At 37.1% G+C, this 115,343-nt stretch carries 97 protein-coding genes and 2 riboswitches (1 of these 99 running past the window's edge); of the genes, 81 read left to right on the forward strand and 16 right to left on the reverse strand.

Features of this window, described 5'->3' with window-relative positions; genetic code table 11:
- The 12 genes from GKE48_RS14680 to GKE48_RS11640 form a co-directional block, all read left to right on the forward strand.
- The coding region (locus tag GKE48_RS14680; protein WP_206671575.1) for a hypothetical protein at positions 1–236 on the forward strand (236 nt) is incomplete at its 5' end.
- Between the two features lie 3 nt (positions 237–239).
- Complete coding sequence (locus GKE48_RS11590) at positions 240–758, forward strand: RNA polymerase sigma factor (RefSeq protein ID WP_055215998.1); 519 nt, start codon at positions 240–242, stop codon at positions 756–758.
- Complete coding sequence (locus GKE48_RS11595) at positions 748–1,509, forward strand: hypothetical protein (protein ID WP_154301131.1); 762 nt, start codon at positions 748–750, stop codon at positions 1,507–1,509. The genes GKE48_RS11590 and GKE48_RS11595 overlap by 11 nt, the downstream gene beginning before the upstream one ends.
- Positions 1,493–2,368: an ABC transporter ATP-binding protein gene (locus tag GKE48_RS11600; RefSeq protein WP_154301132.1), complete on the forward strand. Its 876-nt coding sequence runs from the start codon at positions 1,493–1,495 to the stop codon at positions 2,366–2,368. The genes GKE48_RS11595 and GKE48_RS11600 overlap by 17 nt, the downstream gene beginning before the upstream one ends.
- Before the next feature lies 1 nt (position 2,369).
- Entirely contained in the window at positions 2,370–3,581 is a 1,212-nt protein-coding gene (locus GKE48_RS11605) for an ABC transporter permease subunit (RefSeq protein WP_154301133.1), read from the forward strand.
- 348 nt (positions 3,582–3,929) lie between these two features.
- Positions 3,930–5,096, forward strand: a complete 1,167-nt coding sequence (locus GKE48_RS11610) for an FtsX-like permease family protein (RefSeq protein WP_154301195.1) — start codon at positions 3,930–3,932, stop codon at positions 5,094–5,096.
- A 9-nt stretch (positions 5,097–5,105) separates the two neighbouring features.
- Positions 5,106–5,762 (forward strand): ABC transporter ATP-binding protein, encoded by a 657-nt coding sequence (locus GKE48_RS11615; protein WP_041688199.1) that lies wholly within the window; start codon positions 5,106–5,108, stop codon positions 5,760–5,762.
- The gene (locus tag GKE48_RS11620) at positions 5,762–7,138 is read left to right on the forward strand and encodes an ABC transporter permease (RefSeq protein ID WP_119221065.1); all 1,377 of its coding nucleotides are present in this window, start codon (positions 5,762–5,764) and stop codon (positions 7,136–7,138) included. Before GKE48_RS11615 ends, GKE48_RS11620 begins: the two co-directional genes overlap by 1 nt.
- A 97-nt stretch (positions 7,139–7,235) precedes the next feature.
- On the forward strand, positions 7,236–7,889 hold the full coding sequence (locus GKE48_RS11625) for a response regulator transcription factor (RefSeq protein WP_055216006.1): 654 nt from the start codon (positions 7,236–7,238) through the stop codon (positions 7,887–7,889).
- On the forward strand, positions 7,886–9,205 hold the full coding sequence (locus GKE48_RS11630) for a sensor histidine kinase (protein WP_012739737.1): 1,320 nt from the start codon (positions 7,886–7,888) through the stop codon (positions 9,203–9,205). The genes GKE48_RS11625 and GKE48_RS11630 overlap by 4 nt, the downstream gene beginning before the upstream one ends.
- Positions 9,206–9,690: 485 nt before the next feature.
- Positions 9,691–11,010 carry an MATE family efflux transporter gene (locus GKE48_RS11635; protein WP_154301134.1) on the forward strand — a complete coding sequence of 440 codons (1,320 nt, stop codon included), beginning with the start codon at positions 9,691–9,693 and terminating at the stop codon, positions 11,008–11,010.
- A gap of 73 nt (positions 11,011–11,083) precedes the next feature.
- The gene (locus tag GKE48_RS11640; RefSeq protein WP_154301135.1) at positions 11,084–11,542 is read left to right on the forward strand and encodes an NUDIX hydrolase; all 459 of its coding nucleotides are present in this window, start codon (positions 11,084–11,086) and stop codon (positions 11,540–11,542) included.
- Here GKE48_RS11640 and GKE48_RS11645 read toward each other — a convergent pair.
- Positions 11,539–12,189 carry a Crp/Fnr family transcriptional regulator gene (locus GKE48_RS11645; protein WP_154301136.1) on the reverse strand — a complete coding sequence of 217 codons (651 nt, stop codon included), beginning with the start codon at positions 12,187–12,189 and terminating at the stop codon, positions 11,539–11,541. The two genes, GKE48_RS11640 and GKE48_RS11645, sit on opposite strands and share 4 nt — an antisense overlap.
- A 155-nt stretch (positions 12,190–12,344) precedes the next feature.
- Here GKE48_RS11645 and GKE48_RS11650 point away from each other — a divergent pair, with 155 nt between their 5' ends.
- Both GKE48_RS11650 and GKE48_RS11655 read left to right on the forward strand, forming a co-directional pair.
- Positions 12,345–13,082, forward strand: a complete 738-nt coding sequence (locus tag GKE48_RS11650) for an ATP-binding protein (RefSeq protein ID WP_154301137.1) — start codon at positions 12,345–12,347, stop codon at positions 13,080–13,082.
- A gap of 96 nt (positions 13,083–13,178) precedes the next feature.
- Complete coding sequence (locus GKE48_RS11655; protein ID WP_022098949.1) at positions 13,179–14,603, forward strand: uracil-xanthine permease family protein; 1,425 nt, start codon at positions 13,179–13,181, stop codon at positions 14,601–14,603.
- On the opposite strand, the gene GKE48_RS11660 is transcribed toward GKE48_RS11655, so the two are convergent.
- The 4 genes from GKE48_RS11660 to GKE48_RS11675 are packed head-to-tail and all read right to left on the reverse strand — an operon-like array spanning position 14,575 to position 18,602.
- The gene (locus tag GKE48_RS11660) at positions 14,575–15,711 is read right to left on the reverse strand and encodes an NTP transferase domain-containing protein (RefSeq protein ID WP_154301138.1); all 1,137 of its coding nucleotides are present in this window, start codon (positions 15,709–15,711) and stop codon (positions 14,575–14,577) included. The two genes, GKE48_RS11655 and GKE48_RS11660, sit on opposite strands and share 29 nt — an antisense overlap.
- Before the next feature lie 11 nt (positions 15,712–15,722).
- Positions 15,723–16,520, reverse strand: a complete 798-nt coding sequence (locus GKE48_RS11665) for an ABC transporter ATP-binding protein (protein ID WP_154301139.1) — start codon at positions 16,518–16,520, stop codon at positions 15,723–15,725.
- Positions 16,520–17,521, reverse strand: a complete 1,002-nt coding sequence (locus GKE48_RS11670) for a FecCD family ABC transporter permease (protein ID WP_154301140.1) — start codon at positions 17,519–17,521, stop codon at positions 16,520–16,522. The genes GKE48_RS11665 and GKE48_RS11670 overlap by 1 nt, the downstream gene beginning before the upstream one ends.
- Before the next feature lie 13 nt (positions 17,522–17,534).
- Positions 17,535–18,602 carry an ABC transporter substrate-binding protein gene (locus GKE48_RS11675; protein ID WP_154301141.1) on the reverse strand — a complete coding sequence of 356 codons (1,068 nt, stop codon included), beginning with the start codon at positions 18,600–18,602 and terminating at the stop codon, positions 17,535–17,537.
- Between the two features lie 659 nt (positions 18,603–19,261).
- On the opposite strand from GKE48_RS11675, the gene GKE48_RS11680 reads away from it, so the two are divergent.
- From GKE48_RS11680 to GKE48_RS14865, 7 genes are all read left to right on the forward strand, one after another.
- Positions 19,262–20,056 carry an FAD binding domain-containing protein gene (locus GKE48_RS11680; RefSeq protein ID WP_012739722.1) on the forward strand — a complete coding sequence of 265 codons (795 nt, stop codon included), beginning with the start codon at positions 19,262–19,264 and terminating at the stop codon, positions 20,054–20,056.
- Between the two features lie 25 nt (positions 20,057–20,081).
- Positions 20,082–20,549 carry a (2Fe-2S)-binding protein gene (locus GKE48_RS11685; RefSeq protein ID WP_012739721.1) on the forward strand — a complete coding sequence of 156 codons (468 nt, stop codon included), beginning with the start codon at positions 20,082–20,084 and terminating at the stop codon, positions 20,547–20,549.
- On the forward strand, positions 20,550–22,838 hold the full coding sequence (locus GKE48_RS11690) for a xanthine dehydrogenase family protein molybdopterin-binding subunit (protein WP_154301142.1): 2,289 nt from the start codon (positions 20,550–20,552) through the stop codon (positions 22,836–22,838).
- Positions 22,839–22,855: 17 nt separating this feature from the next.
- On the forward strand, positions 22,856–24,190 hold the full coding sequence (locus GKE48_RS11695) for an MATE family efflux transporter (protein ID WP_012739719.1): 1,335 nt from the start codon (positions 22,856–22,858) through the stop codon (positions 24,188–24,190).
- 91 nt (positions 24,191–24,281) lie between these two features.
- Positions 24,282–24,863, forward strand: coding sequence for a xanthine phosphoribosyltransferase (locus GKE48_RS11700; RefSeq protein WP_041688693.1), 582 nt, complete (start codon positions 24,282–24,284; stop codon positions 24,861–24,863).
- Between the two features lie 2 nt (positions 24,864–24,865).
- Entirely contained in the window at positions 24,866–26,044 is a 1,179-nt protein-coding gene (locus tag GKE48_RS11705; RefSeq protein ID WP_154301143.1) for an iron-containing alcohol dehydrogenase, read from the forward strand.
- Between the two features lie 409 nt (positions 26,045–26,453).
- On the forward strand, positions 26,454–27,464 hold the full coding sequence (locus tag GKE48_RS14865) for an RpnC/YadD family protein (RefSeq protein WP_243138502.1): 1,011 nt from the start codon (positions 26,454–26,456) through the stop codon (positions 27,462–27,464).
- Between the two features lie 5 nt (positions 27,465–27,469).
- On the opposite strand, the gene GKE48_RS11720 is transcribed toward GKE48_RS14865, so the two are convergent.
- On the reverse strand, positions 27,470–28,168 hold the full coding sequence (locus GKE48_RS11720; RefSeq protein WP_154301144.1) for a DUF6198 family protein: 699 nt from the start codon (positions 28,166–28,168) through the stop codon (positions 27,470–27,472).
- 157 nt (positions 28,169–28,325) lie between these two features.
- Here GKE48_RS11720 and GKE48_RS11725 point away from each other — a divergent pair, with 157 nt between their 5' ends.
- The 11 genes from GKE48_RS11725 (at position 28,326) to GKE48_RS15115 (ending at position 37,304) form a co-directional block, all read left to right on the forward strand.
- Positions 28,326–29,225 carry a LysR family transcriptional regulator gene (locus GKE48_RS11725; RefSeq protein ID WP_154301145.1) on the forward strand — a complete coding sequence of 300 codons (900 nt, stop codon included), beginning with the start codon at positions 28,326–28,328 and terminating at the stop codon, positions 29,223–29,225.
- A 321-nt stretch (positions 29,226–29,546) separates the two neighbouring features.
- Positions 29,547–30,233: a F0F1 ATP synthase subunit A gene (locus GKE48_RS11730; protein WP_022098940.1), complete on the forward strand. Its 687-nt coding sequence runs from the start codon at positions 29,547–29,549 to the stop codon at positions 30,231–30,233.
- Between the two features lie 46 nt (positions 30,234–30,279).
- Entirely contained in the window at positions 30,280–30,507 is a 228-nt protein-coding gene (gene atpE / locus GKE48_RS11735) for an ATP synthase F0 subunit C (protein ID WP_012739712.1), read from the forward strand.
- Positions 30,508–30,559: 52 nt separating this feature from the next.
- Entirely contained in the window at positions 30,560–31,012 is a 453-nt protein-coding gene (gene atpF / locus GKE48_RS11740) for a F0F1 ATP synthase subunit B (protein WP_012739711.1), read from the forward strand.
- Entirely contained in the window at positions 30,990–31,511 is a 522-nt protein-coding gene (gene atpH / locus GKE48_RS11745) for an ATP synthase F1 subunit delta (protein ID WP_154301146.1), read from the forward strand. The genes atpF and atpH overlap by 23 nt, the downstream gene beginning before the upstream one ends.
- Positions 31,508–33,013 (forward strand): F0F1 ATP synthase subunit alpha, encoded by a 1,506-nt coding sequence (gene atpA, locus GKE48_RS11750; RefSeq protein WP_416388682.1) that lies wholly within the window; start codon positions 31,508–31,510, stop codon positions 33,011–33,013. The genes atpH and atpA overlap by 4 nt, the downstream gene beginning before the upstream one ends.
- Positions 33,014–33,048: 35 nt before the next feature.
- Complete coding sequence (atpG, locus tag GKE48_RS11755; RefSeq protein WP_012739708.1) at positions 33,049–33,942, forward strand: ATP synthase F1 subunit gamma; 894 nt, start codon at positions 33,049–33,051, stop codon at positions 33,940–33,942.
- A 20-nt stretch (positions 33,943–33,962) separates the two neighbouring features.
- Positions 33,963–35,354, forward strand: coding sequence for a F0F1 ATP synthase subunit beta (atpD, locus tag GKE48_RS11760; RefSeq protein ID WP_022098936.1), 1,392 nt, complete (start codon positions 33,963–33,965; stop codon positions 35,352–35,354).
- A gap of 24 nt (positions 35,355–35,378) precedes the next feature.
- Complete coding sequence (gene atpC / locus GKE48_RS11765; protein ID WP_012739706.1) at positions 35,379–35,792, forward strand: ATP synthase F1 subunit epsilon; 414 nt, start codon at positions 35,379–35,381, stop codon at positions 35,790–35,792.
- Positions 35,793–36,271: 479 nt separating this feature from the next.
- A complete protein-coding gene (locus tag GKE48_RS11770; RefSeq protein ID WP_055216025.1) occupies positions 36,272–37,105 on the forward strand; it encodes a formate/nitrite transporter family protein in 834 nt (277 codons plus the stop codon).
- Between the two features lie 97 nt (positions 37,106–37,202).
- Entirely contained in the window at positions 37,203–37,304 is a 102-nt protein-coding gene (locus tag GKE48_RS15115; RefSeq protein ID WP_081458300.1) for a type II toxin-antitoxin system YoeB family toxin, read from the forward strand.
- A gap of 756 nt (positions 37,305–38,060) precedes the next feature.
- Here GKE48_RS15115 and GKE48_RS14600 read toward each other — a convergent pair.
- A complete protein-coding gene (locus GKE48_RS14600; protein WP_118148744.1) occupies positions 38,061–38,282 on the reverse strand; it encodes a hypothetical protein in 222 nt (73 codons plus the stop codon).
- A gap of 365 nt (positions 38,283–38,647) precedes the next feature.
- Positions 38,648–40,066 (reverse strand): alanine/glycine:cation symporter family protein, encoded by a 1,419-nt coding sequence (locus GKE48_RS11780; protein WP_022098932.1) that lies wholly within the window; start codon positions 40,064–40,066, stop codon positions 38,648–38,650.
- A gap of 216 nt (positions 40,067–40,282) precedes the next feature.
- A riboswitch (glycine riboswitch) is annotated at positions 40,283–40,367 on the forward strand.
- A gap of 3 nt (positions 40,368–40,370) precedes the next feature.
- Positions 40,371–40,478: riboswitch (glycine riboswitch) on the forward strand.
- A 133-nt stretch (positions 40,479–40,611) separates the two neighbouring features.
- Here GKE48_RS11780 and GKE48_RS11785 point away from each other — a divergent pair.
- Entirely contained in the window at positions 40,612–42,282 is a 1,671-nt protein-coding gene (locus GKE48_RS11785) for a formate--tetrahydrofolate ligase (protein WP_055216027.1), read from the forward strand.
- A 467-nt stretch (positions 42,283–42,749) separates the two neighbouring features.
- On the opposite strand, the gene GKE48_RS11790 is transcribed toward GKE48_RS11785, so the two are convergent.
- Genes GKE48_RS11790 through GKE48_RS11800 form a run of 3 tightly spaced genes read right to left on the reverse strand, consistent with a single transcriptional unit; the run spans position 42,750 to position 47,005 of the window.
- Positions 42,750–44,495, reverse strand: a complete 1,746-nt coding sequence (locus GKE48_RS11790) for a YhgE/Pip domain-containing protein (protein WP_055216029.1) — start codon at positions 44,493–44,495, stop codon at positions 42,750–42,752.
- Positions 44,492–44,842, reverse strand: a complete 351-nt coding sequence (locus GKE48_RS11795; RefSeq protein WP_012739699.1) for a hypothetical protein — start codon at positions 44,840–44,842, stop codon at positions 44,492–44,494. The genes GKE48_RS11790 and GKE48_RS11795 overlap by 4 nt, the downstream gene beginning before the upstream one ends.
- Positions 44,843–44,857: 15 nt before the next feature.
- The gene (locus GKE48_RS11800; RefSeq protein ID WP_154301147.1) at positions 44,858–47,005 is read right to left on the reverse strand and encodes a YhgE/Pip family protein; all 2,148 of its coding nucleotides are present in this window, start codon (positions 47,003–47,005) and stop codon (positions 44,858–44,860) included.
- Between the two features lie 124 nt (positions 47,006–47,129).
- Here GKE48_RS11800 and GKE48_RS11805 point away from each other — a divergent pair, with 124 nt between their 5' ends.
- The 3 genes from GKE48_RS11805 to GKE48_RS11815 all read left to right on the forward strand — a co-directional run bounded on the left by GKE48_RS11805 (position 47,130) and on the right by GKE48_RS11815 (position 50,828).
- Positions 47,130–48,953: a glycosyltransferase family 8 protein gene (locus tag GKE48_RS11805; RefSeq protein WP_154301148.1), complete on the forward strand. Its 1,824-nt coding sequence runs from the start codon at positions 47,130–47,132 to the stop codon at positions 48,951–48,953.
- A 17-nt stretch (positions 48,954–48,970) separates the two neighbouring features.
- Complete coding sequence (locus GKE48_RS11810; RefSeq protein WP_154301149.1) at positions 48,971–49,795, forward strand: lysophospholipid acyltransferase family protein; 825 nt, start codon at positions 48,971–48,973, stop codon at positions 49,793–49,795.
- Between the two features lie 73 nt (positions 49,796–49,868).
- Complete coding sequence (locus GKE48_RS11815) at positions 49,869–50,828, forward strand: ketopantoate reductase family protein (protein WP_154301150.1); 960 nt, start codon at positions 49,869–49,871, stop codon at positions 50,826–50,828.
- A gap of 56 nt (positions 50,829–50,884) precedes the next feature.
- On the opposite strand, the gene GKE48_RS11820 is transcribed toward GKE48_RS11815, so the two are convergent.
- Positions 50,885–51,382, reverse strand: a complete 498-nt coding sequence (locus GKE48_RS11820) for a hypothetical protein (protein WP_022098925.1) — start codon at positions 51,380–51,382, stop codon at positions 50,885–50,887.
- Between the two features lie 138 nt (positions 51,383–51,520).
- On the opposite strand from GKE48_RS11820, the gene GKE48_RS11825 reads away from it, so the two are divergent.
- The 22 genes from GKE48_RS11825 to GKE48_RS14970 all read left to right on the forward strand — a co-directional run bounded on the left by GKE48_RS11825 (position 51,521) and on the right by GKE48_RS14970 (position 86,867).
- Positions 51,521–52,255, forward strand: coding sequence for a M15 family metallopeptidase (locus GKE48_RS11825; RefSeq protein ID WP_206671576.1), 735 nt, complete (start codon positions 51,521–51,523; stop codon positions 52,253–52,255).
- Between the two features lie 80 nt (positions 52,256–52,335).
- Complete coding sequence (locus tag GKE48_RS11830; protein WP_154301151.1) at positions 52,336–55,665, forward strand: PD-(D/E)XK nuclease family protein; 3,330 nt, start codon at positions 52,336–52,338, stop codon at positions 55,663–55,665.
- Positions 55,625–59,278: a helicase-exonuclease AddAB subunit AddA gene (addA, locus tag GKE48_RS11835; protein ID WP_173016933.1), complete on the forward strand. Its 3,654-nt coding sequence runs from the start codon at positions 55,625–55,627 to the stop codon at positions 59,276–59,278. Before GKE48_RS11830 ends, addA begins: the two co-directional genes overlap by 41 nt.
- 136 nt (positions 59,279–59,414) lie before the next feature.
- Complete coding sequence (locus tag GKE48_RS11840) at positions 59,415–63,023, forward strand: pectate lyase family protein (protein ID WP_154301153.1); 3,609 nt, start codon at positions 59,415–59,417, stop codon at positions 63,021–63,023.
- 227 nt (positions 63,024–63,250) lie between these two features.
- Positions 63,251–64,030: a glucose-1-phosphate cytidylyltransferase gene (rfbF, locus tag GKE48_RS11845; protein ID WP_154301154.1), complete on the forward strand. Its 780-nt coding sequence runs from the start codon at positions 63,251–63,253 to the stop codon at positions 64,028–64,030.
- Positions 64,031–64,045: 15 nt separating this feature from the next.
- Entirely contained in the window at positions 64,046–65,092 is a 1,047-nt protein-coding gene (gene rfbG, locus GKE48_RS11850) for a CDP-glucose 4,6-dehydratase (protein ID WP_154301155.1), read from the forward strand.
- Between the two features lie 42 nt (positions 65,093–65,134).
- A complete protein-coding gene (gene rfbH / locus GKE48_RS11855) occupies positions 65,135–66,469 on the forward strand; it encodes a lipopolysaccharide biosynthesis protein RfbH (protein WP_154301156.1) in 1,335 nt (444 codons plus the stop codon).
- 28 nt (positions 66,470–66,497) lie between these two features.
- Positions 66,498–67,091: an LbetaH domain-containing protein gene (locus tag GKE48_RS11860; protein ID WP_118149291.1), complete on the forward strand. Its 594-nt coding sequence runs from the start codon at positions 66,498–66,500 to the stop codon at positions 67,089–67,091.
- A gap of 11 nt (positions 67,092–67,102) precedes the next feature.
- Entirely contained in the window at positions 67,103–68,131 is a 1,029-nt protein-coding gene (locus GKE48_RS11865; protein ID WP_118010199.1) for a glycosyltransferase family 8 protein, read from the forward strand.
- Between the two features lie 22 nt (positions 68,132–68,153).
- Positions 68,154–69,158: a glycosyltransferase family 2 protein gene (locus GKE48_RS11870; protein ID WP_118010200.1), complete on the forward strand. Its 1,005-nt coding sequence runs from the start codon at positions 68,154–68,156 to the stop codon at positions 69,156–69,158.
- A gap of 391 nt (positions 69,159–69,549) precedes the next feature.
- On the forward strand, positions 69,550–70,410 hold the full coding sequence (locus tag GKE48_RS11875; protein WP_173016934.1) for an O-antigen ligase family protein: 861 nt from the start codon (positions 69,550–69,552) through the stop codon (positions 70,408–70,410).
- 12 nt (positions 70,411–70,422) lie between these two features.
- A complete protein-coding gene (locus GKE48_RS11880; protein WP_154301158.1) occupies positions 70,423–71,430 on the forward strand; it encodes a polysialyltransferase family glycosyltransferase in 1,008 nt (335 codons plus the stop codon).
- The gene (locus GKE48_RS11885; RefSeq protein WP_154301159.1) at positions 71,427–72,878 is read left to right on the forward strand and encodes a lipopolysaccharide biosynthesis protein; all 1,452 of its coding nucleotides are present in this window, start codon (positions 71,427–71,429) and stop codon (positions 72,876–72,878) included. Before GKE48_RS11880 ends, GKE48_RS11885 begins: the two co-directional genes overlap by 4 nt.
- A gap of 4 nt (positions 72,879–72,882) precedes the next feature.
- Positions 72,883–73,635 (forward strand): 3-deoxy-manno-octulosonate cytidylyltransferase, encoded by a 753-nt coding sequence (kdsB, locus tag GKE48_RS11890; protein ID WP_118010203.1) that lies wholly within the window; start codon positions 72,883–72,885, stop codon positions 73,633–73,635.
- A gap of 9 nt (positions 73,636–73,644) precedes the next feature.
- Positions 73,645–75,954, forward strand: coding sequence for an aldolase/citrate lyase family protein (locus GKE48_RS14605; protein ID WP_118371376.1), 2,310 nt, complete (start codon positions 73,645–73,647; stop codon positions 75,952–75,954).
- A gap of 238 nt (positions 75,955–76,192) precedes the next feature.
- A complete protein-coding gene (locus tag GKE48_RS11900; protein WP_154301160.1) occupies positions 76,193–80,008 on the forward strand; it encodes a pectate lyase family protein in 3,816 nt (1,271 codons plus the stop codon).
- 227 nt (positions 80,009–80,235) lie between these two features.
- On the forward strand, positions 80,236–81,015 hold the full coding sequence (gene rfbF / locus GKE48_RS11905; RefSeq protein ID WP_154301154.1) for a glucose-1-phosphate cytidylyltransferase: 780 nt from the start codon (positions 80,236–80,238) through the stop codon (positions 81,013–81,015).
- Between the two features lie 15 nt (positions 81,016–81,030).
- Entirely contained in the window at positions 81,031–82,077 is a 1,047-nt protein-coding gene (gene rfbG, locus GKE48_RS11910; protein ID WP_154301155.1) for a CDP-glucose 4,6-dehydratase, read from the forward strand.
- 42 nt (positions 82,078–82,119) lie between these two features.
- Positions 82,120–83,457: a lipopolysaccharide biosynthesis protein RfbH gene (gene rfbH, locus GKE48_RS11915; RefSeq protein ID WP_055217003.1), complete on the forward strand. Its 1,338-nt coding sequence runs from the start codon at positions 82,120–82,122 to the stop codon at positions 83,455–83,457.
- Positions 83,458–83,484: 27 nt separating this feature from the next.
- Positions 83,485–85,323: a thiamine pyrophosphate-binding protein gene (locus tag GKE48_RS11920; protein WP_154301161.1), complete on the forward strand. Its 1,839-nt coding sequence runs from the start codon at positions 83,485–83,487 to the stop codon at positions 85,321–85,323.
- A 19-nt stretch (positions 85,324–85,342) separates the two neighbouring features.
- Positions 85,343–86,269 carry an NAD-dependent epimerase/dehydratase family protein gene (locus tag GKE48_RS11925; protein ID WP_154301162.1) on the forward strand — a complete coding sequence of 309 codons (927 nt, stop codon included), beginning with the start codon at positions 85,343–85,345 and terminating at the stop codon, positions 86,267–86,269.
- Positions 86,270–86,738: 469 nt separating this feature from the next.
- On the forward strand, positions 86,739–86,867 hold the full coding sequence (locus tag GKE48_RS14970; RefSeq protein ID WP_278321514.1) for a hypothetical protein: 129 nt from the start codon (positions 86,739–86,741) through the stop codon (positions 86,865–86,867).
- Positions 86,868–86,930: 63 nt separating this feature from the next.
- Here GKE48_RS14970 and GKE48_RS11930 read toward each other — a convergent pair whose 3' ends face one another.
- The 3 genes from GKE48_RS11930 to GKE48_RS11935 all read right to left on the reverse strand — a co-directional run bounded on the left by GKE48_RS11930 (position 86,931) and on the right by GKE48_RS11935 (position 88,215).
- Complete coding sequence (locus tag GKE48_RS11930) at positions 86,931–87,659, reverse strand: tyrosine-type recombinase/integrase (RefSeq protein WP_173016935.1); 729 nt, start codon at positions 87,657–87,659, stop codon at positions 86,931–86,933.
- Between the two features lie 13 nt (positions 87,660–87,672).
- Positions 87,673–87,813 (reverse strand): hypothetical protein, encoded by a 141-nt coding sequence (locus GKE48_RS14610; protein ID WP_173016936.1) that lies wholly within the window; start codon positions 87,811–87,813, stop codon positions 87,673–87,675.
- Positions 87,814–87,897: 84 nt separating this feature from the next.
- Complete coding sequence (locus GKE48_RS11935) at positions 87,898–88,215, reverse strand: transcription termination/antitermination NusG family protein (RefSeq protein WP_154301164.1); 318 nt, start codon at positions 88,213–88,215, stop codon at positions 87,898–87,900.
- Between the two features lie 358 nt (positions 88,216–88,573).
- Between GKE48_RS11935 and GKE48_RS11940 the strand changes: the two genes are divergently transcribed.
- From GKE48_RS11940 to GKE48_RS11955, 4 genes are all read left to right on the forward strand, one after another.
- Positions 88,574–88,837 carry a hypothetical protein gene (locus tag GKE48_RS11940; RefSeq protein ID WP_156327369.1) on the forward strand — a complete coding sequence of 88 codons (264 nt, stop codon included), beginning with the start codon at positions 88,574–88,576 and terminating at the stop codon, positions 88,835–88,837.
- A 121-nt stretch (positions 88,838–88,958) separates the two neighbouring features.
- Positions 88,959–90,551, forward strand: a complete 1,593-nt coding sequence (locus GKE48_RS11945) for a peptide chain release factor 3 (protein ID WP_022097122.1) — start codon at positions 88,959–88,961, stop codon at positions 90,549–90,551.
- A 33-nt stretch (positions 90,552–90,584) separates the two neighbouring features.
- Positions 90,585–92,645 (forward strand): dockerin type I domain-containing protein, encoded by a 2,061-nt coding sequence (locus tag GKE48_RS11950; RefSeq protein ID WP_154301165.1) that lies wholly within the window; start codon positions 90,585–90,587, stop codon positions 92,643–92,645.
- A 17-nt stretch (positions 92,646–92,662) separates the two neighbouring features.
- Positions 92,663–94,252 (forward strand): cadherin-like beta sandwich domain-containing protein, encoded by a 1,590-nt coding sequence (locus tag GKE48_RS11955; RefSeq protein WP_154301166.1) that lies wholly within the window; start codon positions 92,663–92,665, stop codon positions 94,250–94,252.
- 60 nt (positions 94,253–94,312) lie between these two features.
- On the opposite strand, the gene GKE48_RS11960 is transcribed toward GKE48_RS11955, so the two are convergent.
- Complete coding sequence (locus GKE48_RS11960; RefSeq protein ID WP_154301167.1) at positions 94,313–95,368, reverse strand: glycosyltransferase family 2 protein; 1,056 nt, start codon at positions 95,366–95,368, stop codon at positions 94,313–94,315.
- A 119-nt stretch (positions 95,369–95,487) separates the two neighbouring features.
- On the opposite strand from GKE48_RS11960, the gene GKE48_RS11965 reads away from it, so the two are divergent.
- From GKE48_RS11965 to GKE48_RS12055, 19 genes are all read left to right on the forward strand, one after another.
- A complete protein-coding gene (locus GKE48_RS11965; RefSeq protein ID WP_022097515.1) occupies positions 95,488–96,270 on the forward strand; it encodes a DUF8091 domain-containing protein in 783 nt (260 codons plus the stop codon).
- 11 nt (positions 96,271–96,281) lie between these two features.
- Positions 96,282–98,744, forward strand: coding sequence for an ATP-dependent DNA helicase (locus GKE48_RS11970; RefSeq protein ID WP_243138503.1), 2,463 nt, complete (start codon positions 96,282–96,284; stop codon positions 98,742–98,744).
- A 123-nt stretch (positions 98,745–98,867) separates the two neighbouring features.
- Positions 98,868–99,797: a hypothetical protein gene (locus GKE48_RS11975; RefSeq protein WP_154301168.1), complete on the forward strand. Its 930-nt coding sequence runs from the start codon at positions 98,868–98,870 to the stop codon at positions 99,795–99,797.
- A 66-nt stretch (positions 99,798–99,863) separates the two neighbouring features.
- Positions 99,864–101,285 (forward strand): DUF342 domain-containing protein, encoded by a 1,422-nt coding sequence (locus tag GKE48_RS11980; RefSeq protein WP_055288122.1) that lies wholly within the window; start codon positions 99,864–99,866, stop codon positions 101,283–101,285.
- A 21-nt stretch (positions 101,286–101,306) separates the two neighbouring features.
- Positions 101,307–102,239 (forward strand): M14 family metallopeptidase, encoded by a 933-nt coding sequence (locus tag GKE48_RS11985; protein WP_154301169.1) that lies wholly within the window; start codon positions 101,307–101,309, stop codon positions 102,237–102,239.
- On the forward strand, positions 102,239–103,174 hold the full coding sequence (locus GKE48_RS11990; RefSeq protein WP_012738815.1) for a M14 family metallopeptidase: 936 nt from the start codon (positions 102,239–102,241) through the stop codon (positions 103,172–103,174). The genes GKE48_RS11985 and GKE48_RS11990 overlap by 1 nt, the downstream gene beginning before the upstream one ends.
- Positions 103,175–103,250: 76 nt before the next feature.
- On the forward strand, positions 103,251–107,003 hold the full coding sequence (locus GKE48_RS11995) for a phosphoribosylformylglycinamidine synthase (protein ID WP_154301170.1): 3,753 nt from the start codon (positions 103,251–103,253) through the stop codon (positions 107,001–107,003).
- Between the two features lie 219 nt (positions 107,004–107,222).
- Entirely contained in the window at positions 107,223–108,200 is a 978-nt protein-coding gene (locus GKE48_RS12000; RefSeq protein ID WP_154301171.1) for an Rpn family recombination-promoting nuclease/putative transposase, read from the forward strand.
- Between the two features lie 90 nt (positions 108,201–108,290).
- On the forward strand, positions 108,291–108,737 hold the full coding sequence (locus tag GKE48_RS12005) for a PH domain-containing protein (RefSeq protein ID WP_022097508.1): 447 nt from the start codon (positions 108,291–108,293) through the stop codon (positions 108,735–108,737).
- Positions 108,738–108,893: 156 nt separating this feature from the next.
- Positions 108,894–109,190 (forward strand): DUF2325 domain-containing protein, encoded by a 297-nt coding sequence (locus GKE48_RS12010; protein ID WP_012738818.1) that lies wholly within the window; start codon positions 108,894–108,896, stop codon positions 109,188–109,190.
- A 40-nt stretch (positions 109,191–109,230) separates the two neighbouring features.
- Positions 109,231–109,800 carry a DUF3793 family protein gene (locus GKE48_RS12015; RefSeq protein WP_012738819.1) on the forward strand — a complete coding sequence of 190 codons (570 nt, stop codon included), beginning with the start codon at positions 109,231–109,233 and terminating at the stop codon, positions 109,798–109,800.
- Between the two features lie 32 nt (positions 109,801–109,832).
- A complete protein-coding gene (locus GKE48_RS12020; protein ID WP_055216771.1) occupies positions 109,833–110,255 on the forward strand; it encodes a flavodoxin in 423 nt (140 codons plus the stop codon).
- A 198-nt stretch (positions 110,256–110,453) separates the two neighbouring features.
- Complete coding sequence (locus GKE48_RS12025) at positions 110,454–110,663, forward strand: FeoA family protein (protein ID WP_022097505.1); 210 nt, start codon at positions 110,454–110,456, stop codon at positions 110,661–110,663.
- Between the two features lie 53 nt (positions 110,664–110,716).
- On the forward strand, positions 110,717–110,935 hold the full coding sequence (locus GKE48_RS12030) for a FeoA family protein (RefSeq protein WP_012738822.1): 219 nt from the start codon (positions 110,717–110,719) through the stop codon (positions 110,933–110,935).
- 102 nt (positions 110,936–111,037) lie between these two features.
- Positions 111,038–113,542 carry a ferrous iron transporter B gene (feoB, locus tag GKE48_RS12035; protein WP_055288125.1) on the forward strand — a complete coding sequence of 835 codons (2,505 nt, stop codon included), beginning with the start codon at positions 111,038–111,040 and terminating at the stop codon, positions 113,540–113,542.
- 32 nt (positions 113,543–113,574) lie between these two features.
- Positions 113,575–113,712, forward strand: a complete 138-nt coding sequence (locus tag GKE48_RS12040; protein WP_041688474.1) for a FeoB-associated Cys-rich membrane protein — start codon at positions 113,575–113,577, stop codon at positions 113,710–113,712.
- Positions 113,713–113,725: 13 nt separating this feature from the next.
- A complete protein-coding gene (locus tag GKE48_RS12045; protein WP_012738825.1) occupies positions 113,726–114,154 on the forward strand; it encodes a Fur family transcriptional regulator in 429 nt (142 codons plus the stop codon).
- Between the two features lie 166 nt (positions 114,155–114,320).
- Positions 114,321–114,596: a DUF6110 family protein gene (locus tag GKE48_RS12050; RefSeq protein ID WP_022097503.1), complete on the forward strand. Its 276-nt coding sequence runs from the start codon at positions 114,321–114,323 to the stop codon at positions 114,594–114,596.
- Positions 114,597–114,602: 6 nt separating this feature from the next.
- Positions 114,603–115,343, forward strand: partial view of a heavy metal translocating P-type ATPase gene (locus GKE48_RS12055; RefSeq protein ID WP_154301172.1) — the 5' portion only. The gene runs 1,335 nt beyond the window's last position; the window shows 741 of its 2,076 coding nt (coding positions 1–741); its start codon is at positions 114,603–114,605; its stop codon lies beyond the right edge, outside the window.

The raw sequence follows: 115,343 nt of genomic DNA on the forward strand, positions 1-115,343 counted from the left end.
TATTCTTATTGATTTTAAGAGTAGGCGGCTTTTTTGCGTTCTCTGGTACTGTTTACATAGCCACCTTGACAAAGTGGATAAATCTATGCAAAAGGGATAAGGCTTTAGCACATTTTGAAAGAGGGTATCGCAGTGGCTATGATGGGCAAAAAAGAAAAAATGAGGAATCTTTTAATCATTTTAAGTGCATAACCCGTTATTATATATATACAGATATTCAATGGAAAGGAGTCTGATGCGTGTTGAGTGATGACGAATTAGTGGAACAGATTCTACTTGGAAATGAAAATGTAGCAGAAGAATTGATAAAACGCTATTATACATCTATTTTACGTTACTGTAGGTGGCATTGCTCTAATCTGGAAAAAGCAGAAGACCTGACTCAGGAAACATTTTTGAAGTTGTTTAAGAATTTATCCGGATATAAAGGGAAAAAGAAATTTAAGGCTTATCTATACACGATTGCAAATCATTTATGTATTGATGAAAGTAGGAAGGTTGAGTTTTATCCATTAGAAGATGAAGAAAATATAGTGCATGAGTATAACGACATAGTTCGGCTAGAGGATAGGGCAGAGATAAGCTATTTTTTGAATTTTTTATCATCAGAACAAAGGGAAGCAGTCATTCTACGCTTTGGAGAACAACTTAGTTTTGGAGAGATTGCAAAAGTGATGGGATGCAATATGCGAACAGCACAAAGCAGGGTTCGTAATGCTTTAAAAATTATGAGAAAGGAGCAGGAAAATGAAAGATAAAAATTTGAAGGGCTATTTACAGCAATCTTTAGGAGAGGAAGTACAACCTAAAAGATTAGAGGAAACGATTAAGCTTTGCACTGAAATTGTACGAGAACAGGAAGTGACTAGGGCAGAACCGAGGACAGGTTTCTTTCACTATCTTTCAGATGTATTTCGCTTTGAAGGTATTCCAATATTTGGTTTGCAGGCAGTAACGTTATTTATAGTTTGTTTAACAATTGCCAGCATTGCAGACGTGCCAAAGAATATACCAATTTTTATGCCGCTGTTTGTATTGGCTATCATGCCAGCAATTTTTAAAAGCCAATATTATGGAATGAGCGAGATTGAAGCGGTAACAAGAGCTTCTGGTGCCCAAATCACGTTAGCAAAGCTGGTTTTGGCTGGGGCTGCTAATTTGGTGTGTATAACAATTCTTTTGTGTATGGAAGTTTATTTGCAAAATTCTTATAAAGAGATTGGACAGATGATTCTATACTGCCTGGTTCCGTACTTAGTGTGTATAGTTGCGTTGCTACGTTTGATCCGTTTGCAAAAGAAACAGAGTTTACAGATATGTGCGATTGTAATGCTGGGTTCCTGCATTTGTTGGGGGATGTCAGCAAGAATATTGCCATGGTTATATGAAACATCAGCAGTGGGGGTGTGGATTGTTACATTTTTGATTTTTGCTATGTTCTTTATAAATGAAATTCATTATATTGCAGAGATGAGAAAGGAAGGAAAAATGTATGGAATTGTCGCTTGATCGTTTAACAAAACAGTATGGCAGGAAAATAGCGGTAGATTGTGTTAGTGCAACCTTAAAGCCGGGAGTATATGGTCTTTTGGGGGCTAACGGTGCAGGTAAAACAACATTGATGCGTTTGCTATGTGCTGTTTTGGAGTCAACCTCAGGGGAGGTATTGCTGGATGGAAAAGAAGTAACTTCGATGGGGGCAGATTACCGGAATGTGTTGGGTTATTTACCACAGGATTTTGGATATTATCCAAATTATACTGCGATGGAGTTCTTAATGTATATTGCAGCACTGAAAGGAATACCGAAGAATGTTGCAAAAAAACGTGTGACTGAATTGTTGGAAGTAGTTGATTTAAGCCATGTGGCAAACAAAAAAGTAAAAACTTTTTCCGGTGGTATGAAACAAAGAGTAGGAATTGCACAGGCGTTACTTAATAATCCGAAAATTTTGATTTTGGATGAGCCGACTGCGGGACTTGATCCGAAAGAGCGTGTCCGTTTTCGTAATCTGCTCTCAGAGTATGCAGGCGATAAAATTGTAATTCTTTCCACACATATTGTATCGGATATAGAAGCAATAGCAGATGAAGTGCTATTGATGAAAAAAGGAAAATTAGTATTGCAGGGTACGGTTCCTGAGTTGATTCACAAGGCAAATGGTAAGGTTTGGGAGCTTTCTGTTTCTCCACAAGAAGCTAGACAATGGCAGACAAAAGCAACGGTTGCTAATTTACGGCACGAAGGAAAAGAAATTATATTGCGTATTATTTCAGACAATATTCCTAGTGAGCGAGCGGTTTCTTGTGAAGCTACACTGGAAGATCTTTATTTATTTTATTTTCCCACAGAGGAAGGAGTGAAATAGAATGGAACTATTTTGGTTAGAGCATAAAAAGTTATGGCGAAAGAAAATTGTTAAAATATGTGTGTTGTTGTGTTTTGTTTATTATGTAATTTTTGGAAGCATACTTTCGTTTCAATGGTTCGGTTTTGGCAGCTCAGATGACTATACAAGTGCTTTTGGCAATAATTTTGATGGATATACAGTAATAAAGGATAGTCAGGGATATGCACTTTCATTTGGTGGAGAATTGACGGATGAAACCTTGCAGCAAATAGTAAGTGATTATCAGCAAATGGAAGCTGACGGTATGGAGGAAGAACTGGAAAAGACAGACTGGCAGATAGTTAATAGTTGGCTCGCAACATTGTATCCGGAGCTTCGAGATACCAGTAATTATAAAACGATGATAAGCTATGTTGATCCGGATAAGTTAACAGGTTTCTATGAAAGAAGACAGCAGGTGCTTGATGAGTTTTTGGATGTCAGTGGTCAGGTAGGAGCTGAAAAAGAGTTTTTACATCAGATAGAGAGAAAGGTAGAAAAACCATTTCATTATGAGTGGGTAGAAGGATGGTCAACGCTTCTTGGTAGTACGGTTGCGGATCTGGGAGTTGTGATGGCTTTGTTTCTCGGTATTGTTTTATCCTCTTTATTTGCTGGCGAATGGCATGATAATACAAGTGCATTAGTATTGACGACTCGAAATGGTTGGGGGAAAATCGCTCTTGCCAAAATTCTTACTGGTTTAGCGTTTACAGTGGAGTTATTTGCATTACTTGCTGTTTCAAGTGTTATATCACAGTTGTTTTTTATGGGAACTGCTGGATGGGATATGCCGATTCAGAATATCAAGCTGATTGCTGTTGCACCTATGAATATGCTGCAGGCAGAAATTTATGAATATGCTTTTGTACTGCTTGGAGCAATAGGTTTTGCCGGAATTGTTATGTTTATATCAGCGGCTGTAAAAAATAATGTACTTACCTTACTGCTTAGTCTGGCTGTTGTATATGGACCAATGATGATTGCAGAATATCTTCCTTATGGAATGCAAAAAGCATTGGATTTAATACCATTGGTAGGAAGTTCAACAGATATTTTCAGAACTAATACTTTTCGTATTTTTGGCAAGCTTATCTGGTCACCATATCTACTTATTACAATTCCTGTCTTGATTGGTATTCTAAGTATGCCATTCGCTATAAAGAGCTGGTCAAGAAGGATGAAGGCATAAATAACAGATTGACGGAGATACCACCAAATTACAGACTGGCTTCCTGTATAATTCAAAGTGTAGGAAAAATAAAAAATTATATTTCATCAACGTTTCATAAAAGGTGTGTAGAATGATATTAAAAGTAGCTATAAAATGCTATTGTGAAAAAAATAAAGGAGAAATAATTTATGAAAAAATGCTTGTCCAGTAGATGCAATTAGTTATGGAGTAAGAAAATAGAAAGGAGTAGTTAGGAAAGTGATAAAAAATGCTATAGCATATATTACAAGAAAGAGAAATAGAACTTTAATAATTTTTATCATATTAACTATAGTTCTTTCTTGCTTGTATTCTTGTTTAACAATAATGAAATCAAGCGATGAAATAGAAAAGGCTTTATATGAAAGTTCTAATTCTTCAATATCAATAACAAGAAAAGATGGTAACTATTTTAATGTTAATGAATTTAAAGATATTGAAAAATTAAAAGAAATTGAAGAAATAATAATGCAATATGATGGATTAGCAAAGCTAAAAGATGCTAAAGTAGTTAGCGGAGAACAAAGAATAAATAGAGAAGATTTATCTGACGAATTTAAGAATGTTGTTTCACTCGAAGCTACAAATAATACTAAAAGAAATATTTTATTTAGTAGTGGAGTATTTACAATTAAAGAAGGTAAAAATATAGGAGAAAATGATAAGGATTCAATTATTGTTCATGAAGAATTTGCTAAACAAAACAATCTAAAATTAGGTGATGAAGTTGATCTTGAATTACTAGATATTGAAAAAAGTGGAAAAATAAAAAGTCATAAATTTAAAATTATAGGAATCTTTTCTGGTAAAAAACATGAAACATATACAGGGCTATCTTCTGATTTTAGCGAAAATATGGTGTTTGTAGATTATTCAACAAGTCAAGAGATATTAAATAAATCAGAAAATAATAAAATCGCAAATAAAATTTTAATGTATTCTGGTAGTGCAGAATCTACAGACTTAGCCTTAAACAAATTAAAAGAGCTTAAAATTGATGAGTCAAAGTATTTTGTTGAAAAAGATTCTAATGCGTTTGAAGAGTCTTTGGAGTCAGTGAGTGGAATAAAACACATAATAAAAATAATGACTTATTCTATTATGTTAGGTGGGATGGTTGTTCTTTCATTAATCTTGATTCTATGGTTAAGAGAAAGAATTTATGAAATAGGTATATTTTTATCTATTGGAACACCTAAGATACATATTATAATGCAATTTATATTCGAGTTAATATTCATATCGCTACCAAGTATAATATCTTCCTTATTTTTAGGAAATGTATTACTAAAAGTAATTGCAGGTGGAATCGTTAACTCAGAGGACTCAATGATTTCTGGTGGAAGTTTAATAAATGATAGTTTTATGTTAAATATTACAACACTTGGACAAAGTTATTTAATATTAATAAGTATTATTGTTTTATCAGTTGTATTTGCTTCTTCATTAATATTAATCAAGAAGCCTAAAGAAATATTATCAAAAATAAGTTAGGAGAAAATGATGGAAATATTAGAAATAAAGAATGTATCATATAGTTATGCCAATTCTAAAGAAAAAGTTTTGTCAGGAGTAAATCAAAAATTTGAACTTGGGAAGTTTTATGCGATAGTAGGAAAGTCAGGAGCAGGAAAATCTACACTTCTTTCCTTACTTGCTGGACTCGATAAACCTCAAACAGGACAAATATTGTTTAAGAATGAAGATATACAAAAGAAAGGATATAGTAATCATAGAAAAAATAATATATCTTTAGTATTTCAAAACTATAATTTAATAGATTATTTATCGCCGATTGAAAATATTAGATTAGTGAATAAATCAGCAGATGAAAGTATCTTGTTTGAACTAGGCTTAGATAAAAAACAAATAAAAAGAAATGTTATGAAATTATCTGGTGGACAGCAGCAAAGAGTAGCTATTGCCAGAGCATTGGTATCAGATGCTCCAATAATACTGGCTGATGAGCCTACTGGTAATCTGGATAGTGTTACTGCCGGAGAAATAATTAATATATTAAAGACATTAGCTAAAGAAAGGAATAAATGTGTAATAGTTGTAACACATAGTAAGGAAGCAGCAGATTCTGCGGATATCATTTTAGAGCTAAGTGGTAAGAAGTTAAAAAAAGTAAATAAAATGAATTTGGAGGTTGAATAATGATAAAAAATGCATTTGCTTATATAACTAGAAAAAGCTTAAAATCAATAATTATTATGTTAGTTATTTTGGCTATGTCAACTTTAAGTCTTATAAGTTTATCTATTAAAGATGCTACGGACAGAGCCTCAAAAGAAACATTTGCTAATATAACAAATAGTTTTTCTATGGAGATAAATAGACAAGTAAATCCAGGAACACCTAGAGGTGGAGGAAATGTAAAAGGTGAAGATATTAAAAAGATAGCTCAAACAGATAGTATAGACTCCTATGTAAAAAGAATAAACAGTGTTGCAGATTTAGTTGATTATGATATTATTGAAACTAAAGAGACTCTTGCGAATCAATCGCCTAAAAGAGCGAAGAATTTTAAAAGAACAGTGATGTTAACCGGAGTTAACGACTCATCAAAAGAAACAAAATTTGTATCAGAAGCATATAAATTAGTAGAAGGAAAGCATTTAGAAAATGAAGATAAAAATAAAATCTTAATGCATAAAGATTTAGCTGAAAAAAATAATCTTAAAGTTGGAGATAAGATAAAAATAAAATCTAATTTATTTGATGCTGATAATGAGAAAGGTGCAAATGAAACAGTAGAAGTAGAAATTAAAGGTCTATTCGATGGGCATAATAGCGGTGGAGTAAGTGCAGCACAGGAACTATACGAAAATACATTAATCACTGATGTTCATACAGCTGCTAAAGTTTATGGTAATACAGAAGATACAGCTGTATACCAGGATGCAACATTCTTTGTAAAAGGTGATAAGAATCTTGATAGTGTAATAAAAGAGATTGAGAAATTAGATATAAATTGGAGAGAATATAATTTGATTAAAAGTTCATCAAATTATCCTGCATTACAACAATCTATATCAGGTATCTACTCAATTTCAAATAAATTATTTGCTGGCTCATTAATATTTGCAGGGGTTGTAGTTTCATTATTATTATTATTATGGATGAATGCCAGAAAGAAGGAAATAGCAGTATTACTATCATTAGGTATATCAAAATTAGAAATTTTTGGTCAATTCCTGATTGAGATGGTATTTATATCAATCCCCGCATATGTTGGCTCTTATTTCTTAGCTAGGTATACAGCTGAAAAGCTTGGGAATAATATATTGAATAAGGTTACTGGTGATATAGCTAAACAAATTGCCAGACAATCTGCATCTAGCCAATTAGGTGGTGGGGCAGAAGCTGAAGGATTTAACAAGACATTATCAAGTTTAGATATAAATGTATTACCTAAATTCATATTTTATGTAGTTATATTTATGAGTTTAGTACTTCTTGTATCTTTGATTATTTCTTCATTCAATATATTAAGAAGGAATCCAAAAGAATTATTAATTGACAATAAATAAAATTTTTGGTGCTTTTTAGCACCAAAAATTTTTTTGCTTTTAAATATCCAATAATATGCTGTACAATATAAGCGAATAGGCTTAAGTGGAGGTATACATGAAAATATTAATTGTTGAAGATGATAATATGATAAGAGAGGGATTAAGTGAATATCTTTCAGAATTTGGATATACTGTTATTCAAGCTAAAGATGGAAGAGAAGCCTTGTCAGAATTTAATAGCGATATAAATTTGGTTATCTTAGACATACAGATACCTTTTATAAATGGTTTAGAAGTATTGAAAGAAATTAGAAAGAAAAGCAATTTACCAATTCTAATCCTGACTGCATTTAGTGATGAAGAATATAAAATTGATGCGTTTACTAATCTGGCAGATGGATATATAGAAAAGCCATTTTCATTGCCTGTCTTAAAGGCTAGAATAGATTCTTTAATTAAGAAGAATTATGGACATTTAGAGAAGTTTGAATATAAGGATCTATCGGTTAATTTTAATAGCTATACAGCTAAAATAAATGGTGAAGAAATAGATGTAAATGCAAAAGAACTAGAAGTATTAAAATGTTTATTGGATAATAATGGACAAGTGTTAACAAGAATGCAAATTATTGATTATGTATGGAAAGATAGCGAAGAAACTCCTTATGATCGAGTAATAGATGTATATATAAAAGAACTTAGAAAAAAATTACAATTAGACTGTATAACTACTATAAGAAATGTAGGATATAAATTGGAGAGAAAATGAAAAAATTAAAGATATTTCCCAAAATGTTCATACAAATATTTTCTGTTCTTGGAATAATAATTATATTAGTTCATTCATTAGTTTTTTTTATCTTTCCTAAAACATATTTGGAGACGAGAAAAGAAAAGATTTATAATATTGCAAATGAAATTTCTAGTAATATGAATGGAAAAGAAATAAAATATATAGAACAAACTTTGGAACTTTATTCTAAGAGTAGTGAAATAAAAGCATTTATAAAAGAAGAAAATAATAAGAATGAAATACAAATCAAAGATAATATAAATGTTAATTTAGAAAGTGATAGTAATTCTCTGATAATTGAAGAAAGAGAAATAAAGCTTAATGATGGTAAAAAAATAAATCTACAATTTGTTTCTACAGCTGATATGCAAAGAGATGCGAAAGATTTAAGCCTTAAATTTTTACCATATTCATTATTAATATCAATTTTATTTTCTGCTATTATTTCTTTAATTTATGCAAAATCAATAAAAAATAATTTACAAGAAATAAAAATTGTTACTGATAAAATGATGAAACTGGATAAAAAAACGCGTTTAAAAGTTAGCTCTAATGATGAGGTTGGAGAATTAAAACAACAAATTAATGATTTGTATTCTACTTTATTAAGAACAATTGACGATTTGGAATTTAAAAATAAAGAAATTTTAAAATTAGAAAAGTTAAAATATGACTTTTTTAAAGGCGCATCCCATGAACTTAAAACTCCTCTTGCTAGTCTTAAAATAATACTGGAAAACATGAAATACAATATTGGAAAATATAAAGAAAGAGATATTTATATTAATGAATGTATTGAAATCGTTGATAGTTTAACAAAAAATATTTCTCAAATATTATCAGTTCATTCTATAGAAAATTTGAATAATGATGAAGAATATTTGAAAATAAATGATACATTAGAAGACATATTAAAAAAGTATGAAATATTAGCAAATCAAAAGAAAATAACTGTCAATAATTATATATTAGATGAGAATATTTATATAGGAAAAACAGCTTTAAAGATTATTCTATCTAATTTGATTAGTAATGCGGTAAAATATACTGATGTAAATGGGGTAATTAATATTGGGATAGTTAATGATTGGTTATATATAGAGAATACATACGGTAACAATAAAATTTCGAATATGGATAAAATATTTGATGTTAAATTTGATTTAAATAAGGAAAATAGTAATGGATTAGGTTTATATATTGTAAGTAATATTCTGAATAATTACAATATGGAATATAAAGCATTGCAGGATGAAGAATTTTTTATCTTTAAAATTAAAATATTTTCTTAAACAAGATATAATTCTGCAATAGTTTCTGTTTTTTTTTATGCCCATTTTTACGGAAGGAGGTATCGACCGTTGCTAACAGAATTATGGGTATTACTGTCGAGATTGGCGCAATTTTAGCAATATTTCCTGAGCGGGGGCAGAAAGTGCCCCCACTTTCACTATTTGGGGGCGAAAAGCGCCCCACATATAATAAACAAAGGGTTCAAGGGAAAAGTCCCTTGCTAGAACAGCATTTGGATGTAGACATCTCTAATGCGTATCTAGCCGTCAACCTAAGAAGTATCAAGGCAGCCAAAACAGCAGATTAATCATGCAACATTTCCTACTGGTTAATCACCATGTCATTTTCATTTTGTGTTATAATGTGTTATCAGATTTTTTGCCCTTGTATTTGCCCTTATCAGAGTTCGTAAACACTGGTGGGACGATTCATGCGGAAACTGAATTTGATAATATATATTACATTAGTATTTTAAGGAGAATGTATGGAAGGTGAAAGAAAAACATTGACACAGCTATCTGTGCCAATATGCCTGGAAACTTTATTTTATATGCTTTCAGGTATGGTTGATACACTGATGTTATCATCAGTAAGTGATCAGGCTGTGGGGGCTGTTGGAACAGCAAATACATATATAGGTGTTTTTATTATCATGTTCGGGGTAATATCATCCGGTATGGTAGCAGTTATGTCACAAAATATTGGAGCTGGAAAACCTGGAATTGCATATCAGGCCAGACAGCTTGGACTTGTATTTAATGCACTGACAGGTATCCTGATGTCTTTTATTCTTGCTGCTTTTTCTGGGTGGATACTTAAGATAGTGAGTATTGCCCCTGCTTTACTTGAGCCGGCTGAAACATACCTTAAAATTGTTGGAGGTGCAAGTTTTTTAAATGCGCTTATTCCAATTTTTTCGAGTTATTTAAGAGTGTTTGGTTATACAAAACATTCCTTAATAGGCACAGTTGTTGGTAATGTAATTAATATTATATTGAATTCGGTATTCTTGTTTGTGTTTAACTGGGGAGTAATGGGAGTTGCTGCTGCAACAGTTTTTTCAAAGGTTGTGAATCTTATTATTGTAGCAGCAATGGGAGCTGTACTTATAAAAGCAAAGCAAAGTCCTGAGCGCGCACAACCACGAAAGATACTTGCACAGATTGTTAAAATCGGTTTTCCTTCGGCATTCGAAACAGCACTTTATAATGTGGCAATGACATTTATAGTATGTTTTATGAACCATATGGATACGGATGGAATGAATGTTACAGCTCGTTCGTATGCTATGCAGATAGCCAATTTTTCATATTGTGTGGGAGCTGCGCTTGCACAGGCAAATGCCATTATGACGGGCTGGAGAATCGGGGCAAAGAAGTATGAGGAATGTGACAGGGGTACGCGAAAAGCTGTGATATATGGTCTTGTAACAGCAACGTGCTTTTCTGTGACATTTGCAATTACCGGACGTTTTATCGTTCATATATTTACGAATGATATACAGATGATTGATCTTGTAGTAAAACTGTTGGTAGTAGATATATTTCTTGAATTTGGAAGAGTGACAAATCTTGTATATGGCCAGGCATTAAAAACAAGTGGAGATGCTATTTTCCCTGTTATAATGGGTGCAATATTTATGTATCTGTTTGCAGTTGGTGGAACATATTTTCTTGGAATACATATGGGGCTGCTTGCGGTAGGGGCATATATTGCCATGGCAGGTGACGAGTGTGCGAGAGCAGTTGGAATGGTGCTTAGATGGAAAAGTGGAAAATGGAAAAGTAAGAGTCTTGTAGAATAGAAGAGAATATGTCTTTTCGTGTGGAGAGGCAGTTAGAGGATAAATTGGAATTTACTGTTGAAAGGATTAAACAATGCCAGGTTACATAATGGATTTAAGAAAGCTTGTAGGACACAGGACACTGATGCAGTGCGCCGCAAGCATAATAATAGTGAATGAAAAGAACCAGATTCTTTTAGGAAAGCGTACAGATAATCACAAATGGGGATATGCCGGGGGTTCTATTGAACTTGACGAGAGAGTGGAGGATTGTGCAAGAAGAGAGCTGTTTGAGGAGACAGGTCTTATTGCAGATGAGATAGAATTTTTTATGGTGAATTCCGGTCCGGAGGTGCATTACGTGTATCCTAATGGAGATGAAGTGTCTAATATTGAGATTATATATGTGTGCAGAAAATACCATGGAGAATTAAAGAGACAGGAAGAAGAAATTGAAGAACTGAAGTTTTTTAATATTGCCGAGGTTGAACTGGATAACATTTCACCACCGATAAGACCAGTGGTGAAACGGTTTATAGAACAGAATTCTTAGCAAATGCTGTGCAGATGAAATGCATTTTTTCTGAATTCAATAAGCCCTTCATCACGCATTTTTCCAAGTTCCTTGGAAAGTGCTGAACGGTCAACGTTAAGATAATCGGCAAGCTGCTGGCGGTCGAATGGAATTACGAATTCCTGACTGCCAGCTTTTCTTGACTCATTGGACAGATATATAAGAAGCCTTTCTCGGATTGTCTTAGGTGATGTGCAGAATATCCGGTTAGACAGGGTGAGATTCTTCTGAATGGAAATGTGCAGCAGATTGTTAAGGATTGTATCTTTGCAGTGTGTATTTTCAGATTGTGAATTCATCAATTTATCCATATCAAGAAAAAGAATCACACTTGTTTCAGATGCAACCGCATCTACCATGAGCGGTTCGCCAGTCAGAGCATATGTTTCAGCAAATACATGTCCCGGAGTAATATTGCTCATAATAGCTTTGTTGCCCCACAAATCTATATATTCAATAGTTACCTGACCAGATGCAACAATTCCAATTTCGTGAACGCTGTCTGTTACATGATATATAAACGAATTTTTGCGGAATTTTCTGGCACGCAGAAATCCGGCTGCGGTCATCTCTGATATTTCTGATTCGGTGATATCTTTAAATATTGGTGATTTGATAATTGCCATAAGTTCTCCTTATACTGCCCCGGTAAAATCCAATTTTCTGACTTAAAATACATTTTTAATAAATTATCAAAAATGTGGTTAAAACAACATATTTATTATGCTCATTATATTATTCTTTAATCACGAAATCAATGAGAACACAGGAGGATTAAGTGATGATAAGAAGAGTTATTCATATTGATGAGGATAAATGTAATGGGTGCGGAGCATGCGTGACAGCATGTCATGAGGGGGCAATCGGATTGGTTGATGGAAAGGCAAGACTTATGAGAGACGATTACTGTGATGGTCTTGGTGATTGCCTGCCACAGTGTCCTACAGGGGCAATTTCATTTGTAGAAAGAGAAGCGGCAGCATATGATGAAGCTGCGGTTCTTGCCAATAAAGCTGCAAAGGAGCAGGCTGCAGCGAAACCACATTTTTCAGGATGCCCTGGAAGCATGATGAGACAGTTTAACAGAAATTCACAGGTAAATGCGAAGACAGAAGATTCAGCAGCAGGATACACAGTATCCCCGGTTGCACCAGAATCCCAGCTTGCACAATGGCCATGTCAGATTAAGCTTGTGCCGGTTAATGCACCATACTTTGACGGAGCAAAGCTTTTAATCGCGGCGGATTGTACAGCATATGCATATGCCAATATGCATCAGGATTTCATGAAGGGAAGGATTACTATTATCGGCTGTCCGAAGCTTGATGATGTTGATTACAGTGAAAAGCTTACACAGATAATAAGTAACAATAATATTCAGAGTGTTACTATTGTTCGAATGGAAGTTCCATGCTGCGGAGGACTTGAATATGCTGCAAGGACAGCATTACAGAACAGTGGAAAATTCATTCCATGGCAGGTTGTGACGATTTCAACTGATGGGAAAATATTAGATTAAAAAATATTAGAAATAACACTAAAATATTGCCAACACATGAATTTTGAATTATAGTATTAGTGCTTTATAAAATTCTTATAAATATTTGGAGGACTTATGAAAAAAATAAAAGCGCTTATGCCGGAAGCATATGATTTTAATGGAAAGCTTCCGCTAAAACAGGCAATACCGCTTGGACTTCAGCATGTAATGGCAATGTTTGTAGGTAATCTTACACCGCTGCTTATTATTACAGGTGCATGTGGAATTGGGGCAGGAAGTGAATATGCATCTATCCAGGTTGCACTTTTACAGAACGCAATGATTATTGCAGGTATTGTAACACTTATTCAGTTGTTTTCAATCGGACCTGTTGGTGGAAAGGTACCTATTATTATGGGTACAAGCTCTGGATTTATCGGAGTATTCAGCAGTGTTACCAAGATTATGGGTGGCGGAATATTAGCTTATGGTGCAATTATGGGAGCATCTATTATAGGTGGTCTTTTTGAGACTGTACTTGGAGCATTTATTAAACCATTAAGAAAATTCTTCCCATCAGTAGTAACAGGAACAGTAGTTCTTTCCATAGGATTGTCGCTTATCTCAGTAGGTATCAATTCATTTGGTGGTGGAAGCTCTGCTAAGGATTTTGGTTCATTGGAAAATCTTTTCTTAGCATTTGTTGTGCTTGTAGTTATATTATTTGTTAAGCACTGGACTAAGGGATATCTTAGTTCATCTGCAATTCTTGTTGGAATTATTGTGGGTTATATTGTAGCAATTATTATGGGACTGGTTCTTCCACATACAGCAGTTACAGCTGATGGAGTTGAGTATACTAAATCATGGGTACTTAACTGGAACAAGGTAGCAGAGGCTAAATGGATTGCAATTCCAAAGTTTATGCCAGTTAAGCCTGTGTTTGATTTAAGAGCAATACTTCCTGTACTTGTAATGTTTGTTGTAACAGCAGTAGAGACTGTTGGTGATATTTCAGGCGTTATGGAAGGTGGAATGGGAAGAGAGGCAACAGATAAGGAGCTTTCTGGAGGCGTAATGTGTGATGGTCTTGGTTCAACACTTGCAGCAATGTTCGGTGTGCTTCCTAATACATCATTCAGCCAGAATGTAGGACTTGTTGCAATGACTAAGGTTGTTAACAGAGTTGCACTTGCATCAGGTGCGGTATTCCTTATATTATGCGGACTTATACCTAAGCTTGGAGCACTTATATCAATCATGCCACAGTCAGTACTTGGTGGTGCAGCAGTTATGATGTTCTCATCAATCATAGTAAGTGGTATCCAGCTTATTACTAAAGAGCCGCTTGATGCAAGAAGACTTTCAATTGTTTCAGTTGCACTTGGTGTAGGTTACGGAATGGGTGTAAGCCCTGCAATTCTTGAACATACACCACAGGCAGTACAGCTTATGTTTGGTGAGTCAGGTATTGTACCTGCAGCATTTGTGGCAATATTACTTAATGTGATACTTCCTAAGAGCAAACCGGCTAATGAAGAAACTTCAAAAGACGAGTAATATCGTCTGGAGTATCGATATCATATAGTTCATATTCATCCCGTACAGGAACTAATACAACCTGTGCGGGATATTTTTTTGTTAAGAACCCGCCGCCTTTTTTCTCAGGAAGGTTTAGAAGCTCATCGTAATATTTTGCAGGAAATATACATGGAGAACCAGCATTTTCATTGTAGGAAAGTCTGCATATCTTATCATCATAATAAAGAAATGTAAGACACAGAAGCTGCAGGCTTGTCCTTGTAATAAGCGGCTGGTCTGATGGCAGGAAAAGGATTCCCTGAGGCTGCAGATTACCTGAAGAAGCGTTATCTGATAGAATTCTGGTAACTCCAAGCTGGACCATTTCATTTCTGTATGGCATGTCATGTCGGAGAAAATGTATATTTTTATCTTCACATATACGGACAACTTCATCATGCCGTGTTACTGCAAGTGTCTCACCAAAGCCGGCAAAATGGCTTATAGATACTGCATTTTCAAAAAGAGAGCGTCCATTAAAGTCTGTAATCAGCTTATTAGAGCCAAAACGTTTTGACATACCGGAAGCCATAATAATGCAAGAAAGCGTTTCAAATGTGCTGTCAATATCAATAACAAGAACATCTTTCCTGTTACAGATTCTGTTTAGAAATTCTGTGGATTGTTTTCTGATTACAGCTAAAACATGTGAATTATCAAGCAGTTTTTCAACAGCCTTCTGAAATGGGATGCAAGAGCTTTCAAGATAACCAAGCTCATCAATAACAAATAACCTTTCAGGAGTTGTATCAAGATGTGTATCAATGGCAGGAATTGCGCAATTAATAAATCCATCTTCAATAATTGTCATATTATTGCCTTTAGATGCAGGATTAATTCCAGATGTCCGGGGTACACCAATTACGAATTCTTTATTGTCAGCAACCAGATTAGATTTAATGACAACCTGTGGCGTATCCGTTCTATGACTCTGTAACAGATTGAAAGAATCGGACATATATTTTAACATATTATTAACAAGATGAGATTTTCCACTGCCGCGGCTGCCTGTTATAAAAATGTGTTTTCTGCCGGTCATCCTGAAAAATGTAATTACGGCTTCTGCGTCCAAATAACAATTATTCATAAATCCCCCTATTACAAAGCAAGAACTATTCTGTGTACATTTCCCTTGGCATCAGTACATTCAGTAACATTGATATTATCATATATAAGAGACATTTTTTCATTGATTTCTGAAAGACTGGCTGCATGTACATCAATATCTGAAACAATTTTTCCATCTTTCATAAGAAGAATCCTGTCGCAGTACTCAAGTGCAAGTTCTGGACTGTGTATACACATGAGAGCACATTTGTTATCAGAAATAATATTCCGGATATGTTTCATAAGCATATGACGGTTAGAAAAATCAAGCGCACTGTCGGGCTCATCAAGAAGCAGAAGCGCCGAATCTTCTATAAGTGTGCGTGCAAGTATGCATAACTGCTTCTGGCCTTCGCTTAATGTGAGAAAGTCTGTATCATATAATCCGGAAAGGCCAACAGAATCGATAGCTTTATCAGCACGATATTTCATGTCGGAGTTATACGATTCAAGCATGTGAAGCTGTGGATTAAAGCCAAGCAGACAGACATCTCTTACAGTCATACTTACGCTTATTCCGGTTCTTTGTGGAATGTAGCTTATCATGCCGGCTCTTTTCCTGACAGACATACTTTCAAGCTGAAGCTCGCCAAGCATGCATTTTCCACTATGTTTAACAAGATTCATGACAGCTCTTATAAGTGAGGTTTTCCCGCAGCCGTTATTACCGATAATTGCTGTAAGCTGTCCAGGCTGAATGTCAAAGCTTACATTATGGACAGCACATTTGCTTCCATAATATACTGATACATCTGAAACATATAATTCAGAATTGAATAAATCGGACATTATGCAACCTCCTTTTTGTTAGCTTTGATAAGCAGGATTATAAGCAGCGGTGCACCAAGGAGTGATGTAAATATGCTTACAGGGAGTTCCGATGAGGATACACTTCTTGCAAATATATCAGCAAGTGTCATGATGATGGCACCAGCCAGTCCGCTTGATATGTATGTGTATCTGTCATTGCGTCTTGTGAGTAATCTGGCAATGTGAGGTGCAATAAGTCCAATAAAGCTGATAAGTCCGGTTACACATATAATTGATGATACGATTAATGTTGCAATCATTAATATGATAAAACGGAGAACTGTGACATTGACACCGAGAGCGGCAGCTTCATCCTCATTTATCGAGAGAATGAGAATCTGTCTGTATAATAAAGTCATGATTATAAAGCCTGCACATGTTACAAAGAAAGGAATAGCAAGGCTGTCCTTTGAAACACCGTTAAGGCTTCCCATGATCCAGTATTCAATAGAAGCAAGCTGTTTTTCAGGATCTGCAGCAAGTTTGAGAAACATAAGAATTGTCTGTGCTACAGAATGAATGGCAATACCAGCAAGTACAATTGTGTAACTGTTTCTGCCGGGAACAAGATAAGCCACAAGTAATGTGATTATAAGAGCAATTATTCCTCCGGCAAATGCGGATATTGATACAACAGGGGTTAAAGACGAAACCGCAACTATAGCAAAAGCTGCGCCGGCACTTGCACCGGAAGAAACACCGACAACATCAGGTGATGCCAGTGGATTTTTAAATATCATCTGATATACATAACCAGATATTGAAAGTCCAAAGCCTCCGATAATGCCCATAATAGCACGTGGAAGTCTTAGTCTTTTAAAGACCATAATTGACATAGTGTCTCCTGACAGCAGTCCTTTTAATGTGAGTGGATACTGTCCGGTAAGAACTGACCATGTAAACACTGCTATAAGAAGCAGTGCCCACATGACAGATAATAGTATAATTTTGTTCCTGTAATTATTAATATTCTTGAACATAAATCATCCTTAATTATTTTGCAGGTGTAAATCCATAAAAGCTTTCATAGAATTTAGTTACACAAGTTTCATAGAAATCTTTAGTTACCTTTTCTGGGTGAAGAACAGAAGCAATGTATATACTTCCAAGGAAGCTTCCAGGAACTGGAGAATCCCATGCTTCGATATCGTTAGGAAGCTTTACTACATTTTTGTTCTTAACAGCATTGCAGCTGGCAAGATTAGCATCGCTTAAGATGTCATCAACTGAGTAAGTTGCATCAGCAGCGATAACGATGTAATCAGGGTTCCATGCAAGAATCTGCTCGTAAGAAACATTTGCCCAGTAAGTATCTGTAAGTTCAGAAGCAACATTTTTACCACCTGCGTTAGTAAGCAGAGTATTCTGATACATCTTGCTTCCGGCAGTTGAGAGAACAGAGCTGTTACCTGCAAGGTATACAGATGGTGTATTTTCGCCAGAAACATTAGTCTTGTTATCAGCTAAAAATGTCTTGATTGAATTATTAAGTGCTTCAGCACGTCCTGCATTGTTAGTAATCTTTCCAACAAGAGTTATGCATTCCTCTAAAAGTGACTGGTCTTCTGGATTCACAACAATAGCCTTGATTCCAAGACTTTCAAGAGTATCAGCTGTTTTCTTTAATTTCATTGGAAGAAATACAACATCAGGTGCAGCAGCTACACATGCTTCAGTGTTAAATTCCTTGGCTGTTCCCATGTTAGGAAGGCTTACGATTGCAGGAGCTGCAAGCTTGTAAATATTTCTTGTGTTAGCCTTTGCTTCAATTCCAACGAGTTTATCCTGTAATCCAAGTGCAAGAAGAAGGCTTGTTGAAATGTAGTAAGATGATGCAATCTTTTCTGGAGCCTTTTCAAATGTTACGGTTCTACCAGCCTGGTCAGTAACAGTAAGAGGATAGCTTACGCCAATCTCATTAAACTGTGACATTACGTCAAATGCTGAAGTAGTAGCTTCTTCTGTGCCCTTATCAGAAGTTGTAGAATTGCCGCATGCTGCTAATGAAAAAAGCATGAGCATTGATAAAAAGAGGGCGGTAAATCTTTTAAAATTCTTCATGTTAAAAATCCTTTCTGTGAATTGGTTTGTGGAGGTTTGTTAGAACGGACGCCACGAAAATTGTTGAGTTCAACGCAGGACACGCTTTCGCTGCTTGTCGCTCGCAGCGGTACTAAGTTCGCGGGAATTTGTTGTCACTTCGTGCCAACTATTCCCGCTTACTAAGTACCGGCGGCTCCAAAGCATCCTGCGTTGGACTCAACAATTTTTCGTGGCTGTTGTTCTAAATATCTCAAAAAACAATTCTCATAAATTATATTAGCAAATGAATTTTATCAGATTGACAAGGGTTTTACAAGCCGTTATATTTATATAAGGAAAGAGAATGAGATTTTTTATCGATTTCTTGGTGAGTAAAGAATTTAGTAGTGAAGGTCGACAGACAGGTTGTGGCGGGCACAGACCCGATGCCAGCAGGCGAGGGCTCGATTTGCAGTGTGCTGTGTGGGAGTTATGCCGCCATATGCTTAAAGGTGTGTGCAGAAAATCTCGTTCAAGCGTAGCGCGTTTGATTTTCTGCACACTAATAGGCTTTGCAGATGGCGGCAGCTACTCCCACTAAGCTAAGCTGCCATGAGAGCCATCACCTGCAGGTAACGGGTCTGCGCCCGCCACAACCGTCCGTTGTTCATATCACTAATAAATAGATTGGAGTTTTTATGCTTACTATACAGAATTATAAGAAAGTAGAAAGCCTTGAAGAAGCCTATGAGCTTAATCAGAAGAAAGCTAACCGTATTGTCGGCGGCATGATGTGGATGCGTATGGGCGACAACAGAATGAATACAGCTATTGATATGTCAGGGCTTGGACTTGATAAGATTGAAGAATCAGATGAAGAATTTAAGATTGGCTGTATGACAACTTTAAGACAGTTAGAAGTTCATGAGAGTTTTAATGAATATACAGATGGCTGTGCTAAGGAGGCTTTAAGGCATATTGTAGGTGTGCAGTTCAGAAATCTTGCAACAGTTGGTGGAAGTATATATGGAAGATATGGATTTTCTGATGTGCTTACGCTTTTAATCGGACTGGATTCTTATGTAGAACTATACAAGGGAGGCATTGTTCCATTAACTGAGTATGCTGACCGTGATTATGACAGGGACATTGTTGTTAATATTATTGTTAAGAAAAGACCGGTGAATATGTTTTATGAAGCAGTGAGAATAACAGAAACAGATCTGCCGGTGCTTACATGTGCAGGAGTAAAGTTTAAAGATACTGGAGTCTGCAATATCTGCATAGGTGCAAGGCCGGGAAGAGCAATTGTTGTTAAAGATACAGAAGGAATACTTGCAGGCGGTATTAACGAGAAGTCGGTAGAAGAATTCAGTACATTTGTTAAGAAAAATGTGCCTACAGCGGGCAATATGAGAGGAAGTGCTGAGTATAGAAGTCATCTTTCAGGCGTTCTTGCAGGCAGGGCACTTCAGAATATTAACAGAGATTAATTGGTGATTACGGATTGGAGAATATATGTTAGTTGATATTAAGTTGAATGGAAAATCTGTTAAAGCAGATATTACGGCAGACATGACACTCTATGAATTCGTGAGAGAGCATGGCTGTTACAGCGTAAAATGTGGCTGTGAAACATCTAACTGTGGCTTATGTACAGTATTTCTTAATGATAAGCCTGTCCTTTCATGTTCAGTTCTTGCAGCAAGAGCAGACAAATGCAGTGTTACAACACTCGAAGGATTACAGGAGGAGGCGTCTGAATTTGTCACATTTATAGCAGATCAGGGAGCAGAGCAGTGCGGATTCTGTAATCCGGGATTTGTTATGAATGCATTGGCACTTTTCAGAGAGAATCCTTATCCTGATGAAGAGGAGATAAAGGAGTTCCTTTCAGGAAATCTGTGCAGATGTTCAGGTTATGAGGGACAGTTAAGAGGAATTATGAATTTCCTTGAGGCAAAGAAAGCAAAGGAGGCTGAATAAATGAAGTCGGTTAATAAAGCTATCAGAAAGAAAGATGCGATGGAACTGCTTCTTGGAAAGCCGGTGTATACAGATGATATTGCACCTAAGGACTGCCTTGTTGTAAAGCTTCTGCGCTCACCATATGCCAACGCATTTGTAAAGAATATTAATACTGATATTGCGATGAAGGTGCCGGGAATAGAAGCAATATTTACATATAAAGATGTTGACCAGAATATGAAAAGATTCACATGTGCAGGTCAGACATATCCTGAGCCAAGTCCTTATGACAGGCTTATTCTTGATAAGCATGTAAGATTCATAGGCGATCCGGTTGCCATTGTTGCAGGTGCTGATGAACGCTGTGTTGATAAGGCAATGAAGCTTATTAAGACAGAATATGAAGTACTTGAACCATTGCTTGATTTCACTAAGGCAAAGGATAATGAGATTCTTGTACATCCAGAGGATAACTGGGAGGCATTATGTCCGGTTGGAGCTGATAATAAAAGAAATCTGTGCGCGCATGATGAGAGCGGCAACGGAGATATCGATAAAGTGTTAGATGAGTGTGATATTGTGATTGACAGGACATATCATACTAAGGCATGCCAGCAGAGCATGATGGAGACTTTCAGAACTTTCTGTACAATAGATACTTATGGAAGACTTCATGTCGTAAGTTCTACACAGATAGTATTCCATTGCAGGAGAATTATCTCACATGCACTTGGAATATCGCCATCTAAGATAAGAGTTACCAAGCCAAGAATCGGAGGCGGATTTGGAGCAAAGCAGACATCTGTGTCAGAGATATATCCTGCATTTGTTACATGGAAGACCAAGAAACCGTCTAAGATTATATTTTCAAGGGAAGAAACACAGTCAGCTTCATCACCAAGACATGAGATGCAGATGCATGTAAGACTTGGTGCAACTAAGGATGGTATTGTAAAAGGAATTGATTTATACACATTATCTAATACAGGCGCATATGGCGAGCATGGTCCTACAACAGTAGGACTTTCTGGACACAAGTCAATTCCATTATATGGAAAGGCAGAGGCGTTCCGTTTTGTAAGTGATGTTGTATATACTAATATAATGTCAGCGGGTGCTTACAGAGGTTATGGTGCGACACAGGGACTTTTTGCAGTTGAGTCGGCTGTAAATGAACTGGCAGACAGACTTCATATGGACCCGTTTGAAATCAGATTTAAGAACATAGTAAAAGAGGGCGATGTAATGCCTGCTTACTATGGACAGGTTAATACAAGCTGTGCACTTGACAGATGTCTTGCAAAGGTCAAAGAGATGATTAAATGGGATGAGAAATATCCTATGAGAAAGATTTCTGATACTAAGGCACGTTTTGTCGGAATGGGCATGGCAATGCAGGGCTCAGGTATATCAGGAGTTGATGTCGGCAGTGCGACACTAAAGCTTAATGATGAAGGTGTATATACTATGAACATCGGAGCTGCTGATATGGGAACAGGCTGTGATACAATACTTGCACAGATTGCAGCAGAGGTTCTTGAATGCAGCACAGACGATATAAGTGTATTTGGTGCAGATACTGACATATCACCTTATGATTCAGGTTCATACGCATCAAGTACAACGTATGTAACAGGTAAGGCTGTTGAAAAATGTGCATTAGAGCTTAGAGACAGAATCGAAAAGCTTGGTGCTAAGATGTTAGGCTGCGAGAAATGTGATGTCACATTTGACGGAAAGAAAGTAATATGCGAATCAGGTGAGAACAAGGATAAATGTGTAACCCTGGCCGATATATCAACAGCATCCATGTGTGGTAATGATATAGCACTTTCAGTTACCAATACACATACATCACCTATTTCACCACCACCATTCATGGTTGGAGCAGCGGAGGTCGAGGTTGACCTTCTCACAGGAGAGAGCCGTGTTGTTGAGTATGACGCATGTGTTGATTGTGGAACACCTGTTAATCCTAACCTTGCAAGAGTACAGGCAGAGGGCGGTATATTACAGGGAATTGGAATGACAATGTCAGAGAATATCACATATTCAGATAAAGGCAAGCTGTATGAGAACTCATTTTTACAGTATAAGATTCCGTCAAGAATGGATATCGGACATATTAATGTTGAGTTTGAGAGCAGTTACGAGAATGCAGGTCCTTTTGGTGCTAAATCAATCGGAGAGGTTGTAATTAATACACCGCTTCCTGCAATTACAGATGCATTAAGCCATGCGGCAGGAAAGAGATTTTACGAGCTTCCTATAACTCCTGGCCAGATTGCAATGGCAAGACAGAAGTGATTATTTTGAGGAAATGAATGAAAGAAGAGATTAAATTATCAGATCATTTTGGATATAGGAAACTCATGAGATTCACAATGCCATCAATTGTTATGCTGATATTTACATCTATATATGGCGTTGTTGATGGCTTGTTTGTTTCTAACTTTGTAGGTAAAACTTCATTTGCAGCAGTTAATCTGATTATGCCGGTGCTTATGATTCTTGGCTGCGTCGGATTTATGTTTGGAACAGGTGGTGGCGCACTTATTGCAATGTCACTTGGAGAGGGAAAGAAAGAGAAGGCAAGCCACATATTCTCGTTTATAGTGGCATTTTCAGCAATATGCGGTATTGTATTAGGACTTCTTGGTATTATATTGATAAGACCTGTTGCCATGATGCTTGGTGCAGAAGGAAAGCTTCTTAGTGACTGTGTATTATATGGAAGAATTATTCTTGCGGCATTACCTTTTTATATATTGCAGTTTGAGTTTCAGTGTCTGTTTGCAACAGCGGGAAAGCCTAAGCTTGGTCTGTATGTGACTGTGGCAGCAGGTGTTACCAATATGGCGCTTGATGCACTTTTTGTTGCAGGATTCAGATGGGGGCTTGTCGGTGCGGCACTTGCAACTTCGATGAGTGAGCTTGTTGGAGGTGCAATTCCGGTTGTGTATTTTATGAAAAAGAACACAAGCCTTTTAAGATTAACAAAGTTCAGATTTGATATCAGAATACTTGGTAAAGCAGCATCTAACGGTGCGTCTGAATTCATGAATAATGTGTCAGCGTCTTTAGTAAGTATGCTTTACAATATGCAGTTGATGAAATATGCCGGAGAAAATGGAATTGCAGCTTATGGTGTTGTTATGTATGTCAATTTCATATTTCAGGCAATATTCATGGGATACTCAGTAGGAAGTGCACCTATTGTCGGATTTAATTATGGCTCTGGTAATAAAAAAGAATTAAAGAGTATTCTTGGAAAAGGTATAAGAATTATCGTTGTTGGAGCATTTACAATGTTTGTGCTGGGACAGGTTCTTGCAAGACCGCTTGCGCAGGTGTTTGTCGGGTATGATAAGGAATTATTCGACATAACTGTTGCAGGTTTCATGATTTTTTCATGTTCGTTTCTGTTTTCAGGCTTCCCGATATTAGGTTCGTCATTCTTCACAGCACTTAGTGATGGCCTTACATCAGCATTGATATCGTTTCTTAGGACCCTTGTATTTCAGGTGACAGCAGTGCTTATTCTGCCTGTGTTTTTCAAGCTTACAGGTGTGTGGATGTCAGTAGTTGTGGCAGAATTTCTTGCTATGATTGCAACCATAATTTTCCTTGTTGCGAAGAAGAAAAAATATGGGTATTAAGTACTAAAAGCGATTGACCGCAATGCTTAGTGATGATAGAATTATTTCTTATAATATGACAGATAATTTACTTACGAAAGGAATCATTACTATGAATTTTCTTGAAGAAAGAATTATGAAGGACGGAGTTGTCAAGGAAGGCAACATCTTGAAAGTTGACAGTTTTCTTAATCATCAGATGGATGTTAAACTTTTCAAGCAGATGGGCGAAGAATTTAAGAGAAGATTTGCCGGAAAGAATATTAATAAGATTATAACAATTGAGGCTTCAGGAATCGGTATTGCATGTATAGTTGCAGAATGCTTTGATGTACCGGTTGTATTTGCAAAGAAGTCACAGAGCGTCAATATTGACGGTGATGTGTACTCTGCCGAAGTTGAATCATTTACACATAAGTGCAAGAATCAGGTGCTTATATCTAAGAAGTTTGTAGGTCCGGAGGATCATGTGCTTATTATTGACGATTTCCTTGCTAATGGTTGTGCACTTCAGGGACTTATCTCTATTGTCAATCAGGCAGGTGGAACTGTTGAAGGTATTGGTATCGCAGTTGAGAAGGGATTTCAGCAGGGCGGACAGATTATCCGTAATCTTGGATACCAGCTGGAATCTCTGGCTATTGTTGATGGAATGAATGCTGCAGATGGCAGTATTAATTTCAGAGAGGAGTAATCATGAATGAATATCAGTTTTTTTCACCAGTAGATGTCGTATTTGGATGCGGAAGTCTTTCTAAGCTTCATACTCTTAAGATGCCAGGAAAGAAAGCACTTCTTGTTATAAGCAATGGAAAGTCTGCAAGGATGAATGGTTCACTTGACAGAACAATAAATGAACTTAAACAGGCTGATGTTTCATATGTGCTTTATAACGGAATAGGAGCTAATCCGCTGAAGTCAGCAGTTGAAGAAGGCGCAAGAATTGGTCGCGAGAACGGAGTTGACTTTGTTATTGCTTTAGGTGGCGGTTCAGTTATGGACGCGGCTAAGAATATGGCAATGTTCATTCCACAGCCATCAGATAATCTGTGGGATTATGCTAACAGCCCATCAGGTGGAAAGATGACACCTCCTAATGAGATTCTTCCATGGATTGCAATTACTACATCAGCAGGAACAGGCTCAGAGGTTGATACTATCGGAGTAATTTCTAATCCTGATACTAATGAAAAGATTGGTATTGGTGGAATGGCGGGGATGTTTGCAAAGTATGCAATTGTTGACCCTGAGCTTATGAAAACAGTTCCACCGAAATTCACTGCATATCAGGGATTTGATGCACTTTTCCATTCATTGGAAGGGTATATAAGCAACAAACATAATATTATGGGAGATATGATTCAGCGTGCCGCGATTGAAAATATCGGACATTATCTTGCAAGAGCAGTTAAGGATGGCAATGATATTGAGGCAAGAGAACATGTTGCATACGCTAATACAATGTCTGGCTATTCAATGGTTGTAACATCATGTATATCAGAACATTCTATGGAGCATGCAATGAGTGCATATCACCCTGAGCTTCCTCATGGAGCAGGACTTATCATGCTGTCTAAGGAGTACTTCACATTCTGGATTAATAAGCATGTATGTGATGAACGCTTCATTGATATGGCACATTTTCTTGGAATGAAAGATGCGTCTAAACCGGAAGATTTCATCACAGCACTTCTTGAATTACAGAAGGCATGTGGAGTTGATGACCTTAAGATGTCTGATTACGGAATAAAGAAGGAAGAAGCAATGACACTTGCCAAGAACGCAAGGGCAACAATGATGAGATTGTTCGTAAGAGACCCTCAGGAAACTACTGATGAAGAGATTGCGGGTATATACGAGAGAGCATATAGATAATATTTATTGATTATAGGTATAATATTCACATGATGAATGTTGTACCTTTTTTAATAAAAGTGATATATTTCTAATGTTTAGATAATATATATTGACATATATAATTATATATGATATTAATATATTTAAAGAATAAAATCTTTTCTAAAGTAACTTGGTGTTGATTGTTTCAATAATCAACACCAGTTGCTTATCAAAGCTGAATATTCATAGATTAACATCTATCTATGAAAGTTCATTTATGAAAAACATTTATGGACATTCATTCAGCAAAATCCACATAAAACATAATTGAATAATGCAGGCTTGTTTTAGATATCTGTAGATGCTAATATACTTATATAGACAAATACAATATTAGTATATGTGCGTGGATATCAGCCTGCGAAAGAGACGAGGAGGATATTCTATGGCAGAGAAGAAAGACAATGTAACATCTAAATTTAAGGACAATGTATTCTGTATGCTATACAGGGATAAGAAAAATCTTTTAGAGCTGTATAATGCACTTAACAATTCAGCTTACACGAATGTTGACGATTTGCAGGTTACAACATTAAATGGAGGTTCGTACATGAAGTATAAGAATGACGCTTCATTTTTACTGTGTATGAGCCTGTATATGTTTGAACAGCAGTCGAGTAAGAATCCTAATATGCCGTTAAGATTTTTGCACTATGTGTCGGATGTGTTCAGAGAGCTGTTCAGTAATTCCATGCTTCACAGGAGAAGTATGATTAAGATTCCTGTTCCACATTTTGTGACATTCTACAATGGTCTGGAAAAATGGATTGAAGATGAGGATGAAATCAGGCTGTCAGATATGTATGAGATTCCGACAGATAATCCGGAGCTGGAGCTTAAGGTGCGTGTTATCAACATTAATAAAGATGTACATATCCTTAATAAGTGCAAAACGCTGCGTGATTACATGACATTTGTTAATAAAGTAAGATTCAAGATGGGAGTTGAAGGGGACGATGTCAGGATTGCAGTAACAGAGGCAATTGACGAATGTATAGATGAGGATATACTTGTCGATTTTTTTGAACAGCATAGGGAGGAGGTCGTCGAAGTGAGTATATATGATTATGATGAGGAAGATGTCAGAAGGACATTATTTGAAGAAGCAAAGGAAATGGCTAAAGAAGAATTAAAAGAAACAGTTATAGAAGAATTAAAACGAGAAGCAAAAGAAGAATTGACCCAAGAAGTATTTGCAGAGGGTGAACAGAGCGGAGAACAATTAAAGATAGTTAATCAGATTATAAAAAAGGTAAAGAAGTCAAAAACTCTGGAGACAATAGCCTCAGAACTAGAGGAAGAAGAGGCAGATATAAAGCCAATATACGAAGCAGTAGTTTCATCTGCCCCAGATTATGATATTAATGTAATTAAAGATAGATTAGACAATATGTGAGGAAGTTATTTCTTCATAAATGAAACAAAATCAAATTTCTTATCAAGCCATCTGCCGACAAGGCCGATGGCTTTTCCCATTGTAAATGCAGCAACAACAGTACCGATGCCAAGACCTTTAACATGACCTAATATCAGGCCGGTAAGACATGCAGTTACGGCAAGGCATATAACATCGAAAGAAATCTTGATGCGTGAATATGCAACGCCAGTTATGTCAGCAAGTTCACGAGGGAACAGGTCGGTAGGGATAATTGGAAGCTTACATCTGTTAGAAAGAGCTATGCCGAGACTTATCAGGCAGTAGCTTATAATAAAGTACACAATTCTGAATCCGATTGCAGTTGGGAGCATTGGAACCCACAGATTGTGCATGTCGATGCATTCACCAAATATGAATCCGACAACGAATGAAAACAGATATGATGGTACGAACTTCTTTCGCAGAATCATAAGGCTGAGTACAAGAAGTCCCTGGAACATATATGTAAATGTACCAAGAGTAATCTTAGGGAAGACTTCGGAAAAAGCATATGGAACGCTTGAGATTGCAGATATTCCAGTTCCTGAGTAAAGCATAAGCACAACTCCAAGGCTGTTGATTATAACAGCAAAGGCAAGAACAAGCTCACCTCTAAGCGTAGTCTTAACATTTTCAGAAACAGAACCAGCATTTAAATCTATTGCACTATCAATTGAACTCATAAGGAATCCCCTTTCTTTTTAATAAAGAACATAATCACAGTCTCTAAGTGTAGTTTCATTATTGATTAATAACAAATGAATAATTTTAATGAAATTATAGATTTTGTCTATAGAACTGTTTATAATTAAGATAATAAATGTGCATAGGAGGCTGTCTATGAATATATATAATCTGAGATATTTCGTTACACTTGCAAGAATCCGCCAGTACACGAAGGCGGCAGAGGAATTATGCATTACACAGCCGAGTCTTAGTCATGCAATTTCACAGATGGAAAAGGAACTTGGTGTTAAACTCTTTGAAAAAAACGGACATAAGATAACTCTGACTCAATTCGGAGAGGAGTTTTTTTCTTATGCAGAAAAGACTCTTGATGTGTTAGATGATGGAATCGCTTCTATTAAAAGAAGTGCAATGGGAAATGGAACGATAAGATTAGGACTTGTAAGACCATTGGGAATAAGCTATGTCCCTCGGATGGCGGCAGCATTTATAAAGAAGAATCCGAAGCTTGATATAGATTTTACGTTTCACACAGATGTTACGGGCAGGCTGCTTGACGATATGCAGCTTGGAAAGTATGATTTGTTGTTCTGTTCCAAGCCATCAGAAGAATATCATTTTACGGCTGAGCCCGTTATGAAGCAGAGACTGGTGCTTATTACTCCCAAAGGACATCCGCTGGCTAAGAAAAGGAAAAGGAGCATTAATCTTGCAGAGACAGCCGGGTATTCATATGTATGTTTTGACAAGAACTCTGGAATAAGAAGCATATTTGATGAAATGTTGAAAAGATCGGACATAACAGTAAAGGTTGCATATGAAACTGAGGAAGATCAGGTTATTGCCGGGCTGGTTGCTAATGGATTCGGAATAGCGGTAGTTCCATATATGGATATATTGGAAAAGATGTCTGTAGAAATATTTGAAATCGAGTCACCTGAATATGAGAGAAGCTTTTATATGGTTAATGATAATAGTACATACATGTCTCCTGCTGTAGAGACGTTCAGGAACTTTGTTATAGAGAATACAAGTGTTTTAACGGCTTTGTAGAGATTAATATAATTAATGAATAACCGGTTATATCTTAATTAAATGACAAATTTGTAGAAAAATTAACAGATTTTATTGATACATTTTTGACAAATTTTAATGAAATTATTAAATAAAAATAAAGTTTGCCAGAATTCAATGTAAAAAATAACAAAAATGAACGCTGGTCATAAATAATTTTTTGTTAAAAATGTACGATTATTAAAGGAGAAAATAGTGTCAAACCTAGGCAGAATCTAGGCTTGACATTATTTTTTTTGTGGAATAAAATCCGTGAACAGAAAAGAAATATGTTTCATATTTAGAAAGGAGGTCGTGCAGATGGATGCTTTGGTAGAAGGGCTTATGGAAGAACTTAATTGCGAGACAGTGTTCACTATACCTTTGTTTGGTGGAATCCCAGTATATGAATCCGTTGTTGTTACATGGATTATCATGGCTGTTGTGTTTCTGTTGTGTATTCTGCTAAGCCGAAATCTAAGTGTGGAAAACCCCAGTCGCAGACAGGTAGTTGTAGAAACAGCAATAAAGGGGCTCAATGATTTCTTCACTGAGACGGTAGGAGAAAAAGGAAAGGCATACATTCCATATCTGTCAGCAATTGCTATTTACATAGGAATTGCGAACCTGATAGGACTGCTTGGTTTCAAGCCGCCAACTAAGGATATGAATGTTACAGCAACACTGGCATTGATGAGTATTGTGCTTATTGAGGTCGCAGGAATCAGAGCCAGAGGAACTAAAGGCTGGCTTAAGAGTTTTGCAGAGCCAATGCCTATAATACTTCCTATTAATATTCTGGAAGTATTTATCAAGCCCTTATCACTTTGCATGCGATTATTCGGTAATGTTTTAGGTTCATTTGTAATCATGGAATTATTAAAGATGGTAGTTCCAGCAGTTTTACCGGCAGTATTCAGTTGTTACTTCGATATATTCGATGGACTGATACAGGCGTATGTTTTCGTATTCTTAACTGGTCTTTTTATAAAAGAGGCTACAGAGTAAGAGTATATGTAACAAGAATAAATGTTTTAAAAAGGAGATTATTATTATGTCAACAATTTTAGTAGCAATCGGAGCAGGTATAGCAGTATTAACAGGTATCGGTGCTGGTCTTGGTATCGGTAAGGCAACAAGCAGTGCAGTAGACGCTATCGCAAGACAGCCAGAGGCAGAAAGCAAGATTAGTAAGTCACTTCTTTTAGGTTGTGCCCTTGCAGAGGCAACAGCTATTTATGGTTTCGTTATCGCCCTTCTTATAATTCTTTTCTTAGGCTAATAACATTTATGGGAAAGATAACTAAGACAAGATAGAAAGGAAGGCGAAGCTAGTGTTAAGTATAGATCCATGGAATATATTATGGACAGTAGTCAATCTGCTCGTCTTATATCTGGTGTTTAAGAAGTTCCTGTTTAAGCCTGTTATGAAAGTAATCAATGCAAGAGAAGATATGATTAAGCAGCAGTTTGATGATGCTAAGAAGAGTCAGGAAGAAGCAGATGCATTAAAGGCTTCATATGACGAAAAGCTTGAAAGTGCGAAGACTGAAGCTGATGAGATTATTGTAAATGCTAGAAACAGAGCACAGGAAGAGCATGAGGCAGCTTTGGAAAAGACCAGAAAAGAAACAGAAGTAATGCTTGAAAAGGCAAAGGCTGATATAGCTACAGAGAAAGAGAAAGCAACGGAAGCTGCACAGGCAGATATTGCAAGACTCGCTCTCATAGCTGCAAGAAAAATCGTAAAGACAGGTGATGCTCATGACGCAGGCAGCAGTAAATAATGCAATAGTTTTACACCGGTTGTCTGTGAGCAGAGAGGATGTAAGAAGGGCTGATGAGTTATACAGCAAAACTTCAGAACTTCAGAAAATTCTCACGAATCCTGAAATACCTCTTGCAAAGAAATACGACATCATTGATAAAGTGTTTGCACTTGATGATACCAAGGAGCTTATGAAGAATTTCATTAAAGAAATGTGTAAGCTTGGTTATTGTGATGAGATGAGAGACATATTTGATTCATATTACAGAATTGATGATGAAGCAAACCACATTTTAAAAGCAGAGCTTATAAGTGCAGATAGCAGTGATGCAGAGGAAAATGCAAAGCAGGCACAGGATTTCTTAAAGAGCAGATATCCGGATTATACAATTGAACTGACAAAGACAGTGGATGCAGATCTCTTAGGCGGATATGTTATAAGAGCGCATCACAAGGAATACGACAGAAGTTTTGAAGGACGTTTTTGTCAGCTTGAAAGAAAATTAACTGGGAGGTGACCCCTGTGGGCGCAATTAGTGCAACAGATATTATCTCCATTATCCAGAGTGAGATTGAGAATTTCAATTGGGATGAAGCAAGCCGTGAGACCGGTAATGTAATATGGGTCGGTGATGGAATTGCTACAGTATACGGTATTGACCATGCAATGTATGGTGAAATCGTAGTATTTGATAATGGAGTAAAAGGAATGGTTCAGGATATCCGTGAGAATGAGATAGGTGTTATCTTGTTCGGCAGGGATACAGGAATCAAAGAAGGAACTAAGGTTGTAAGAACCAAGAAAAAAGCCGGAATTCCGGTAGGCAGCGCATTTGTAGGAAGAGTAATCAATGCACTTGGCGAGCCTATTGATGGAAAAGGCGATATTAAAGAAGAAGATTACAGACCAATTGAGGAAGATGCTCCTGGTATCGTAGACCGTAAGTCTGTAAGCACACCAATGGAAACAGGAATACTTTCAATTGATTCAATGTTCCCAATTGGCCGTGGACAGCGAGAACTTATCATTGGTGACCGTCAGACTGGTAAGACATCAATTGCCACAGATACAATTATTAACCAGAAAGGTAAAGGTGTTATCTGTGTGTATGTTGCAATCGGACAGAAGGCATCTACAGTTGCCAAGGTTGTATCAACACTTACTAAGCATGGTGCAATGGATTATTCAATTGTTGTATCTTCAACAGCAAGTGATCCTGCATCACTTCAGTATATAGCTCCATATGCAGGTACTGCAATGGCAGAGCATTTCATGCATCAGGGAAAAGATGTTCTTATTGTATATGATGATTTGAGCAAACATGCGGTAGCGTATAGAGCACTTTCCCTTCTGCTTGAAAGATCACCTGGACGAGAGGCTTATCCTGGAGATGTATTCTATCTTCATTCAAGACTTCTTGAAAGATCAAGCCGTTTAAGTGATGCGTTAGGTGGAGGCTCAATAACAGCACTCCCTATAATAGAGACACAGGCTGGTGATGTATCAGCATATATTCCAACAAATGTTATCTCTATCACAGATGGTCAGATATTCCTTGAAACTAACCTGTTTAATTCAGGTATGAGACCAGCCGTTAATGTAGGTCTTTCGGTTTCACGAGTTGGTGGTGCAGCCCAGACTAAGGCAATGAAGAAGGCATCAGGAAGCATAAGAATTGACCTTGCACAGTACAGAGAGATGGAAGTATTTACACAGTTTGCATCAGATCTTGATGATGCAACTAAGGCACAGTTACAGCACGGAAAAGCCCTTATGGAGCTTTTAAAGCAGCCACTCTGCCATCCACTTTCAATGCATGAGCAGGTTATGACACTTGTTATGGCTAACAACGGCGTATTTGATGAGATACCTACTAAGGAAGTTAAGAAACACCAGACAGAATTACTTGAATTCATAGATCTCAAGCATCCTGAAATAGGAAAGCAGATTGAAGATAAGAAAGAGATTAATGATGAGCTGGTTAAGAATATTCTGGAAGCAGTAAAAGAATTTGCATAATGCATGTGTGCTAAAAGAAAGGTAAGCGTATAGATATGGCAAACACAAAGGAAATTCAGGATCGAATAAAAAGTATCAATGATACATTAAAGATTACTAATGCCATGTATATGATTTCTTCTTCCAAGCTTAAGAAATCTAAGAAAATGCTTTCAGACACGGAACCATACTTTTTCACTCTGCAGTCAGAAATGAGCCGAATCTTAAGACATATACCTGATATAAGCAGTATATATTTTAAGACAAATGAGGATAAAGACGCAGCGGATAAAAAGGTAGGCTACATAGTTATTACTGCTGATAAGGGACTTGCAGGTTCATATAACCATAATGTTTTAAAGATTGCGCAGGAGCAGCTTGAAAAGAATCCTAATCATTCATTATTCGTATTAGGAGAACTTGGACGACATTATTTTGAACAGCGCGGTATTGAGATTGAGAAGCAGTTCCACTATACAGTTCAGAATCCTACTCTTAACAGAGCAAGAAATATTTCAGAAGAAATAATAGAACTGTACAGAAAAGGTGAACTTGATGAGGTGTATATCATATACACAAGTATGATTAATGCTATTCAGGAGGAAACACAGATTGAACAGCTTCTTCCTCTTAAGAAGGCAGATTTCAATATCCAGATACCGGTTGATTTCAAAAGAGAGGAACTTGCATTAAAACCTTCCCCAGAAGTAGTTATGGACAGAATTGTTCCTGATTATATAGTTGGTTTCGTATACGGAGCTTTGGTAGAGTCATTCTCCTGCGAACAGAATGCCCGTATGATGGCGATGGAGGCTGCATCAAAGAGTGCAAAGGATATGCTGCACGATCTTGATATACAGTATAACAGAGCCAGACAGGCTTCAATCACACAGGAAATAACTGAGGTTATCGCTGGTGCGAAGTCGCAGAAGAAGAAACGAAAGAAATAATGCGACGGATAGGAGATAATATGAGTAATAAAGGAAAGATTATACAGGTAATGGGACCTGTTGTCGATGTAGCGTTCGAAGATGAGAACCTTCCGGCAATCAGGGACGCACTTGAAGTTAATAATGGTGATAAAAAATGTGTAATGGAAGTTGCACAGCATATCGGTAACGACACAGTCCGCTGTATTATGCTTGCTTCCAGTGAAGGTCTTTGCAGAGACATGGAAGTAACAGCTACAGGCAGTGGCATTAAGACTCCTGTTGGAGAGAAAACTCTTGGCCGTCTCTTTAATGTATTAGGAGAGGCTATTGATGGTGGAGAGCAGCCAGACACAGAGGAGAAGTGGGAAATCCACAGAGAACCTCCAACATTTGAAGAACAGAATCCTGCAGAAGAGATTCTTGAGACAGGTATCAAGGTAATTGACCTTTTGGCACCTTATGCAAAGGGTGGTAAGATTGGTCTGTTTGGTGGTGCCGGAGTTGGTAAGACAGTTCTTATTCAGGAACTTATCAGCAATATTGCAACAGAGCATGGTGGATATTCAATATTCACAGGTGTAGGAGAAAGATCAAGAGAAGGTAACGACCTCTGGACAGAAATGAAAGAGTCGGGCGTTCTTGAAAAAACTGCCCTGGTGTTTGGTCAGATGAATGAACCACCTGGAGCACGTATGCGTGTTGCTGAGACAGGACTTACAATGGCTGAATATTTCCGTGATGAGAAGCATCAGAATGTGCTTTTATTCATTGATAATATATTCCGTTTTACACAGGCTGGTTCAGAGGTTTCAGCACTTCTTGGACGTATGCCTTCAGCCGTAGGTTATCAGCCAACACTTGCAACTGAGATGGGTGAATTACAGGAGAGAATTGCTTCTACAAAGAATGGTTCTGTAACATCAGTACAGGCAGTATATGTACCTGCCGATGACCTTACTGACCCTGCACCTGCAACAACATTTGCACATCTTGATGCAACTACAGTTCTTTCAAGAAAGATAGTTGAACAGGGCATCTACCCGGCAGTAGACCCTCTTGATTCTACATCAAGAATTCTTGAGCCGGACATTGTAGGTGAGGAGCATTATGAGGTAGCAAGAAAGGTTCAGGAAATCCTCCAGAAGTACAAGGAATTACAGGATATCATTGCTATTCTTGGTATGGAAGAGCTTGCAGATGAAGATAAGGTTACAGTATTCAGAGCAAGAAAGATTCAGAAATTCTTATCACAGCCATTCCATGTTGCTGAGAACTTCACAGGTATTCCTGGTGTATATGTTCCATTAAAGGAGACTATAAGAGGTTTCAAGGCAATTATTGATGGTGAGATGGACGAATATCCTGAGAACGCATTTTTCAATGTAGGAACTATAGATGATGTTATTAAAAAGGCTGAGAAGATGCAGTAACATCCTGCCAGAAAGGAAAAACTAATGGCTACAAGTTCATTTTATTTAAAAGTAATATCAGCTAACCGGGTGTTTTTCGCTGGCAAATGCCGTTCTCTGATTGTGCCTGAGTTCGATGGACAGAAGGAAATTCTTGCCCATCATGAAGATATGGTTATTGCAATTGATGAAGGTCAGATGAAGTTCCAGCCAGAGGGCAGCGACGAGTGGATTCATGCTGTTGTTGGAATGGGATTTGTTGAAATCGTCAACAACCGTGTAACTCTTCTTGTTGAGACAGCAGAAAAGCCTGAGGAAATCGATGTAAGAAGAGCAGAGGAAGCTAAGCAGAGGGCTGAGGAGAGACTTCGCCAGAAGCAGAGTATCCATGAGTATTATCACTCAAGAGCAGCACTTGCAAGAGCTATGGCAAGACTTAAGGCAACATCTGGAAAGTAGAATTTATGATACATATGTGGGTTTGCACCTGCCAGAATGCTTGTGAATAGCATTCTGGCAGGTGCTTTTTGTCGTGCAGGGATAATGGTTAGCCATGGCGTGGTGGATTGGACGTTAAAGTAGAGGGAAGGCGCGTTGAAGTCCAAAAGAGAAGCCAAAGCGCGGCGAATTGGACGTTGAAGCGGTGGGAAGGCGTGTTGAAGTCCAAAAGGGAAGCCGAGCCGCGGCAGATCGGATGTTGAAGCGGCGGGAAGGCGTGTTAAAGTCCAAAAGGGAAGAGTCAGTCTGACGATTTGGACCTTAGAGAGGTGTGATGCACAGAGAAAGTCCAAAAGGGGTGCCGAAGCATGTAGAATTGTTCTTTATAAGATACTTGTAAATAAATATTCAGCTTGCTATAATATGCAAGCGTATTTTGTATACACAGTTAAAACAAAACGATTGAAGTGTAGGAATACACAATCAGGGAGGAACTAAAGATGTTATCTATGAAAGAAGCGATAGAGAATTATGTGGAAGGTTGTGTTGGGAAGGTTGACTGTCCAGCATACAAGCTTTTTATGAAAGCCATACTTGCAGGAATGATGATTGCATTTGGCGCAGCCGGAAGCAGTGTGGCAGCACATGATATCGTCAATGTAGGAATTGCACGTCTGGTTGCAGGAGTTGTATTCCCAATGGGACTTATGATGGTTGTTATGACAGGTGCTGAGCTTTTCACGGGAGACTGTCTGGCAATTATGGCAACTGTACAGAAGAAACATACAGCACTTAAGCTTATACGAATGCTTGTTGTAGTATATCTGGGAAATCTTCTTGGCTCGTTAATGCTTACATGTATTGATTATGTAAGTGGGCAGTATAATTATTCATCGGGAATACTTGGTGCATATACAATTAAAGTAGCACTTGGAAAATGTAATCTTGATTTTACAACAGCGCTTGCATCGGGAATATTATGTAACATACTTGTGTGTGCAGCAGTTATGCTTGCGGCACGTGCAAAGGATGTAACCGGAAAACTGTTATGTTGTTTTTTTATAATACTGCTTTTTGTTGTAAGCGGTTATGAGCATTGTGTTGCTAATATGTATTATGTACCTGCAGGAATGATAGCAAAACTTAATCCGTTATATGTGAAAGATGCTATGGAGCAATATGGTTATACAGCACAGCAGCTTAGTACATTGAATATACCGAATTTTATATTTAATAATCTTATTCCTGTTACAATAGGTAATATTGTGGGAGGAATGGCATTCTTCGGAATACCGTTGATGTATATTAATGGTGTTGGTGGAAAGAAGGCGTGATACATATCTTAAAGTATATGGATACGGATTGATGATTTAGAAGAAAATATATTATTACCTATGATTATTCCTTTAGAAACCATTAAAGCATAGGAAGATGTGCAGTAGAAGAATCACAGACGAACACAGACTTACGTATAATATGGACATGAACCAAAATCTGATAATATATTCCTGCAAGTTCCATTATGAAGATTAGCACCTGAAACATGGTGCTTTTTTCTTTACACAAAAATCACATGGTTTCAGAGAATATTATATCGGGGGATAAAAATGTTATCATCTACTACGAAAAAATATGAACATAAATGATGGGGCAAAATAGTGTATCGTCCAACTAGGTGATACATTTGCATCTGACAGCAACATGGTCGCAGAATATAGAGCAGAACCTATAAGAAGATATTATTTCTATTGATTATAGGCAGAAATATTAGGATTTCTGCTCATAAAGCGCAGATTTCATTGTAAATACCTATAAATGATGGAAAACCACATTATCTATAGGCAATCTTTAGCTTTCTGGCAAGGATAATGTCTGATTCGAGAGAAGAATGTATAGAAAATACCTATAAGCTGTCAGAATATACGACTACCTATAGGTATCATGACAAAAAAATCAGACAAGACACTTCTTCATCAATAATAATATGCCTATAAATCTTGAAATATAGATATTCTTATAGGAAATGTTTAACAACATTATAGTGGATTTATCCAATATATACTACTAAATCAGAGCCTTGAACGTTATTCAGTAACAGATTTCTTGGCAGAACAGCAAGTCTTAACCCGACATATGTCAATACGGATTTAATATCTTATGTTTCAGTTGGCATTGCGTGTGCAATAATATTGCAACTCATATATATAAAGCTGAAGCGTAGAGCATAAGAAAACACCTCTTAATCAGCAATATACATTCTGATTAAGAGGTGTTTTTCTTCGTCCATTATTAGTAAGTATACTCATGGCGAGGGCGATAATAAAATGCTTGAAGCTGACTGTTACGGTTATAGGTAACTGTATAACAATCGGCTGGTGCATCAGCATAAGTCTCAGGATTAACTCTGATAGTTATTGTCTGTCTGTGAGACTGTCCACTGTTACCGTGTTCTGCACTGGTATTATCCTGTCCTACCCCTTTGAGATTACTGATAGTCTGGACTGGGTACACTTTTGAATTGCGAATAACTCCATTTGCTGCAATAATCCCTCCTTGGACCTTATTTCAAAATGTTACTTCTACATTATATATCGGTCAAACGTGTTATATTATTACATTGAATTTCTTTATAAAAATGTATGATAGAGGAAGATAATATGCATGATGATGGAGATGTTTATATGGGAGAATACAAGCCCCCTTTTGCTATAAAACTCATGAAATGTGATGGATATATTAAAATGGGCTCATAAAATGTGATTACAGCGGGGAAATTCCCTCATAGTACTATAACAGAATAAAGATATATACAAAATGCCCCATTCCGGATTAATCCGGAGTGGGGCTTATTATACGCATAAGCAGTTAATGCTTAATTAATCAATTTCTTTTTTCTTAATTCTGTCAAGATAATCTTTAGTTTCTTTAGCAACCACACCGTTTAAAGCAACGAGTGCAATAAGGTTAGGAATAGCCATCAGACCGTTAAATATATCTGCAATTGTCCATACAGCAGATACTGTCATATAAGGACCAATGAATACGCAGAGGATATATATCCATCTGTATGCCTTGATGCATTTCTTCTTACCATTAGTAAGGTATTCAAGGCAGCGCTCAGAATAATAATCCCAGCCAAGAATAGTTGTAAATGCAAAGAATACGAGGCATAACATAAGAATAAATGAAGCAACTCCATCAGGGAATGGAAGTCCTAACTGGAATGCTTTAGTTGTTACTGCAACACCTTCAAGTCCCATATCGTAAGCTCCTGTAAGAACAATTGCAATACCTGTAATTGAACAGATGATAATAGTATCAATAAAAGTAGCTGTCATAGATACAAGACCCTGACGTACAGGTTCATTGGTACGAGCAGCGGCAGCGGCAATAGGTGCACTACCAAGACCGGCCTCATTAGAGAAGATACCTCTTGCAATACCCTTCTGCATAGCTACAACCATGGCACCAAGGGCACCACCAGCAGCGGCCTTAAGACCAAATGCACTCTGCACAATTGTAAGGATGGCAGCAGGAACATCTGTAATATTAAATAAAATAATAAGAATACCTGCTAAAAAATATGTTGCAGCCATGAAAGGAACAATAACCTGAGCAACTTTAGAAATTCTCTGGATTCCACCAATAAGAACAAGAGCAACACAGAAAGTAAGGATAAGACAGCTTATAACTACAGTCCATGAATATGTTCTTCCAAATAATGAAACAGTCCATGCGTTGTTAGAATCAAAGAAATTATTAACAGCAGAAGAGATTCCATTCACCTGTGTAAATGTACCAATTCCTAAAAGACCAACGCCTATACCAAAGAAAGCAAATATCTTGGCAAGCCATTTCCACTTAGGTCCCATACCATGTTCAATGTAGTTAAAAGGACCACCAACAACATGACCGTCTTCGTCAACCTGTCTGAACTTAACTGCTAAGAGACACTCTGCGTACTTGGTAGCAGTACCAACTAAGGCAGCAAGCCACATCCAGAATAATGCACCAGGACCGCCTGAGACAATAGCAGTAGCAACACCTACGATATTACCTGTACCGATTGTTGCTGAAAGTGCTGTACATAGTGCTGCGAAACTGCTCACTTCACCATGCTTTCCATCAGTTTCGTCTTTGAAAATGTACTTAAAAGCACGTCCAAGATTAGTAAACTGAACACCCTTAAGTCTGATAGTAAGAAACAGACCAACTGAAAGTATAAGGACAATGAGTGGAATTCCCCAGACATATGCGTCAATAGTAACGAGAATAGTATTGATTTTACTAAACATATTATGTATTCTCCCTTTTTATAAAAAATTAAGATAAATTTTATCATAAAACAACATTTTTTTCAATTGAATACTGTTATTTCCTAATATAATAAATAATTTTGTTAAATGTTGCTTATTGACAAACTCTGTCAATTTATATATTATTGTTGAAAACGAAGGCGTTTTGCAGATAAAGCAAGACGCTTTTTTCCTTATTATTAAGGTAATATCCGGAAGATATAATCGGGAGAGACTGTGTAAAAATGCAGCGCCGAAGGTGACAGCGAAAACTCTCAGGCAAAAGGACCGGTTATGGACGGAACTCTGGAGAGCTGTAATTATCAGCACCGAAGAAGCAATTTCTAAGCATAGAGATGAGAAATATTGAGGCTGATTTGCTTGGGGAGAATCTTTCAGGTTTTTAACAGAGGCATAGGTGTATTAAAGTGCGCCTGTAGCCTCTTGTTTTTATGTAAAGATATATTAGGAAGGGAACTTCTTAGGAATTTTGATAAGGCAGGATTGCAAGGCACGAAAAGGCTAAAGCAAAGGAGAGAAACATTATGAAGACAGATATTGAAATTGCACAGGAAGCAGTAATGGAGCCAATTAAGAATGTTGCAGCCAGATGCGGCATAAGCGAGGATGATCTTGAATTATACGGAAAGTATAAGGCTAAGATATCAGATGAGTACATCAACAGTGTCAAAGACAATGAAGATGGAAAGTTAATTCTTGTTACAGCCATAAATCCAACTCCGGCAGGAGAGGGAAAGACAACAATTACTGTAGGGCTTGGAGAAGCATTTGGAAAGCTTGGCAAGAAGGCAGTTATAGCACTTCGTGAGCCATCACTTGGTCCATGTTTCGGTATCAAAGGTGGAGCAGCAGGTGGTGGATATGCACAGGTTGTTCCTATGGAAGAATTGAATCTGCATTTTACAGGCGATTTCCATGCAATCACATCAGCTAACAACTTATGTGCAGCACTTCTTGATAACCATATACAGCAGGGCAACGAACTTGGAATTGACCCAAGATGTGTTACATGGAAAAGATGTATGGATATGAACGACCGTGTTCTTAGAAATATAGTTGTTGGTCTTGGTTCTAAGGTTGACGGAACTGTAAGAGAAGATCATTTTGTTATCACAGTTGCGTCAGAGATTATGGCAGTATTATGTCTTGCAACAGATATGAAGGATTTAAAAGAAAGACTCGGCAAGATGGTAGTTGCTTACAATTATCAGGGACAGCCTGTTACAGCATCAGATATCAAGGCAGTAGGTTCAATGGCAGCTTTGTTAAAGGATGCATTAAAGCCTAACCTTATCCAGACACTTGAGCATACTCCAGCATTAGTACATGGTGGACCATTTGCTAATATCGCACATGGCTGTAATTCAGTAAGAGCAACTAAGACTGCACTCAAGATGGCAGATTATGTAATCACAGAGGCAGGATTTGGTGCAGATTTAGGAGCAGAAAAATTCTTCGATATAAAGTGCCGTAAGTCAGACTTAAAGCCAGATGCAGTTGTATTAGTAGCAACAGTAAGAGCACTTAAGTACAACGGCGGAGTACCTAAGACAGAATTATCAGCAGAGAATCTTGACGCATTAAAGAAGGGAATCGTAAACCTTGAAAAGCATATTGAGAATCTTCAGAAATATGGTGTACCTGTAGTTGTTACACTTAATGCGTTTGTATCAGATACACAGGCAGAATTAGATTATATACAGAAGTTCTGTGAAGATAAAGGCTGTGAATTCGCCCTTGCCAAAGTATGGGAAAAGGGTGGAGAAGGCGGAATTGAGCTTGCAGAAAAGGTTCTTAAGACACTTGAGACAAAGAAGAGCAATTTCCATTGTCTGTATGAGACAGACCAGCCGGTTAAAGCAAAGATTGAGACAATTGCCAAAGAAATATATGGCGCAGGAAGTGTTAATTATTCGGCAGCAGCTAATAAGCAGATTGCACAGCTTGAACAGTTAGGATTTGGTAATCTTCCAATCTGTATGGCTAAGACACAGTATTCGCTTTCAGACGATCCAACATTACTTGGCCGTCCGGAAGGATTTGAGATGAATGTAAGAGAAGCATATGTATCAGCCGGTGCAGGCTTCATAGTAGTGCTTACAGGTTCAGTAATGACAATGCCAGGACTTTCAAAATCACCAGCGGCATATAATATAGATGTTAATGATGATGGGGTAATAACTGGGTTATTCTAGAAAAGTGACTCCCGGGAGTGGGAGGCAGGTGGTTGTGTAGTGTATTTTCAAACGCGCTCTCGCTCGGACGAAAACGCAACGGTACTAAGATTTTGGGAGGTTTGTCGCCTTTGGCGACTCCCTCGCAAAATCAAGTGCCGGCGTTTCCGTACGGTTTGAAATTACACTACACAAACCACCTGCCTCCGAACTTCCGGGAGTTTTTCTATATAGGAGATGAGAATGTCTCTCCTGCCCCAAACCTTGCCAAAGGAGGGGGCGGGGAAGGTGTCCGGTAAAGAAAAGCCCAGCCGTGTATATATCTAAAATCAAAACCGTATGAAGACGCCGGCACTTGATTTATAAAGGCAGCCGCCATAGGCGGCAAACCTTTATAAATCTTAGTACCGCTGCGTCTGAGTCCGAGCGGAAGCGGGTTTTGATTTTAGATATATACACGGCTGGGCGTGCTTTAGGGGAGCAACTTCCTACAACATAACTCCCGACTTCTCCTTACTTCTCTCAATCATATGATTCAGCTTCTCAAATGGTTTCTGTAAGAACAATCCGATAATCAGCGAAACAACTATATATATTGAAAGAAATGCGAGATTCTTAATGTAATCATATCTGTACATTCCTGCTATACATTCTCTTAATGCATCCATTGAATATGGGAAGAGCAGGAATCGGTATATTATCTGGTAGGCGTTAGGAAGTACTTCTATAGGGAATGTACCGCCTGAGCCGGCAACCTGTATAACGAGCAGGACAATTCCAAGTGCTTCACCGATATTTCCAAATGCAACAGTAAGGCTGTACATAAAGAAGGTGAATACGAAGCTTGAGAATGCACATGCAACCCAGTAAAGGAATGGGTGGTAACACTGGATTCCTATGTAGAGAAGATTTCCAAGTGTTATAAGCAGTGCCTGAAGCTGTCCTACTGCAAAGAATATAAAATACCTTCCGAAGAATTTTTCATATCTCTTTGCATCTGCTGGAATGTCCGGAGCAGGATGCACAGGTGTGTGCATAATAGCAACAAGTATAAGTCCACCAAACCACAGTGCAAGTATTGTGTAGAATGGTGAAGCGCTTGTTCCATAGCTTTTAACAGCATATACCTGCTCTGTTGTTATATTTACAGGTGCAGAGAGAAAATCTCCCAAAGTATTGGCATCTGCATTTAACATCTCTGATAATAAACCATATGTATCCTGTTCAGTGATTGTGTTTAATGTATTAATTGCATTATCAAGCTTTGTCTCAAGGTCACTGAGAAGCTCTTTAGTCTGAGTGAGTGAGCCCGATGTAAGCTTAATTGCAGCAGACAGGTCTGCAACATCCATGTTCATGTCAGAATAAAGCTCTGTTAATGAACTCATAATGCTTTGAATCTGGGACATCTGGTTTGAAAGAGCAGATGATAATTCATTTAAAGATTCAGCGGAATTACCATTTACAAGTGCCTGTAAGGTTATTAACTGCTGCTGCTGTAACTGTAATTGTGTATAAACTTGCGGTGCAGCACTGTTTGAACTGCTGCTTATTGATGATGTAAGGTCAGTAATTGCAAGCATTGAGTTAAGAATTACATCGTATGTTGAAAGTGTAGTCCTTGCGGATGTAAGTCTGTTAATAACTGCATCCATAAGAGAACCGGTTTCTTTATCTGCATCTTTGATAACTGAGTCGCCAGTTCCGGCAATCGTAGATACGATTGTATCTATAAATGTCTGGTTTACCTGCTGCTGAACTGCTGTTTTAGCCTTGTCTGTTATCTTAGGTGCAATAGCGTTTGCTTTCTGGTTACAGTAATATTTTAACTGAGGATGTTCCATGGAATCACTTAAGAAGCTTATAAGATTCTTGGAAAAATTCTCTGGAACAACGAGGGCTGCATAATACTGACCGCTGTATACGCCTTCGATTGCTTCATCAGACGAAGTGACAAACTGCCAACCGATAGTGTTATTAGTTTTAAGTGCATCAATTATGTTGTCACCGACATTAAGCTCCGTTCCTTCAAGAGAAGTACCTTTGTCAACAGATACAACGGCAACTTTAATCCTGCTTGTGGAAGCCTGTCCATATGGATCCCAGTTTGACAGGATATTAAACCATGAATACAATGCAGGAATAACGGTAAGACCGATAATTACGCATAGTGCAATTACATTTGTTTTTATGTGGCGAAGGTCAGCCCGTATAATCTTAAATATATTTTTCATAACTGTACCTCACTTAAAAATGCTTTGATACTGTCTGTAAGAGAAGTATCAGCCTGTTTTTCCTTAATCTCAATATTGAGCTCATTGAGCTTTCTTGCGAGCTTGTCATCAATATAATCAATAACTATAAGATAAGCACAGAATATAAAAAGTGAGATTACCCAAAGAAGCAGATAAACAACCTTAGCTGTATCCATGGTAAACATAAGCACCATGAATACTAAAGGAATTATCATCATACATCTTAAGCAGACCTTTTTCTTGTGCTGGTTCTTAGCGTGCATATTTTCTGCAAATGCTGTGATTTCCGCAATAACAACATCTATATTAAAATCATCATTTTGCATAAATTCATTTCTCCTTTACATAAAATGTGTTTCTTTCATACGGCGTTCGAAGAACTCGCGTACTTCAAGAAGTGACTTTCTGATTCCAAGTCCCAGAATAAGGGAAATAACAGCATAAGCGCATAATTTCACAAGAAATACAGCGTAATCACACTGATATAATCCGCTTATTGCCTCCCTCATGGCATTGATTGCATAAGGGAATGGGAAGTAAAGGTACACATTCTGGAAGAATTCAGGAAGAAGTTCTATTGGATAAGTTCCGCCTGAACCGGCAATCTGTAACACAATCATAACTACAGCAATAGCTTTTCCCAAATCACCAAATGTAAGAACAAGTGTATATATAAATAATGTAAATACAAAGCTTGTTATAGCGGCTGCAAGCCACAGCATGAATGGGTGGGTGCAGTCAATTTTTAAAATGTACAAATCACCAAGAACAACTACAAGAGCCTGAAGCTGTCCCATTGCAAGGAAGAGTAATGCACGGCCTATATATTTCTGATGTTCTGTGGCATCCTTGAATTCATCATCCTCATAGTCAACCTTTACTTTCATAAGGGCAACTAAAACAATTCCTCCAACCCAGAGAGCAAGTGTTGTATAGAAAGGTGTAACACTTGTTCCATAGTTAGTCTGCATATAGACGTAGATTTCTTCTACCTGTACAGGTTCTGACAGGAATGACGCTATTGACTGTGCGTCTGAGTTGATGAAATCCATTACCAGTTTATATGTAGAAGATGAACTTATATCTCCTACTGAACCAGATATGGCATCAAGCCTTTTATTGAGAGAATCAAGTAATGTTTTTGTGCTTTCTAGAGTTGTATTAATATTTACTGATATATCACTTACTCCAAGAAGCATCTGCGAGATTCCATTAATATTGTCTCCGGCACTGCTTATATTAGCTGCAAGGCTGCTTACGGCATTCTTAATGGAAGCCTTAAGAAGGTTAACATTAGTTCTTATTACAGTCTGCATAATTGTCTGGCTCTTCTGGAGCTCTGTGCGGCACTGTTCAACAACAGACTTGATTAACTGGTATTTTGCCTGAAGTGTTTCAGGTGAATCAGTAAGAATATCGGCACACTGCTGAACAAGGTTGTATGCGATATTCTCCATAGCGTTAACAGAAGCTAGAGCTGACTTTAGGGCGGTGATAACTGCTGGGTCAATGCCATCTACTTTGCTGAGGGAATCAATAGCATCTTCAAGAGCCTTATTCTGGTCTATAAGTTCCTTTAACTGTTTGTTGGCTTTACTAAGCTCAACGCCAGCCTGTCCGACATCAGTTATTGAAAGCTGTACAGCTTTATCAAGAGAATCAAGTGCGCTGTCAGTTAATTCATTCATAGCTTTAAGCTGCGCATCAATCTGGTTTGCAATATCATCTGTGACATTATCAAGAGATTTATTGGCAATATCAGCAACATCAGTTGTTCCGGTAAGAACATCTTTAATCTGTGGAAGAACCTCCTGAAGTTTTGCAAGATTATCTGCCAGGTCTGAATTACTCTTAATAAACATGTCAATCATGGTATCGTAAGAATTAATATTGGCAGATACACTCTGTAAATCCTTAACTGTCTTTTCAATAATTGAAGGATCATTTTCAGCTATTTCGTTAAGTCCCTGCATAATAGTCTTAACACACACATCAATGAATTCGGAATTGATAGTGTTCTGAAGAGTGCTTTTTCCTGTATCTGTAATCTTGGAAGCAACAGCATTTTTCTTGGAATTCTCATAATATGTAACTGTTGGTGGATTAAGACCATTGTCAAGGAAGTCATACAGGCTTCGTGAAAAGTCCTCACCAACAACGATAACGGCATAGTACTTCCCGGCATTCAGTTTATTCATGGCTTCATCTTTAGTTTCCGGAAAACGCCAGCCTAATTTATCATTCGAATGAAGCTGTTCAACAATCTGTTCTCCCATATTGATAGTGGAATCATCAGATTCAGAGTAGCCTTCATCTTCAGAAACAATAGCAATCTGGACAGACGCAGTGTTTGCGTAAGGATCCCAGTTGGAATATATGTTAAACCATGCGTAAAGCGATGGAATAAGGCACAGACCAAGCGCAATGGCTAAAGCCAGAATATTCCTGCTAAGACCTTTCAAATCTTTTTTGAAAATCTTAAATATCATAACATTCCTCAATTCTTTAATTATCGTTTAAAACTTATATGTATTTTACTTAAGAAACTGGGGAAAATCAATACAGAGAGGATAAATCAGACATATTTAATAAATTAAGAAAGGATACGGATTTATGAACATATTGTATTGTGGTGATAAACCAATGCAGAAGGGGATTCTTTTATCTTCAATGTCTCTTATTAAAAATGTGGATGAACCGTTAAATATATATATTCTCACGGTTGATTACAGGGAAAAAGGTATTAATTACAAGCCGGTTGATAAAGCATTTGCAAAATATCTGAAAGAAAAATTGAATAAATCGGACATTAAAGTAAATATCTTTCTTGTTGATGTTACAAGATATTTTGTTGAGGAGTTGCCGGAGGCAAATATGCAGAGCAGATTTACTGCGTGCTGTATGCTGCGCCTTTTTGCTGATAAGACAGATATTAAGGATAGAGTTCTTTATCTGGATACTGATGTGTTGTGCAGAAAAGATTTTAGGGATTTTTATTATCAGAATATGGATGGCATAGAGATTGCGGGAGTTTCTGATTATTATGGCAGATGGCTTTTCGGTGATGGTTACATTAATTCCGGAGTAATGCTTATGAATATGAGGATGATAAGACAGAACGGGCTTCTGGAAAAATGTCGTGAACAGTGCATAAGAAAGGAAATGTTTATGCCTGACCAGACGGCTGTTAATACATTTGCAACAAGAGTTAATCTGTGCGGACGAAAGTTTAATGACCAGAGGAGGCTGCATGACAACACTGTTTTTCAGCATTTTACAACTACCTTCCGGGTGTTTCCGGTGATAAGGACTGTTTCAGTCAAGCCGTGGGAGATTGATAAAATGCATAATATACTTGGGCTTCATGAATATGATGAGCTTCTGGATTCTTATAACAGGGAGCATGAAGAGTACATGGCAGTTTCACGTATTCCTGTGTTTTTCTCGATTAATGAACAGTACGCACCATATCTGGCAGTGTGCCTTAAATCGCTGGCTGTACATGTGGCTTGTGATGAGCGTTACCGAATTATTGTTATGTGCGATAATGTGAAGAATATTACGATGATTCAGCTTCGTAATGTGATAAAGGATTATGAAAACATAGATATTGAATTCGTTGATATAAGAAAGAAAATGTACGAATATTCTGAAAGCTTTGGACAGACAGTTACTGACAGACAGGAAAACAGGCTTTATTCAGGCGAGTTTACACTGACGATATATTTCAGGTTATTTATTGCAGAGCTTTTTCCAGAGCTTAATAAAGCTGTGTATATTGACTCTGATACCGTAATAAATGATGACATTGCAAAGCTTTATTCAGTTGATATGGGAGATGCAATGTTTGGTGCAGTAAGAGATACATTTGCAGGAAAGAATACAATACTGGCTCATTACATTGAAAATGTAGTGGGAATAGAGCGGGATGAATATGTCAATTCAGGAGTGCTTCTTATGAACCTTGATAAGATAAGACAGGCTCATCTGGCAGACAGATTCTTAAAGCTTATGGCTGAATATCACTTTGACAGTGTTGCACCTGATCAGGATTATATTAATGCTATGTGTGCAAAAGAAATATATTTTCTTGATAAGGAATGGAATGTTATGCCTAACAAGGGCGGGGAGTATATAGCAAGACCGAAGCTGATACATTATAACCTGTTTGACAAGCCGTGGCATTACAGCGAGATTCCGTATGAGGAGTATTTCTGGCAGTATGCGGCGGAGTCGGGATTTTATCCGTTGCTGATTAAACAGCGCAAGCAGTATGGGGATAATGAAAAGAAAGCTGACCGTGAGAATTTAAAGAAGCTTCTTGCAAGGGCTGAGAATATTGCGGACGGTGATGGGGTTAAGTTTTCTGATGTTGTGGGAAGCAGATTTGTTGTGGATAGTGGTTTCGTGAAGGATAGCAGTGATGCTGCAAAATAAATTATGTCGGAGGAGATATGATTGGTGATAGGGAGCAGGTCTATGAAAATATTAGGACGGCTGTAAGCCTTAATCAGTTGAATTCAAAGGTTGAGCCGGGAGACCCTAAGCTGTTACGCGAAGATAAAGAAGCATTACTAAGACATTATATTGATTACCGCACAGCATATGGTTTTTGTGTAAAGAAATATATTGCAGAAGCTATATTTCATGCCGGGACTTCTGCGGTGGGGCTTATAACACAAGTTGACGGACTTGAGAATCTTTCTGGAATCAGAGGTCCTGCGATTGTAACATGCAATCATTTCAGCCCGTTAGACCCTGCAATTGTCAGGTTTGCAATGAGAAAAGCTGGCTTCAGAAGAATAAGTATTGTTAATCAAGATTCTAACCTTGCAATGAAAGGTTTTGTCGGGTATATGCAAAAATATGCCGACACAATGCCCGTAAGCAGCCTGAAATGGTTTATGGAGACTGAGTTTCCTAATCAGATTGAGAATGCATTTGATAAAAACAAACTTGTGCTTATATATCCTGAGCAGGAAATGTGGTTTAATTATCGGAAGCCCCGTCCATGCAAAAGAGGTGCATATCTGTATGCGGTAAAGTTTAATGTTCCGGTGATTTCGCTGTTTGTTGAACAGCAGGTTAAAAGTACACATTTGCACACATTCAGGGTACATGTCCTGCCAGTAATATATCCGGACAGACAGCTTGATGAAAGGACAGCAAGTTTAAGAATGCAGCACACAGACTATGAGCAGAAATGTGCTGCATATGTCGTGGCATATGGAAAGAAGCTGACTTACGATTTTGAAGAGGGCGATATTGTAGGAAGATAAAAGCATTTGACGCGGAAAGAATTGAAGTGTATATATATTTGAAGAAATTACAAAGATTGAGAGGAAAATGTATATGAAGATACATTCAGTGGCAGTACTTGGAGCAGGAGCAGTCGGCTCTTATGTTATATGGGGACTTTCAGAAAAGAAGGATATAAGTTTAAGCGTTATTGCAAAGGGTGAAAGAGCGGAAAGACTTAAAGCAGAAGGCTGTCTGATTAATGGAAAGACATACCACCCGGAGGTATTGACCCCAGAGGAAGCAAAAGGTGTTGACCTTCTTGTTGTATCATTAAAATACGGCGCACTTGCAGGTGCATTAGATGATATTAGGGAAGCCGTCGGTGAGAATACAATTGTCATGAGTCTTATGAATGGTGTTGACAGTGAAGAGATAATATCTACCAAGATAGATAAATCACATATCATTTATTCACTTATAAAGGTGGCGTCACACCGCGAAGGTAAGGAATATGTGTTCAATCCTGAGACTACAATAGGCATTATATATGGAGAGGAAACTGCACCATTTGAGAGTAAGAGAGTTGCGGCAATAAGAGATTTATTTGATGGAACAGGACTTAATTACAGAGTGACTGAACATATCAAAGAAGAGATATGGAGCAAGTATAGACTTAATATCTGTAACAATCTTCCACAGGCTATTATTGGAGCAGGTGTTGGCTGTTATACTGACAGTGAGCATATGAAAGCAATCAGCGAAGGATTACGTAAGGAGGTTGAAGCAGTAGCTCTTGCCAAAGGCATTGATATGAGCAGGTGTGCAGATAACTCAAGCCGAGGAAGCGCTGTTCCGCCAACAGCAAGATATTCAACACTGCAGGATATTGACGCTGGCAGACACACAGAGATAGATATGTTCTCCGGCGCAATGATGCGCATGGGGAAAGAACTTGGAATTGATACACCATATAATGAATATACATATCACATCATCAAGGCACTTGAAGAGAAGAATGATGGCATGTTTGATTATGATGAGAATAGTGAGGCTGTGACTTATTCTAAGTAGTGGCAGACGGATTTAGCAGGCATGTGGGGTACAATACAGAAAATATAAGATATTAATCATGGCGCAGCCTTTTTAAGGGCTGCGCTTATTGCTTCTATAAAGACGGAATATGTATATCTGTTGGCTGAATCATAGGTTATGTTGGTTGTGCCGGCTTCCATGACTTTAGCAGCAACTTCATCAAATGAAGTTGTGAGCTTAGGGTACATAGTTGTGATTGATTCAGAAAGATTAACAAGCTCAATGCTGTTAATGTTAGAGGAATCAACTGTGACCTGGATATCAACGGGGTTGCCGTCTAACAGAATAGAGGCGGTATATACTCCGGGGCAGAATTTAGGAGCGTCGGCATTATCAAGGGGTGTCTCAATATTAGAAGAAGCAGAAGCATTTACAGTGCTGCTCTTAGGTTTAGTGGTATTCCTGGAATTATCAGAACTATTGCTGCCAAGACGGATAACAGCGAATATAATAAAAGCTATTATAATAGCAGCGATAACCGCTCCAATAAGGAGCTTTTTAAATGGAATAACAACAATTTTAGTCTGACTCATCACAAAGAAACCTGCCCTTCATATTCATTATTACAAAATATATGGTATGGAGTGGGAGATTATGATTAAAATGTGGTATATTAAATACAAATGTATTGGATAGTGTAAAATGGTAGGTTTATGAAGAGGTGAATGATTATGAACAGTAAATTTATCAAAACATTTGCAGTAATAGTGATTATAGCGGCAGGCATGACAGCGTGTGGACAAAAGAAAAATGTTACAACAGATGATGTATCAGAAAAAGAGATGGCGAACATACAGGAGACTGCAGCACAGGAAGTGACAGCACAGGAAATTATAACACAGGAGATTACAATCGAAAAAGAACCGGAAGATGACGAATATGTTCTTGTAAATAAATACATACCAGATATATATGTCGAATTGATGTATGCAACAGACAATAACTTTACAGGTGTCAGAATATATGGTTTCACAGACGCATACCTTCGATACGGAACAGTTAAGAAGCTTGCAAATGTGCAGAAAGAACTGAAAGAACAGGGGTACAGCTTAAAGATTTGGGATGCATACAGACCGTTTGAGGCACAGCAGAAATTATGGGAAGTATATCCGGACCCTAACTATGTGGCAAATCCGGCTGACGGAATGAAAAAGCATAATCTTGGAGGAACAGTAGATATAACTATGGTTGCTGCAGATGGAAGCATTATACCAATGCCTACAGAATTTGATGATTTCTCTCTAAAAGCAGACAGGAATTATTCAGATATAGACAATGAAGAAGCTGTGAACAATGTTATGATTCTTCAGAATGCTATGGAAAATAACGGATTTACAGGCTATCAGGGAGAATGGTGGGACTATTCAGATACGGTGGAATATGAAGCGGTTGATTTCGAACCATGATGAGGCATGATATGAAAAGGTGCATTATGGTAAAGCAAATGATGGTAAAGTCTATTATAGAAAGATTAGGGGAGTAACACATGTCATTACAATTAATTCTGGGAAGCTCAGGTGCGGGTAAATCGCACTATCTGTATACGCATATAATTGAAGAGTCAATGAAGAATCCTGACAGGAATTATATAGTTGTTGTGCCGGAGCAGTACACTATGGCAATTCAGAAAAGACTGGTGTCCATGCATCCAAGAAAAGGAATACTTAATATAGATGTTGTGAGCTTTGAAAGGCTTGCGTATAAAGTATTTGAGGAAGTGGGGGAGGATAATCTTGAAGTCCTTGATGATACAGGAAAGAATCTGATTATTAAAAGAGTTTTAGAGCAGAACAAGGACAGATTAAAATATTTTGGAAGTAATCTGTCTAATACAGGATTTGTGTCAGAGATGAAGTCTGTTATATCGGAAATGCTTCAGTATGATATCAAGCCGGATGTTATGCAGGATGCGGCAGGTGCAGCATACAGTGATTCAGAGGGAAGTGCAGCACTTCAGTATAAGCTTGATGATATAGTACTTGTATATAACGCATTTGCAGAGTACATAGACAAGAATTATATAACTAAAGAAGAAATACTGGATAAATTATGCAGCAAGGTTACAGAGTCAGAGAGAATAAAGAATTGCGAGATAGTATTTGACGGATTCACAGGCTTTACTCCGGTTCAGTACAATTTAATGACAATTCTTTTATTAATGTGTCCCAAGATATATGTTTCCCTGACAATTGATGCATCTGAGCGTGAAAATTCAGTAAGAGGCAGGGAAGAACTTTTTTTCATGAGTAAGGACTGCGTATCAAAGCTTTATAAGATATGCGATGAAGAACATGTGAAAGTCCTTGAACCTGTGTATATTGCAGGAAAAGTAGTACCGGGAAAGAATGTAATTGTAAATGTTAATTCAAGATTTAAGAATTCAGAAGAACTGGATTTCCTGGAACAGAATCTTTTCAGAAACAATTCGGGAAGATTTAATAAGAAGACTGACAATATCGTTATATATGAGGGAGCTGTTGCCAAGGAAGAATTAACATTTGCAGCAGGAGAAATAATAAGACTTACAAGACTGTGTGGATACAGATATAACGAGATTGCGATAGTTACTGCGGACATGGATGGCTACGGCAAACTGGCGGCTAATATATTAAAGCAGAACGATATACCATATTTCTTAGATTACAAGCGCCATGTGACGGACAATCCATTTATTGCGGCAATTAACGGTGCACTTGGAATAATAGAGAATAATTACAGCTATGACAGCATATTAGGATTCCTAAGAACCGGAATGAGCGGAATGGAGCGCGAAGATATTGATCTGTTAGACAATTACTGTGTTGCAGTTGGAATCAGAGGCAGGGGAAAATGGCATGAACCATGGATAAGAAAGTTCAGGGGAACAGTCAATAATACTGACCTTGAGAAGCTTAATTCACTAAGAACAATGATAACGGATATGTTGGATCCATTGGAAGAAGTGCTTAAGTCAAAGGAATCTAATGTTGCAGATATGGTAAAGGCTCTTTACGAATTCCTTGTGCGTGAAGATATGGAGCAGAAGGTAAGTGTGCTTAATGACAGCGAGTACACTGGTGATGAATATGCGCAGTTATATAAGAAAGTTATAGAAGTATTAGATAAAATGTATGCCCTTCTTGGAAGCGAGAAGGTTGGTATTAAAGAATTTAACAAGATACTTGCGTCAGGATTTCAGGAGATCAAGATAGGACTTATTCCGCAGACCAACGACTGCGTTGTTATCGGAGATATAGAAAGAACCCGTCTTGACAATATCAAGGTCATGTTCTTTGTCGGAATCAATGACGGCAATGTACCTAAGAAAGCTGATTCAAGAAGCGTTCTGTCAGAAAGCGACAGGGAGTATCTTGAGGATAAGGGAATAGTTATGTCAGCTTCCGTGAGGGAGAAAGCATTTACACAGAGATTCTATCTGTATCTTATTATGACAAAGAGTGCGGAGAAGCTTTACATGTCATATGCGGTAAAAAACAGCGAGGGTGCGGCGCTGATGCCTTCATATATTATAAGAAGCATGAGAAAAATGTTTTCACATTGCCTTAAGTTATCTTACAAAGACACGGCACAGCAGAATTCATATGTGACAATACCGCGGGCGGCTAACAGCTTTGATAATACTGAAATTGCTGCAAATGTAGATGAGGATATTATTGATTCACTTACTGGCGGCAGGCTTGTCGGAAGCGTCACATCTTTTGAGAACTTTGCAGAGTGTCCGCTGAGGTATTACTTAAGATATGGAGTTGATTTGAAGGAAAGGGAAGAATTCACATTTTCACCAGTAAACTTTGGCGTCGTACTGCATGCGGTTATCCGTGAGGTGTGCGACGAAATCAAGAAAAACGGTGAGTCGTACTATCTGATATCAGAGGAGAAGCGCCGCGAGATGGTAAAAAGAAGTGTCGCTGCAATTACTGACATATACCAGAACAGTATCCTTAAGGATTCAAGCCGTAATTCATTCATGATTAAGCGGATGGAAGACCTTGCAGACCGCACTGTATGGGCGATGGGTGAACAGTTAAAATGTGGTGATTTCGTGCCATTTGTATTCGAGCATAAGTTCAATATGGAAGTCGGGGACGGAGACAGAAAGCAGCTTATGAGCGGAACAATTGACCGCGTTGACATATGCGAAAACGGCACAGATGTATATGTAAGAATTATCGATTACAAGACAGGAAAGAAGGATTTCAACATAGTAAAGACCTACTACGGAATTGATATCCAGCTTATGGTCTACATGGAAGCGGCAATGAAGCTTGTGGCGAAGATGCGTCCGGGTAAAAATGTGATTCCTGCCGGAGTGTTCTACTACAACATAAGTGACCCGATTGTATCTGCGACAACAGAGAGTGCAGAAGAGATAGAGGATAAGATTAAGGGTGAACTGCGTCTTAAAGGAATGGTTAATTCGGATAAGGATATTGCCGAGAAGATGGACAATACCGAGGGTACATCACTTAATATTCCAGTTAGCAGAAAGGCTGACGGCGGATTTGACTCACGAAGAAGCAAGGTGATGAATACAGAGCAGTTTAATATACTTGGAAGATTCGTTGATGTAAGAGCCATTGATACTGCGGACAGAATTGCAGGTGGTGATATCAGGAGAAGTCCTTATAAAGATGGACAGTTTTCAAGCTGTGACAGATGTCCTTATGGGGCAGTGTGTGGATTTTCAGTGGATTTGCCAGGCTGCAATTATAGAAAATTAAAGAAATTCGATGATGAAGTATTATGGAATAATATAAAGGAAGGGGTTGATGAGAATGGAAAGAAAATGGACACCGGCGCAGAAGAGCGCGATTGATACAAGAGACTGTAATGTGCTTGTTTCGGCGGCTGCCGGTTCAGGAAAGACTGCTGTTCTGGTTGAGCGAATCATTTCCATGATTACAGACCCTGACAAGAATATAGATATAGACAGGCTGGTTGTTGTTACATTTACAAAGGCGGCAGCAGCCCAGATGAAAGACAAGATAAGAAAAGCACTTGATTCAATGCTTGACGAGAATCCGAGGGATGTGAACCTTTTAAGACAGATAACACTGCTTAACAACGCACAGATAACAACTATAGACAGTTTCTGTCTATGGATAATCAGAAATCATTTTCCAGAGGTTAATCTGGACCCGGGGTTCAGGATAATGGACGAGGGTGAGAAGAAGCTTATTGAAAATGATGTGTTGGAAGATGTGCTTGAGGAATTCTATGCCGAAGCAGATGAAGAATTCTTTAATCTTGTTGATGCATTTGGCATGGGACGGGACGATTCAGGGCTTGTGAGCATTATAGATAAAATATACCGTTTTTCAAGAAGCAATCCGTGGATTGATGAGTGGTTTGACGAGTGCATGTTAGTTTATGATGATGAGACTTACGATAATCCTGCAATTAAGGAGCTGTATGATTCAATTAAAAATGCACTTCTTGATTACCGTGATAAATACAACAGATTAGTAGATATCTGTTCTGAGCCGGCAGGACCTGCAGCATATACAGGTGCTTTGCAGTCTGACCTGCTTGGAATTAATGAGATGATTAATTCACAGGATTTTGGAGAGCTTGGCAGAAGGATAAGAATATTTTCATTTGAAGCTCTGTCAAGAAAGAAGGATGCAGGAGCAGACCCGGATATTAAGGAATATGTTAAGGGGCAGCGAAAGTTGTTTAAAGATTACATAGGACGGCTTAATGATAAGATATTCTTGAAAGATGATGAGGGAATATTTGCAGACATGCAGGGGGCAGGCATCCAGATACGGACTTTACTTAAAGTGGCAAAGGTGTATGCCAAGCGTGTTTCAGAGGTGAAGCGAGAGAAGGGCATAATTGATTTTAATGACATGGAACATCTTGCTCTTTCAATACTTGTAAAGAAAGAAGATGGAAAGCTTGTATACACAGAGACTGCCGACAAGCTTGCGAACAGATTTGAAGAGATACTGATAGACGAGTATCAGGATTCCAATCAGCTGCAGGAGGTTATTCTTAATGCGGTGTCAAAGACGAGACTGTCCGGTGAGAATAACAATATATACATGGTTGGAGATGTAAAGCAGAGCATATACAAGTTCCGTCTTGCCTGCCCGGAGCTTTTCATAGAGAAGTACGATACATACGGCGAGACTGGCGATAATGTTAGAATTGAATTACAGAAGAATTTCCGAAGCCGGGAAAATGTACTTGAGTGTGCCAATGATGTGTTCAGTCATATCATGAATAAGAATTTTTCAGGAATCGGGTATGACGAATCTGTAAGGCTTAATGCGGGGTTTCCATATCCTGAATACAGTGACAGTAATTATGGTGATGAAGCCAACAAGAGTACAGATGTAATTCTTATATCTTCAGAGAATGAAGAAGAAGCTACGACAAGAGAGCTTGAGGCAGACAGGCTTGCAAAACTGATTGAGGGAATAGTTGCTTCTGGTGTAAATGTGTATGATTCAGATGAGAATATATACAGACCGGCAGAATACAGGGATATAGTAATTCTTACAAGGTCAGTTACAGGTTGGGCAGATACATTTGCAGATGCCCTGATGGACAGGGGGATACCGGCGTATACAGATTCGTCAACAGGATATTTCAGCGTGCGTGAGATACAGGTAATCTTAAGTATGCTTACAATAGTAGATAATCCGGTTCAGGAGATAAGCCTTGCGGCGGCAATGATGTCTTACTTTGGAGGATTTACGGCAGCGGAGCTTGGAATGGTGAGAAAGCTTGGCAGGGAGCATGCAGATAAGAATACACATAACAACCTGTATGAACATTTGAAAGCAGTTGCAGTGCTTGGCGGAGCAGATAAGATACAGGAGACGGATGTTAAGCAGCTGTCCGGCAAATGTGCGTTATTCCTTGCAAAGCTCACAGAATACCGAGACAAGAGCAGTGTTGAGTCACTATATGATCTGTGTTGGGAGATGATATATGATTCAGGCTACTACGATTATGTGGGAACAATGCCTGCCGGAACGCAGAGACAGGCTAACTTAAATGTCCTGCTGGAAAGAGCAGCGGGATATGGAAAGTCAAGTTATTCAGGTCTGTTTAATTTCTTAAGATATATTGAAAGACTTAAGAAGTTTGACGAAGATTTTGCAGAGGGGGCTGCCAGCCTTGACAATGAGAATCTTGTAAGAATTATGAGTATTCATAAGAGTAAAGGCCTTGAATTTCCTATTGTAATACTTGCAGGAGCGCATAAAAGCATTAACTTTATGGACGCAACAGCACCGGTGCTTGTAGACCAGAACTTAGGAATTGCAGTTGATTATGTTGACCTTGAAAGAAGAACGAAGACACCTACTATTATTAAAGGTGCTATGGCAAGAAGAATTGTAAGAGAGTCGATAGCAGAGGAAGAGAGACTTCTCTATGTAGCAATGACAAGAGCAAGGGAAAAACTCATAATTACTGGAGTTGTAAAAGATGCAGACAAGACACTTGATAAATACAGGGGAAGGGCTGAGCAACTTGCAGCAGATGGAATGTTGTCTTTCGCAGACAGTGAGAATATAAAGAACTATCTTGATATGATAATGCCAGTGTGTCTTATGGATTCAGATAAATTGAAAGGCAGCTTTAAAGTGATGGTTGATGCCGGAGAGGATTCTTGGGCTGATGTGGATGAATCCGAGGAGATGGCTGGTGAAGCGAATGCTGTTAGAATCGGGGGACTGGCTGATGAAATTATGGAAGCTGTGTCTTATCCCTTATTAGAGGAGCTTCCGGAGTATGTTCCTGATGATAACGCAGCCGGAAGGATGAAGCTGACGGTTTCGCAGCTTAAGTCTATGCAGGCGGATGATGATTCAGAGGAAAATGCTTACATGGATGAATCTGTGAAGTCAGCACTTAAAAAGGAAGAATGTGATGAGACAAACAGCATAATTCCAAAGTTCATAAGCGGTGATGAAGTGCAGCTTGCTGCTAATGAGCGTGGTAGCGCATATCACAGGGTTATGGAATGTCTTGATTATTCAGTGAGTGTGAACCTTGATGGAGTTAAAGCAGATATTAACAGAATGTTAGAAACCGGCAAGATAAATGAATTACAAGTGAAAAGTGTCAATCCGTGGGATATATATACATTTGTACAATCAGAAACAGGCAGGAGAGTTGCAAATGCGGTGAACTGTGGCAGTGTCAGAAGAGAACAGCCTTTTGTATTTGAGTACGAAGGACAGCTTATACAGGGTATAATTGACTTGTGTTTTGAAGAGGACGGAGAACTTGTGATTGTTGATTATAAGACTGACAGGGTTATGAAGGGCAAAGCGGGGGAAAAAGAGCTTGTCAAAAGATACGCAATCCAGCTTGATTACTATGCAAAAGCGCTGGAACAGCTTACCGGAAAAACTGTAAAAGAAAAAATTGTATATTCATTTACTTTAGGAAAAGAAATAATGTGTTAAAATTACGAAAAATTTTCTCTAACATGTAAAATGCGGTTGAAAATATTGTACAATAATGGTAATATAAACATGATTTGTGAATAAAACATATCAAATTTGCACAAAAATGTGCATAAAATGGAAAAGGAGAGGAAAAATGAAAAAGCAAGTAAAAAAGTTTATGAGTGCATTACTTGCATGTGTAATGGTGGCAGTGTCAGTTATAGTATTTGACATGAATCCAGTACATGCAGCTTCTGGCGCAATAACAGAAGCATCAGGCTGGCTTGAGACAGCATATGTTAAATGGACACCTGTAACAGGAGCTACAGGTTACAATGTATATGTTAAGTCTGCAAGTGCCTCAGATTCAGCTTATGTCCAGTTGGACGATGAGCTTATCAGAAAGTATCCATCTTACATGAGAGCGGATGCTGTAGGATTAAAAGCAGGCGATTATGTTATGAAGATTGTTCCGCTGAACAATGGCAAGGAGAATACATCAGCTGCTATCGTTTCAGATAAGCTTACTGTAAATGCACATGACAGAAGCGGATTTACATTTTCAAGTAATTCACCGGTAAAGAATGGCGTTGGTGCATATAACAACGATGGTACATTAAAGTCTAATGCATCTGTTCTTTATGTTACAGAAGCTAATAAGAATACAGTTAAGATGAAGATTGGTAACACAGAATATACAGGTGTAGCAGCTATTACACAGGCAATTAAGGCTAAGAATAACTGCCAGCCAGTTGCTATCCGTATTATAGGTCAGGTTACATTAAGCGGACTTGCCTGCAAAGATGTATCATCAGCATATGCAATTGGTGTTAAGGGAGCAGCTAACGTAACATTTGAGGGTATTGGTGATGATGCTACTTTATATGAAGCAGGTGTGGCTGTATTCCAGTCAACAGGCATAGAAGTAAGAAACCTTGGTCTTATGAACTGGGGCGGTGGAGGCGACGGAGATGGTATATCTCTTAAGCAGTCACGTGGTGTATGGGTACATAACAACGATGTGTTCTATGGTAATGCTGGTTCAGATGGTGACCAGGCTAAGGGCGATGGCTCTATGGATTTAAAGGATAATTCTCAGTATGTGACAGTATCTTACAATCATTTCTGGGATTCAGGAAAGATGTCACTTTGTGGCATGAAGTCAGAGTCAGGTGAGAACTGGATTACATATCACCATAACTGGTTTGACCATTCTGATTCAAGACATCCTCGTATCAGAACAATGTCAGTTCATGTATATAATAACTACTATGATGGTAATTCTAAATATGGTGTAGGCGCTGCAAAGGATAGTGAGGCATTCGTAGAGGCTAACTATTTCAGAAACTGTAATTATCCAATGCTCAGTTCAATGCAGGGAAGTGATGTTCTGGCAGGTGGAATATTCTCAGGAGAGAATGGTGGTGTCATCAAGGCATACAACAACTATATGGAAGGTCAGAAGTCTGTTATATATGCTAATTCGGATGCTGGTACAACAACTGCAAGTGCAACTGATTTCGATGCATATCTTGCAACATCAAGAAGTGAAACAGTACCTTCAACTTATAAGGCAAAGCAGGGTGGAAAGACATATTCTAATTTTGATACTAAGGTTGATTTAGGCGTTGATACTGCTGATATTGATGCACCTGCAGATGTTCCTTCAATTGTAACTAAGTATGCAGGACGTATTATGGGCGGAGATTTCAAGTGGACATTTGATAATAGTGTTGATGATACAAGCTATTCACTCAACAGGCCATTAAAGGATAAGCTTAATGCATACAAGACATCTCTTGTATCAGTAGGTGGTGGAAGCGTATCTGGCACTTCACATACACATACATATGGTGAGTGGGTAGTTGTTACACCTGCAACAGAGACAGAAGAAGGTCTTAAGAGCCGCACATGTACAGGATGTGGTTATAATGAAACAGCAGTTATTCCAGCTATTGGAAAAGATACACCTGTTACACCTGACACACCGGTATCAGGAGATGCAAAGGTACATAACTTTACAGAATCAGGAACAACAAGTGACTTCTATAGTATTACAGGAAGCATAGCAACAAATAAAGGTACAGCAACATACAACGGTCTTACACTTACAAAATGCCTTAAGATGGAGTCATCAACAAGTATTAAGTTCACAGCACCATCCGCTGGAAAGCTTACACTTGTATTTGGCGGAACAACGGCAGCTTCTGGTAAGGGCGTAAAAGTTAATGGAACAAGCAAAAAAGTTGGTTCTGATGGTACATTAACAGTAGATGTTGCTAAGGGTGCTGTAACTGTAACAAAGGGAGATTCAATCAATCTTTTCTATATGATATATACACCATCTGGAACATCAGAGACAACACATACACATAAGTATGAGTCAAAGATAACAAAGCAGGCAACATGTACAGAGGCAGGAGTGCTTACATATACATGTACATCTACAACAGGAACATGTGACAAGAAGACATACACAGAAACAATCCCAGCAAAGGGACACAGCTTCAGTACAGAGTGGACAGTAGATGTTGAAGCAACAGAGACAACACCAGGAAGCAAGAGCCACCATTGTACAGTATGTGATGCGAAGACAGATGTAACAGAGATACCTGCAACAGGAGTTGTTGAAAAGAAGAATGGTCTTAGTAAGGCAGAAGATGGAAATTATTATTATTATGTAGATGATGTGGTAGATACAAGCTTTACAGGATTTGCAGACTGTGACAATGAAAGAATGTATGTAAAGAATGGTAAAGTTGACACAACATATACAAGTGTAGAACAGGATGGAGCAGACTGGGTATATGTAGAAAATGGAAAGATAAGATATGACTATACAGGAATCAGACAGAACTCAAACGGCTGGTGGAGGATAGAGGACGGAAAAGTTAATTTTAACTTCACAGGATTAGCAGATAATGAGAATGGAAGATTTTATATCCAGAACGGAAAAGTTAATTTTGAATATACGAATTTAATTCAGGATGGAGCAGACTGGGTATATGTAAAGAATGGTCATGTAAAAAATGATTACACAGGATTTGCAGAAAATGAAAATGGAAGATTTTATCTTGAAAATGGAAAGGTAAATTTCGAATATACAACTGTATTTCAGGATGGAGCAGACTGGGTATATGTAGAGAAAGGTCATGTAAATACTAATTATACAGGAATCAGACAGAATGCAAATGGCTGGTGGAGAATAAAAGACGGAAAAGTAGATTTTAGTTATACAGGACTGGCAGATAACGAAAATGGAAGATTCTACATAGAGAACGGAAAAGTTAATTTTAAATATACGAATTTAATTCAGGATGGAGCAGACTGGGTATATGTAAAGAATGGTCATGTGCAAAGCAATTACACAGGGTTTGCGACAAATGAAAACGGAAGATTTTATCTCGAAAATGGAAAGGTAAATTTCGGATATACAAATGTAATTCAGGATGGCTCAGACTGGGTATATGTAAAAGGTGGTTATATAAGATATGACTATACAGGAATCAGACAGAATGCAAATGGCTGGTGGAGAATAGAGAACGGAAAAGTTAACTTTAAATACAATGGCGTTGCAAGCAATGAAAATGGAATGTTTTATCTTGAAAATGGTTTAGTAAAATTTAATTATACTGGAACATATATTCAGAATGGAATAAAGTATAATATTGTTAACGGTGTTGTAAAAGGAAAAGAAAATGTGTTAACAGTGATGAGAATGCCAAATTCTGTATTAACTAATAGTATAAAAATGGTAATATAATATATCATGTTGTGATTATCGTATAAGCACAAAAAATATCCATATGTTTAAAATTGAATAAGAAATTAAAATAAGCAATAGTCAGTTTGCGATGGCTATTGCTTATTTTTTATGTATAAAAAGTTGACGAAAATAGTCGATAATGTTAAAATGACGAATGGTAAATTGTAACATAAGATTAATTGTGAAATTATAATCTGATATTTGAGAGAAAGAGAGTATTATCAATGAAAGTTGTTTTACTGGCTGGAGGTTTCGGAACAAGAATAAGTGAAGAAAGTCAGTTTAAGCCAAAGCCAATGATAGAGATAGGAGGAAAGCCAATTCTCTGGCATATTATGAAGAAATATGCTTATTATGGTTTTGATGAGTTTATTATATGTGCAGGATATAAGCAGTATGTAATTAAAGAATGGTTTGCGGATTATTTCCTTCACAACAGTGATATTACGTTTGACTTCACAAAGGGTTCTAACGATATGATTATTCACGAGCAGCATTGTGAGCCATGGAAGGTTACAGTAGTTGATACAGGTCTTAATACAATGACTGGAGGACGAATCAAGCGTATCCAGAAATATGTAGGGGACGAGCCATTCCTTATGACATATGGAGACGGTGTCTGTGATGTAGACATGAACAAGCTTGTTGAGTTCCATAAGGAGCATGGCAAGATTGCTACTCTTACAGCCGTAATGCTTGAACAGCAGAAGGGTGTACTTGATATCGGAGGAGACAACGCTGTTAAGTCATTCAGAGAGAAGAGCCATACAGACGGTGCACCTATCAATGCAGGTTATATGGTGCTTAATCCTGAAATATTTGACTATATTGATGGTGATGACACTGTATTTGAGAGAGAACCACTAGAAAGACTTGCAAAGGAAGGTCAGTTAATGTCCTATATGCATAAGGGCTTCTGGCAGTGCATGGATACCAAGAGAGAGATGGATATGCTCGAGAAGTATCTTGCAACTGGAACAGCTCCTTGGAAGAAATGGGACTAAGCCGGGAGGATTAAGATGGATTTAAGTTTTTATAAAGGAAAGAAGGTTCTTGTTACAGGACATACAGGATTCAAAGGCTCATGGCTTTGCAGAATCCTTTTTAAAGCAGGAGCAGAAGTGACAGGTTATTCACTTGTTCCACCTACTGAGCCTAACCTTTTTTCAATGATAGATGTAGAGGATAAGATGAATTCTGTAATAGGTGATATAAGAGATCTTGAGCATCTTAAGAAGGTGTTTGAAGAGACACAGCCTGAGATAGTGCTTCATCTTGCAGCACAGCCTATCGTAAGGGAATCATACAAAGACCCTGTATATACTTATGAAACTAATGTTATGGGAACAGTTAATATCTGTGAATGTGTAAGACTTAACCCGTGTGTAAAATCATTTTTAAATGTAACAACAGACAAGGTTTACCATAATAATGAGTGGGCATGGGGATACAGAGAGAATGAGCCTCTTGACGGATATGACCCATACTCTAACAGCAAATCATGTTCAGAGCTTGTAACACACAGCTATATCAATTCATTTTTCAATGATATGGAGGTTGCAGTTTCAACAGCAAGAGCCGGTAATGTTATAGGCGGAGGAGATTTCGCCAATGACAGAATTGTTCCTGACTGTGTAAGAGCTGCAGTTAAGAAGGAAGATATAATTGTGCGTAATCCACATTCAACAAGACCATACCAGCATGTACTTGAGCCGCTTGCAGCTTATCTTATGATTGCAAAGGAGCAGTACAGTGATAAGAAGTATGCAGGCTTCTATAATGTAGGACCAGATGAGAGCGACTGCATTACAACAGGGACACTTGTTAATACATTCTGTAACAAGTGGGGAGAAGGTCTTTCATGGATTAACCAATATGACGGAGGACCTCATGAAGCCAATTTCTTAAAGTTAGACTGCTCAAAGTTAAAGACAACATTTGGCTGGAAGCCTAGATGGAACTTTGATACAGCAATTGAGAAGAGTGTTGAATGGTCAAAGGTATATGCAGCAGGCGGAGATGTTGTTGCATGTATGGATAAAGAGATAGAAGAGTTCTTTGCATAACAGGCAGGGAAGGAATTAATAAAGTAAGAAAGAGAATAAGATATGTTTGATAATAAGAATGAATTAGAAGCAAGACAGGAGATTCTTGGTATTGTAGATGAGTACTGCAAGAAGTACCATAACCAGAAACAGTATAAGGAAGGCGACAGAATATCATATGCCAGCAGAGTATATGACAGCAAGGAAATGATGAATCTTGTTGATTCAGCACTTGAATTCTGGCTTACAGCAGGCCGTTATACAGATGAATTTGAGAAGAAGCTTGGAGAATATCTCGGAGTAAAGTATGTATCAGTAGTAAACTCTGGTTCATCTGCCAACCTCAATGCATTTATGGCACTTACATCACCACTTCTCGGAGACAGAAGAATCAGGAGAGGTGATGAGATTATCACAGTAGCAGCAGGTTTCCCTACAACAATAACACCGGCTATCCAGTATGGTGCAGTACCTGTATTTGTTGATGTTACTATTCCACAGTACAACATTGATGTTACAAAGCTTGAGGATGCACTTTCAGACAAGACTAAGGCTGTTATGATTGCACATACACTTGGTAATCCATTTGACCTTTCAGCAGTAAAGGCATTTTGTGACAAGCACAATCTCTGGCTTGTAGAAGATAACTGTGACGCACTTGGTTCTAAGTACACAATCAATGGAGAAGAGAAGTTCACAGGAACTATCGGTGATATCGGAACAAGCAGTTTCTATCCACCACACCATATGACAATGGGTGAAGGAGGAGCAGTATATACTAATAATGCACTTCTTAATAAGTGTATCCGTTCATTCAGAGACTGGGGACGTGACTGTGTATGCCCATCAGGAAAGGACAACCTCTGTGGACACAGATTTGACAAGCAGTATGGAGAACTTCCATTAGGATATGACCACAAGTATGTATATTCACATTTTGGATATAATCTTAAAGCAACAGATATGCAGGCAGCGGTAGGCTGTGCACAGCTTGAGAAGTTCCCATCATTTGTTGAGAGAAGAAGACATAACTTTGACAGATTAAGAGCAGCACTTGCAGATATAGAGGATAAGGTAATTCTTCCTGTACCATGTGAGAACTCAAGACCAAGCTGGTTCGGATTCCTTATAACAGTAAAGGAAGGAATTGACAGAAAGGCAGTAGTTGAGTATGTAGAGAGCCATGGAGTACAGACAAGAAATCTTTTTGCGGGAAATCTTATAAAACACCCATGCTTTGATGAGATGAGAGCAACAGGAGAAGGCTACAGAGTAGTAGGCGGACTTGATACAACAGACAGAATTATGAGAGATACATTCTGGGTAGGAGTATATCCAGGAATGACAGATGAGATGATTGATTATATGGCTAAGACTATTAAGGAAGCTGTTAGATAATATTTTAATAAAGAACTGAGTGAGTATAATGATAGAATCAAAAAAGGAAATGAAACAGTGGATTGAACTTGAAAGAAAGATATGGATAAAAAGAAATTATCCATCAGGAGTAAAGAAAAAGGTCTTTCGGAAGGAGCTTTTATTTCAATCAGTATTAAGACATGCAGAATATTATTCAAATGTTAAAGGTGCATCTAAAATTATAGGCATTTACTGGAAAATATTATTTAAGATAATGAGTTCAAGACATAATGTCATGATACCACTAAATGTATTTGGAAAGGGGCTGTTAATTGCTCATTTGCAGAATATAGTGGTTTCATCAAATTCTACTGTTGGACGAAATTGCTGTTTATTTCATGGAACAACTATTGGAATATCATTAGGAAAAGATGATAATGGAAAGTGTCCAGTGATTGGTGATGGTGTAACAATATGCGCAGGAGCAGGTGTTTTTGGTGATATACAAATTGCAGATGATGTAATGATAGCTTCTAATGCTGTTGTAGTTAAAAATATTGAAACTTGTGGAGCTGTTGTAGGTGGAGTGCCAGCAAAGATTATTGGTATGAATTCAGGCTGGAATATGAACCAATTTGTTAAAGGCATAGAAGAGGAATAAGGAGACTACCAATGAATATTGTTTATTATAGTAGCGATTTATTTTCGGAGATGTGTGGAGTTGCTATACAATCTTTATGTGAAAACAATAAGGATGCCGATGATATAAATATATATGTAGTTGAAGATAACATATCGGATGAAAATAAAAAAAGATTAAATAATATTGTACAACATTTTTCAAGAAAGATTTTTTTTATAAAGAAACCAGAACAGAAAGATTTGTATCCAGAAGTAAAGTATGATTTGGGACATACATATGCAAGAATGGCTTTGGCAGAGATATTACCTTCAAATGTTGACAGGGTATTAAGCCTGGATAGTGACACACTTGTATTGGATTCTATACAGGAAATGTACAATACAGCTTTTGAAAAAGATCAGATTGTTGCAGGTGTATATGATTGTGTAGGCACGGCAATACAAAAAAGAGTTTTACAGGCGTCAGATTCGATGAAATATTGCAATGCGGGTGTATTATTGATTGATTTGAAAAAATGGAGAGAAAAAAACATAGGTCAGAAACTTGTAGATAAAATATTACAGGGTATAGAGAATAATGAAACAATGTTTTTTTTAGAACAGGATATATTGAATATAGTTTTAGATGGACATATTAAGTTGTTAGAACCACAATATAATATGCTTACATCTATATACATATTTGGTTATGATGAAATTATAAAAATGAAAAAGCCAGTCGAATATTATACCAAAAATCAAATTATAAGGGCAAAGAAAAAGCCGGCAATAATTCATGCAACTACATGTTTTTATGTGAGGAAACGTATGTGGATAGAGAAGAGTGACAGTCCATATGCTGTTTTATATGCACAATATCGAAAAGAAACAGAGTGGAATCACATGGAATTTTGTAAAGACACAAGAGGCTTGAAAAAGAAATTATATGGTGGAATATGGCATATAATGCCTAGAAAGGCGGCTGTATGTATAGCTGCTTTTATGATTAATTGTGTAAGACCAACATATGCTAAAATTACTGTAAAAATGAATTTGCCTACAATAGCCAAACAATCATAAGGAAAGAGATAAGATAGTTAAAATGAAAAATCAGCCAGTATTAACAATTGCAATTCCAATATATAATGGAGAAAGAACAATTAAGAATATGTTGGACATTTTGATGCCACAATGTAATGAAAAAATAGAGGTTTTAGTGTCTGATAATTGTTCAACAGATAGCACTCCTAATATTATAAAAGAATATCAGAATAAATGGGGAAATATAAGTTATTGGTGCAATGAAACAAATTTAAAAACTGATAGAAATTGCATAAAATGTCTTCAAAAAGCTAAGGGAAAGTATACCTGGCTAATGTCAGATGATGATATTATAATGGAGAATGCAGTTGATAAAATTCTTAAATTTATTGAAAACGGTGATGATATGGGATTAATATATGTTACTACAAGAGATTTTAGGAATAAATATATTGATTCTGAATCATGTCAAAAGCATGAACCTGAAGCAATGAATGATATCTGTACAAAAGATAAAAAATTATTTATGAAATATGCAGGTTATTATTGGGGTTTTTTAGCTTCGTTTATATGTAATACGGATAATTTTAAAAAAATAGAAAATCCAGAACAGTATGCGGATACATATTGGTTGCAATCATATATACATGCATTGTGCGCCAAAGGGGAAGATACTAAACTTGGGATTGTAAAAGGTCCATGTGTTGGCGCTGGTATATATGTTAATACGCCTAATTTTGATTCTGCTTTAATTAATGGAGTTTATTATAAAAAAATGATTGATTTTATGATAAATGAGATTGGTTTTGACAAGAAACAATTGAATCAAATGTATAAAAATCGAACATGCCATCTTTTTATTCATGATATTCTTAAGGAAAAAGCTTCTGGAATACATAAAATGAATTATAAAACCATGTATTTATGCACTCGAAAATATGTGAAAGCATGGGTGATGGTGTATCCATGTATGTTTGTTCCTAGCTTTATTTGTTCAAAATTGATGAAAAAATATAGAAAAAGACTTAGAATAAAAGATGATATAAGAATTAACAGACCAGAATAGGTAATTAATGATATGATTTGTTTTTAAAAGGAGCTAGTTAATGATAAATGAAAATAATAAAAGGCTGATAAATATAATGCTCATTATATGCGTAATCCCGTTTTTAGTTCCAAGAGGGATTATGGAAACTGGTGGTAATCTTTTAAATAGCATATTATATTATTTTAGATTATTTGTTATATTTTTTCTATTAATATGTTGCATCTTATATAAGATAAGATTTTGCATGATTACATGGTTATCCATTTTGTTTTACTTTTTGAATATAGTGATATGTATAATTAGACATACTGACACTTCTGCAGATATTTCGAATTTTATTTATGTGTTTGGTATGGTTTTGATTATGGAGTTTGCTTTATATAATGATATATCATGTTTTATAAAGAATATGGCAATAATTATTGGAATAATAATTGTTGCTAATTTTATCACGATTGTTATGCACCCAGGTGGATTATATACAGACAGTAGAGGATGGAAGGCAAATTGGGTAATGGGTTATTATAATTCACATATTTTTACATATTTACCATGGCTGGCATTCTCATATATGTATATATATAAACTAAGAGGCAAATTGTCTGTCATGGGAATTGGTCTGTTTGTATTTACAATATGTGGAATTTATATGGCTGGTTCGAAAACATCTTTAGTGGCATTAGGTATTGCTTTTATTATAATGGTTTTTTCATTAAAGGCTTTTAAACTTAATCTGCCAAATGTATTTGTGTTTTTTATTATTTCTTTTGTTATTAGTTACTTGATAATATTTATGAATTTTCAGGAGAATTTTTCGGCTATATTATATAAATATTTAAATAGAGATTCATCTTTTACAGGAAGAACTATAATATGGGCTTTGGCACTCAAATCAATATCGCGTCATCCTATATTAGGAAATGGAAATGTTAGTTACAATTTAACAACCTGGACTACTACACAGGCACATAATACATACCTGAATATAATGGTTCAACAGGGATTATTGGGACTTATGTTATTTGGAATTATTGTTTTTATTGTTAGTCATAAATTAAAGCAATATAAAGAACATCCGTATACAAAGGTATTAACCATAATACTTGTTGCGTATTTTGTTGATTTTATAACAGAAATGTATCAGATGCCGCATTTATTATTTTGTGTGATATTTTTGGCATACAATATTGATAAAATCGTTGATTTAATGCCAGTTAAATTTGATAAAGATTCTAAAACAATTAAAAAGAAAATAAAAATCAAAATATAGAAGGTAAATAAAATGAAAGTATATTGCTGCTTTAGCTTATATAATTTATATATTGCGGTTGCAAAAGCAATGGTACAAAATGAGAAAATTGATTTGGTGATAGGTTCTCAGATGCCAGATTACAAAAATAAGATTGAAACCATAAAGTCATTGGATTTTATAAATGATATATATGTGTTTGATAGTGTAGACTACAAAAATATTAAATATAAAAATATATTTGATAAGATAGTAAATCAAAAAAATTACGAGAATAAATATATTAACACTAAATTAAAAATAGATTGGACTAAGTATAAGGATAATATTTTTCTGTTTAATGATTTTGAAATTTTAGGCTGGTATTTTGTAAATAATCAAATCAGATATCATTTAATTGAGGACGGATTGAATTTCTTTAAATACTTTAATAAATATTATCAAGTGAATAAAGTGGATTATGATATAAATAGTTTAAAAGTCAGATTGAAAAATAAATTGAATATAGGACACAGAGCTTTTGGAACAAATCAATATGTAATTGATATTGAAGTAAATGATAAAAATGGTCTGGCAATTGATAGGGAAAATATAATAGAAATACCACGAAAAGGAATTAATGACAAACTGACATTACAGCAAAAGAAACTAATATATGGTATATTCTGTAAACAAAAAATAATAAATAATAATTGTAATAAAACACTTTTGCTGTGTACCCAGCCATTATCAGAAGATGGACAGCTACAAAATCTGGAACAGCAAATGCAAATATATGAAGATATAATAAAAGAGTATACTGGAATGGGGTACACCATAACAATAAAGCCTCATCCTAGGGATAAAGCAGATTATAGTAATTTATGTGAGAAATATAACTGCTTATACATAGATAAGTACATACCTACAGAGGTTTTAAATTATGATGACAGTGTATTTTATGATTTAGCTTTATCAATTACTACGACGGCTATAGAAACATTGGAATTTGTTAGAGAAAGAAAATATCTTGGTTTTGAATTTCTTGAAAGGTATAAATGATGTTAGAAAAAACAAAAAAAATATATAATAAAATGTCTATTGCTTCCAAGGCAGCATTGTGGTTTACGATATGTGGATTTGTGCAAAAGGGCATTAGTTTTATAACAGTTCCAATTTTTACAAGATTACTCACAACTGAGCAATATGGAGTAGTAAGTATTTTTTACTCATGGGAAAGTATTTTTATTATTTTTTGTACACTAAATTTGTTTAGTGGTGTATTTAATAATGGAATGATTAAATATGAAAATGACAGAGATGGATTCTTATCTTCAATGCAAGGTCTTGTAAGTACACTTACATTGTGTATGTTATTATTGTATTTGCTATTTTTTAAAAAATTATCATTATGGATTGAAATCAGCAGAGTTCTGATTATAGTAATGTTTATGGAGATTTTAGCAAATTCAGCTTTTTCGTTTTGGTCTGCTAAACAGAGATTTGAGTTTAAATACAGGAATATGGTTATTTTAACTTTGGTTGTTTCTGTTTTAAGCCCTTTAGTAGCGGCAGTTTCTGTTATAAATACTCCAGATAAATTTGGTGCTGATGTTAGAATAATTAGCTCTGCTTGTATTGTAATTGTTTTTTATGGAATTATATATATAATTAACTATATAAAAGGTAAAAATTTTTTTTCAAAAAAGTATTGGATATATGCATTAAAATTTAATATACCATTAGTTCCACATTATTTGTCTACTTTGATTTTGTCTCAGTCAGACAGAATTATGATTAGTAAAATGATAGGAATGGCTGAGGCAGGTATATACGGGTTATCGCATAATTTAGCTATGATATTAAATATATTGACAACATCAATTAATAACGCGTTCGCACCTTGGATATATCAAAGATTAAAAGAAGAGAAATATAGAGATATTTCATCTGTGTGTAATAAGCTTTTTTTGTTTGTTGCAGTAGCATTGGCTTTTATGATGGCATTTTCACCGGAGGTAATTAGTATTTTAGCACCTAGTGAATACTATGATGCTGTATATGTTATTCCTCCGTTAGCAATAAGTTTATATTTTATGTTTATGTACCAGATATTTGCTAATGTAGAATTTTATTTTGAAAAAAATAAATTTATAATGTTGGCATCTATTTTTAGCGCAGGTTTTAATGTTTTTTTAAATTATATTTTTATAAAAAAATTAGGATATATAGCTGCTGGATATACAACATTAGTATGTTATGTTATATTAGGAATATCACATTACATATTTTCTGATAAAGTTGCAAAAAAATGTATTAAGGATAACATACATTTATTTGATATAAAAATAGTAATCGGAATATCATGTATTTTAATGGTTTTTGGATTGATTATGTTACTTTTATATAAAAATTTGCTTTTAAGATATGGCTTAATATTAATAATGTGTATGATTTTCTTTATTAAAAGAAAAGATATATATAAATTTATTGTATCAATTAGGAGGTAAAACAATGAAAATAATAGGAGTAATACCGGCACGATATAAAAGCTCAAGATTTCCAGGTAAACCGTTAGCTGATATTTGTGGAAAACCTATGATATGGTGGGTTTATCAGCAGTGTAAAAAGGTGAAGGATTTTTCAGAAGTATATGTTGCAACTGATGATGACAAAATATATGAGGAATGTCAGGCATTAGGAATTCAGGTAATCATGACATCTGATAAACATAAAACTGGTACTGATAGAATTGGTGAAGTAGCAGAAAAGATACCAGCGGATTTGATTGTTAATATACAGGGAGATGAACCATTGTTAGAGCCAGATACTATAAGGGCTGCAATAGAACCATTTTATACAAATCCGGATTTGCAGGTTTCAAATTTAATGACTAAAATAAATGACCCGGTGGATGTTGTGAATTTCACAGTACCGAAGGTAATAACAAATAAAGAGAATATAGGAATATATTTAACAAGATCTACAGCACCGTATCCAAAAGGAAGTATTGAATATAACTATTATAAACAGGTTTGTGTATATGGATTCAAGCCTGAAGCATTAAAGTTTTATTGCGAATATGGGAAAAAATATGGAAAGGCTAAAATTGAGAAAATAGAAGATATAGAGATTCTTAGATTTATAGAGAATGGTTATAAAGTACAGTACATAGAAGTTGATTCTGATACTGTAGCAGTAGATACACCGAATGATTTAGAGAGAGTCAGAGAAATTGTTGCGAACAGATTAAACAATAAAAAATAAGAGATAATTATGTTAAATGAATTTAAAAGCAAATTAGAAAATGGTGAATTTGTTTATGGTGTTTTTGTGAAAACATCTGATCCTATGTTTAATGAGATTATAGGAATATCTGGTTATGATTATGTGATTTTAGATACAGAACATGGTCCTACAGATATAGAAAATCAACAAAATAATATAAGAGCATGTGAATTAAGGGGAATACTTCCAATTGTCAGAGTTCCATATATAGATGATAATGTCATTGGAAAAGCATTAGATATAGGGGCAATGGGAATACAAATTTCACAGATAAGATGTGCTGAGGATGTCAAAAAAGTTATAAAATATGCTAAATTTTATCCAGAGGGAGAAAGAGGCGTATGCCGTTTTGTCAGAGCAGCAGATTATTCATCTTTAAACAGAAATGCCTTTTTTAAAAAAGAAAATGAAAAAATTATTATAATTCAATTAGAAGGCAAAGAGGCAATTGATAATTTAGATGAAATTTTAGAAGTTGATGGCTATGATATTATATTTATTGGACCATATGATTTATCTCAGTCATTAGGAGTTCCAGGACAGATTAGTCATCCTAAGGTTTTGGCGGCTATGGTAGACATTGTAGAAAAAGCTAAAGCAAAGAATAAAGTGATAGGAACTTTTACAGATGACTATAGTATGGTTGAAAAATGGAAAAGCCTGGGCGTTCAGTATATTAGCTATTCAACAGATTCTGGTATTTTCTCTGATGCATCTAAAAATATTTTGCGGAATTTGAAGTCTGTTGGTATTAAAAGCAGACATGGTAAGGTCCTGGATTGCACATTAAATGAGTACTATGTAGTCAATAAAAGAAAATTTAATGATTCTGTGAATGATAAAATTATATCAAAATTATATGATTCGGGCGTTGATTTTATTGAATATGGTTATTTGGTTGATAATAATAATGAAAATTCTAATTCGCAATTTTTGAGTATCAATTCAATAAATGAAAAGTTTCCTTCAGAAATCAAGCTAAAATTAATAGCTTCTATTAATTATGGACAGTACGATGTAAATAATTTGGAACAATATAGCTTTGGTAACATTAAAAATATTAAATATACATTCAAGAAAAAAGATATTAAAGCTTCGTTACATGAGTGTAAAATGATGAAGGAAAAAGGATATAATGTTATGATGTATCCTTTAGCTATTTCTGAATATTCTGATTCTGAGTTGATATATCTTATGAATATGTGTAATGAATTAGAAGTCTATTCTTTGCATATTGTTGATAGTTTTGGTTCAATGAAAAGCAAAAATGTTATCAAGTATATTAGTATGATGAAACAATATTTAGATGAAAGTATTATAATAGGATTTCATTCTTATAATAATATGCAGTTATCATTTTCGAATGCAACAATTTTATTAGAACAAGTTGACAGGGAAGTTATATTAGATTGCTCGGTTCATGGTATAGGTATAGGAGCTGGTAATTTAAATACAGAAATTATTTTGGAATATCTTAATGAAAATTATCAGGGACAATATAATGATAGAAATATATTGGAAATAAATGATCAATTTATAGAAAATATATATGCTGATAAGCCATGGGGGTATTCTTTACCTAATTATTTAGCAGCTAAGCATCAGTGCAATACGGATTATGCATATTATCTGAGCCAAAAAAATAATCTTACTATTGATGAGATTGATGATATTTTTGATATGTTAGATAATGAAAAGAAAGTTGATTTTGATAAAGAATATATTGAACAATTATATTTATCGTATTTCGAATCAAAAGACAGCATAATAGATGATTTTAACAAGGTTAAAAACATATTTAAAGGCAAAAATGTTATTATGATATGTCCTGGTAAAACATCTGAAACACATTATAATAAATTAGCATCATTAAATCTGGAAGATTATGTGCTTGTATCAATAAATTTTGAATATAAATTGCATCCCGTGGATTATTTATTTGTGGGAAATAGTCGTCGAATGAAAGAGATTAGAAAAGATTTGTATAAAAAAGTTATTGCATCATCTAATGTTCCATCAGGTAATGTATTTGCAAAAATTAATTATTCGTCTTTATTAAATAAGACAGAATATGTAAAAGATAATTCAGGTTTGATGTTTCTTAAGCTTTTATCTATGTGTGATGTTAACAGTGTTAAGATTATAGGAATGGATGGCTATTTACATAAGCACGATGATAATTATATTTCTGATGATTTAATGTTTGTTTTAGAAGAAGATATAGCAGAACAGATTAATCTAGGAGTAAAATTAGAAATAAAAAAATTAAAAAAAGAATTATCTATTGAAATAATATAATGTTTTGCTAAAAAGGGGCTGTCGCTTTAACGATTGAAAATCGTTGAGGTATGAAAGCCCCTTTTTAGTTGTAGGTAATATAAATATCTCTATGTAGGAATTTTATTAAAATATGAATTTTTTGTGAATGAAGCTTGAACAATTTGTGCAAAAATGGTAATATTGATTTAAATTTTGAATTTTGATTATTCATAATTCACAATTGTATGCATATTTGGAAAAAGGAGAGGAAAATGTCATGCAAAGAATCAGAAAAGTTTTTGCAAAAGTTGTTGCTGGATTATTAGTCGTAAGTAATCTTGCAATAGTAGCACCAAGTATGACTTATGCAGCATCTGCATCAGGTTTTACTACTTATGGTGGATGGAATGAAATGATGTATGCAACTATCAAAGGTGTTAAGGATGCCGATGTTACTGCAGTATCATATTCAGGTCCAGTTAGTGGTTCTCTTACAGGAGAGGACTTTGAGTATCTTGTCAGAGATACAGCTGACGGAGCAAGAGTTGATGTAATGGGGTTAAAGCCAGGTACATATACTCTTAATGTTACTACTAAGACAGGTACATATACACAGTCAGGAATTGAGGTTAATGCACAGGATAGATCGGGATATGCGCATTACAATTATACTGATGGTGTAGGTGCTTATAATGATGATGGTACATTAAAGGATAACGCAATTGTTCTTTATGTAACAGATGAAAACAAGAATACAGTTACACTTTCTTATGGTGGAGTAACAGTTTCAGGCATTGGTAATATTCTTAACTCAGTCGGTAAGGCATGTGGTGAAGCAGGTCATGAGACAGAGTGTAAGAAGGTATCGAAAGGAAAGACATATTACGGCAAGGGTAATACTAATCAGGGTATTCTCCAGTTACTTGCTGAGAATAATATACCATTAGTAATTCGTATGGTCGGAGCAGTATCAGAATCTGGTCTTTATAAGACAGGAACATGGGCAGCAGCTAATGCAGGCCTTATTGATGGCCTTACAGATTATGATTCTAATGATTATGGCGGAAGTGTTGGCGACAACGGTCATATGGCACGTATGAAGTCAGCAAAGGATGTAACAATTGAAGGTGTTGGTACAGATGCAGCTATGGATGGATGGGGAATTCATTTTATGTCTGAGACATCAACAACAGCAGCTGGATTAGGAAAGAACTTTGAGGTTCGTAATCTTACATTTATGAATCAGCCAGAAGATGCTATTGGTATGGAAGGTGTTCAGGAAGGCTCTGTTATAACAGCTCCAGTTGAAAGATGCTGGATCCACAACAATGAGTTTTACAGCCCTTCTATAACAGGACCTGCAGAATCAGATAAGGCTGAAGGTGATGGATCATGTGATTTCAAGCGTGGTGAATATTTAACAGTTTCATATAACTACTTTGAAGGATGTCATAAGACTAACCTTGTTGGTTCATCAGATACATCGTTACAGTATAATCTTACATATCATCATAATATCTGGAAGGGATGTAAAGCAAGACAGCCTCTTGGACGCCAGGCTAATATGCATTTCTACAATAACCAGTTTATAGGAACAACAGATTATGCAATGAATACAAGAGCCAATGCTTACATATATTCAGAGTACAATTTGTTTTTTATGACAAAGAATCCTATGGATGTAAGATCAGGAGCAATTAAAAGCTATAATGATTCATTTTCGTCTTGTATTGGAGCAATGACAGGAACAGTTGTTACAGATAAGTCAACTAAGGTTACATCTGGCAACAAGTATGAGAATTTTGATACAGATGCAGCACTTTCATATATTCCTAGTGGAACTTATCAGTTACAGACAAGTGTTACAGATGCAGCCAAGGTTCTTAAGGCATACAATGGCTGCATGCCAGAGAAAGTTAAGAAAACAGAGAATGTTACTGCTTCAGAGTGTTCATTGTTATCATATTGTGCACCTGGTGTAACACCAATTAATATATCTGATTATCCATATACAGCAGAGCCAGGAAAGCTTAGCAAGACTGTATATGCATTCACGGTAGGTGGAACAGTAGATGTTACTGTATCATTTGCATCAGAAGATTTAACTACAACAGGTTGTCTTGTTAATGAGACTGGTGAGTGCTTCCAGGTAGGAAGTGGTACTGTTACAGGTCTTCCGGCTGGAACGTATATGGTTATGCCATATAATGTTCAGTCAGGTGGTAATGGAGTTAATCCGGCAGCAGGTACATTTAAGGATATGACTATTAATTCAATTACAATTAATGCGGCTGATCCTAATGCACATTATCATCATTATGTATCAGAGGTAACTAAGCAGGCTACATGTGCAGAAGAAGGCGTTATTACATATACATGTACAGCAACTAATGGAACTTGTGATAAGAAGACTTATACAGAGGTGATTCCAAAGACAGCTCATACATATGGCGAATGGAAAGTAGTTAAAGAAGCAACAGAGACGGAAGAAGGACTTAAGAGTCATTCTTGTACAGTATGCGGGGCTGAAGAAACAGCATCTATTCCAAAGAAGGGTTCAACAGGTGGAACAGAGACACCAGAAGTACCAACAGGAGATTCTAAGGTACATAATTTTACAACATCAGGTGCAAATAGTTCATTCTTTGTAATTTCTGGTAATCTTGCATCAAACAAGGGAACAGTAACGTATAATGGACTTACACTTACACAGTGCCTTAAGATGGAGTCATCAACAAGCATTAAGTTTACAGCATCATCAAAGGGAACACTTACACTTGTATTTGGAGAAAGTGGTAAGAATGTAAAGATTAACGGAAAAAAGAATGCATCAGATTCTAATTGCATAGTAACAGTTGATGTTGCAGCTGGAAGTGTAGAGATAACAAAGGGAGATACAATGAATCTTTTCTATATAATTTACACACCAGAGAAGACAATACCAACACCAGATCCAGTTGAAAAGAAGAATGGCCTTAGTAAGGCGGAAGATGGAAATTACTATTATTATGCAGATGATGTGGTAGATACAAGCTTTACAGGATTTGCAGACTGTGACAATGAAAGAATGTATGTAAAGAATGGTAAAGTTGACACAACATATACAAGTGTAGAACAGGATGGAGCAGACTGGGTATATGTAGAAAATGGAAAGATAAGATATGACTATACAGGAATCAGACAGAACTCAAACGGCTGGTGGAGGATAGAGGACGGAAAAGTTAATTTTAACTTCACAGGATTAGCAGATAATGAGAATGGAAGATTTTATATCCAGAACGGAAAAGTTAATTTTGAATATACGAATTTAATTCAGGATGGAGCAGACTGGGTATATGTAAAGAATGGTCATGTAAAAAATGATTACACAGGATTTGCAGAAAATGAAAATGGAAGATTTTATCTTGAAAATGGAAAGGTAAATTTCGAATATACAAATGTAATTCAGGATGGAGCAGACTGGGTATATGTAGAGAAAGGTCATGTAAATACTAATTATACAGGAATCAGACAGAATGCAAATGGCTGGTGGAGAATAAAAGACGGAAAAGTAGATTTTAGTTATACAGGACTGGCAGATAACGAAAATGGAAGATTCTACATAGAGAACGGAAAAGTTAATTTTAAATATACGAATTTAATTCAGGATGGAGCAGACTGGGTATATGTAAAGAATGGTCATGTGCAAAGCAATTACACAGGGTTTGCGACAAATGAAAACGGAAGATTTTATCTCGAAAATGGAAAGGTAAATTTCGGATATACAAATGTAATTCAGGATGGCTCAGACTGGGTATATGTAAAAGGTGGTTATATAAGATATGACTATACAGGAATCAGACAGAATGCAAATGGCTGGTGGAGAATAGAGAACGGAAAAGTTAACTTTAAATACAATGGCGTTGCAAGCAATGAAAATGGAATGTTTTATCTTGAAAATGGTTTAGTAAAATTTAATTATACTGGAACATATATTCAGAATGGAATAAAGTATAATATTGTTAACGGTGTTGTAAAAGGAAAAGAAAATGTGTTAACAGTGATGAGAATGCCAAATTCTGTATTAACTAATAGTATAAAAATGGTAATATAATATATCATGTTGTGATTATCGTATAAGCACAAAAAATATCCATATGTTTAAAATTGAATAAGAAATTAAAATAAGCAATAGTCAGTTTGCGATGGCTATTGCTTATTTTTTATGTATAAAAAGTTGACGAAAATAGTCGATAATGTTAAAATGACGAATGGTAAATTGTAACATAAGATTAATTGTGAAATTATAATCTGATATTTGAGAGAAAGAGAGTATTATCAATGAAAGTTGTTTTACTGGCTGGAGGTTTCGGAACAAGAATAAGTGAAGAAAGTCAGTTTAAGCCAAAGCCAATGATAGAGATAGGAGGAAAGCCAATTCTCTGGCATATTATGAAGAAATATGCTTATTATGGTTTTGATGAGTTTATTATATGTGCAGGATATAAGCAGTATGTAATTAAAGAATGGTTTGCGGATTATTTCCTTCACAACAGTGATATTACGTTTGACTTCACAAAGGGTTCTAACGATATGATTATTCACGAGCAGCATTGTGAGCCATGGAAGGTTACAGTAGTTGATACAGGTCTTAATACAATGACTGGAGGACGAATCAAGCGTATCCAGAAATATGTAGGGGACGAGCCATTCCTTATGACATATGGAGACGGTGTCTGTGATGTAGACATGAACAAGCTTGTTGAGTTCCATAAGGAGCATGGCAAGATTGCTACTCTTACAGCCGTAATGCTTGAACAGCAGAAGGGTGTACTTGATATCGGAGGAGACAACGCTGTTAAGTCATTCAGAGAGAAGAGCCATACAGACGGTGCACCTATCAATGCAGGTTATATGGTGCTTAATCCTGAAATATTTGACTATATTGATGGTGATGACACTGTATTTGAGAGAGAACCACTAGAAAGACTTGCAAAGGAAGGTCAGTTAATGTCCTATATGCATAAGGGCTTCTGGCAGTGCATGGATACCAAGAGAGAGATGGATATGCTCGAGAAGTATCTTGCAACTGGAACAGCTCCTTGGAAGAAATGGGACTAAGCCGGGAGGATTAAGATGGATTTAAGTTTTTATAAAGGAAAGAAGGTTCTTGTTACAGGACATACAGGATTCAAAGGCTCATGGCTTTGCAGAATCCTTTTTAAAGCAGGAGCAGAAGTGACAGGTTATTCACTTGTTCCACCTACTGAGCCTAACCTTTTTTCAATGATAGATGTAGAGGATAAGATGAATTCTGTAATAGGTGATATAAGAGATCTTGAGCATCTTAAGAAGGTGTTTGAAGAGACACAGCCTGAGATAGTGCTTCATCTTGCAGCACAGCCTATCGTAAGGGAATCATACAAAGACCCTGTATATACTTATGAAACTAATGTTATGGGAACAGTTAATATCTGTGAATGTGTAAGACTTAACCCGTGTGTAAAATCATTTTTAAATGTAACAACAGACAAGGTTTACCATAATAATGAGTGGGCATGGGGATACAGAGAGAATGAGCCTCTTGACGGATATGACCCATACTCTAACAGCAAATCATGTTCAGAGCTTGTAACACACAGCTATATCAATTCATTTTTCAATGATATGGAGGTTGCAGTTTCAACAGCAAGAGCCGGTAATGTTATAGGCGGAGGAGATTTCGCCAATGACAGAATTGTTCCTGACTGTGTAAGAGCTGCAGTTAAGAAGGAAGATATAATTGTGCGTAATCCACATTCAACAAGACCATACCAGCATGTACTTGAGCCGCTTGCAGCTTATCTTATGATTGCAAAGGAGCAGTACAGTGATAAGAAGTATGCAGGCTTCTATAATGTAGGACCAGATGAGAGCGACTGCATTACAACAGGGACACTTGTTAATACATTCTGTAACAAGTGGGGAGAAGGTCTTTCATGGATTAACCAATATGACGGAGGACCTCATGAAGCCAATTTCTTAAAGTTAGACTGCTCAAAGTTAAAGACAACATTTGGCTGGAAGCCTAGATGGAACTTTGATACAGCAATTGAGAAGAGTGTTGAATGGTCAAAGGTATATGCAGCAGGCGGAGATGTTGTTGCATGTATGGATAAAGAGATAGAAGAGTTCTTTGCATAACAGGCAGGGAAGGAATTAATAAAGTAAGAAAGAGAATAAGATATGTTTGATAATAAGAATGAATTAGAAGCAAGACAGGAGATTCTTGGTATTGTAGATGAGTACTGCAAGAAGTACCATAACCAGAAACAGTATAAGGAAGGCGACAGAATATCATATGCCAGCAGAGTATATGACAGCAAGGAAATGATGAATCTTGTTGATTCAGCACTTGAATTCTGGCTTACAGCAGGCCGTTATACAGATGAATTTGAGAAGAAGCTTGGAGAATATCTCGGAGTAAAGTATGTATCAGTAGTAAACTCTGGTTCATCTGCCAACCTCAATGCATTTATGGCACTTACATCACCACTTCTCGGAGACAGAAGAATCAGGAGAGGTGATGAGATTATCACAGTAGCAGCAGGTTTCCCTACAACAATAACACCGGCTATCCAGTATGGTGCAGTACCTGTATTTGTTGATGTTACTATTCCACAGTACAACATTGATGTTACAAAGCTTGAGGATGCACTTTCAGACAAGACTAAGGCTGTTATGATTGCACATACACTTGGTAATCCATTTGACCTTTCAGCAGTAAAGGCATTTTGTGACAAGCACAATCTCTGGCTTGTAGAAGATAACTGTGACGCACTTGGTTCTAAGTACACAATCAATGGAGAAGAGAAGTTCACAGGAACTATCGGTGATATCGGAACAAGCAGTTTCTATCCACCACACCATATGACAATGGGTGAAGGAGGAGCAGTATATACTAATAATGCACTTCTTAATAAGTGTATCCGTTCATTCAGAGACTGGGGACGTGACTGTGTATGCCCATCAGGAAAGGACAACCTCTGTGGACACAGATTTGACAAGCAGTATGGAGAACTTCCATTAGGATATGACCACAAGTATGTATATTCACATTTTGGATATAATCTTAAAGCAACAGATATGCAGGCAGCGGTAGGCTGTGCACAGCTTGAGAAGTTCCCATCATTTGTTGAGAGAAGAAGACATAACTTTGACAGATTAAGAGCAGCACTTGCAGATATAGAGGATGAGGTAATTCTTCCTGTACCATGTGAGAACTCAAGACCAAGCTGGTTCGGATTCCTTATAACAGTAAAGGAAGGAATTGACAGAAAGGCAGTAGTTGAGTATGTAGAGAGCCACGGAGTACAGACAAGAAATCTTTTTGCAGGAAATCTTATAAAGCACCCATGCTTTGATGAGATGAGAGCAACAGGAGAAGGCTACAGAGTAGTAGGCGGACTTGATACAACAGACAGAATTATGAGAGATACATTCTGGGTAGGAGTATATCCAGGAATGACAGATGAGATGATTGATTATATGGCTAAGACTATTAAGGAAGCTGTTAATCAGTAATTAACCGGTATATGTGGAGGGCAGTTTATGAGAATTCGTTTAGCAGATTATGTTGCCAATTTCCTTGTGGAACATGGCGTTACAGATGTATTTTCTGTAGTTGGAGGTGGTGCAATGCATCTTAACGATGCATTGGGACATAATGAAAAGCTTAAGGTAACATACAATCATCATGAGCAGGCGTGTGCCATAGCTGCCGAAGCGTATGCAAGAATTGATAACAGAATTGCCGCTGTATGTGTTACAACTGGACCAGGAGGGACCAATGCACTTACGGGTGTAGTAGGAGGGTGGCTTGATTCTATCCCTATGTTTATTATAAGTGGACAGGTTCGTTACGACACAACCTCAAGATATGCACTTCAGTTTACAGAGACACCGCTTCGTGCAATGGGAGATCAGGAATACGATATAGTTAAGTCTGTGTCTAATATGACAAAGTATGCAACTATGATAGAAGACCCTAAGGATATCCGTTATGCACTTGAAAAGGCATGGCATCTGGCAACAACAGGCAGACCGGGTCCAGTATGGATTGATATTCCTGTTAATTTTCAGGGCGGATATATTGAGACTGATGAGCTTGAAGGATATAATCCGGCAGAGGATGATGCAAAGCTTCCGCCACAGGTAAGTGAAGATGTTGTAAGAACTGTACTTGAAAAGATTAAGAATGCCAAAAGACCAGTATTCCATGCAGGTTATGGAATAAGACTTTCAGGTGCTTATGATGTGTTCAGATCAGTTTCAGAAAAGCTTAATATGCCTATCGTTACATACTGGAATGCAGTGGATCTAATAGAAGATGATAATCCTCTGTATTGTGGAAGAGCAGGTAATATGGGCGACAGACCAGGTAACTGGGCTATTCAGAATGCCGATTTAATACTTGCTGTAGGTACAAGAATATCTATCAGACAGACTGGATATAACTGGAAAACATGGGCAAGAGCAGCAGAGGTCATAATGGTTGATGTTGATAAGGCTGAGTTAAAGAAGCCTACTATCCATGTTGAGATGCCAGTATGGGCTGATGCTAAGGATTTCCTCACAAAGCTTGATAAGCAGGCGGCAGCTATTGCACCTGTATCAGCAGGTGGTGAATGGCTCGCAACAACACAGAGATGGAAGAAGGAATATCCGGCAGTACAGCCAAGACAGTGGGAGGAGAATGGAAGCACTGCAAATGTATATGCATTTGTAAGATATTTAAGCAGCAGACTTCCAGAAAACAGTCTTACAGCAGTGTCTAATGGCGCATGCTGTGTTGTAGGTAATCAGGCATATGTAATCCAGAAGGGAAGCCGTATGGCTAATAACAGTGCCATAGCAAGCATGGGATATGGACTTCCTGCAGCTATTGGAACATGTATAGGTGGCAGCAGAAGAAATACAATATGTCTTGAAGGTGACGGAAGTATAATGATGAACCTTCAGGAACTACAGACAATACTTACTAATAAGCTTCCAATCAAGATATTCCTTATCAACAATAACGGATATCATTCAATAAGACTTACACAGAATAATCTGTTTAAGGAGCATTGCAAGATTGGAATCGGACCGGAATCAGGAGATTTATCATTCCCTGAGTTCAAGAAGATTGCAGAGGCTTTCGGATATAAATACTACAGTGCTTCATCTAATGAAGAGATGAAGAAGACTGTAGATGAGGTGTTAAAGGAAGACGGACCTGTATTCTGTGAGATATTTACAGATACTAAGCAGGTATGGGAGCCTAAGAGCAGTACCAAGAGATTAGAGGATGGTACACTTGTAAGCCCTCCACTGGAGGATCTTGCACCGTTTCTTCCAAGAGAAGAATTAAAGAAACAGATGTTTATTCCATTAATGGACGAAGAGTAGTAAAACAGCAGGAGGCACAATGCAGGCGGCAGTTGTTACAGGATGTACAGGAGCGGTAGGCTTAGGTCTTATAGATGCTCTTATGAAAAATAATGTTAAGGTTATAGCAGTTGTAAGAAAGGATTCAAAGCGTTCTTGCAGAATTAAGGAATCGGATTCACTTAAGAAGGTTGAATGTGACCTTAGTGAGCTTGATAAACTGCCAAAGCTTGTGCAGGAGACAGGAGTTAAGCCGGATGTATTCTATCACTTTGGGTGGGATGGAACATTTGGCGACTGCCGCAATGATATGTATATACAGAATATGAATGTGAAGTATGCACTGGATGCTGTAAATGCAGCTGCTGTTATGGGCTGCAGTGCATTCATAGGTGCCGGGTCACAGGCGGAATATGGAAGAGTTGAAGGAAAGCTTAATTCGCAGGTTCCTGCATTTCCAGAGAATGGCTATGGAATGGCAAAGCTGTGTGCAGGACAGATGACAAGAATCCAGTGTGAAAAGTTGGGGATCAGACATATATGGACAAGAATACTTAGTGTATATGGTCCATATGACGGAAGTGCGACGATGGTTATGTCTACAATAGGAAAGCTGTTAATAGGAGAGAAGCCATCATGTACAAAGGGAGAGCAGATGTGGGATTATCTGTACTCCAAGGACGCGGGGAAGGCATTTTATTTACTAGGAGAAAAAGGTATTAATGGCAAGGTTTACTGTATTGGTGGGGGAGAGGCAAGACCGCTTAAGGATTATATCGAGGATATAAGAAATGCGGTTAATCCGGAAGCAGAGATTGGTTTTGGAGAAGTTGCCTATGGTCCACGCCAGGTTATGTACTTGTGTGCAGATATACAGGATTTAGTTAAAGATACAGGATTTGCACCGGATTATAAGTTTTCAGAGGGAATTGCAGAGACAGTAGAATGGTGCAAGAAGGAGATTTGAATGAATGTAGTTTATTATAGTAGTGATTTCTTTTCTGAGATGTGAGGAGTATAAATAGAATCATTATGTGAAAACAATGTTCAAGTATAAGAGATTGATATATATTGTAGAAGATAATATATCAGAACAAAATAAATATAGATTGTTAGATATATTAAATAGATTTCATTGAAATTCATGTGTTACATAATGAATATGAGGCTGTTTTCCGATTAAGCGACGGAAAGTTATATAAAGATGGTAATAAAAAATGGTCAACATCAATGATTTAAGAAATTGAAGAATGGTATAAAGATAACAGAGATGAATTGATAGAGGCTTGGAAAAATTTACATGGCTTGTGACTGTAATTATTGTAGAAATATTTGACAAGGAGAATATAGATGGAGCATCATAGAATAGATTCGTATCCAATACCTAATGATACAAAGTTGATTTATATAATGAACCATAACTAGCAGATAAATCATTGCTTGATTATCCTGAATATAAAGACTGTGAGAATGAACAGGATAATATACGCATATTTGTGCCGATTGATTTGAATGATAAAGCCATATTAAGAAGAAACCATTGCAAGACTGGAACTGATACCTGACAGAGGTACAGAGTTTTTTACATTTGAGTTGATTGATAGATTAAGAGAAGAGTATGAAGTAGATTAGTATTTTATACTATAATATTTCTTCCCAAGCTGCTGCTTCAGATTCTGCGGATAAACTTTATCCGGATTAATCCCAGCATCAACAGCCAGTTTCTTAATCAATCTCCATATATTAGATCTTTCAAGAGGGGTGCCTTTTCTAGTACAGAAAATCACCCCATTTATTATTGCTTCATGGTCTATATATTCATATAAGCCATACAATAAATCATTTGGAATTCTGATGTTATATTCTTTGCTGTTACGTATAACAGTAATTTTTCCCATTTCTAAAGAGTGTGTAGTAAGGTATTGCAATTCGTTTAATCTTATATCTGTATTTCCAAGGACTTGAATTAACATAGCTATTCTATAATCGTTATTGTTTATAGCGGTTTTAAGGAGTTGGTTATATTCATCAACTGTAAGTAAGTTAGAATCTGTTGATTCGGTCTTAGATTTCTTAAGATTAACGCAGTGAATATCATTTCTTCCTATAAAATTACAAAATGTGTTTATACATGATATAATAGTATTTATGCTGCTTATACTGTAATCAGCATTTTTAAGAATCTCGATATATTTATCTGCAGTATCCTGAGATATTTGGTAACTGTTATCAGAAAGAAAGATTTGAAATCTTCGTATATCCCGCATATATTTATCAAGAGTTATTCTGCTCTTATTTTTATTTATAAGAAATTCTTCGAATTCATTAATATCTGTATTAGTGATTTTATTATTCATGGGAAATCTCCAGTTATTGTAATTTGATTTTTGCATATTCCTGTGCAGTGATTTTATCTATTATTTCTAGTCCGACACGAACACGCTTAGGTTGATGCCACAGATATACTTCTATATCAGCAATTCTCTTATGTCTGTCAATTCTATTAACCATATCAGACCTTCCGCTAAGAGGCCCCTTATTTATCATTAATTGGTTATCTACAATATATCCATATGACACAGCAATATAGTTATACTAGTCCATAAGTTGACGAAGATATTGTTCTTCTTCCTTGTTAAGGGCATTGAAATCCCCACCTATGCGGACAGGAGAAACTACATTAGGTATACGCCAGAGAAGTTTTTCAAGAGTCTTGGAATCTGAATCGCTCTCTATAAATATGTATCCTGCAAATAGAATGTCATCGTCAAGATGCCAGGAACCTTCATATTTCTTGGCATGTTGCCAGATAGGAGAGAATACTTTTGCGGCTATATCTTCTGGAATGGTTTTGCGGCATTTATCAACGGCATCTAGCTCTCTGCCGACAGTTGTGTGTGCTATGTACCACATAGGGTATACCTCGATTCTTCAATCTATATTGTATTTCATAAATAACATTATGTTGTAAAAATGCTTTGGATATGGTAGCTTATTTATATAGTTAATGCAAGAGTGTAGAGATTGATTCATAGATGAAGAAAGCTTCAAGGATTGTATAGGTACATGTTGTTTTTGAGAAAAGGAGTAGCAGCCTTATTGGTGATGCTGATAAAACATTATATTTTCATGTAAGCAAGATCATATTTGATGCTGGAATCAAGATAAAACAATTACCATGCGCACTAAACCCCATTGCATAATCCCCAAACATGTTATATAATATAATGACATATGAGATTATATTGCTACGAAGAGCCAATAGGAGGATATGATGACAAGAACATACGCTGTTAAGTATAAGAGTAAATCAAAGATGTTAACAACACCTGAGCAGGTTGCCAAGACTGAGGAAGATATCAAGGCATTAGCACTTGTTAAGGATGCAGTTATTAAGGAAGACGGACAGGTTGTTACTGTTGAGGTTGAGAATGAGGAAGATTTCGAACCGGTTATGGACAGAGTAGTCAACATTTTCAGAAGAATTGATGACAAGTCTGAGGTTTCATACAAGTTCGGTCTTAACCGTGAATAATTCGAAGACTATTGATTAGAGTAAGCCTGTGAAGCCGTAGACTGCGTCACAGGCTTATATTATGTGTATGCCGGAATGGGTATGAATTGTTTATGTATTATGTTTATAAAGGAGTAAAACAGTGAGTTTAGAAAGTGAAATTAAGAAAAGAAGGACATTTGCCATTATCTCTCACCCGGATGCTGGTAAGACAACATTAACAGAGAAGTTCCTGCTTTATGGAGGAGCTATTAACCTTGCAGGTTCTGTAAAGGGGAAGAAGACTGCCAAGCATGCGGTTTCTGACTGGATGGAGATTGAGAAGGAAAGAGGTATTTCGGTAACTTCTTCAGTTCTTCAGTTTAACTACGAAGGCTACTGTATTAATATCCTTGATACTCCGGGACATGAGGATTTCTCCGAGGATACTTATAGAACTCTTATGGCAGCAGATTCTGCGGTCATGGTTATTGACGCTTCTAAGGGTGTTGAGAAACAGACTATCAAGCTTTTCAAGGTATGTGTTATGAGACACATTCCTATATTTACATTTATCAATAAGATGGATAGAGAGGCTAATGACCCATTTGAGCTTCTTGATGAGATTGAGAGTGTACTTGGAATTGCTACATGCCCAATTAACTGGCCTATCGGCTGCGGTAAGGAATTCAAGGGCGTATATGACCGTAAAGAGAAAAATGTTTCTTTATTTAAGGCAGCCATGAATGGTCAGAAGGAAGTTGATACTGAGATTGTTGACGCATCAGATGAGGCTGTTCTTAAGGACAGAATTGGTGATGCTTTCTACGACAAGCTTCAGGAAGATATCGAACTGTTAGACGGAGCAAGTGCAGAGTTTGACCAGGAAATGGTAAGTGCTGGTGACCTTACACCGGTATTCTTCGGTTCAGCACTTACTAACTTTGGTGTACAGACTTTCCTTGAGCATTTCTTATCAATGACAACTTCTCCGCTTCCAAGAAAGTCTGACCAGGGAGTTATTGATCCATTTACTGAGGAATTCTCAGCATTTGTATTCAAGATTCAGGCTAATATGAATAAAGCACACAGGGATAGAATTGCTTTCATGAGAATATGTTCAGGTAAGTTTGAAGCCGGAATGGAAGCTAACCATGTACAGGGTGGCAAGAAGATAAGACTCAGCCAGCCTCAGCAGATGATGGCGGAGGAGAGGCATATTGTTGATGAGGCATATGCAGGAGATATTATCGGTGTATTTGATCCGGGAATATTCTCTATCGGTGATACTATCTGCAAATCTAACAAGAAATTTGCATTTGAGGGTATACCTACATTTGCACCAGAACATTTTGCAAGAGTAAGACAGATTGATACTATGAAGAGAAAACAGTTCATTAAGGGTATCAACCAGATTGCACAGGAAGGTGCGATTCAGATATTCCAGGAGTTCAATACAGGAATGGAAGAGATTATCGTGGGCGTTGTTGGTGTCCTTCAGTTTGAAGTTCTCGAATACCGTCTTAAGAATGAATACGGTGTTGATATCAGACTTGAGCCGCTTCCATACGAGCATATCCGCTGGATTGAGAATCCTGAGGAAATTGATGTGAACAGAATTGTTGGTACATCAGATATGAAGAAGATAAAAGACCTTAAGGGCAATCCGCTTCTGGTATTTGCCAATAGCTGGTCTGTTAATATGGTACTTGAGAGAAATGAGGGCTTAAAGCTTTCAGAATTTGGAAGAAACTAGTTAATACGATACGTTCAGGAGTCAGGTGATTACATGAAATCAGGATACAAATGTAGTGCAAAAAGAATAGCCGCAATTGGTGTCATGTTATGTATGCTTGTGCTGACATGCCTTACGGTTACTTCTGTGCTTAATACTAAGGCGGAAGAGTCCATTGGTCAGGGACATGTTAATTATGATGTTACAGATCTTCGTATAAGGACATCACCAGTCAGTGGTTCAGTCATTACCAAGGTTGATGGTGGCTTTAAGTTTGATATATACGAAGAGGTCGACACAAGTTCAGGATTATGGTATGGAATAGGATTCTATCTTAACGGTGATTATTACAGAGGTTACGTTACTTCTGAATATGTAACTGTTGATAAGAGAAATGATTATGAGCCGGATGCGGATTTCGAGGAGTACCTTGATTCGCAGGGGTTCCCGGATAGTTATAAGGAAGGGTTAAGACAGCTTCATGCGCAGTATCCTAACTGGGTGTTTGTGGCGGACCATAATGGGACTGACTGGAACACAATGGTTGAGAAGCAGAATGTGAAAACCAGAAGCCTTGTTCATAAGGATAATATAAGTTCATGGAAATCTACAGCAGATGGTTGCTATAACTGGGAAACCGGTGAGTGGTATTCTTTTGATAGTGGTGGATATGTACAGGCTTCAAGTGAGTTGGTACAGTATGTACTTGATCCAAGAAATTTCCTTGATGATACATATATATTTATGTTTGAGGCACTGTCATATGATTCATCTGTTCAGAATATGAGTGGAGTTGAGAGTATAATAAGTGGTTCATTCATGGATGGCTCAAGTCATGATCTTGACGGTTATACTTATCCTTCGCTTTTAATGAAAGCAGGAGAAATGTCTCAGGTTAGCCCATATCATCTTGCTACGAGAATAATTCAGGAACAGGGATATAATGGAACGGGAAGACAGATATCAGGAAATGTAAGCGGATATGTAGGCTATTATAATTATTACAGTCAGAATGCATATGCGTCAGGTGGTTATACTGCTGTACAGAATGGATTAAGATATGCAAAGGGATCTGATTCTAGTACATTAAGACCTTGGAATACAAGATATAAAGCGGTAGTAGGTGGAGCAATTAATCTTGGTAAATGGTACATAAATAAAGGTCAGGATACTATATATTATGAAAAGTTTGATGTGGTTAATTATTCGCATCAGTATATGACTAATGTTTTTGCACCAAGATCAGAGGCAAAGACAAGCAAGAGAGCATATAGTGAAACAACACTTAATAACACATCATTTAAGTTTATAATTCCTGTATATGATAATATGCCAGATGAGGTATGTGCAATTCCTACAGGAGATGGAAGTCCTAATAACAGACTTAAGGATCTGTATGTTGATGGATATTCATTAACACCATCATTTTCATTATACACGACATCATATGATCTGATTGTTGATAATGATGTTACAAGTGTATATGTATCAGGTGATAAGTTAGCTGATAGTGCTGAAGTAGAAGGCTTTGGAGAGTACTCATTATCTGTAGGTAACAACAGAATAGTTGTTACTGTTACAGCAGAGAATGGAGAAAATCAGGACTATGTAATCAATATCGTAAGAAAAGAAGCTGATCCAATACCAGATCCTGATCCGGTTCCAGACCCTGATCCATCAGAAGAGAATGGCTTTGATACAAGCTATGATATAGATGAAGAAGGAAGATTTATATCAGGATTTGAGGTTGAAAGCACAGCTGATGATGTTATAAGCAGTATTTCATTCAAGAATGGATGTTATGGAAAGATATATGGCTCAGATTCAGCAGAGAAAACATCTGAAATAATAGCAACCGGAGACAGATTTGTTGTATATACTTCAGATGGAGATGAGTATGCATCATACGCAGTTGTTATATACGGAGATGCTAACGGAGATGGTAAGATAACAAGTATTGATATGTTATATATTAAGAGACATGTTCTTGATATTAGAATTCTTACAAGTGCTTATTATAAAGCCGCTGATGCTAATCATGATGGTACAGTCAGCAGTATAGATATGTTGTATGTTAAGAGACATGTTCTTGATATCAGATATATTGTACAGTAATTATATTGGAGAATACTATGAATAACATAAAAAGAATAACTGCATTAGTAATGGCAATGTTGATGGGCATATTAATGTTTTCTGGTCTGACTAATGTAAAAGCAGCACAGACAGCACATGTTTCTATAAGTTCTGCCAGTGCCAATGTTGGTGATGAGGTAACAATAACAATAACAGCATCATCTGATGTAAAGATAGAACTGTGTGATATATGGATAGACTATGATGCAAGTATATTACAGTATGTAAATGGATTTAATACTGAAGGTGGTGGAACAGGTAGATTGTTATCGTCTGATGAAACTTCCTTTAAAGTTGTATTCAAAGCCATTAATCCAGGAACAGCAACGATTTCAGTTAATAAATCAACATCATACACAGGTTCGGCAGATGAAGATTTTATGTCATTAACAACATCTTCGGGAACTGTCACTGTAAAAGCTCCAGCCAGCTACTCATCAGACAACACGCTTAAGTCCCTGCAGATAAGTCCGGGAACGCTTTCACCAGCATTTTCACCAGACAGGACAACTTACAATGCAACTGTTGATGCTGATGTCACAGAGCTTGTTGTAAGTGCTGTAGCTAATGATAATGCTGCTAAGGTAAGCATAAGTGGCAGAAGAATGGACCCGGGAAGTAATACAACAACAATTACTGTTACTGCGAAAGATGGTTCAGTTAATAAATATATAATATATACAACAAGACTTGAGGATGGTCAGGAAGCAACAACAGAGGCTGAGTCAAAGACAGAAGCTGTTACAGAAGATGCATCACAGGCGGTTAATAATGATGGAACTGTGACGATAGATGGCAGGAAGTATTCTGTTGTAAAGGATTATTCAGGAATCACAATTCCAGATGGATATCAGGAGATTGACTATGATTATAATGGTCAGAAGATAAATGCGGTTAAAGGCATAAAGACAGGTCTTATCCTTATGTATCTTGAAAGTGAAGATGGAAAAGGCGGGTTCTACATCTATGATGAGACTGCGAAAACATTTTCACCATACAATACTGTTGCAGAACCAGAGATAACATATGTTGTTCTGCCTATAACGAACTCGTTAGAGAAGCCGGCAGGTTATGCACTTACAAGGTTTACCATGAATGGTAAAGAAGTGCAGGTACTTATGGACGCTGACAGACAGTACTGCCTGTTCTATGGAGTAAGTTCTCTTGGAGAGAAGGGATGGTTCAGATACAGGGTAAGTGATGGCTCGATTCAGGCGTATTCTGTTGTGAAATCTGACACTGCTAATGCTGATGTTAAGGCTGATAATGGAAAAACATCAGGAAACAGCAGATTCTGGCTGATGATAGTATTAATACTTGGACTGATAATAGCGGTATTTATAGTGATTACTATTGTTCTTTGCTCTAAGCTTGCGAAAGTGAAGAAGGTGTTTAACATGGCGTCAAAGGATGGTGTTGACCTTGATGAATACACTGAAAAAGTAATTGAAGGGTACGAATCAGACGAAGATGACAGCTACGCGGAACTTGATACATCAACTGACACAGTCTCTTATGGAGATGATAAGTCAGGTAAGAATGATGTAGAAGAGTTGAAGCTCTTTGATGTTGATGATGATAAGTAAATAATTAAAAAGCCTTAGTGAAAATGTGATGCTCAGATTACATTTTCCTAAGGCTTTTTCTTATTCTTCCGGAAGCTTCCAATTTTCTGCCTGACTATAATAGTCGGCTGACATTTCGTTATATTGGGCAGCCTCGTATGGGTCGTCTGTTGCTGCGGCAAGTTCTTCATAACATTTACCAAGCAAAGATAAAGGCTTGTTTCCGCTGCTTGCCACATCAAGTATGCTCTCTGTCTCAAATGCAGCATTATACAGCCACAGCACAGCTTCCTCATAGTCTGTCTGGTTCATGTAAAATGTTCCTAGAATCAGACACATTTCAGCAGGAGGATTGTCGGCAACTGCTTTTAAAGTGGTCTTAAAGAATGCGTCAGTGTCACCGTCTGCCATATATATCTTAGCAAGAATACAGTTGATTTCTTTCATTAAATCATTGCTTCTGCCTTCTTTTGATAGAATATTTTCAAATATATTCCTGAAAGCAATAAAGTCGGAATCTTCACCGGATATAAGAAGTTCTTTACACAGCATGGTAACTACATAATCTTCAATGTGGATACCTTTTTCAAATGCTTTGAAATATGTTGAAAAATCTCTTTTACTATGGTCGCCCGACTGCATGTGAAGAATTTCAATGTCACTGTCATATACGATTGGCGTGAGCCGTACTGTTTCATGTATTGGTGAAATCCATGTGAATGGACGGAGCCTTTTGAAAAGCTTCGGGCGGAGTTCTTTGTGTGCATTGTATACAGAATTATATTCTGATGCATTGACATAATACATCTGAACAATGTCTATCTCTGGAAGAAGCATATGTTTCAATTCTCTTAATGCGTAGTTGTTAGTATCATCAAGCACTTCGTCTGCGTCAGCACTGAATATGTAGTCACATTCAGCTTTGGAAAATGCGAAATTTCTTGCGGCTGAAAAATCATTTATCCATTCAAAATCATATATTTTATCGGTGTAGTGAGCGGCAATTTCTTTGGTATTGTCAGTTGAGCCTGTGTCTACAATAATCAATTCATCATAAGTTCCTGCGTATGAATCAAGACACCTTGCAAGAATGTCCTGCTCATTTTTTACAATCATGCACATGCTTATTGATATCATGTTTTTCTCCTGTTCTTAATTGGATTTATATAGGTTATATCGGTAAATGCCTTGATTTTTTTAGGTATTCGTAAGATACTTGTTATCAATGATAACATATATCTGATACGAGGTACACAATGTCAAAAAAGAAATCTGCAGCAGAACCAGTTGAATATATAGACAGTCAGGCTTTTGACGCGGCGAAAGAGAAGATAATCGGTAAGAGCCATAATGACAAGGGGATAGGTACTTTGTCGGAAAAGACACTGCATGCAGTATTAAAAATGTATTATGAACCTGATGAGGATAATCATGAGGTTGCAATAGACGGTTATTTTGCAGATATATATAATGAGCATGGGATAATTGAGATTCAGACAAGGCAGCTTAACAAGTTAAGGGATAAGTTGTCAGTGTTCCTGAATGAATATCAGGTGAGGGTTGTATATCCGATGCCGTATGAAAAGTATTTAAGCTGGATTGAGCCGGAAACAGGGGATATTACTTCCAGAAGAAAGTCTCCAAAGCGATGCTCTGTGTATGACGCGATGTTTGAACTGTATAAGATTAAAGCATTTTTAAAGAATCAGAATCTTAAGGTTACATTGCTGCTGATTGATATGGAAGAATATAAGCTTCTTAATGGCTGGAGTTACGATAAGAAGCGCGGAAGTGTGCGTTATGACCGCATTCCTGTTGGAATAAGAAAGATAATTGAACTGGACTGTCCACAGGATTATATGCAGTTTGTACCAGAGGGACTTGAGAGGAACTTTACTTCAGCGGATTTTGCAAATGCAGCGCATATTGACAGGCAGACTGCTGCCAGTGTACTTGCAATGCTTAATTACATGGAACAGGTTAAAAGAGTCGGAAAGACAGGCAATGCCTATATATACGATATTGAAGAACATTATTGAATGGAGATAGTATGTACTCTGTAAATGGAAACTGCTTTCGAATATCTGTAAGAAATCTTGTGGAATTCATGTGTGCAGAAGGTGATATTGACAACAGGAATACAGGCAGCAATGATGTGAAAATCATGCAGGAGGGGGCAAGGATTCACAGGAAAATCCAGCATAGCATGGGAACTATGTATCATGCAGAAGTGCCTTTAAAGATTGAGATACCGCTTGTATCTGACTTAGGGATTGAGTATGTACTACAGGTTGAAGGCAGGGCTGACGGTATTATTGCAGATATTAATTATGACGAGGATGGCAATAAAGAGCCGGAGAGCGATGCAATAATTGATGAGATAAAGACTATGCAGACAGATGTTTCTCTGCTGAAAGAACCGGTCTATGTGCATAAAGCCCAGGCACTGGTATATGGTTATATATATGCAAGCCAGAAGAAGCTGTCAAAGATTGGAATCCAGATGACTTACGTTACTCCTGAGCCTGAGACAATCAACAAGTTTCTGGAAGAATATACATTTGAAAGAATTGAAGAGTGGTTTAATAAGCTGATTACAGGCTTTAAGAGATGGACTGATTATACATTTGATGAGAGGCATAAAAGGACGGAATCAATCAGAGAACTTAAGTTTCCTTATGAATACAGGGAGGGGCAGAAGAATCTGTGCGTGAGTGTATACAGGGCTATTGAAGATAATACCAATCTATATATTCAGGCACCTACAGGTGTCGGAAAGACGTTGTCTACTGTGTTCCCGGCTGTGCAGGCGTTAGGACAGCAGATGTCAGACAAGATATTTTACCTGACGTCAAAGACAATAACGAGAACTGTTGCGGAGGATACTTATGCTATATTAAGAGATAACGGGCTTCATATGAGAACTGTTACTCTTACAGCAAAGGACAAAATATGTCCACTTGATGAGCGCAACTGCAACCCCGTGGCATGTCCTTATGCCAAGGGGCATTTTGACAGGATTAATGATGCTGTGTACGACATAATAACGAGCCAGATGGTTATCGGAAGAGATAATGTCATGGAATATGCCAACAGACATAATGTCTGCCCGTTTGAGATGTCGCTTGATGTTTCGTACTGGTGTGATGGAATTATATGTGATTATAATTATGTATTTGACCCGGATGCGTCGCTTAAGCGGTATTTTGGCAATGGTGCGAAGGGTGATTATGTGTTTCTTGTGGATGAAGCACATAACCTTGTGGACAGAGCAAGAGAAATGTACAGTGCAGTGTTGAAAAAAGAAGATTTTCTTGCAGCTAAGAAGCTTGTCAAAGAGATGGACAAACGGCTTGCAGGCGCACTTGACAGATGTAACAAGCAGTTGCTCGAATATAAAAGACAGTGCGATACATTCATGGTTGTGAGTGGTCTTGGAACATTTCCAGCCAGCCTTGAGCGTGTCATGGGACTTATGCAGAAGTTTATGGAAAGGTATAAGGGTGAGCCTGTGACTAACGAGCTGCTCGAGTTTTTCTTTGCAGTGAGACATTTTCTTAATATGTATGACTGTGCTGATGAAAAATATGTCTATTATAATGAGCATGATAATGATGGAAACTTTCTTGTACATCTGTACTGTGTTGACCCGTCTGGCAACATAAGTGAGAGACTTTCACAGGGCAGAAGCACGGTATTCTTCTCAGCAACGCTGCTTCCGGTCAATTATTTTAAGGAAATGCTTTCAGGTGATGTATCAGAAAGAGCGGTGTATGCACACTCTTCTTTTGAACCTGATAATAAGAGAATTGTCGTGGCTACTGATGTGACAAGCCGTTATACAAGAAGAAACGCAAGGGAATATGCCAAGGTACATGATTATATTATGCATATGATTTCTGGCAGAAGCGGCAGATATATGGTGTTCTTTCCGTCATATTCTTACATGGAGAGTGTTCTTGAGTGCTTCAGGTGGAAAAGTGGTGTTAATGTGACCGAATGTGGTGGAGAAGATACATTTTTACCAGAAAGCTGTGTGAATGTGCTTGTGCAGGGAAGGTTTATGAAGGAGGCTGACAAGGAAAATTTCTTATCAGCATTTTACAAGGAACTTCCAGAAGGGGCTTCGCTTGCGGGCTTCTGTGTGCTTGGAGGAATATTTTCCGAAGGAATTGACTTAAAGGATGAGAGCCTTATCGGAGCTGTCATTGTCGGAACTGGGATTCCGATGGTGTGCAGGGAGCGCAACATTTTAAGGGATTATTTTGATGAGTTTGGCAAAAATGGATATTCTTATGCTTATGTTATTCCGGGAATGAATAAGGTGCTTCAGGCAGCAGGAAGGGTTATAAGGACGGATACAGATAAGGGAGTTATTGCACTTCTGGATGACAGATTTATGACTGGTGAATATGAGCGTATGTATCCTAGGGAGTGGAACAGGATATTTCCAGTCAGTCTGGGTAATGCTTATAAATGTATTAAGGATTTCTGGACGGAACAGGATATATAGGGCATTGATAAAAAATGTACAATGTTAGAACTTGTAGTCGGACTGTATGTGTGATAGAATTTAGACAGATATTATTAAGGTCCGGATATATGATGATTTGTTTTGATTATGGGAGATGGGCTTATGCAGAACGTGGAAGAGATTAATAAGAATATAGAAAACAAAACTGTAGACAAGCAGGTCTGGCAGTCTCTGGGATTTGATGAATTACAGACTATTGAGATTATCAGAGGAATTGAGAATGGCGTTGATGTGAGTGTGTATTGCAAAGAGGAATTTAACGCTGCCCAGATGAAAGCATTAAGACTTGGTCTGGAAGAAAAACTTGATGTAAGCAGATTTGCAGATGCACAGTATGATTATATGCAGATGGAAGAACTGAAGCAGGCTGTGCGTAGCGGAATGAATATGGATGATATATGTAATCCTAAGTTCAGTCATTCTGTTATGAGAGAGATAAGGCTTGCATCAGAGCTTAATTATGATCTGACCAGGTATGCAAAGCTTGGTTATTCAGGAGAGGTATTAAGACAGATAAGACTTGCAAAAAAAGAAGATATTGACCTTACATTTTTTGTTGAGGATAATTATGATGAATATCAGCTCAATGAGATAAGGCTGGGAATACACAATTGTGTCGATATAACTAAGTATCTGCTTCATGAATACAATGGAAAACAGATGGAACAGATCAGACTTGGACTTGAGGAAGGGATTGATGTTACTCCATATAACATGGTTGGATTTTCATCAGGACAGATGAAGCAGATAAGACTTGGGCTTGAAGAAGGAATAGATGTTTCTGAATATGCAGATCCGTTTATTGATGCGGTAAGCATGAAAGAGGCAAGACACAGAATTTCTGATAAATGGAATGACGAGAAGCCTGCACTTAATGAATTGCAGTCACAGGAAATTCTTATGGGACTTACAAGCGGTGTAGATGTTTCTTTATATGCTGATCCAAGATATACCTTTAAAGAGATGGAGAAGATAAGACTTGCACTTGAGAGGGGAAGTAATCTGGATGGGCTGCTTAAGTATGGATGTTAAGATGCAGCTATTACAGTACAGTGTTTTGATAATGAATGGATAAGACCTTCGGAAAGGGGGAACAGCATGAGCAATACAGAAATAGTTAATGAAACAGCTGATATAGATGATATCGAGTTACATGAGGTTTATGTATATATTGCAGATGATAATATGAGCGCATCAGTCAGGCTTGGCAAATGTGATGAAGGATATACATATGATGAAGTCATGAATAAGCTATCGCTTAATGGAATTAAGACGGGAATAGATGAAGAAAAAATTCGATGGATGATTTTACAAAAAATATATGACCAGCCTGTTGAAGTTGCTTTTGGTAAACCGGTAGAGGCAGGAAAAGATGGATATTATGAGTTTTTCTTTGATACAGATGCAATTAATAATAACAGACCTACAGTAAGAGAAGATGGTTCTATTGATTACTTTAACCAGAAGAGATTTGAAAAGGTTAATGAGGGTGATCTGCTGGCAAGATATCATGAGCCGACTAAAGGGGAGTTTGGCTTTGATGTATGTGGAAAGCTGCTTGTTCCTAAGCAGGGTAAACCAAAGCCAAGACTGCATGGTAAGGGCTTTAAGACATCTGATGATGGTAAAGAAACTTATGCTGCAATATCTGGAAAGATTGAATACTGTAACTATGATTTAAGTGTTGTTAATGTATATGAGGTTAATGGTAATCTAGATATGAGCATGGGGAATATTGACTTTAACGGGGATGTTAATATTACAGGCAGTGTGAGAAGTGGTGTAACAGTTCATGCCATGGGAAGTATATATGTTGGAGGCTTCGTTGAGGGAGCAACACTTATTGCTGGGAAAGATATTGTATTAAAGGATGGTGTTAATACTAAGAATTCAGGAAAAATCGAGGCAGGGGGAAATATATCAGGCAGATTTTTTGAGAATACAGAGGTTATTGCCAAAGGAGACTTACAGTGTAATTATATTCTTAACTGCAGGGTGCTTACATATGGCAGGATATTTGTTGAGGGACCCATAGGTTCTATTATAGGTGGTGATGTAACTGGTGTTATGGGAATCAGTACTACATCATGTGGACATGAAAGCAATGTAAAGACTTTGTTGAGAGTTGGTTCGACCAAAGAAATCAGAAAAGAATATGCAGAACTTATTATGGAACTTAAGGAAGTAGACGGACAGATTGAAACTTTTGAAATGGCTAATAAGAAGTTTGAGATGATTAAACAGAACATGCCTGAAAAGTATGATAGTAAAATGGCATTGAGAGTTACCCAGTCAAAGATTGTAAAGATGGCTCAGAAAGCCAAGCTTGAAGAAAAGAGCAAGGCATTATACAATCTTATAAGAGATTCAGAGAGAGCAGTTGTTAAAGTAAAGAATCATATATATCCGGGAAGCAGGATATATATGGATGATAAGACTTACATGCCAAGTTCTGTATTTTCACATATTATTGTTAAGAAGACACCAAGCACGATTATTCTTAGGGATTATGATGAATAAGTATATTACAGGGAGAGTATTATGATAGAAGAAGTTGTTTCGGTGGAATTGCCGGTGCATGAAAGGCTGGTAGTAAGAAAGAACAGACTTATGAATGAAGAAAACGGCATAGATATGCCAAGGATTTCTATAGTTACAGGCACTCATGGGGATGAACTTGACGGACAGTATATCTGCTATGAGGTTATCAGAAGGATTGAAAGAGAGAAGAATAAGCTTAAAGGAATTGTAGATATTTATCCAGATATTAATCCTCTTGGACTTGATACAGGTTCAAGAGGAATTCCTATGTTTGACCTTGATATGAACAGGGTTTTCCCTGGTGATAATAATGGAGCGATGGCTGAATATGTGGCAGCAGGTATTATTGAAGATATTATTGGAAGCGATCTGTGTATTGATATCCATTCAAGCAATATATTTGTAAATGAGATGCCACAGGTAAGAATTAATGATGATACGCAGGAAAAGCTTCTTCCTTATGCGAAGATGATGAATGCACAATTTGTGTGGATATATTCGTCTATTACTGTGCTTGATGCAACTCTTGCCTATAGTCTTAATCATCTTGGTGTGCCTACTCTTGTTACGGAGATGGGTGTTGGAAACAGAATTACGCCAATGTATTGCAGGGATATTGTTGATGGTATATTTAACCTTATGTCTCATATGGGGATATGGGATGATGAGCCGAAAGAAGTGAATGAACCTATTATCTCTACAGAGGGTGAGGTTACATTTCTTACTGCTAAGGAAAGCGGAATATTCGTATCAGCAGTTGATTCTATGGGAAGGATTGGAATTGGAACGCATATAGGAGATATTATCGAACCTATTGAGGGAAGAATAATCCAGAGAATTGAATCGCCTACAGATGGAATTATATTTACATTAAGAGAGAATCCGGTAGTACATAAGGGGGCTCTTATAGCAAGAGTTTATGGTGGCAGATAATGAAGAAAGAGATTATTTATTCGTTAAAGGGTATATATAGAGAAGATTATCAGATAGAAGGCTACAGATTCGGCGGTGGTGAGAAGTCGGCATGTATTGTTGGTGCATTAAGAGGAAATGAGATACAGCAGCTGTATATATGTTCGCAGCTTGTCAAGGCACTTAAAGAGCTTGAGGCTCATGGTGCAATATCGCACAATCATGAGATTCTTGTTATCCCATCTGTTAACAGATTTTCCATGAATGTTGGAAAGAGATTCTGGCCTACAGATAATTCTGATATAAACAGAGCTTTTCCTGGGGATGTTAATGGAGATACAACCAAGCAGATAGCAGGAACACTTTTTGACAGAATTAAGGGTTACAGTTATGGCATACATTTTGCGAGCTTTTATATGCCGGGTGATTTTATTCCTCATGTAAAGATGATGGATACAGGATTTCAGAGTGCGAGTCTTGCCAATCTGTTCGGACTTCAGTACGTTGTTATTAGAAAGCCTAAGCCAATGGATACAGTGACACTTAATTATAACTGGCAGATGAATGGTACTAATGCATTTTCAATATATACTAACAGCACAGATATGATTGATGAGAAATCTGCAAGACAAGCAGTGTCATCTGTTCTCAGGTTTTTAACCAGAATGGGTATTCTTAAGTACAACAATCACAGTGGATATATTGCAAGTGTTATCAATGAGTTTGATCTTATGGCAGTCAAGACTTATGATGCAGGATTTTACAAGAGACTTAAAGAGCCGGGTGATCCTGTATATCATGGTGAGCTTATAGCACAGATTCTTGACCCATGTGAGGGTACTGTTAAGAGTGAGATAATATCACAGACAGACGGTATTGTTTTCTTCGCACATACAGGACCAACTGTAATGGGTAATCAGGTTGTTTACAAGATAATAAGAAGAATGCATGAATAGTTGTTTGAAAATATGTTTTATTGTGATACAATGGTTAAATATTAATAATTAATATAACTAATCTCAGGAGGAAGATATGAGCGGCGTAAAGAGAGTTTTTGTCGAGAAAAAGAAACCATTTGCAGTTAATGCGAAAGAATTACTTGAGGAGATAGGAGGATATCTTGGAATAAAGACTATTACAGATGTAAGAGTTCTTATCCGATATGATATTGAGAATCTTTCAGAAGAAACATATAAGAAAGCACTTACTACTGTTTTTTCTGAGCCACCGGTAGATGATGTTTATGAGGGAACATTTCCAGCGGGAAAGGACGATTTCGTGTTCTCTGTAGAGTATCTTCCAGGACAGTTCGACCAGAGAGCTGATTCTGCAGAACAGTGTGTTAAGTTCTTTAATGAGAATGAGACACCTGTTATCAAGACTGCTGTAACTTATGTATTGACAGGAACTGTTACTGATGAGGAGAAGAACAGGATTAAGGAACACTGCATTAACCCTGTTGATTCAAGACAGGCAGCAGAGGATATTCCAGAAACTTTAGTTACTGAGTTCAAGACTCCTGCTGATGTTATTTATTTTGACGGATTCAAGGATATGCCAGAGGATAAGTTAAAGGAATTATATGATTCTTTAGGACTTGCCATGACATTTAAGGATTTTAAGTTCATTCAGGAGCATTTTGCTAGTGTTGAGAAGCGTGATCCTTCTATGACTGAAATCAGAGTACTTGATACATACTGGTCAGATCATTGCCGTCACACAACATTTGCAACAGAGCTTACAGATGTTAAGTTTAAGGACGGATTCTATAAAGCCCCTATGGAAGCTACATATAACAAGTATCTTTCAGACAGAGCAGAAATATATAAGGACCGTAAGGACAAGTTCGTATGCCTTATGGATCTCGCACTTATGGGTGCTAAGAAGTTAAAGGCTGAGGGCAAGTTAGCTGATCAGGAAGAATCTGATGAGATTAATGCCTGCTCAATTGTTGTTCCAGTTGAGATTGATGGAAAGACAGAGGAATGGCTTGTTAACTTTAAGAACGAGACACATAACCATCCAACAGAGATTGAGCCATTTGGTGGCGCAGCAACTTGTCTTGGTGGTGCTATAAGAGATCCATTGTCAGGACGTACATATGTATATCAGGCAATGAGAATTACAGGTGCAGCAGATCCTACTGTTCCGGTATCAGAGACAATTCATGGAAAGCTTCCACAGAGAAAGCTTGTTACAGGTGCTGCTCACGGATACAGCTCATATGGTAACCAGATCGGACTTGCTACAGGATATGTTAAGGAAATCTACCATCCTGATTATGTTGCCAAGAGAATGGAGATTGGTGCAGTTATAGCTGCTGCTCCAAGAAGTGCAGTTAAGAGAGAGAATTCTGACCCGGGAGATATCATTATTCTTCTTGGTGGAAGAACAGGACGAGATGGATGTGGCGGAGCTACAGGTTCATCTAAGGTTCATACAGAGAAGTCTATTGAGGATTGTGGTGCTGAGGTTCAGAAGGGTAATGCTCCTACAGAGCGTAAGATGCAGAGACTCTTCAGAAGACCAGAGGTTACTAAGCTTATTAAGAAATGTAATGACTTTGGTGCAGGCGGTGTATCCGTTGCAATTGGTGAGCTTGCAGCAGGTCTTAAGGTAGATCTTGATAAAGTTCCTAAGAAGTATGAAGGTCTTGATGGAACAGAGCTTGCTATATCAGAGTCTCAGGAGAGAATGGCTGTTGTAGTTGATCCTAAGGATGTTAAGGAATTCCTTCAGTATGCTGCTGAGGAGAACTTAGAGGCAGTTGAGGTAGCTGTTGTAACAGAAGAACCAAGACTTGTTCTTAACTGGAGAGGCAAGGATATCGTTAATATCTCAAGAGCATTCCTTGATACTAATGGTGCTCATCAGGAGACTAAGGTTGTAGTTGATATTCCTTCACAGGAAGACGATTACCTTAAGCCGGTTAAGGTTACAGATGTACGCGGTAAGTGGTTAAAGACTTTAGCAGACCTTAACGAATGCTCACAGAAGGGACTTGTTGAGAGATTTGATGGTTCTATCGGAGCCGGTTCAGTATATATGCCATATGGTGGTAAATATCAGCTTACAGAGACACAGAGCATGGTTGCAAAGCTTCCAGTGCTTAAGGGTTCATGCGATACAGTAACTATGATGTCTTATGGATTTGATCCATATCTCTCATCATGGAGCCCATATCATGGAGCAATCTATGCTGTTACAGATTCTGTAGCTAAGATTGTTGCTGCCGGTGGTGATTTCAGTAAGATCAGATTCACATATCAGGAATACTTCAGAAGAATGACAGAAGATCCAGAAAGATGGAGCCAGCCATTTGCTGCACTTCTTGGTGCATATGAAGCACAGATGGGATTCGGACTTCCATCAATCGGTGGTAAGGACAGTATGTCAGGAACATTTGAACATATTGATGTTCCACCAACACTCTGCTCATTTGCTATTGATGTAGCTAAGGAAGGAGATATTATTACTCCTGAACTTAAGAATGATGGTGATGTATTAGTCAGATTTGATATTAAGAAGAATCAGTATGATCTTCCAGATTTCGAACAGGTTAAGGCACTCTACAGTGCAATACATGAGCTTATCCAGAAGAAGGCAATCGTATCTGCATATGTTCTTGATGCTAACGGACTTGTGCCAGCACTCAGCAAGATGGCATTTGGTAATAAGTTAGGTTTTGAGATCAGCGCAGACGTTAAGGAAGATGATCTCTTTGCACCAGCTTATGGCTGTATCGTTGCAGAAGTTCCAGCGGACAAGCTTAGTGAGATTACTACAGCTTATACTAAGGTTGGTACTGTTAAGGATAATGGTAAGTTCACATACAAGGAAGTTTCAATTAATGTAGAAGAAGCATTAAGCGTATGGGCTGATACCCTTGAGGGTGTATTCCCAACTAAGGCTTCTAAGGAAACTACACCGGTTGAAAGCAAGTTATATGAAGCACCAAGCGTACATGTATGCAAGAATAAGGTTGCTAAGCCAACAGTATTTATCCCGGTATTCCCAGGAACTAACTGTGAGTACGATAGTGCCAAGGCATTTGAAAGAGCCGGTGCTGATACAATCGTTAAGGTGTTCAAGAACCTTGATGCTGAGAGTATCAGAGAGTCTGTTGATGAATTTGAGAAGGCTATTAACCAGGCACAGATTATTATGTTCCCTGGTGGATTCTCAGCAGGTGATGAACCAGATGGTTCTGCCAAGTTCTTTGCGACAGCATTCCGTAATGCCAAGATGAAGGAAGCAGTTGAGAAGCTACTTAATGAGAGAGATGGTCTTGCACTTGGTATCTGTAATGGATTCCAGGCACTTATCAAGCTTGGTCTTGTACCTAATGGTAAGATTACAGGACAGGATGCACAGTCACCTACACTTACATTTAATACAATTAACCGTCATATATCTAAGATGGTATATACTAAGGTTGTCAGCAATTTAAGCCCATGGCTTGCTAATGCTGAACTTGGCGGAGTATACTGCAACCCAGCTTCACATGGTGAAGGAAGATTTGTTGCTCCTAAGGAATGGCTTGATAAGCTCTTTGCTAACGGACAGGTTGCTACACAGTACTGTGACCTTGACGGAAATGTATCTATGGATGAAGAGTGGAATATCAATGGTTCATACATGGCTATTGAAGGTATCACAAGCCCAGACGGAAGATGCTTCGGTAAGATGGCACATTCTGAGAGACGCGGTGACAGTGTTGCTATTAATATATATGGTGAGCAGGATATTAAGATATTCGAATCTGGTGTTAAGTACTTCAAGTAATAGTGCATTTTGATTTAAATAATAATTGTATAATATAAATAAAAGACCTTGCAGATGACTGATTTATCTGCAAGGTCTTTTGTATTCTCAGTAAATATATTAAATAAAAATAAAATATATAATAATAAGTAGAAAAATATTTTAAATATATTATACTATTAAATACGAAACAATATTGATGATGAATATAGTTCATAGTATAATTAAAGGGGATAATGTATGGGGAAAACAAAAAATAAACTGAAAGCAGATGTTGTTGTAAAAAACTATTGGCGTAATAATGAACAGTTTGCGGATTTTTTTAATGCGGTTTTATATGAGGGGAAACAGGTAATAAAACCTGATGAACTTGAAGATATGGATACGGAAGAATCTTATGTATCAGAGAATAAAAAATATGTTGAAAGTGTATTGGCTTCAAGAGATAATATAAAGATACGAAAGAAATCAACAAAACATGATGTCGAGTTGTGCATACTTGGAATGGAAAGTCAGGAACATATTCATTATGCAATGCCGATGAGAGTTATGGGATATGATTATGGTTCTTATAAAAAACAATATGACAGTAATGCTGTTAAATATAAGACAGCAAAAGGATTGTCTGATGATGAGTTTATTTCTAAAATGAAGAGAACAGATAAATTTATACCGATAATAACTATAGTTATATATTATGGGGAGAAGGCATGGGATGGAGCGGTATCATTACAGGGAATGTTGGATATTCCTGAAGATATGAAAGCATTTATCAATGATTATAAAATGAATTTGGTTGAAGCAAGAAAAAATAATTTGAAATTACATAATATTAATAATAAGGATTTGTTCAACCTTTTTGGAATTCTTTTGAACAGAAATGGTAATTTGAATGAAATTAAAGAAAAAGCAATAAATTATGCAGCAGAGCATAAAGTAGAAAAGACCGTTATAATGACTGTGACAGGTGCAGTTAATTGCAAGATAGATTATAATATGCTTGAAAAGGAGGCTGATGCTGATATGTGTACAGTATTCGAGGAAACACGCAAAGAGGGAGAAGCTAAGGCAATTATTGAATTAGGATTTGAATTTGGATTATCTGAAGAAGAAATTCTTGACAGACTTCAGAAAAAACTCAATATATCATTACAGAAAGCACAAGAATATTTTTCAATGTTTGCTAGGAAAAAAGTGATAAAAGATGAGGGATATTAATTTAATTATAGTAAGACGTATGTTATAATAAAAAGTACTATTTAATATAGTGCTTTATGAAATTAAAGGTAAAGGGGAGATATTTAAACAATGGCAAGAGATAAAGTCAGCACAGATATATTATGGAAGGACAGGAAGAGAATTCTCTTCCTCGGACTTCCATGGTCATTTACAAGATACAGTGTATCTAAGGACAGATTCTTTATAAGCAAAGGATTTTTCAGCGTTAAAGATGATGAGGTAAGACTGTATCGTATTATGGATATTTCATTGGAGCGCTCATTCATGCAGAGACTTGTCGGAGTAGGAACTATTAAAGTATGCTCTGGAGACAAGACAATGGGTGACTTTGAGATTAAGAATATCAAGAGGCCTAAGGCTACTAAGGAGCTGTTATCAGATCTTGTGGAGAAGCAGAGAGATATCAAGAGAGTTGTCAACAGAGAGAATATGATTGACGGTCATGACCATTCAGATGGTCATGCGGATATTGATGACTTTGACAATAATGATGACGATGCACCATTTGACAGATAATTTGTAAAAATGTATTGACAGCTATATAGAAAGATGATATTTTAATAGTTAGTTAAGGCTAACTGATGTAACGGGTATCCAGTTAGGATATCCGTTATTTTATAAATATGGGTTAGACAAAGCTAACAAGAGTAAGGTAAATGAAAGGATGAGAATATGAGCGTAGTTATTATTGGTGGAAATGAATGTATGGAACGCCAGTATCAGCAGATATGTAAGAAACACGGCTGCAAGGCGAAGGTATTTGTTAAGGAAAAAAGCGGATTTTCCAAGCAGATTGGAACACCGGATCTTATGATACTGTTTACTAATACGGTTTCTCATAAGATGGTTTTATCAGCTGTTACAGAGGCTAAGAAGAATGATGTAAATATAGTAAGAACACATTCAAGCAGTGCGGCATCGCTTACAAGTGTTTTAGAAACATATTTAAGCGAAAGCAGGGCATGCTGATAAAGAAGAGAATAAAGTGCAATATGGAAGGAAAAGAAAAATGGTCTGTACAGATGTATTGGGAAGAATTGAGCGGGAAGTTATAAAAGAGTGTTCTCCGACGCTTGCCGGATTAAAGACGGGCAACCTTTTTAATTACAGATATGATAATATATCTGATTTTAGGAAAGAGCTTGCAAGTGTAAACAGAAAACTTAACGCCAAAGGCGTGTATGTTACATTTTTAAAGCGAAATGAAAAGAGTGCACTTTTATATGTGTTCAGACCTGACAGATTAGAGAAGGATTTGTCACAGCCAGCAGTACAAAATGTACTGAAAACATTTGGATATACAGATTATAAAGTTGGAGCAAGCATCAAGCATCTTAAACAGAGAGTGGGGGAGAACACATGCTTTCCACATGAAATAGGATTGTTCTTAAGTTACCCGGTGGAAGATGTAATCCAGTTTATAAGACAAAAGGGCTGTAATTACAAATGTTGTGGGGTATGGAAGGTGTATTGTGATGAGGCATTTAGCCAGAAGATGTTTGCACGTTATAGAAAATGCACAGAAGTATATTTAAGAGTCTTTGACCGAGGCAGAAGCATATCTGCATTAACGGTTTAAGCATATAAAAAGTAAAAAGGAGAGATTGGATAATGAGTAAAGTAGCAGTAGTTTATTGGAGTGGAACAGGTAATACAGAGACAATGGCTAACGCAGTTGCAGAAGGTGCTAAAGGAGCCGGAGCAGAGGTTGATGTACTTGTGGCAAATGATTTTAATTCAGGAAAGGTTGCTGAATATGATGGAATCGCATTCGGATGCCCGGCAATGGGAGCAGAGAATCTCGAAGAATCAGAGTTTGAGCCAATGTTCACAGAGGTAGAAGGAAGCCTTAGCGGTAAGAAAATTGCACTTTTCGGTTCATATGGATGGGGAAGCGGCGAATGGATGGCTGACTGGGAAGAAAGAAGCAAGGCTGCAGGGGCTGTTCTTGCAACAGACAGCGTAATCTGTCAGGAAGCACCAGATGATGATGCTGTTGAAAACTGCAAAAAACTTGGGGCAGCGTTAGCATAATTATTTATTGCCTGTAATATATTGAAAAGATTGCACATTTTGCCCCCCTGGTTGGTTATATCAATCAGGGGTTAAACTGTTCTAAAAAATATTATAAAAATATAACAAAAGTTGTTGACATCTAATGACCATTAGAATATACTAACCGAGGTGGTAATGAAAAACATTATCAATATGCTAAAAAGAGGAGATGAGCTTATGCCATTAACTATGATTGATGAAGGAACTCCATATACAATCCAGCGGATTGGTGGAAAGGAAGAAATAAGACGTTTTCTTGAGAATCTTGGATTCGTTCCGGGAGCAGTAGTAACAGTTGTTTCTAAAGCTGGCGGTAATGTCATTGTTAACATTAAGGAATCAAGAGTGGCCATAGGAAAAGATATGGCTAATAAAATTATGGTATAAAGGACTGAATATGCCAGTTCTTATATAAAACTAAAATAAGAAGGAGATAAACTATGACTTTAAGAGATGTATCTGTAGGCCAGACTGTTAAAGTTACCAGGTTAAATGGTGATGGTCCGGTTAAGAGAAGAATTATGGATATGGGAATTACTAAGGGAGTTGAAGTCTATGTAAGAAAGGTAGCACCTTTGGGAGATCCTGTAGAGGTTACAGTAAGAGGCTATGAATTATCGCTTCGTAAAGCCGATGCCGAGATGATAGAGGTAGGCTGATTTTTTTTACATGCAGGTTAGCATAATCTAATTAATGTAAGAATTGTCAAATGTTTGTTAGCAGATGCATAAACATTTATATAAAAGAAATGAGGTAGTCAAATGTCAATTAAAATTGCATTAGCAGGTAATCCAAACTGCGGTAAAACAACATTGTTTAATGCTTTGACCGGTTCTAATCAGTTCGTTGGTAACTGGCCAGGTGTTACAGTTGAGAAAAAGGAAGGTAAATTAAAGGGACATAAAGATGTAACTATCATGGATTTACCAGGTATTTATTCACTTTCTCCTTATACTCTTGAGGAGGTAGTAGCAAGAAATTATCTTATTAACGAAAGACCTGATGCAATCATCAATATTGTTGATGGTACTAACATTGAAAGAAACCTTTATCTTTCAACACAGATTATGGAACTGGGGATTCCAGTTATTATGGCTGTTAACATGGTCGATATCATGGAAAAGAACGGAGATAAGGTTGACCTTGCCAAGTTAGGAAAGAACCTTGGATGTGAAGCTGTTGAGATATCAGCTCTTAAGGGAACTGGCATTAAGGAAGCAGCAGAGAAGGCTGTTAAGCTTGCAGAGAGCAAGAAGCTCAATACAATTGCTCACAAGTTTGATGATAAGGTTGAGGCAGCTATATCTGCAGTAGAAGATAAGCTTGGTCTTGATATTGTTGAAGAACAGAAGAGATTCTTTGCTATCAAGCTTCTTGAGAAGGATGATAAGATTAAAGTTCTTATGAAGAATGTTCCAGATGTTTCAGCTGAGATTGAGACTCTTGAGAAAGAATTTGATGATGATACAGAAAGTATTATCACTAATGAAAGATATACATATATATCTTCAATTATCAGTGGATGTTTTGCAAAGAAGTCTGAGAAGAAGCTTTCTACATCAGATAAGATTGATAGAATAGTTACTAACAGATTCTTAGCACTTCCAATATTTGCAGTTGTAATGTTCATCGTATACTATGTATCAGTTACAACAGTTGGTACATGGGCAACAGACTGGGCTAACGATGGTGTGTTCGGTGATGGCTGGCATCTCTTCGGAATTGGCACTTCAGCTTACGAAGAAGTAGCTGATGAGTATGGTGATTCAGATGCAATCATCGGGGCATATATCGACAGCCTTGGTGATAAAGGTGAAGAGTATGCAGATGCTATTGATACAGAAGCTGATGATTATGATTCAGATGCAGCAGTAGCAGCATTAAAGAAACTTGAAAACACAGTTCCAGCTAATCTTACATTAGATTATGATGTAGAAGATGAGGAAAATCTCAGTGTAACAACAGAGACAACAGATGCAGCTGGTGTTAAGGAAGCTATAAAACAGTGTATAGACAATGATGGTGCAGCTCCAGATCCTGCTAATTATGGTGTATGGGTTCCTGGTATCCCAGTGCTTCTTGAGTCAGGACTTGATGCAATTGGTTGTGTAGACTGGTTAAAGGGTCTTATCCTTGATGGTATTGTAGCCGGTGTTGGTGCAGTACTTGGCTTCGTTCCACAGATGCTTGTATTATTCATATTCCTTGCATTCCTTGAGTCTTGCGGTTATATGGCACGTATAGCATTCATTATGGATAGAATTTTCCGTAAGTTCGGTCTTTCAGGTAAGTCATTCATTCCAATGCTTATCGGTTCAGGTTGTGGTGTTCCTGGTATCATGGCTTCACGTACAATTGAGAACGACAGAGACCGTAAGATGACAATTATGACAACAACATTTATTCCTTGTGGAGCTAAGCTTCCATTCATAGCAATGGTTGCCGGAGCTATCTTTGATGGTGCTCCATGGGTTGCTCCATCAGCATACTTCCTTGGAATATTCTCAATTATCTGCTCAGGTATCATCTTAAAGAAGACAAAGTTATTCGTTGGAGATCCGGCACCATTCGTTATGGAGCTTCCAGCATATCATCTTCCAACAGTTGGTACAGTATTAAGAAGCATGTGGGAGCGTGGATGGTCATTCATCAAGAAGGCCGGAACAATCATCACACTTTCAACAATCATTATCTGGTTCACAACATACTTCGGATTTGTTGATGGAACATTTACAATGCTTGCAGATGATCAGATTGACTTCTCTATTCTTGGCAGAATTGGTAAGGCAATCGCATGGATATTTGCTCCTTTAGGATTTGGTAACTGGCAGGCAACTGTTGCTTCTATTACTGGTCTTGTTGCTAAGGAGAATATCGTTGGTACAATGGGTATCCTTTACTCAGCAGGTGAGGGAACAGTATATGCTAACATGGCAGCTACATTTACAGTAGTAAGCGGATATGCATTCCTTGCATTTAATCTTCTCTGTGCTCCTTGCTTCGCAGCAATGGGTGCTATTAAGAGAGAGATGAACAACACTAAGTGGTTCTGGATTGCAATCGGATACCAGTGTGGATATGCTTACCTTGTAGGTCTTGTAATTAACCAGATTGCTGGTCTTATTACTGGCGACACAGCATTTAATGTATTCACAGTAATCGCAATTCTTATAATTGTTGGCTTCATTTATCTGTTATTCAGACCATATAAGGAAAGTAAGACATTAAAGGTTGATTCTAAGAAGCTTTTAAATGCAACAAAGTAATTAAATGATATATTATCGGAGGTGTAATTATGCTGGGAACAATTATAGTAGGAGTTATATTGGTGATTATAGTTGCGCTTATTGTACGCAGTATGGTACACGACAAGAAAAACGGTAAATCGTTCACATGTGGTGGCGACTGCGGTAAATGCAAAGGTCACTGCCATTAAAAGGAGGTAACGGGTGGTCAGAAATCCTGATAAAGACAAAGACATTATTATTTCTCGTCTCAAGCAGCAGGGTTGCAGGATAACTAAACAGAGGCTTATGCTTCTTGATGTAATTCTTGAAGAGGACTGCTCAAGCTGTAAAGAGATTTATTACAAGGCAGTAAAAAAGGATCCTAAGATTGGGGCTGCAACTGTATATAGAATGGTTAATACACTGGAAGAAATAGGTGCAATTAACCGTAAGAATATGTACAGAATAACTTGTGATGAGAATGATAATGGCGGTTATACTGTAAGATTAAACGATGATTCGTCAATTAATTTATCAGAAAGCAAATGGAGTAAAATTATTGAGTCAGGGCTAGAAGCCTGCGGATACATTAAGAATCAGAAGATAACAAGTGTAGTTGACAGGAAAAAGGCAGTTTCAGTTAATAAATAATATTTACTAATAAGGGAGAGGTGAAACTGTTTCATCTCTCCTTTTGCTATATTGAGAAGATTTCTCAATAAGTAGATTTATGTAGAAATGTTACATAATGTGTAATATAATAACCGTCAAACTTAAGAAACATTTATTGTCCAATATGGACAGAGAGGAGCACAGTATGAAAATTAATAACTTAAAGAAACCAGGACTTTTTGCAGCAGGTGTATTATTTGGAACAGCTGGAATTAAGATTCTTACAAGCAAGGACGCAAAGAAGCTTTACACTAACTGTACAGCAGCAGTTTTAAGAGCTAAATCATGCATAATGAAGACAGCTACAACTGTTCAGGAAAACTGCGAGGATATATATGCTGATGCTAAGACAATCAATGAGACAAAGTATAACACAGAAGAAGTTGTACTTGATTCAGTAGATGAAGATGAGGAAGCGTAACAGAGTATGAAATTCATAATAAAGCATGATGTGCCCGGAAGAATCCGTGTTCACATGGATGCTTCTGGCATGACTTTTACACAGGCAGATACCTTGCAGTATTATCTTAAGAATCTGCAGGGCGTCACGAATGCCAAAGTGTATGAGAGAACTGCTGATGCAGTTGTTGAGTACGGATGTTCAAGAAAGACTGTGATTGAAGCTATTGCTAAGTTCAGATACAGCAATGTAGAGGTTCCTGAAGATGTTCTTGCAACATCAGGAAGGGCAATCAATTCACACTATACTGAGAAGTTAGCAGATCAGGTTTTATGGAGAATGACTAAGAAATTGTTTATTCCGGCACCGGTATGTGCGGTATTAACAACGGTATCTTCAATGAAGTACATTTATAAAGGAATCAGGACACTGCTTGACAGAAAGCTTGAAGTGCCAGTTCTTGATGCAACTGCAATAGGAGTTTCTATCTTAAGAAGAGACTTTAATACAGCTGGTTCAGTAATGTTTCTTCTTGGTATAGGTGAGATAATAGAGGACTGGACACACAAGAAGTCGGTTGACGACCTTGCAAGAACGATGTCACTTAACGTTAATAAGGTCTGGTTAAAGACAGATGATGCAGAAGTACAGGTATCTGTGAAAGATGTTAAGGACGGAGATAATGTAATAATCCGGATGGGTAATGTAATCCCATTTGATGGAACTGTTATCAGTGGTGAGGCTATGGTTAATCAGGCTTCACTTACA

The organism is Lachnospira eligens (assembly GCF_009680455.1).
GTDB classification, from domain to species: domain Bacteria; phylum Bacillota; class Clostridia; order Lachnospirales; family Lachnospiraceae; genus Lachnospira; species Lachnospira eligens_A.

Excerpts from the sequence above, each read along its gene's own strand:
- GKE48_RS11955 (WP_154301166.1), top strand. The coding sequence starts at position 92,663 with ATGAATAACATAAAAAGAATAACTGCATTAGTAATGGCAATGTTGATG.
- GKE48_RS11825 (WP_206671576.1), top strand. The coding sequence starts at position 51,521 with ATGAACAGTAAATTTATCAAAACATTTGCAGTAATAGTGATTATAGCG.
- GKE48_RS12015 (WP_012738819.1), top strand. The coding sequence starts at position 109,231 with ATGGTCTGTACAGATGTATTGGGAAGAATTGAGCGGGAAGTTATAAAA.
- GKE48_RS11980 (WP_055288122.1), top strand. The coding sequence starts at position 99,864 with ATGAGCAATACAGAAATAGTTAATGAAACAGCTGATATAGATGATATC.
- GKE48_RS11785 (WP_055216027.1), top strand. The coding sequence starts at position 40,612 with ATGAAGACAGATATTGAAATTGCACAGGAAGCAGTAATGGAGCCAATT.
- GKE48_RS11595 (WP_154301131.1), top strand. The coding sequence starts at position 748 with ATGAAAGATAAAAATTTGAAGGGCTATTTACAGCAATCTTTAGGAGAG.
- GKE48_RS11620 (WP_119221065.1), top strand. The coding sequence starts at position 5,762 with ATGATAAAAAATGCATTTGCTTATATAACTAGAAAAAGCTTAAAATCA.
- GKE48_RS11920 (WP_154301161.1), top strand. The coding sequence starts at position 83,485 with ATGAGAATTCGTTTAGCAGATTATGTTGCCAATTTCCTTGTGGAACAT.
- GKE48_RS11780 (WP_022098932.1), bottom strand. The coding sequence starts at position 40,066 with ATGTTTAGTAAAATCAATACTATTCTCGTTACTATTGACGCATATGTC.
- rfbH (WP_055217003.1), top strand. The coding sequence starts at position 82,120 with ATGTTTGATAATAAGAATGAATTAGAAGCAAGACAGGAGATTCTTGGT.
- GKE48_RS11810 (WP_154301149.1), top strand. The coding sequence starts at position 48,971 with ATGATTGGTGATAGGGAGCAGGTCTATGAAAATATTAGGACGGCTGTA.
- GKE48_RS12025 (WP_022097505.1), top strand. The coding sequence starts at position 110,454 with ATGCCATTAACTATGATTGATGAAGGAACTCCATATACAATCCAGCGG.
- GKE48_RS11645 (WP_154301136.1), bottom strand. The coding sequence starts at position 12,189 with ATGGCAATTATCAAATCACCAATATTTAAAGATATCACCGAATCAGAA.
- GKE48_RS11800 (WP_154301147.1), bottom strand. The coding sequence starts at position 47,005 with ATGATATTTAAGATTTTCAAAAAAGATTTGAAAGGTCTTAGCAGGAAT.
- GKE48_RS11770 (WP_055216025.1), top strand. The coding sequence starts at position 36,272 with ATGTTATCTATGAAAGAAGCGATAGAGAATTATGTGGAAGGTTGTGTT.
- rfbG (WP_154301155.1), top strand. The coding sequence starts at position 64,046 with ATGGATTTAAGTTTTTATAAAGGAAAGAAGGTTCTTGTTACAGGACAT.
- GKE48_RS12020 (WP_055216771.1), top strand. The coding sequence starts at position 109,833 with ATGAGTAAAGTAGCAGTAGTTTATTGGAGTGGAACAGGTAATACAGAG.
- GKE48_RS11720 (WP_154301144.1), bottom strand. The coding sequence starts at position 28,168 with ATGAGTTCAATTGATAGTGCAATAGATTTAAATGCTGGTTCTGTTTCT.
- GKE48_RS11830 (WP_154301151.1), top strand. The coding sequence starts at position 52,336 with ATGTCATTACAATTAATTCTGGGAAGCTCAGGTGCGGGTAAATCGCAC.
- GKE48_RS11950 (WP_154301165.1), top strand. The coding sequence starts at position 90,585 with ATGAAATCAGGATACAAATGTAGTGCAAAAAGAATAGCCGCAATTGGT.
- GKE48_RS11965 (WP_022097515.1), top strand. The coding sequence starts at position 95,488 with ATGTCAAAAAAGAAATCTGCAGCAGAACCAGTTGAATATATAGACAGT.
- GKE48_RS12050 (WP_022097503.1), top strand. The coding sequence starts at position 114,321 with ATGAAAATTAATAACTTAAAGAAACCAGGACTTTTTGCAGCAGGTGTA.
- atpD (WP_022098936.1), top strand. The coding sequence starts at position 33,963 with ATGAGTAATAAAGGAAAGATTATACAGGTAATGGGACCTGTTGTCGAT.
- GKE48_RS11795 (WP_012739699.1), bottom strand. The coding sequence starts at position 44,842 with ATGCAAAATGATGATTTTAATATAGATGTTGTTATTGCGGAAATCACA.
- GKE48_RS12010 (WP_012738818.1), top strand. The coding sequence starts at position 108,894 with ATGAGCGTAGTTATTATTGGTGGAAATGAATGTATGGAACGCCAGTAT.
- GKE48_RS12000 (WP_154301171.1), top strand. The coding sequence starts at position 107,223 with ATGGGGAAAACAAAAAATAAACTGAAAGCAGATGTTGTTGTAAAAAAC.
- GKE48_RS11875 (WP_173016934.1), top strand. The coding sequence starts at position 69,550 with ATGGCAATAATTATTGGAATAATAATTGTTGCTAATTTTATCACGATT.
- GKE48_RS11940 (WP_156327369.1), top strand. The coding sequence starts at position 88,574 with ATGATGACAAGAACATACGCTGTTAAGTATAAGAGTAAATCAAAGATG.
- atpE (WP_012739712.1), top strand. The coding sequence starts at position 30,280 with ATGTCAACAATTTTAGTAGCAATCGGAGCAGGTATAGCAGTATTAACA.
- kdsB (WP_118010203.1), top strand. The coding sequence starts at position 72,883 with ATGAAAATAATAGGAGTAATACCGGCACGATATAAAAGCTCAAGATTT.
- atpG (WP_012739708.1), top strand. The coding sequence starts at position 33,049 with ATGGCAAACACAAAGGAAATTCAGGATCGAATAAAAAGTATCAATGAT.
- GKE48_RS11725 (WP_154301145.1), top strand. The coding sequence starts at position 28,326 with ATGAATATATATAATCTGAGATATTTCGTTACACTTGCAAGAATCCGC.
- GKE48_RS11630 (WP_012739737.1), top strand. The coding sequence starts at position 7,886 with ATGAAAAAATTAAAGATATTTCCCAAAATGTTCATACAAATATTTTCT.
- GKE48_RS11605 (WP_154301133.1), top strand. The coding sequence starts at position 2,370 with ATGGAACTATTTTGGTTAGAGCATAAAAAGTTATGGCGAAAGAAAATT.
- GKE48_RS11995 (WP_154301170.1), top strand. The coding sequence starts at position 103,251 with ATGAGCGGCGTAAAGAGAGTTTTTGTCGAGAAAAAGAAACCATTTGCA.
- GKE48_RS11900 (WP_154301160.1), top strand. The coding sequence starts at position 76,193 with ATGCAAAGAATCAGAAAAGTTTTTGCAAAAGTTGTTGCTGGATTATTA.
- GKE48_RS11990 (WP_012738815.1), top strand. The coding sequence starts at position 102,239 with ATGAAGAAAGAGATTATTTATTCGTTAAAGGGTATATATAGAGAAGAT.
- atpC (WP_012739706.1), top strand. The coding sequence starts at position 35,379 with ATGGCTACAAGTTCATTTTATTTAAAAGTAATATCAGCTAACCGGGTG.
- GKE48_RS11840 (WP_154301153.1), top strand. The coding sequence starts at position 59,415 with ATGAAAAAGCAAGTAAAAAAGTTTATGAGTGCATTACTTGCATGTGTA.
- GKE48_RS11805 (WP_154301148.1), top strand. The coding sequence starts at position 47,130 with ATGAACATATTGTATTGTGGTGATAAACCAATGCAGAAGGGGATTCTT.
- GKE48_RS11675 (WP_154301141.1), bottom strand. The coding sequence starts at position 18,602 with ATGAAGAATTTTAAAAGATTTACCGCCCTCTTTTTATCAATGCTCATG.
- GKE48_RS11970 (WP_243138503.1), top strand. The coding sequence starts at position 96,282 with ATGTACTCTGTAAATGGAAACTGCTTTCGAATATCTGTAAGAAATCTT.
- GKE48_RS11820 (WP_022098925.1), bottom strand. The coding sequence starts at position 51,382 with ATGAGTCAGACTAAAATTGTTGTTATTCCATTTAAAAAGCTCCTTATT.
- GKE48_RS11610 (WP_154301195.1), top strand. The coding sequence starts at position 3,930 with ATGAAATCAAGCGATGAAATAGAAAAGGCTTTATATGAAAGTTCTAAT.
- GKE48_RS11690 (WP_154301142.1), top strand. The coding sequence starts at position 20,550 with ATGAAGTCGGTTAATAAAGCTATCAGAAAGAAAGATGCGATGGAACTG.
- GKE48_RS11925 (WP_154301162.1), top strand. The coding sequence starts at position 85,343 with ATGCAGGCGGCAGTTGTTACAGGATGTACAGGAGCGGTAGGCTTAGGT.
- GKE48_RS11600 (WP_154301132.1), top strand. The coding sequence starts at position 1,493 with ATGGAATTGTCGCTTGATCGTTTAACAAAACAGTATGGCAGGAAAATA.
- GKE48_RS14610 (WP_173016936.1), bottom strand. The coding sequence starts at position 87,813 with ATGGTTAATAGAATTGACAGACATAAGAGAATTGCTGATATAGAAGTA.
- GKE48_RS11985 (WP_154301169.1), top strand. The coding sequence starts at position 101,307 with ATGATAGAAGAAGTTGTTTCGGTGGAATTGCCGGTGCATGAAAGGCTG.
- GKE48_RS11700 (WP_041688693.1), top strand. The coding sequence starts at position 24,282 with ATGAATTTTCTTGAAGAAAGAATTATGAAGGACGGAGTTGTCAAGGAA.
- GKE48_RS11615 (WP_041688199.1), top strand. The coding sequence starts at position 5,106 with ATGGAAATATTAGAAATAAAGAATGTATCATATAGTTATGCCAATTCT.
- GKE48_RS12030 (WP_012738822.1), top strand. The coding sequence starts at position 110,717 with ATGACTTTAAGAGATGTATCTGTAGGCCAGACTGTTAAAGTTACCAGG.
- GKE48_RS11650 (WP_154301137.1), top strand. The coding sequence starts at position 12,345 with ATGATAAGAAGAGTTATTCATATTGATGAGGATAAATGTAATGGGTGC.
- GKE48_RS11660 (WP_154301138.1), bottom strand. The coding sequence starts at position 15,711 with ATGAATAATTGTTATTTGGACGCAGAAGCCGTAATTACATTTTTCAGG.
- GKE48_RS12005 (WP_022097508.1), top strand. The coding sequence starts at position 108,291 with ATGGCAAGAGATAAAGTCAGCACAGATATATTATGGAAGGACAGGAAG.
- GKE48_RS11815 (WP_154301150.1), top strand. The coding sequence starts at position 49,869 with ATGAAGATACATTCAGTGGCAGTACTTGGAGCAGGAGCAGTCGGCTCT.
- addA (WP_173016933.1), top strand. The coding sequence starts at position 55,625 with ATGGAAAGAAAATGGACACCGGCGCAGAAGAGCGCGATTGATACAAGA.
- GKE48_RS14865 (WP_243138502.1), top strand. The coding sequence starts at position 26,454 with ATGGCAGAGAAGAAAGACAATGTAACATCTAAATTTAAGGACAATGTA.
- GKE48_RS11975 (WP_154301168.1), top strand. The coding sequence starts at position 98,868 with ATGCAGAACGTGGAAGAGATTAATAAGAATATAGAAAACAAAACTGTA.
- GKE48_RS11670 (WP_154301140.1), bottom strand. The coding sequence starts at position 17,521 with ATGTTCAAGAATATTAATAATTACAGGAACAAAATTATACTATTATCT.
- GKE48_RS11790 (WP_055216029.1), bottom strand. The coding sequence starts at position 44,495 with ATGAAAAATATATTTAAGATTATACGGGCTGACCTTCGCCACATAAAA.
- atpH (WP_154301146.1), top strand. The coding sequence starts at position 30,990 with ATGACGCAGGCAGCAGTAAATAATGCAATAGTTTTACACCGGTTGTCT.
- GKE48_RS15115 (WP_081458300.1), top strand. The coding sequence starts at position 37,203 with ATGTGCAGTAGAAGAATCACAGACGAACACAGACTTACGTATAATATG.
- GKE48_RS11665 (WP_154301139.1), bottom strand. The coding sequence starts at position 16,520 with ATGTCCGATTTATTCAATTCTGAATTATATGTTTCAGATGTATCAGTA.
- GKE48_RS11680 (WP_012739722.1), top strand. The coding sequence starts at position 19,262 with ATGCTTACTATACAGAATTATAAGAAAGTAGAAAGCCTTGAAGAAGCC.
- rfbG (WP_154301155.1), top strand. The coding sequence starts at position 81,031 with ATGGATTTAAGTTTTTATAAAGGAAAGAAGGTTCTTGTTACAGGACAT.
- rfbF (WP_154301154.1), top strand. The coding sequence starts at position 80,236 with ATGAAAGTTGTTTTACTGGCTGGAGGTTTCGGAACAAGAATAAGTGAA.
- GKE48_RS11960 (WP_154301167.1), bottom strand. The coding sequence starts at position 95,368 with ATGATATCAATAAGCATGTGCATGATTGTAAAAAATGAGCAGGACATT.
- GKE48_RS11640 (WP_154301135.1), top strand. The coding sequence starts at position 11,084 with ATGCCAGGTTACATAATGGATTTAAGAAAGCTTGTAGGACACAGGACA.
- GKE48_RS11885 (WP_154301159.1), top strand. The coding sequence starts at position 71,427 with ATGATGTTAGAAAAAACAAAAAAAATATATAATAAAATGTCTATTGCT.
- GKE48_RS11685 (WP_012739721.1), top strand. The coding sequence starts at position 20,082 with ATGTTAGTTGATATTAAGTTGAATGGAAAATCTGTTAAAGCAGATATT.
- GKE48_RS11655 (WP_022098949.1), top strand. The coding sequence starts at position 13,179 with ATGAAAAAAATAAAAGCGCTTATGCCGGAAGCATATGATTTTAATGGA.
- GKE48_RS14605 (WP_118371376.1), top strand. The coding sequence starts at position 73,645 with ATGTTAAATGAATTTAAAAGCAAATTAGAAAATGGTGAATTTGTTTAT.
- GKE48_RS11705 (WP_154301143.1), top strand. The coding sequence starts at position 24,866 with ATGAATGAATATCAGTTTTTTTCACCAGTAGATGTCGTATTTGGATGC.
- GKE48_RS11865 (WP_118010199.1), top strand. The coding sequence starts at position 67,103 with ATGAATATTGTTTATTATAGTAGCGATTTATTTTCGGAGATGTGTGGA.
- rfbH (WP_154301156.1), top strand. The coding sequence starts at position 65,135 with ATGTTTGATAATAAGAATGAATTAGAAGCAAGACAGGAGATTCTTGGT.
- GKE48_RS11860 (WP_118149291.1), top strand. The coding sequence starts at position 66,498 with ATGATAGAATCAAAAAAGGAAATGAAACAGTGGATTGAACTTGAAAGA.
- GKE48_RS11730 (WP_022098940.1), top strand. The coding sequence starts at position 29,547 with ATGGATGCTTTGGTAGAAGGGCTTATGGAAGAACTTAATTGCGAGACA.
- GKE48_RS11930 (WP_173016935.1), bottom strand. The coding sequence starts at position 87,659 with ATGAATAATAAAATCACTAATACAGATATTAATGAATTCGAAGAATTT.
- feoB (WP_055288125.1), top strand. The coding sequence starts at position 111,038 with ATGTCAATTAAAATTGCATTAGCAGGTAATCCAAACTGCGGTAAAACA.
- GKE48_RS11625 (WP_055216006.1), top strand. The coding sequence starts at position 7,236 with ATGAAAATATTAATTGTTGAAGATGATAATATGATAAGAGAGGGATTA.
- rfbF (WP_154301154.1), top strand. The coding sequence starts at position 63,251 with ATGAAAGTTGTTTTACTGGCTGGAGGTTTCGGAACAAGAATAAGTGAA.
- GKE48_RS11695 (WP_012739719.1), top strand. The coding sequence starts at position 22,856 with ATGAAAGAAGAGATTAAATTATCAGATCATTTTGGATATAGGAAACTC.
- GKE48_RS11870 (WP_118010200.1), top strand. The coding sequence starts at position 68,154 with ATGAAAAATCAGCCAGTATTAACAATTGCAATTCCAATATATAATGGA.
- GKE48_RS11935 (WP_154301164.1), bottom strand. The coding sequence starts at position 88,215 with ATGTGGTACATAGCACACACAACTGTCGGCAGAGAGCTAGATGCCGTT.
- GKE48_RS11880 (WP_154301158.1), top strand. The coding sequence starts at position 70,423 with ATGAAAGTATATTGCTGCTTTAGCTTATATAATTTATATATTGCGGTT.
- GKE48_RS11635 (WP_154301134.1), top strand. The coding sequence starts at position 9,691 with ATGGAAGGTGAAAGAAAAACATTGACACAGCTATCTGTGCCAATATGC.